Here is an 88,897-nt window from a genome sequence, read left to right as displayed (position 1 = left end):
TGTTGGCGAGCCGGTAAACACCTCGAAAGACGACTTCGCATTCTCGTTCAACAAGACAAAGAACGTGGGTTTCTTCTCAAGCAACAAGACAGGAAAAGACAAGATATACCAGGCTAATCCGGTTTGTGGTGTTCAGGCAATTGCAACTGTTAAAGATGCAAAAACTGGAAAAACCTTATCTGGAGCGAGAGTTGCTATCTTAGATGACAAAAAGAATGTTATCGAGACAAGAAATTCTGGTGCAGACGGTATCGTTTCTTATAACGTTGATTGCAACAAAGCTTATACTTTTCAAGTTGCAAAAGATGGTTTTGAAAGCAATACTTTTCCAATTGCAAAAACAAATGGCGGTGTCGTGAATATTGCTGCTGACTTGCAACCAATTGATGTTATTGTGACTGAAAAAGAAATTATTTTGAAAGAAATTTTCTTTGAATTCAATAAATCAAATATCACCCAAGAAGGTGCTTTTGAATTAGATAAGTTAGTTCAAGTTATGAAAAATAACGGTCAACTTGTTATCATGGTTAAAGGACACACAGATAACAGAGGAAGCGACCAATACAACATGAATTTGTCTGACAGAAGAGCGAAAGCAACTGTTCAGTACGTTATTTCAAAAGGTATTGCTGCAAGCAAAATTTCAGGAAAAGGTTATGGCGAAAGCGAGCCTAAAGTGGACTGCAAAGAAAACTGTACTGAAGAAGAACACGCTCAAAACAGAAGAAGTGAATTCTTAATTGTAAAAAAATAATCTTCTTTTTATATTTTAAAAGGTGGCCAATTGGCCACCTTTTTTTGCTTTTATTGAACTGTAATTCGCCAAAAAATAACTGCTATTGGTACACAATCTTGTAAAAGCTAACTGGTATTCAAATGGATTCAGATAGCCCCGATGCAAGGGAAAATCCTCGCATTTTTATTGCGAGATTTGGAAAGGCAGCGGGAAAATGGATTACTGATTGAACTCAGACATTCGCTCAAAAATCAACTTTAATTAACAAATTAGAAGATTCCTTTAACACGAAAAACTGGTAGAAACGGCGATTTTTAAATTATATTTGTGAAAAGAGACTTACAAAGAAATGAACAGAACTTTAGTAATCGGCGACATCCACGGAGGCCTTCGCGCGCTTCATCAGATTTTTGAAAGAGCAAATGTCACCACAAACGACACCTTAATTTTTCTTGGAGATTATGTTGATGGCTGGAGCGAATCGCCCGAAGTCATTATTTTTTTAATGAAATTGAAGGAAACGCACGCTTGCATTTTTCTTCGAGGAAACCACGATGATTTGCTGCTTTCTTGGCTTGAAATCAACAAGGACAATCCGCAGTGGTTTAATCACGGAGGCAAGATTACGATGGAAAAATACAGCCTTTTGTCTGAAGCTGAAAAGCAACCGCATATTGAGTTTTTAAAGCTTCTGGAAAACTATTATCTCGACGAAGAAAACCGTTTGTTCATTCACGCAGGTTTCACAAACTTGAACGGAGTCGCGTATGAATATTTCCCAAAAATGTTTTATTGGGAACGAACGCTTTGGGAAAACGCACTTTCATTAGATCCAAAAATTGAGAAAGACAGTCCTTATTATCCCAAAAGATTTACGCTTTATAAAGAAATCTTCATCGGGCACACGCCTGTCACGCGCGTTGGCGAAACCAATCCGATGAACAAAGCAAACGTTTGGAATGTCGATACTGGCGCCGCATTTCGTGGACCGTTAACGATTTTAGATATTGATACCAAAGAGTTTTGGCAAAGCGATCCGCTTCCAGAGTTATATCCAGATGAAAACGGAAGAAATTAAATTTGTTGTAATTTCGTATTAAATCGTATATTTGTAGAAAATAACAAACACATGAAGAGAATTATAACATTGGCTTTGTTTTTAACAGCAGGCTTCGCAAACGCTCAAGCTTTTAGTGGAAAAGGTGACGATAAATTTCAAGTTGGAGTCAATTTTCAAGATATGGCAACCGGAATTATGGCAACTTATGACCACGGAATCGGTGAAAACATGTCGATCGGGGTTTACACGACCTATCTTTTAGGAACTGATAATAATCTTGGTGATCCAAAATTTGACGACCGTTTTGATGTAAAAGCACGTTTCAGCGCAAACATCGGAAACGTTATCGGCTTGCCAGAACAAGTTGATATTTACCCAGGTTTGAATCTTGGTTTGAGAAATTTTGGAGCGCATTTGGGCGGACGTTATTTTTTCACAAGTGGTTTTGGTGTTTTCACAGAATTGAGCACGCCGATCGCCAGATATGACAGCGATGTTTTTGGATATGAGCATTTAAACAACCAATTTACGGTAAGTTTAAGCGCTTCTTTCAACTTATAAAAATCAAAAAATCCGATTCAAAATTAACTGAATCGGATTTTTTTTAGAAGCAAATTTTAAGCTTCTTTTAAACTTTGCCCATATAGTCGAAATAAATTATCGTTTATTCTGGTTGCAAAGACACATTTAAAGTTTCTGTCAGAACATGGCATACGTTTGCTTCCACAGTGACAACTGGCGAAGTATAAGTTTGATAACCCTCTTTTGAAACCGTTACCACATAATTTCCGGCGCGTTCTCCAGCTCCAATAAAAGTAGGAACGCTTTCCACAATCTCCAAAGTTTCAGAATACGTTCCGTCCACGGCTTTCACCAAAACTCCTTCTTGCAAAACGGCATTTGTAACCGCATCTTTGACATTTACGTTCAAACCATAAACAAATTCTTCGGTACAATTTGTCACGCCGTCGTTACTGTCATCATTGCTGTTGCAAGAAATAGCCAAAACCGACATAAATAATAAAATTTTTTTCATAGTATTTTTTCTTTTTAGACGTAAACATTTTCAAAAGGTTGCTTCCAAATTCTCACAAACTTTAAAATATTTTAGTCGCTAAGAATTTGAAGTCACTAAAAAGCACCATTTCACAACTGTTATAAAATGGTTAAAATCGAAGCTTTCAAAATTCTCCCGAAACTTTCTTTGTAAATTTATGTGACAACAAACAAACGAATGACGCTTTCAGAACAATACAATTCCGTTAGAAAACACTCCGAAATCATCTGTCAGCCCTTGAAAACAGAAGATTTTGTACCACAGCCTGTGAACTTTGTGAGCCCGCCGAAATGGCATTTGGCGCATTCCACCTGGTTTTTCGAGCAATTTGTCTTGAAAGAACATTTGCCAGATTATAAAGTTTTCAACGACGATTTTTCCTTTCTTTTCAATAGTTATTACAACACCGTTGGCAAGCGCGTTTTTCGTGCCGACCGAGGAAACATCACGCGTCCCGGTGTTCAGGAAGTTTTTGAATACCGCGCGTATGTAGATATGCACATGCAAATTTTATTGCAGTTGAAATCGGAAGAACTGAGAGAATTGCTGGAACTCGGATTAAATCACGAACAGCAACATCAAGAGTTATTGCTAACTGACATTAAATATATTCTGGGACACAACCCAATTTTCCCAATCTACAACGAAGATTTAGATTGGGAAAACGACACGAATGCTGAAACTGGTTTTGCAAAAATTGAAGAAGGAATTTATGAAATTGGCCACGATTCTGAAGCTTTTTCCTTCGATAACGAACACGGAAATCACAACGTTTATTTGCACGAATTTGAGATTTCGAAAACTTTGGTTACAAACTCAGAATATCTTGAATTTATAAACGCTGACGGCTATAAAAATTTCAAATATTGGCTAGACGAAGGTTGGTCTTGGGTGACCGAAAATAAAATCGAAGCGCCCTTGTATTGGCATAAAATCGACGGCGAGTGGTTTCATTTTACAATGAACGGTTTGCAGAAAGTGAATCCCGAAGCTGTTGTCACGCACGTCAGTTTTTATGAAGCTTCTGCTTTTGCCGAATGGAAAAAAATGCGACTTCCAACAGAATTTGAATGGGAAATTGCATCCGAAAAATTCAACTGGGGAAAGCGCTGGGAATGGACAAATTCGGCTTATTTACCGTATCCAAATTTTAAAAAACCAGAAGGCGCAATCGGCGAATACAACGGAAAATTTATGGTAAACCAAATGGTTTTACGTGGTTCAAGTTGCGCAACGCCACCAAATCACAGCCGAAAAACATATCGGAATTTCTTTCACACAGACGAACGTTGGCAATTCAACAGCATTCGTTTGGCAAAATAAAAAACATGAAAATCAATACTCCAACATACAACAAAGCCTTTGCGGAAGACGTTTTAAAAGGTTTGTCCGACGAAAAAAAGCATCTTTCTTCGCGTTATTTTTATGACGATGAAGGAAGTCATATTTTTCAGCAAATTATGGAAATGCCAGAATATTATCCAACGAATTGCGAGTTTGAAATTTTGTCTGAACAGTCAGAGCAGATTTTGGAACAATTAAATTTCAATGGAAAATTCAATATTGTAGAGTTCGGTTCTGGCGACGGAATCAAAACCAAACAGTTGCTAAAAACTTTTTTGGGTAAAAATGCAGATTTTACGTATGTTCCGATAGATATTTCTGAAGAAGCGATTTTGATTTTGGAGGAAAACATTCGTGTGTCGCTTCCGGAAATCAAGATGAATTCTAAAATTGGCGACTACTTTGATATTTTGGCTGACATTTCTAAAGATGAAACCCCGAATTTGTTTTTATTTTTAGGAGGAAACATCGGGAATTATAAAAAAGAAGACGCGATTGATTTGCTTCAAAAATTTGCTTCCGGAATGAAAAAAGGAGACAAATTGCTGATGGGAATTGACTTGCAGAAAAGTCCGAGAACGATTCAAAAAGCCTACGACGACCCACACGGAATCACGAAAGCATTCAATATGAATTTGTTAAAAAGAATTAATCGTGAGTTGGAAGCTGATATTGATTTAAGCCAATTTGATTTTTATTGCCATTATAATCCTGAAAACGGCGAAGTAAATAGTTATTTGTTCAGTTTGGCGCAACAAAGTTTCGACTCAAAAGTGCTCAATAGATCGTTTACTTTTCAAAAAGGGGAAACCATCTGGACAGAGCTTTCTAAAAAATACAGCTTTTCTGAAATTGAAGAATTAGCCGAGAAATTGGATTTTAAAGTCTTGGAAAATTTCTTGGATTCTAAGAATTATTTCACGGATAGTTTGTGGGAGAAGTGATTAATTAAACAAGTAAATTTCAAACAAATTATGTTAATAACTTTACCAAAATTGTTTATAAGCTAAATAAAAAGTATTACTTTTGTACTAATCGAACTCGCCACGCTTCTTTTACTTAACTGTAATAGCGCACCCAGGCGAGTCTTTTTTTTATATGATGGCCAAACAATCTGAGTATCCGAAAAAGATTATTTCTTTTGATTTACAAATCAAACAGCTTATTGAACGAGGATTGATTATCAACAACCCCGAATTAGCAAAAGACTTTCTTAAAAATATAAGTTATTTTAGGCTTCAGGGCTATTGGTGGGAATTTCAAAATGACAAAACAAATCACGAATTTAAACCTGATACAACTTTTGAAAATGTCATTGAGCTATACACTTTCGACAGAAAGTTGCGTTTAATCATTTTTGATGCGATTGAACGAATAGAAGTTGCTTTAAGAACTAAAATGATTTATTATTTGTCAGTAGAAAAAGACCAATGGTGGTTTGAAAATAAGGATGTTTTCTTTTCAGAGTCTTTTTTCAAAGACTCACTTTTTGAGATTGATAAAGAATTAGATAGAACTAAAGAAATATTTATTGAATCACACTTTAAAAAATATGGGAAGGACTCAAGACCTCCAGCGTACAAAACTCTTGAAGTAATTTCATTTGGTTGTTTGTCAAAGCTTTACAGTAATTTAAGCAATGAAATTGGCGCCAAAAATAGAATTGCAAAAGAATTTAATCTTCCTAATTACAATTATTTAAAAAGCTGGTTGCAGTCTTTTAACGTGATAAGGAATATCATTGCACATCACAGTCGTTTATGGAATAGAAATATTCACTTCGCGCCAAAATCATTAGATAAACCAACGTCAGAGTTCATCACCGTTCCTAACAATATTAACTCATTGTATCATAGTTTGTCTTGTATTATTTACATTTTAAATAAAGTTTCAAACGGGCACACGATTAAAGGTAAGCTAATTCGATTGTTTGAAAATAATCAAAAGCGATATTTAACGGAAATGGGGTTTCCTGAAAACTGGAAAGAACAACTACTTTGGAAATAAAAAAAATCCCTCCAGTTTTCACCAGCGGGATTTCTTAAAAAAATTCTATTATCTTTCTTACAAATCAAACTTAATCCCTTGAGCCAAAGGTAAATTCGTAGTGTAATTGATTGTATTTGTCTGTCTTCTCATATATACTTTCCAAGCGTCAGAACCAGATTCGCGTCCGCCACCCGTTTCTTTTTCACCACCAAAAGCGCCACCAATTTCAGCACCTGAAGTTCCGATGTTTACGTTGGCAATTCCGCAGTCAGAACCAGCAACAGAAAGGAATCTTTCTGCTTCGCGCAAATTATTGGTCATAATTGCAGAAGACAATCCTTGCGCCACTCCGTTTTGAATAGCGATAGCGTTATCAACATCTCCGTCATATTTCAATAAGTATAAAACTGGAGCAAAAGTTTCGTGTTGCACAATTTCATAATGACCTTCTGCTTCTGCGATGGCAGGTTTTACGTAGCATCCGCTTTCGTAACCTTCGCCAGAAAGAACGCCACCTTCAACGATGATTTTCCCACCTTCAGCAACAACTTTTGTCAAAGCTTTGTTGTACATTTCCACAGCATGCGTATCGATTAGCGGTCCAACATGATTGTTTTGGTCTAAAGGATTTCCGATTTTCAATTGGCCATAAGCCGAAACAATCGCGTCTCTTACTTTGTCATAAATACTTTCGTGGATAATCAAACGACGCGTTGATGTGCAACGTTGCCCGGCAGTTCCAACGGCGCCAAAAACAGCACCGATAACCGTCATTTTCACGTCAGCATCTGGAGTAACGATGATGGCATTGTTTCCGCCTAATTCTAATAACGAACGACCTAAACGTCCCGCAACAGTTTGCGCCACGATTTTACCCATTCTTGTTGAACCCGTAGCCGAAACCAACGGTACACGAACGTCAGAAGTCATCCATTCTCCAACTTTGTAATCTCCGTTGATCAAGCAAGAAATTCCTTCTGGAAGATTGTTTTCTTTTAAAACTTCGGCGATAATATTTTGACAAGCAACACCACACAAAGGTGTTTTTTCAGATGGTTTCCAAACGCAAACGTCTCCGGCAATCCAAGCCAAAGCCGTATTCCAAGACCAAACCGCTACTGGAAAGTTGAACGCAGAAATAATTCCTACGATTCCAAGTGCGTGATATTGATCATACATTCTGTGTCCAGGACGTTCAGAGTGCATCGTGAAACCATGCAATTGGCGTGACAAACCAACGGCAAAATCGCAGATGTCAATCATTTCTTGTACTTCGCCAAGACCTTCTTGCAATGATTTTCCCATTTCATAAGAAACCAATTTTCCAAGAGCGTCTTTTTTCTCACGCAATTTTTGTCCGAATTGGCGAACAATTTCGCCACGTTGCGGCGCTGGCATCATACGAAAAGTTTTGAAAGCTTCAGTTGCGCTTTGCATTACTTTTTCATAATCTTCCTTAGTTGTCGTTTTTACTTTTCCAATTAATTGACCGTCAACTGGTGAGTAGCTTTCTAGGATTTCTCCGTTTGAAAACCATGAATTTCCTGTTGAAGTTCCTTCGTTAATTTCTTTGATGCCTAGTTGTTGCAAGGCTTCCTGCATTCCGAATTGATTTGCTGTTGTTGCCATTTATAACTTTTTGATTGTAAATTGTAATATTTTTTGCGAAGTTATGATTTATAGGTGGAATTTGCGAATTAAAATGCGATTTTGGCAATATACAGTCATTGCGATCCCGAAACTTCGGGAGAAGCGATCGCATAATAAAAGTTTAGAGGTTTCAAAACACAGATTTCACGAATTTAAAAAACAACGCAGATTATTTTTTAGAAGCAAATAACAACTGATTTTCAGCGAGCCCTTTTCCTGCTGCAGCCACTCGCTTTAAACTGGTTTGGCCACCAGTTTAAGAGCTCAAACAATGGCAGCATCAGGGCTATTTGAGAAACTACTTGCTTTCTTGGAAAGGTCAGTCTCAATCTTTGTCGACAAACTGCGTCAATAGCTCCGATTGTAGCGGAAACCCCGGAAACAAAAAAAGCCAGTGTTTTTATTTTAAAAAAGCGACCGGAGGTCCCGAAACTTCGGGACTTTTTAAAATTTAAAAACACGGCTTTTTTGTTGCGTGCCGAAGTTTCTGGATTGATGCTAAAGGCGGGAAATTGCTCCTAAAAAAATTACTTGTCTTGTGTAATTTTGATTATGAGATTGCTTCTCCCGAAGTTTCGGGATCGCAATGAAGGGAGTTATCGTTTTAATGTATATCTTTTGTCGGCTTCCATGATGGTGCCGCATTTGTTGCATTGGCGCAAGGCTTTTGAGTTGTAAAAATGCTGGAAATGTGGGAGAAAATCTTTTTCGATGTTGTTTAATTCGAAGTAAACGTCATATAATTTGTGATTGCAGTTGTCGCAGAACCAAAGAAGTCCGTCGGTGTAGCCTTTTCCGGCACGTTTTCTTTCGATTACCAACCCGATGGAACCTGCAGAACGAACTGGCGAATGCGGTGTTTTTGCGGGATGAAGGTACATATCGCCGGCATGAAGTTCCATTTCTTTGCGTTCGCCGTCTTCTTGAATAATTACTTTTATCGAACCTTCGAGCTGGTAAAAAAGTTCTTCGGTTTCATTATAATGGTAGTCTTTTCTTGCATTTGGACCTGCAACAATCATCACGATATAATCTTCTGAATCTACGTATATATTTTTATTCCCGACTGGTGGTTTTAAAAGGTGTCGGTTTTCATCAATCCATTTGTTTAGATTGAACGGTTTTGAAATTGCCATAATTTTAAATTTGATATAAATTTACTAAAAATAAAAAAGGCTAGCGAAAACTAGCCTTTAAAATTTATTTTACTTCTTTAATCAGATAGACATAAACCGGAAAGTGGTCACTGAAACCGACTTGGCCGTTTGAATTTCTGAGCGGATATCCTTTATATTGTCCGGTTGTTTGTGTGAGGAACGGTTTGTTGTAAACGCCTGCTTTCCAGAAACGGTACGAGTTATAATCTTTTCTAATTAATGGTTCAGAAAGGATCATTTGGTCAAATAAATCCCAGGCGTCGCGGTAAGCAAGGGTTCCGATTCCTTTGTTTGCCATTTCTTCCATTGGGTTGTACATTCCTCTTTCTTTAGTTTCTTCTTTTTTAGCTTTTGCTTCTAATTCAACTTTTACACTCTTATTATAAGGTCCGTCATTTAAATCACCCATTGTAATGACTTTTGCATTTGGATTGATTGTGTAAAGTGAATCGATAATTTTTCTGTTTAACCTTCCGGCAGCTTCACGGTTTGGGCTTGATTTTTTCTCTCCGCCTGAACGTGATGGCCAGTGATTTACGATAAAATTAATTTCTTCTCCGTCAAGTAAACCAGTAACTACTAACTGATCACGTGTGTAAATTCTTTTTGTTTTATCAGATTGATCATAAATAATTAGAGGCACGTTAATATAGCTTGTTGGTTTAAAGTGCTTTTTTTGGTATAAAAGGCCAACGTCAATTCCTCTTTTATCGGGAGAATCGAAGTGAACGATTCCATAATCTTTGTTGATCAAAAGTGGTTGCTTTACCAAATCTTCTAAAACGCCACGGTTTTCAACTTCGGCAACGCCAATTACTACTGGTGATTCTTTTTGCTGATCGCTTGTTCCGATTTCAGCTAATGTTCTGCTTAAGTTACCTAATTTTTTCTTGTATTTTTCAAGTGTCCAGCGCTGTGTTCCTGTTGGAGTATATTCTTCATCATTCACATCAACATTGTTAATTGTGTCGAACAGGTTTTCCACATTATAAAATGCAACTGTTTGCACTTTAAATTTTTTTTCTTGCGCAAATGCACTGTTTAATGATAATAAAACAATGAAAAGGCCGATTGAATTTCTAATTCTCATAAATCGCTATATTAATTTAATATCAAGTTTTCTAACAAACTTGAGGGCAAAAGTAATTAATATTATTAAAAGTTATACATTTGCACCCTGTTAAGAAATAATTAACTTAACGACAGAGACTTAATTTTAATTTTATTTATGAAAAAACTTGTAATTAGTATTCTTTTTGTGATGCAAGTCGTTTTTGCTTTTGCACAGCAAGGCTCTTTAGTTAAAGGGAAAGTTGTGGATTCAAAGACACAAAAACCTTTGCAAAACGTTGTTGCAACGCTACAAAACACAACCTTGACGACTTTAACAAATTCTGATGGTATTTTTGTTTTTGAAAGCGCACCGGCAGGAACCCATTTGTTAGAAATTTCTAGCACTGGTTATTCTCGCCAAATTTTATCAATTGAAGTGGCGGGATTTCCGCTTGACATTGGTCTTGTTGTTTTAGAAGAAGATATTACTACTGAACAACAGTTAAGTTTGATTACCATTACTGAGAACGATCTTGGCGATGATAATAGCGGTTCTGAAAGTACTGCAGGTTTATTACAAGCTACAAGAGATGTATTTAATCAAGCGGCGGCTTTTAACTTTGGCCAAGCTAGATTTCGTGTAAGAGGTTTGGATAACGAGTATGGAAAAACTATGATTAATGGTGTTTCTATGAACAAAATCTATGACGGAAGACCACAATGGAGCAACTGGGGTGGTTTAAATGATGCTACAAGAAACCAAGAATTTTCAATGGGATCAGCTCCGTCTGATTATACATTTGGTGGAATTTTGGGAACTCAGGAAATCAACACAAGAGCGTCATTCTACAGACCGGGATCAAGAATTTCTTTCTCTGGAACTAATACAAATTATAGCTGGAGAATGATGGCTACACATGCATCTGGAATGAATAAAGACGGATGGGCTTATGTGATTTCTGCGGGAAGAAGATGGGCTGAAGAAGGTTATTTTGATGGAACAGATTACAGCGCAAATTCATTTTTCGCAAGTGTGGAGAAAAGAATCAATGACAAGCACAGCTTGAACTTTACTTCAATTTATGCTCAAAACAGCAGAGGTAAGAACTCTCCAAATACTCAGGAAGTTACTGATTTAGCTGGAGAAAAATACAATTCTTATTGGGGTTGGCAAAATGGAAAGAAAAGAAACTCAAGAGACAAAGATGTTGAAGAGCCAATTCTTATGTTAAGCCACTACTGGAAAATTAACGATAAAAACAGCTTAAACACAAACGTTGCTTACCAATTTGGTAAAATCGGGAACAGTCGTTTAGATTTTAACTTTACAAGAAATCCAGATCCAACGTATTATAGAAATCTTCCAAGTTATTTTACGACTATGCATACTTCTGCAGGTCAATATGTTGGAGATCAAGAGCCAAATCTTGGATACGCTGCTGGAGCTAGAGAAAATTTCTTAGCTAACAGACAAATCAATTGGGATAAACTATACAGAGACAACGCTGAAAACGGAGAATCTCTTGCAATCCTTTATGAAGATAGAACTGATGACAAGCAATTTACAGCGAACTCAATTTTAAATTCACAACTTTCTGACAACATCATCTTAAACGCTGGTGCAAACTACAGAAAATTGAAGTCACATAATTTCCAAAGTGTTCTGGATCTTTTAGGAGGAACATCTTACCTTGACATTGATCCATTTTTGAGTGGAATCAGACAAGAATCAGACATCGACAATCCACAAAGAAAAGTTGTTGTTGGAGATGAATTTGGATACAATTATAACTTGACAGCAGATATTGTTGACGCATTTACTCAATTCAAATTCAGCTATACAAAGTTTGACTTTTACATGGCGCAATCTTTCTCTCGTTCTGAATACCAAAGAGAAGGTTTGTACAGAAATGGTAACTATGAAAACAATTCAAAAGGTAAAAGTGCTAAAGCAACTTTTGAAAACTTTGGTTTCAAGGGAGGTTTGACATATAAATTAACAGGTCGTCATTTGTTTGATGTTAACGCTGCATATATGACACAAGCTCCTTCGTTAAGAAATACATTTCCAAATGCTCGTGTAAACAATAATATTGTTGCCGATTTAGAAAGTGAAAATATCACAAGCGTTGACGCAAGTTATATTATCAGAGCGCCAAAATTGAAAGCAAGAATCACGGGATATTATTCAACAATTAAAAATTCTACTGACATTGGTTTCTATTTTGCAGAAGGTCTTGGAGTATTAACTTCAGAACAACAAACAGATTTAGGAAGTACAGCAAACGCATTCGTTTCTGAAGTTGTAACTGGTTCAAACAAAAAGAACTTAGGTGGAGAACTTGGAATTGAATATCAATTAACTCCAACAATTAAAGTAACAGGAGTTGCGGCTTATGGTCAATACACTTATGACAACAACCCTAATGTAAAATTAAACGTAGATAACCTTCGTCAAGTAATTGATTTTGGAACAGCTTACATGAAAGATTACAAACAACCAGGAATGCCTCAACAAGCTTACTCATTTGGAATTGAATATAGAGATCCAAAATTCTGGTGGATTGGTGCAAACGCTAACTACTTGGCAGACAATTATTCTGATATTTCACCGTTATTAAGAACTAATAACTTTTTAGTGAATTCTGACGACGTTGATGGTTTCCCTTATGATGCGTCACCAGAACAAGTAAAAGCACTTTTGAAGCAAGAAAAGTTTGATCCTGCAACAATTTTCAACCTTGTTGGTGGAAAATCTTGGAGAATTAACGGTAAAACGTTAGGTTTATTCGCAAGTGTTAACAACGTATTTGATAAAACGTACAAAACAGGTGGATTTGAACAAGCAAGAAATGCTAACTTTGGTCAAGTATCTCAAGATTTACAAGGACCAACTCGTTCATTTGGCCCAAAATATTTTTATGGCTACGGAAGAAATTATTTCGTAAACATCTATTTAAATTTCTAATTAAAAAAACAAAATCGCGTACATATGAAAACAAATTTCTTAAAATCAATTTTATGCATCGCTATGACATCAGTTATTTTTACTGGATGTGTTAATGATGACGATTATGCAATTCCTTCGTTAGATTGTGTTGATAGTGCTCCTGCGGCTACAAAAACTGTTGCTGAAATTTATGCACAAACAACAACAACAGCAACTCTTTATGCTGCTAATGATGTTATTGAAGCAAGAGTGGTATCAAGTGACAAAGGTGGTAACTTTTACAAAATCATCTATATGGTTTCACTTGACGGAACAAGAGGTTTCAGCGTTGCAGTAAACCAATCTGACCTTTTTACAGATTACAATGTGGGAAGAAAAGTGGCTATCAAGCTTCAAGGACTTTACACGCAAATTAGAAACAATACGTTACAAATCGGAGCTCTTTACCAAGGAAACGTTGGTCAAATTGCAGCAGCAGAATATCCTGCAAAATTAGCTAGAACTTGTGACATTGTTGATGAAGAAACTTTGGTAAATTCAATCACGCTTTCTCAAATCTCAAATGACTACATCGGTAAGTTAATTGAATTACAAGATGTTCAATTTGCAGATTCAGCTTTAGGTCAAAACTATTATAACCCTGCAAACGTTGTTGGTTCAGAAACAAATCATCAAATTACTGATGCAACTGGAGCTACATTAATCTTTAGAACTGGTAATTTCGCAGAATACAAAGGAAACCCTGTTTCAAGCAAAAGCGGAAAAATCAGAGGTATTTTGACTAAATTCGGTACTGATTTTCAATTTGTTGCAAGATATACAACAGATATTAAATTGACAGAAGACAGAATTGGTGGTGAGCCAGAAACTCCGGAAGAACCAGAAACTCCAGAAAACCCTGGAACAACTCCGCCAGAATTGGCAGGAACTCTATTGTTTGCAGGTGGTAACTTTAACAACTACCCAGCATTCATCGCATCTGTAAACAGCTTTGGTCTTAAGCCTTATGCAACTGAAAGCCCAGCAAATGGTCTTGGTGGAACAACAGCTTTACGTATCAACGGAACTCCAACTGCAAATGACTATGTATTTACAGTAAAAGCTCCAGCAGGTCTTCCAACAAACGCAACAAAAATTACGTTTTGGATCAAAGGTACTGCAACAGGAAAAGCGTTATCTTTTAACGTTAACCGTTCAACATCTGGTTATGATGTATTCAACCTTTCAAGCTTGTCAGCTCCAGTAACGTTGACTAAAAATACTGAAATCAACACAAGCGGTAACGGTACAAATCAATACACAGGATCGATTAATACAAATAACACTTGGATTAAAGTAACTCTAGACCTTACAGGTGTGCTTTACAACACAACTGCCGGTAACGATATTTTCTCTTTAAAAACAGGAAATGGTGGAGTTTATGACTTGTATATCGATAACTTTATTATTGAATAATAAGGATCAAGATATTTTAAAAGCGGGACAATTGTTCCGCTTTTTTTTTGTCTTTTTTCTTAAAATGTTTTTAGATTTATTCTAAAAATTTATCAGAAATATAGAGCCACACAAAGTCTAATTTTTATCATATTTCATCTTTCGCAAAATACGTAAAGCTTCTTTAAAACTGATATAAACGGTCGAGTTTTCAAAAGCTTTCAGCAATGGTTTTGCATCAATCAATCTTTGTTTTGCATCGTCAAATCCGTTTAAATAGCAAATCATAAATGTAGACGGAAGATTTTCCAAATCCTTCTTTTCCCGATCAGATAAAGGCAGTGATTTTTCTAATTTTGAAAGCAAAGAAATATTTGAATTGTAGATATGAAATAACATCTTCCGATTGTATTCTGGCGGTTCAAAAAGAAATTCAGTTTCAATTTTATAATAACCGTTATCATAAAAATAAATCGTCTGTTTTTCCAGCGGATAATAGCTCGTTTTGTCGTTTAAGCCTAACGGAAGATATTCGGTAATAGAAAAAGTGTTGTGGTCAAATTCTATAGAAACTTCGTCCAAAGCCGAATAAAAAAGCTTGACTTGTTCGTTCACCAATTCGATGTCCACGCGAGACAAATAGGTTTTTTCTTTGACTTTTTTTGAATGTCCAGCCCAGCAAACCACAAATAATTCCTTAAAAACTTTATACTTCGGAAACATATCTTTGTGACGATTATTCATAAAATCAATCACGCCCTCTAAAGTATGTTCGATGCTGTTTCTCGAATTATTTTCAATGCTGATTACGGTTTCTGTATTTTGGTAATTTCGCTCGACTTCTGATTCTTCTACCGGAATTGAATTGCTTCCTCTTCGAATAAAAGCTTGTTTTGCAATGATCGTATGAATTCCCTTTTTGAAATAAGAAACCCTTTTTTTAGGTTTAATCGTAACTAAACCAACGACTTTATCTTTAGACAAATTCGGAAACGGGACATTTTCATATTGAATTTTCGGAGGATTTTCTAAAAAAGCATTCACTAAATTTTGGATTCGGCTGTCGTCAAAAAAATCATCGCCCACAATTTCATTGTCGTGGTCTTCAACTCCAACAACAATATAAGAATTGTTCGCAGGATTTGAATTGGACAAAGCACAAATATGTTTCAGGAATTTTCCTTTTCCTTCCCGCGTATGCAAGTTCAACTGGCGCTTTTTGTCATAAAAACTGCTCTCGTCATTATGAGCGAGAAGGTTTTTTATAAGGAGGCGTTTGTTGATCATTTCTGGGTTCTGGGTTTTGGTTCAAGGTCCAAGATTAAAAAAAGGCTTTAAGATTTCGGATGAAAGCTTAAAGCCTATTGCTTATTGCGTTTAAATTATTCTATTTACAATTGTCGACGAAGCTTGAGCGGTTGACATCACGACCAAATCAGCGATATTGACATGATAAGGCCTTGTGATTACAAATCGAATAATGTCGGCGATATCTTCTGGTTTTAGCGGTTCAAATCCTTTATAAACATTCGCCGCTCTTTCCGCATCGCCTTTAAAACGTACTTGTGAAAATTCAGTTTCCACCATTCCCGGATGAATTCCTCCCACACGGATTCCGTATTGGTTCAAATCCATTCGCATGCCTTGGTTTATCGCGTCAACAGCGTGTTTTGTGGCGCAATACACATTTCCGTTTGGATAAACTTCTTTTGCGGCCGTAGAACCAATGTTGATAATATGACCGCTTCGTTGTTCCACCATTTTCGGAATTATGGCATGAGAAACATATAATAAACCTTTTACGTTTATGTCAATCATCGCATCCCAATCGTCTAAATCTCCAGTTTCAATTGGATCTAAACCGTGCGCATTTCCAGCATTATTGATCAAAACATCGATTTTAGAAAAATCTGGAGGTAAAGAATCAATTGCTTCTTGAACTGCTTTTTTCTTTCTTACGTCGAAATTTAAAGTGTGCACTTTTGTGCGATGTTCTAATTCGAGTTGCAACTCTGCCAAACGGTCTTCGCGTCGTCCACAGAGAATTAGTTTGAAATTATTTTTGGCTAATTCAATTGCCGTTGCTCTTCCGATGCCACTTGTTGCACCTGTTATTAAGACTGTTTTCATTTTTTATTTCTTTGTTGAAAAATTATTCTTGATGCTTGATAGTTTCAATCTCAAATTTTTCACTGACTTTAGTTAGATTCTCCAAACTGCTTATCTCATAAAGCGTTGCAATAAGATTTGCCGATTCTTCAGGAGGAAACATCGTTTCGATTTCTTTTCGTTTTCCGCCCTGGTAAATAATCATCGATTTTAAGGGAGCGTCACAACAATTTATGCCTTCAAAATTTACGTTTTGCGTTTTTGCTAACTCAGACGTCAGTTTATTGAAAAGGTTATCGCTTAACGTTCCTTTAAAATATTCCAGTTCGTCATTGTTCGCGCTTACTGACGCCTTTTTCATTGTTGAGGTCGACGTTTTTGAAAGTAATATTGATTTGTCGCTATTGACTTGCAAGTTAATTATCGGACAACTTCCAAAACATCTGGAGCTGTGAAAAATAATTTTTTCGAAGTTGTAAGCGTCTTTTTTTGAATTGCAACCGATTAAAATCAGAAATATAAAAGCGTATAAAAAGGAATTTTTCATTTTTGTAATCATTCAGTGTTTGTTTTTAGAAACTTAGGTTCGAGCGACACTCATAACTATTTAAGGAACTTGATTCCCCATACTCTCCGTCCAAATTGAAAACCATTCTTCTCTTTCCAATTTAAACTCCGTAGCTTTAAATAATTGCTGTAATCGCGCCACATTCACGGTTCCTGCAATTGGGATAATTTTTGCCGGATGCTGTAAAACCCAAGACAATAAAATCGTGTCAGAACCCACGTGGTATTTTGAAACCAAATCAGCCAAAAGCGTTTTCAATCGTTTTGTCTGATCTGTATTTTCTCTAAAAACTGTTCCAAGCGGATTCCACGCCATCGGACGAATATTGTTTACTTGCATGTGATCCAAGCTTCCGTTTAACATCGCTTCAAAATCGGTTGCAGAAAATTGGATTTGGTTATAAGAAACTTCGGTTTTGGAACGAATTAAATCCGTTTGCGAAGGTGTAAAATTGGATAAACCAAAATCTAAAATTTTTCCGTCAGATTTCAATTTTTCAACGGCCTCAGCAATTTCTTCCGAATTCATCAACGGACTCGGGCGATGCAGTAAAAGCACATCCAGATAATCTGAATGGAGATTTTTTAATGAATTTTCTACTGACCAAATAATATATTCTTTCGAGTAATCATAATTCTTGACTTTATACGGACGATTTTCTGAGTTTTGAAGAATACCACACTTTGAAATCAATTGTATTTTCTCACGATTGATTTTGCTTTCTGTCAAGGCTTTTCCAAAGGAAGCTTCCGTGGTGTAACCGCCATAAATATCGGCGTGGTCAAAAGTGGTGATTTTATTTTCGAAGCAAACATTGATGAGGTTTGCCATCTCTGAGGTATTGAGATTTTTATCCCAAACACCCCAATTCATAGTTCCCGCAATTATAGGAGATAAGGCTGTTTTCACGATACTAAATTTAAGTTTCTAAATTTATGAAAAGAAAATCATAAATCATCCTTAAAGCCAAGGGTTTCAAATAATTTTTAACAGATTCTTAACGTCTTACCAGTAAATAAATTTTCAATTTGCACCCATCAAACAAAATACTAATTTCACGGCTTTAAATATTACATTATGGAAGAAAATGCTACTGCATTAGACATTAGAGCAATCAATGAAAAAATAGAGAGAGAAAGCGCGTTTATCGACTTGCTTTTTATGGAAATGAACAAAGTGATTGTCGGTCAGAAGCATATGGTTGAAAGATTATTGATCGGTCTTTTAGGTCAAGGTCACATCTTACTGGAAGGGGTTCCAGGTTTGGCAAAAACATTAGCAATTAACACGCTTTCGCAAGCAATTCACGGTTCATTTAGCCGTATTCAGTTTACTCCAGATTTGCTTCCTGCAGATGTTGTGGGAACAATGATTTACAACATTAAAGACAACGCTTTTTCGATTAAAAAAGGCCCGATTTTCGCCAATTTCGTTTTGGCAGATGAGATCAACCGTGCTCCGGCAAAAGTGCAGTCAGCTCTTTTGGAAGCGATGCAAGAAAAGCAAGTAACTATTGGAGATACGACGTTCAAATTAGATCGTCCGTTTTTGGTTTTGGCAACTCAAAATCCGGTAGAACAAGAAGGAACTTATCCGTTGCCAGAAGCACAAGTCGATCGTTTTATGTTGAAAACCGTTATCGATTATCCAAAAATGGAAGAAGAGCGAATGGTGGTTCGTCAAAGCTTAAAAGGTTCTTTTGAAAAAGTAAATCCGGTAATTTCAGTTGATCAGATTATTAGAGCTCAAGAAGCGGTTCGCGAGGTTTATATGGATGAAAAAATTGAGAAATATATCTTAGATATCATCTTTGCAACGCGTTATCCAGAAAAATATAAATTAGAAAGTTTAAAACCTTTAATCAGTTTTGGTTCATCTCCACGTGGAAGCATCAATTTGGCCACTGCCGCGAAATGTTATGCCTTCATCAAACGTAGAGGCTATGTGATTCCAGAGGACGTTCGCGCTGTTGTTCACGATGTTTTGCGCCACAGAATCGGAATTACGTATGAAGCTGAAGCTGAAAACGTAACTTCTGTTGACATAATCAATAAAATTGTAAACGAAGTTGAAGTACCTTAATCAGATGGCAGTTTGCAGTTTTCAGACCATCTAAATTCTGAATTCTGAAATCTAAAATCTGAAATCTAAAGAAATGGATACAAAGGAATTACTCAAAAAAGTTCGAAAAATAGAAATCAAAACCCGAAGATTGAGCGATCACATCTTTTCGGGAGAATATCACACGTCTTTCAAAGGACGCGGAATGACGTTCAGCGAAGTGCGTCAATACCAGTTTGGTGACGACGTTCGTGCGATTGACTGGAATGTAACGGCAAGATATAACGAACCTTACATCAAAGTTTTTGAGGAAGAAAGAGAATTGACGATGATGCTGATGGTCGACGTCAGCGGTTCGGAAAGTTTTGGAACACAAAATGCTTTCAAAAAAGAAATTGTGACAGAAATCGCCGCAACAATGGCTTTCTCGGCAACTCAAAACAATGATAAAATCGGATTAATTTTGTTTTCTGACCAAATCGAATTGTTTATTCCGCCAAAAAAAGGAAGGTCGCACGTGTTGAGAATCATTCGAGAATTAATTGAATTTCAGCCAAAAAGTAAAAAAACAAACATTGCTCAAGCGCTACGTTTTTTCTCCGGAGTTATAAAAAAGAAAGCAATCGTCTTTATGATTTCTGATTTCTTGACGGATGACGATTATGAAAAAACCTTGAAAATTGCCGGAAAGAAGCACGATTTAACCGGAATTCGAGTGTATGATAGTAGAGAAGAAAAAATGCCAAACATCGGCGTTGTGAATATGTTGGATGCTGAAACGGGAGAAACGATGCTAGTGAACACAGGTTCAAAATCGGTGCGATTGGAGTATGAAAAATACTATCAGGAGAAAATAAAATATTTCAAGGAAACTTTCAGTAAAAGCGGTTCGGGTACAGTAAATACCAGGGTTGACGAAAGTTACGTAACAAAATTATTGGGCTATTTTAAATCGAGAGGTTAATCTTTTTTCCCCCTTTTTACGAATAAAGATTAGGAACAAAAAAATGAAAAACAACACTTTTTACATACTGCTTCTGGTATTGGTTGGAACTTTTTCCTACGGACAAAAACGAGTAACAACCTCGGTTGATTCGACCAAAATTAAAATCGGAGCGCAAATTAATCTTACTTTAAAAACTTCTGTCGATACGTTGTCAAATGTGGTTTTTCCGGAAGGAACGACTTTTGGGCAATTGGAAGTTTTAGAATCCTATCCAACAGATACTGTCAAAGAAAACGACCGTTATTTGCTGACCAAAAGATATGGATTGACGCAATTTGACTCTGGAAAATACTTGCTTCCGAGTTTAAAAGTCTTAATTAACAACAAACCTTTTTCTACAGATTCACTATTTGTTGAGGTTGCCAGCGTAAAAGTGGACACCTTAAAACAAAAAATGTACGACATCAAAGGAATCGCTGAGGTCAAAGAACCGATGGGAAATTGGTGGAAATGGCTTTTGGGAATCTTGCTTTTGGCAGGAATCGGTGTCTTGATTTATTTCCTAGCTAAAAAATACAAGCGGAAAGAAAAAACGGAAGAAATCGTTTATGCAACGCCAATCGAAAAAGCGGTTTCGTTGCTTAAAAATTTAGAACAAAAAGAGCTTTGGCAAAAAGGCGAAATCAAAGATTATTATTCGCAATTGACCGATATTGCAAGAACTTATATCGAAGAAGAAATTCAAGTTCCAGCGATGGAAAGCACGACTTCTGAAGTAATTGCCGGTTTGAGAAGCGCCGCAGTCAGAAAGAAAATGAAGATTTCAAAGGAAACGGTTGAAAACTTAGAGCGTGTTCTCCGTCAAGCGGATTTGGTGAAATTTGCCAAATCAAAACCTTTAGAATTTGAAATTGCCGAAGACCGAAGCAAAATTGAAAAAACGATTTTCACGTTGCACAAAGCAATTCCTGAAGTGGAAGAGGAAGAAGACGAAAGCTTGATTTTAGATGCAAAACGTCGTGAATTATTATTGAAAAAGAAACGCAAGCGCAAGATTTTGATGGCTTCCTTCGGGATTGGATTCTTGGTTTTGATTGCATTTGGTTATTTTATGGCTACTTCTGGAATGGATTATTTGAAAGATAATTTCATCGGACATCCAACAAAAGATTTGGTCGAAGGCGAATGGGTGAAAAGTGATTATGGGAACCCAGCCGTGACGATGGAAACGCCAAAAGTTCTGAAAAGAATTGCTTCTTCAAAATTGCAGGCAAATGTAAAAGAAAGCCAAAGATTTGGTTACGGAAGCATTGTCGGAGGACTTTCAATTTCCGTGGCAACGACCTCATTTAAAGATACGGTGCAAGTGCCGCTAGAAAAAGTTATTGAAAGAGAAATCAAGATTTTTGAAGCAAGCTTGAAAGCAAAAGACGTTTTTGTGAAACAAGATAAATTTGATACAGGCGAAGGAATTACGGGCCAAAAAGCTTACGGTTCAATGACGGTTTATGACGCTGAACAAGACAAATCTGTGAAATTGGCGTACCAAATTATCGTTTTTGCACAAGACGGCGGATTGCAAGAAATCATCATCATGCACCTTGATAGTGACGAATTTGGAGCTCAGATTGCCGACCGAATTATAAACTCTGTTGAACTTAAAAAAGTAAACTAAGATGAAAAATGTTACCTTTTTAAATCCCGAGTTTTTCTGGTTATTTCTGCTGCTTCCCGTGGCAATCGCTTGGTATATCTGGAAAGGAAAAAGACAGGCTTCGCTAAAAATTAGTTCGTTAAAAGGGTTTAAGGCAAAACCGTCGATTTTAGGAAAATTAAGACCGATACTTTTTGTGTTGCGAATCTTGGGATTAAGCGCGTTGATTGTAGCTTTGGCCAGACCGCAATCAGTGGATATCAGCAATAAAACCAATATCACAAACGGAATTGATATCGTAATGTCAATTGACGTTTCGGGAAGTATGCTGACGCGAGATTTAAAGCCAAACCGAATGGAAGCTTTGAAAAAAGTAGCCGCAGATTTTGTGGAAGCAAGGCCAAATGACAGAATCGGATTAGTGGTTTATGCGGCAGAAAGTTACACAAAAATTCCTGTGACAAGTGACAAAGCCTTGATTTTAGACGCTTTGTCGACAGTGAAATACGACCAACTTTTACAAGATGGAACCGGAATTGGGATGGGATTGGCAACAGCCGTGAACCGTTTGAAAGATAGCCAAGCGAAAAGTAAAGTCATCATTCTTTTAACCGATGGTGTCAATAATTCAGGTTCGATTGACCCAAGAATGGCTTCGGAAATTGCAAAAGAATTTGGAATAAAAGTGTATACTATCGGGATTGGAACGACTGGAATGGCAGAATCTCCTTACGCGATCAAACCTAACGGCGAATTTGAATACCGAATGATGCAGGTTCAAATCGATGAAAATCTGATGCGAGAAATTGCAAGAACAACCGACGGAAAATACTTTAGGGCAAAAAATAATCAAAGCTTGAAAGCGATTTATGAAGAAATCAACAAGCTGGAAACCACAGAAATAGAAGAGCAAAAATTCTACAATTATGACGAAAGGTTCCGACCTTTTGCCATCGCAGCCGGAATCCTTTTATTGCTTGAAATCTTATTGAAAAATACAGTTTTTAGAAGCTTTATTTAAAAAATTATGTACGACGAATTAGACGAAAAAAAATATCTCTATCTGCTGATAATCATCCCAATCGTGGTGTTGATTTACCTTTTCAATTTATATTGGAAACGTAAAAAACAACGCGAATTCGGGGATTTGGCATTGGTAAAAAGATTGAGTCCAGAAAAATCTGTTTTTAAAGCGACGCTAAAAATTTCGATTTTACTTTTGGCTTTGGCTTGCGTTATTTTGGCTTTGGTGAACCCAAAAGTCGGCACGAAAGTTGAAACGGTAAAACGGGAAGGAATCGATATTGTTTTTGCAATTGACGTTTCAAAATCGATGTTGGCCGAAGACATTGCGCCAAGTCGTTTGGAAAAAACAAAGCAAATTGTGTCGCAAATCATCAACAATTTGGGAAGTGACAGAATTGGAATTGTGGCTTATGCCGGAAGCGCTTTTCCTGTTTTGCCAATCACAACAGATTATTCGGTTGCCAAAATGTTCCTTCAAAGTATGAATCCGGGAATGGTTTCGTCACAAGGAACTTCGCTTGACGAGGCAATTCAGCTTTCGGCAACTTACTTCGACGAAAAAAGCAAAACAGCCAAGTTGGTCATCATGATTTCTGACGGAGAAGACCATTCAGAAGGCGTTCAAGATGTGGCGGAAGAAGCCAATAAAAACGGCTTGAAAATCTTGACAATTGGTTTGGGAACTGAAAAGGGAGGGCCAATTCCGTTTAAGAAAAATGGCATCGTTGAAAGTTACCAGCGCGACCAAAACGGCGAAGTGGTAACTACAAAACTAAATGAAACGACTTTGAGAGAAATCGCGAAAGCCACAAAAGGAGGTTACATCAGCGGAAACAATACAAAAGAAGTTGTTGATTATGTGAAAAATGCCTTGAATAATATTGAAAAAACCGAATTTGAAACCAAGCAATTTGCCAATTATCAATCTCAATTTCAATGGCTTGCCGGTTTTGCATTCTTGTTGCTATTTATAGATATTTTCTTCTTAGAGAAAAAAACACACTGGGTGAAAAAGTTGAATTTATTTAATGAAAAGGAATAATATGAAGAAGCTGTTTTTATATGCGTTGCTCACTTTTTCTTTGGCGGTTTCTGCCCAAGAGAAGGATAAAAATCTGCCAAAAGGAAACGATGAATTTAAAGAGAAAAATTATGCCGATGCCGAAGCCGAATACCGAATTTCAGCATCAAAAAATCCGACGAAAGCAATTGCTTCTTATAATTTAGGAAACACGATTTACAGACAAAAACAGCCAAGCGAAGCAAAGTTGGCGTATGTAAAATCGATTGAAAATGCTAAGACAAAGCCGGAAAAACACAGAGCTTTTCATAATCTTGGAAACATTTTTATGACCGAAAAAAAGTATTCTGATGCTGTGGAAGCGTATAAAAATGCCTTGAGAAATAATCCCAGTGATGAACAAACGCGTTACAATTATGCTTTGGCAAAAGAATATTTGAAAAACAATCCTGAACCGCCAAAAGACGACAGCAAAAAAGACAAAGACAAAAAAGAAAATAAGGAGAAGGAAGACAAAGATAAGGACAAAAAAGACGATAAAGGCGACAAAGACAAGGATAAAGGCGACGATAAAAAAGACAATAAAGACGGCAAAAACGACAAGGATAAAAAAGATGGCGACAACGGCGACAAGCCAAAACCACAGCCAGGAAACAGTCCGTCGAAACAAAATATGCAGAATTTATTGGATGCCGTAAACAACGAAGAAAAGAAAATTCAGGAAAAAGTGAATGCCAAAAAAGTAAAAGGCAGACCGGTTCAAACCGAAAAAGATTGGTAAAAGTGGAGATGAAAATGAGGAATTTTTTTATAGCGTTATTTTTAATCTGTGTCAACGGACTTTCCGCGCAAGTGCAGTTTGAGGCGAGAGTCAGCAAGCAAACTTTGGGCTTGAATGAACGCCTTCGAATCGACTTTACGATGAACGACGACGGCGATAATTTTACGCCACCATCGTTTGAAGGATTTCGCGTGGTGGGCGGTCCGAGCCAGCAAGTAAGCCAAACTTGGATAAATGGACGCGCGACTTTCAATAAATCGTACATCTACATTTTGCTTCCAACGCGAAAAGGAAAAATTGCGATAAAACAAGCTTCTATTGATATTAGAGGTGAAATTTATAAGACAAATCCCATCACAATCACGGTGACAGACGCGATTGACGAATCAAAAGACCCAACTAGTCCAAACTATATTCCGGACGCTGGAGTGCATTTGGTTGCAGAAATTTCAAATCCAAATCCATATTTTAACGAGCAAGTTACCGTTGTTTACAAGCTGTATTTTTCGCCAACGGTAAACATCAGAAATGCCAGAGAAGCTTCGAGCCCAAAATACAATGATTTCTGGAGCCAAGCCATTGATATGAAAAACTTGACGGCCGTTCGAAGCACGTACCAAGGTCAGGAAGCTGGAATGGTGGTTTGGAGAAAAACCGTTTTGTATCCGCAGAAATCTGGCAAATTGACCATCGAACCATTGACATTAGATTTGGTTATCGATGCACCAACAAATCGTCGTGATGTTTGGGGAAGATTTCAATATGCAACAGCAAATAAAACTATTTCAGCAGGAACAAAAACCATCAATGTAAAACCTTTGCCAGAAACTGGAAAACCAGAGGATTTTGGCGGAGCTGTCGGGAAATTTAATTTTGTCGTAAAACCTTCAAAAACAGAACTAAAACACGGAGAATCTCTAGAATTAGACGTAAGCGTTTCAGGCAATGGAAACTTGAAATTATTCACTTTGCCAAAACCAGTTGTGCCAAGCGCTTTGGAAATGTACGACCCGGTTCATACTGAAAAAGTAACTATTCCGCTTTCGGGAATGCAAGGAAAAATTGCTGATAAATACACTATTGTTCCGCAATTTCAAGGGAATTATACGATAAAAGGATTGACATTCTCTTACTTTGATTTGGCTACAAAACGCTATAAAACAGTAACTTCAGAAGATATTGTTATTAAAGTTATCGACGGACCAACGGAAGCAACGGCTTCAACGGATAGCACAAAATTTGGAACTCAACCCGAAAAAAAGAATGCTAAATTTGCGTCAATTGCTTTGAAAACCAACTTGCAGTCGATGAAAAAAGAAGTGTTCTTCGGGACAACTTTGTTTTATATTTTGCTGTTTACGCCGTTTATTTTGATTCCAATAATCATTTTGGCGAGAAAAAGAAAAGAAGCGATGGACAGCGATATTGTTGGGAATAGAAGCAAAAGGTCGAACCGTTTGGCAAAGAAATATCTGTCGCAAGCGAAGAAACAAATCAATAACAAAGAGCCTTTTTATATCGCATTGGAAAGAGCGTTGCATAATTTCTTGAAGGCCAAATTGCATATCGAAACTTCAGAAATGAGCAAGGAAATCATCACCGAAATTTTGCTTGAGAAAAATGCAAAACCAGAAACGGTTACTGAATTCATCAACTTGACAGAAAACTGTGAATTTGCGAGATATGCGCCGTATTCAAGCGTGGCAATTCAGCAAGATTTTGATAAAGCCGTAAGCGTAATTTCTGATTTGGAAAAACAGTTGTCCTAGCGGATTTAAACTAATAGTAATGAAAAACATACTCTATATATTTCTACTTTTCACGCAGGTTTTCTGGGCACAAAATGCTTTTGAAAAAGGAAACGCGTTGTATAAAAAAGATAAATTTCAGGAAGCGATTACCGAATATGAATCGATTTTAAACTCGAAAAATCATTCGGCAGAAGTGTATTTTAATTTGGGAAATGCCTATTACAAACTGAACAAAGTTGCGCCTTCGATTTACAATTATGAAAAAGCATTGTTGCTAAATCCGAATTATGGCGAAGCCAAAAACAACTTGAGATTTGCCCAAAATATGACCATCGACGAAATAAAACCGATTGAAAGAGTAGGTTTTGGAAAAACGGTAGATGACTTCACGTCACAGTATACTTTTGATGATTGGGGAAAAATTGCCATCGGATTTTCAGTGGTTTTTCTATTGTTTTTCGTGGCGTATTATTTTTTCTCGAATACCATTTTGAAAAGAATTTTCTTCATTGGAATGTTTTTTGCTTTAATCGGATTGGTTTTCAGCGTTTCGTTCGCAGTTTCAGAAAAATCAAGAGTTGAAAAAGACAAACCAGCGATTATTTTTGCTGAAAGAATTACCGCAAAAGCAAACCCAAAAGAAAGCGCCAAAGACAGTTTTACGCTCCACGAAGGTACAAAAGTTCAAATTTTAGAAACTTCAAATGACTGGAGAAAAATTCAATTGGCTGATGAAAGAGTTGGGTGGATTTCTAAGGAAGCTTTGAAGGAAATTAAGTAAGTTCCGTCATTGCGAGGAACGAAGCAATCACATCACGATTGTCAGCAAAGTTGTCGATTCAGATTATGTGATTGCTTCGTTCCTCGCAATGACTAGAAATCCTATTTTTTAAGTTCCGCGAACCATTCCTCAAAAACAGGAAAAAGATACTCAGAAACCTTCAAAATTGGATTATAAAATAATGAATCATCCAAAGTTTTCTTGGCTGCAAAAGTATTATTGAAATTTATTTTTTGGAACAAAGCCAAAGCAAAACTTAAAATCAAGCACATTTTTATTACTCCGAAAATACCTCCAGCGATTTTATTAAAAATTCCCAAACTTGCGAAATTGGCAACCGTCGTAAAGAATTTTGCCAATAAAGAAACGCCCAAAACCACCGCGATAAAAGTTAAGATGAAGGCCCAAATAGCAATCGTTTTTGGGTTCCAAGAAAATAAATCTGAGAGAAATTCGGCGGTTATGAATGAGAATTTTATGGCAACATAAATTCCGAGCATCAACGAAATTAACGAAGCAAATTCCACAAAAAAACCGTTCCAAATGCCACGAATGAATCCGTAAGCCAAGAAAATCCCCAAAATTATATCCAAAAATCCCATCTAAAAAAAATATAAGCGACGAAGATACAGCCTTTCATAGAAAAACAAAATTCAAGAGTGTATCTTTGCAAACTAAATTTTTGTTATCGAATCTGAGAAAGGTACGCCAAACTCATAATTCATAACTCATAATTCATAACTAAAATGTCTAGAGATATACAATTAAAAGAGCGCTGGGAAAAGCTCGTTAACTTACTTTCCGACCAATTTTCGCAAGGCGAAGACTTGGATTTGGACGCTATAATTTACCTAATCGGAATCCAGGAATTGGGTAAAATCCACCAAAAATTCAAAAAAGACGAAAAAGTAAACCTGATGCACATCGCCATTTGCCGACTTTTAGAACCTTATGGATACTATGAATTCGACTATTTTGACAGCGAAGGTTGGCCACATTACAAAGTAAAAGAAGAATTGCCTCCGTTGAAAGCCGGCGAACAATCAGTTTTGATGAAAGAAGCGATTGTGAATTATTTTTTGGAGAAAGAAGTGATTGAATAGATTTCAGAAGTGAATTAAAGTTACAAAAAAATCTGCAAAAATCCGTTAAATCCGTTGCATCCGCGTTCAATTGCTTTTACGATTTCGATTTAACAAGCAAGACTGAAAACTGCTACTGAAAACTGCTAACTTTTCACGGAAAAATAGTAAATTTGCACCTTTACAAAAAGACGATGATAGACAAGATTAAAGAATATATTGGCGAAGCAAAAGCATTCCAAACACAAACAAAAGATGAACTTGAAGCTTTTAGAATTAAATTTCTAGGGAGCAAAGGACTTTTGAAAGACTTTTTCGCAGAATTTAAAAATGTTCCAAACGAACTGAAAAAAGAATTCGGGCAAGTAATCAACGAGTTGAAAAACACGGCTGAAGAAAAAGTAAAATCGATTCAAGAATCATTGGAAAGCAAGGAAGAAACCGTGGGAATCTACGGCGATTTGACGCGTCCGGCGGAGCCTTTGAAAATCGGTTCGCGTCACCCAATTTCTTTAGTAAAAAACCAAATCATCGACATTTTCTCTAACATCGGATTTAATGTTTCTGAAGGTCCGGAAATTGAAGATGACTGGCATAATTTTACGGCATTGAATCTTCCAGAATACCATCCGGCGAGAGATATGCAGGATACTTTTTTCATCCAAACCAATCCAGACGTGCTTTTGAGAACGCACACATCGTCAGTTCAAGTGCGTTACATGGAAGAAAATAAACCGCCAATCAGAACGATTTCGCCAGGAAGAGTTTTCAGAAATGAAGCTGTTTCGTCGCGTTCTCACTGTATTTTTCACCAAGTGGAAGGTTTGTATATTGACAAAGATGTTTCGTTTGCCGACTTAAAGCAGACGCTTTTATATTTTACCAAAGAAATGTTCGGGAAGTCAAAAATTCGCCTTCGCCCGTCGTACTTTCCGTTTACGGAACCAAGTGCGGAAATCGATATTTATTGGGGTTTAAAAACCGAAACGGATTATAGAATTACCAAAGGAACCGGCTGGTTGGAAATCGGAGGTTGCGGCATGGTAGACCCAAATGTTTTGAAAAATTGCGGTATCAATCCAGACGAATTCACAGGTTTTGCCTTTGGAATGGGTGTGGAAAGAATCGCGATGTTGTTGCACCAAATTGGCGACATCAGAATGTTTTATGAAAACGACATCCGTTTCTTGGAACAATTCAAATCTAGCATATAGTCATAAAGTCTAAAGTCTTAAGGTCGAAAGGTGTAGTTTGTCTATCACCTTGCCTTTAAGACTTTAGACTTTCCAACTTTTAGACTTACTTATGAAAAAAGACATCATCATCCCGCAAGTAGAAAACGTTTTTATCGCCGCAATCCAAGAATGGAACGATGATTTTATGCAGAAAACTTGGTATGCGCATTTAATAAATGACAGTGATTTCCAATTAGACGGCGTTATGGTCGTGTCAAAAGCATCCGGAATGATTGATGGCGAGATGAAAAAAACGTCTTTGCTTCGTCACGCTTTTGTGGAAGTTCCGCCTGTTTCAACAGTAAAAATTGAATTGATTCAAGACGATGTTTTGACGTTAAACAATGAATTTATGGTCACTTTTTTCATCGGAAATACTCTTTATGACAAAAATTTTATCTTCAAGGCAAATTCTATCGCCGAAAATAATGTGGAAGAAGTGCCGATTATTTTTCAGGACGGCGTTATTGTTCGATAGTCATTGCGACGAAGGAAGCAATCACATAATCTTAATCCACAAACTTTGCTAACATTGATTATGTGATGGCGCCCGTACCTGTAATGACAGGTTTTTATCCTTTTAAAATTTTACTTTTCTCTTCATCAAATTCTTCTTGAGAAAGAATTCCGGCGTCAAGTAATTCCTTTAAATCTAACAATGCTTGCTTTTTTGAAGCCATATCGTTTTTTGGAGTTTCCGAAGAAATTGATGTTTCTTTCTGTTCAAATTTTGGCGTATTTGACGGACTTAATTTCAATAATAATTCTGTGATTTCGTTTAAACCTTTGATATTTGAATAATCGATTGCCTTTTGTTCTTTTGCATTCACAATCGAAGCATCGGCTTGATTTTCTAGCAAATGTTTTACAATATCTTTTTTCCCGTTTGCTGAAGCATAATGCAAAGCCGTGTTGCCACTTTCGTCTTGAATGTTGACATTGGCTCCGTTTTCAAGCAAAAGTTTTACCATGCTCAGATGACCGTTTTTAGAAGCCACATGAAGCATACTTTCTCCGCCGTAATCATAACTGAAAGAAAAATTATTGTCAGATGCTAAATTGTTCGCCGTTTCCACCCAATCCAAATACGAATACATCGAATTTTCGTTGCCCGAAACTGGTTTTGCATAATTTACGTCCACGCCATTTTCTATAAACAAGCTTACAATTTCCTTTTGATTATTCGCGCAAGCGTACCAAATTGGTGACAATCCATTTTTAGAAGAAGCAAAAACATCCGCGCCTTTTTCGACCAAAAGTTTTGTCAGCATTCGATTGGTTTCATAACACGCAATCAGCAACGCCGATTCGCCAGCGTGGTTTACATGATTGATATTGGCTCCATTTTCGAGAAGCAATTCTACTATCGGTGCATTTTTCGATTTTACGGCGAATAACAGCGGTGTGTTTCCTTGTTTGTTTGTCGTATTTACGTTCGCTCCGTTTTCTAAAAGTTTTTGTACAATCTCTTTATTTCTCCAGCTTGAAGCGAGCAATAACGGTGTTTCGGCCTCATTGTTTTCAGAATCTACGCTTAAACCTTGTTCCAATAGTTTTTCCAGAATTTCAATCTGGGCCGTTTGCGCTGTCAAATGTAAAAGACTGTTTCCTTTGTTGTCATTAACGTCAATTCTGGCGCCTTTTTCCAATAAATATAAAGCGGTTTGTTTCTGTTTTTGAAGACAAGCAAAATAAAACGGAGTTTCTCCGTCGTGGTCTTCATAATCTAATTTAGCGCCTTTTTCAATCAAGATTTTGACCAAATCAAGATAACCTCGATGCGACGCATAATGCAAGGCAGTTCTGCCTTTTTCATCAGTATATGTGACATCGACTTCGTTATTTTCTAATAAAATTTCGGCTATTTTTCGTTTTCCGCCTTCGCAAGCGATTATGAATGACATTGACATAAGTTTGGTTTTTTGAGGTTCTGAGGCACTAAGTTTCTAAGGCGCTTAGTAGCTTTGTGCCTTAGAATCTTAGCGCCTTCAAATTACTTTTTCATTAATAATTCTACCGTCTTTATTTTCAAATTATCGTCTGAAGCTAACATCAACGCGGTTTTGTCTTCATCATTTGTAATTGACGAATCGGCTCCATTTTCCAACAATAATTTTACTTTTCGGTAGGTTTCTTTGGCTTGATTTGCATCGTAGTTTACGTTGAAAGCGCAAACTTTATGCAGAAGCGTATTACCATTATCGTCTTGGCGGTTGATTTCCACTTTTCCGGTTTCTAAAACGGCTTCCAAGATTTCTGCAGGTTTTTCTGCAATTTGGTCCAAAGGCGTTTTGTCCTTTGAATAATACTGACTCGGATGATACAAATCGCCTCCGTCTTCAATCATTTGCACCAAAAGCTGGATTTCTTTTTCTGATCTCCCGTTTAACATTCGAGTGTATTCAAACAATGTAGAAACTTGATTTTTGTTCAAATGGTCTAAATCTGGCGAAGCAAATTCACTCAATTGTTTGTACAAATCAAAATCTAATTTATGCGCCACGGCATAGAAAAAAGCTGAATTTTCTTCATTGTCCAAGTCATTCGGATTGGCTCCGTTTTGCAATAATAAATCGATATATTCCTTTCGATTAAATTCAATGGCGGAGATTAATGGCGTTTTTTTGACGATATTCGGATGATTTACGTCTAAACCTTCGTTGATTAAAAATTCCAAGTACGAAAGTGAAAGTTCTGGTTTCATCAAGTTGGTTTTGATGACCTGATGCAAATAATTTTCATCTGCATTATTAAGGAAATTTACATCGCAACCGGCTTCTGCCAAAATTTTTATAATTTCAAGAGAAGCGCCTTTTTCCAAGAAAAATCCGAGTAAGGTTTTGGCGTTGACTTCGTCGCTTAAGTTGTCAAACCTTGAAATAAATTCTTTGAAAAAAGCTATTGATTCTTCGTCTTTTGGGAGATAATATAAAATACTTTGGAAAATACTTCGGTCAAAATTATCCAATTCATAAATATCGGTTTCGATGGTTTTGTCTTTTGTAAAATGTAAAAGAATTTCGAATTGCTTCTCGCGTAAAAGCTTGTCAAAGATTTGATTTTTCTTGAAATCTTCTAAGTTTTTTGGAAGTTTTTCTCCGTTTTTAAGAAGTTCTAAAGCTTGGTCAAATTGATTGGAATTTAAAGTTTCTTGTAGCATTTTGGTCAGATATTTTTTGGTTATTCATAGTTACAAAAAATATCAACACGCGGTAAGATTTTAGCTATAATTTAGCTTTTTGTTAAAGATTAGAAATATGGAATTCTTCTAAAATTATTTCTTTCCTTCTCGTCTTATTTTAGATTTCCAGCTTGAATAACCCAGAACAAAAACTCCAAAAAGTAAAAAGCCAACAGTTTGGATGTAGAAAAATTGAGATTGGATTTGTTCTGTAAAAGGTCTGTCATTTACGCCAAAAAAAATCATCACAATCGACATGAAAATTCCCCAAGGCAACCCAACTTTTAGCTGATATTTCCATCTTTCGCTCATAATAATTAGTTTTTATGTTCTTTTACAGGAAATGCCAAAGACGCAATTACTGATAAAACCAAAACGCTTCCGACAACCATCAAAGAAGCTGGCGACGAAATGTGATAGAACGGGCTGATTAGCATTTTTACACCAATAAAAGCGAGGATTATCGCCAATCCAAATTTCAATCGGCTGAACATGTACATGAAGTTTGCAAGTAAGAAATACAAAGCTCTCAAGCCCAAAATCGCAAAAATATTTGAAGTATAAAGAATAAACGGATCGTTTGGCGCGATCGCAAAAATCGCAGGAATAGAATCGACAGCAAATATTAAATCGGTCATTTCAATAACGGCAACTACCACCAATAAAGGCGTCGCCATCTTCACGCCGTTTTTCACGGTAAAGAATTTATCACCGTCATAATTGTCGCTAACCTTAAAGAAGCGGTGTACAATTCTTGCTCCAGGACTTTTAGTAAAGTCTTTATTTTCATCATCATCGTCTTCAGAAAACCATGATTTTATTCCCGCGTAAACCAAGAAAAATCCAAAAATCGAAAGCACAACATTGATGCGAACCATATATCCAAAAACCTCCATTTCTGGCAAATACGTCATGTTAATCAGCTCAACTCCGGTGAAAATGAAGATGGCTCTAAAAACCAAAGCTCCAATAATTCCCCAGAATAAAACCTTGTGATGCAAGTGTTTAGGGACATTGAAAAATCCAAAAACTAAAATAAATACGAATAAATTATCGACAGAAAGTGCTTTTTCAATCCAATAAGCCGATTGAAATTGAGTGAACTGTTCAACGCCCATCAAATAATAAATGACGCCACTGAATCCCATCGCCAATGAAATCCAAACTACTGACCAAATCGCTGCTTCTTTATTTGAAACGACGTGGCTGGTTTTGTTGAAAACACCCAAATCAAGAAGCAACATTATGATAATTAAAATTGAAAATCCACCCAGAATTCCGGGATGATTGATTAAATGATCAGCAGGAAGATTTTGCATTATGCTAAATTAGTTAAGTTTTTCGGTCAATTTTTTGAACACTTTTTTCGGTTCTTTTCCTTCGTATAAAATGCTGTAAACCGCGTTGATAATTGGAGTTTTAGCACCCAGATTTTCATTCAGTTTATAAGCGCTGTTTGTGGCATAATAACCTTCGGCCACCATACTCATTTCCATCATTGCAGATTTCACGGTATAGCCTTTTCCAATCATATTCCCAAACATTCTATTTCTCGAAAACACAGAATATCCAGTCACCAATAAATCGCCCAAATAAGCAGAATCATTGATGTTTCGTTTCATTTTATGCACTTTTCTGATGAATTTTTTCATCTCACGAATCGCGTTACTCATCAGCAAAGCCTGGAAATTATCTCCATAACCAAGGCCGTGTGCCATTCCCGCCGCGATAGCATAAATATTTTTCAGCATCGCCGCATATTCTGTTCCAATGATATCGTCAGAAATCTTTGCTTTGATATAATTCCCGCTCAAATTATCGGCTACAATTGTTGCTTTATCAGCATCGCCACACGCAATTGTCAAGTATGAAAGACGTTCCATCGCCACTTCTTCTGCGTGGCAAGGACCTGTAATTACACCAATATTTTCATACGGAATATCATATTTGTCGTGAAAATGTTCCCCAACAATCAAGCTCGTTTCAGGAACGATTCCTTTAATTGCAGAGAAAATAATTTTTCCGTCAAGACTTTCAGTAAGATTTTCCAATTCGCCACTCAAAAAAGCAGACGGAATCGCAAAAATAATATAATCGGCATAAGCAACGGCTTCGTTGATATTGCTCGTCAGTTTCAATTTTTTAGTATCAAATTCAACTGAACTCAGGTAATTCGGATTGTGTTTTAACTCCTGTATGTGTGCGATTGCGCTCTCGTTTCGCATATACCAGGCAATTTCTGTAAGGTTCACGCAAAGCATTTTTGCGATGGCAGTTGCCCAGCTTCCGCCACCAATTACAGCAAATTTTGGATCGTGACTCATTTTGTTTTTGTTCTTTGTTTGCCCAAAAATACTCAAAATAGCCGTAATAGAAAATTAAAAACCACATTGTCTGTCCTTTTTTGAAGGAAACTTTCTACAAGCGTATTTCAGAATTTTATTTTTAACTTAAAATTATGATTTTCAACACAATGCAACCGCAATATTTACGTTTTTTAAAATGAGTTGGTTAGATAATACATACGTTATTTGGTAATTATTAGAGGTTACCAAATTAATTAAAATTTGTTTTTGGTGTTTTGAAAAAGGCACTCTTGAAATTTATTCAGGAGTGCCTTTTGATTTTATGTATTTATTTTTGAAGCGAAACACTATTATATATTTTAAATCATTTTCCTGCTGGTTGGCACAATCTTTTCTGCCGTCCCGAAGCGTCGGGGCCGGCAAAAAAGGATAGTCGCCACCATCAGGGCTAGATTAAAAACTTCAGGCTTCTTTTTAACTTTTGAACCATTGCGTGACAAAATTATCTACAAAAAAACCGCAGATTTGTAGATTTTTTTCATGTTTTCGAAAGATGAATCTTTTATTTCACCTCACAAATAAAAAATCTGCGAATCTGCGGTAATTTAAAATTTGAAGTTTTTAATAACTCATTTCCACAATTTCTTTCACTTTTTCCAAAGTAATATTCTGTTTTTCGCCCATCGCTTTCCAGCCACGTTCTTCAAAACGTTTTACCACGAAATCAGCTGTGTTTTTAAAGTCTGGAGTATATTCAGAAAGCTTCGTTTGCATTCCCATTGTGTGGAAAAATTCAACCGTTTTTTCAATCGCTTGGTTTGCCATTTCATCAATGTTTCCGTCAGCAACATTCCAAACGCGTTTTCCATATTGCGCCAATTTTTCTTTTTTGGTTTCAAACATCACACGATATAAATTCGGACCAATGATTGCCAAAGTTCTTGCGTGGTCAATTTCAAACAAAGCCGTTAATTCGTGCCCAATCATATGTGTCGCCCAATCTGTCGGAACTCCTTTTTGAATCAATCCGTTCAAAGCCATCGTACAGCTCCACATAAAATTCGAAGCCAGTTTATAATCCGTCGGATTTTCAACCACTTTTGGCCCAACTTCAATCAAAGTTTGCAAAATTCCTTCAGAAATTCTGTCTTGCAATAAAGCGTCGTGCGGATAGGTCAAATATTGTTCAAAAACGTGCGTGAAAGCATCCACAATTCCGTTTTGTATCTGTCTTTTTGGCAACGAAGAAACCGTCTGCGGATCACAAATGGAGAACTGCGGGAAAACCGCCGGACCTCCAAAAGATAGTTTTTCTTGCGTTTCGTTGATCGTGATCACGCCACCAGAATTCATCTCGCTCGCCGTTGCTGGCAAAGTCAAAACCGTCCCAAAAGGAATGGCGTTATTTTCCACACGAATTCTCTTGTGCAAAATATCCATCGGATTTCCGTCAAAATTCACGGCTGCCGCAATAAATTTTGTTCCGTCAATTACAGAACCACCGCCAACAGCAAGAATAAAATCCAATTTCTTTTCACGGATGATTTCCACTGCTTTCATCAAAGTTTCATATCTCGGATTTGGCTCGATGCCACCGAATTCAGTTACGTCAAAACCGTGCAAAGCATGGCGAACTTGGTCATAAACACCATTTTTAAAAATGCTTCCGCCACCAAAAGTGATCAAGACTTTGGCATCTTTTGGGATTAATGAGGAAATTTTTGCGATTTGTCCTTTACCAAAAACCAAGTTGGTAGGATTGTATAATTCGAAGTTTAGCATAGTAATTAAATTTGAGGCAAAATTACGAAACAGGCAAGGGCTTCATGGTAAATTCCTGTTAAGAATTGGAATGATAAAATAAGCGAAACCTGTTTTTTACAAAAAGGAATAATTATATTTGTGTAAATCATACGCATAAAAAATGTCTCAAAATCAAAATATCAGAATTGCCGTTGACGCGATAGTATTTGGCTATCAAAATAACAAAGTTTATGTACTTTTAATTCAACAGAAATTTGGATCTGAGCAAGCCTATTGGGCTTTGCCAGGCGGTTTGGTTCAAGAAAATGAAACCTTGAAAGAAGCCGTTGAACGTGAATTGAAGGAAGAAACAAACGTAGAAATCAATTACTTCGAACAGCTTTATACTTTTGGCGACGACATTCATAGAGATTCCCGAAACCGAGTAATTTCCGTTGCTTACTTTGCTTTGGTTGATTCTTCAAAATTTAAAATCAAAGCCGATTCCGATGCTGAAAACGTGCAATGGTTTGAAATAAATGAAATTCCAGAATTAGCTTTTGACCATAATTTAATACTAAAAAAAGCGGTGGAAAGATTAAAAGCTAAACTTACATATCAACCAATTGGATTTGATTTATTGCAAAAAGAATTCCTTTTTTCAGAATTAGAAAATCTGTATTGCACCATTTTAGAAAAAGAAATTGATCGCAGAAACTTTCGAAAAAAGATTTTAAGCTTCGGAATTATTGAAGAAACAGAACACTTTTCTCCAGTAAAATCAGGCCGTCCGGCAAAATTATTCCGATTCAATAAACAGAAATATAACGCATTGCAAAAAAAAGGTTTCCACTTCGAAATCAAATTTGCGTAAATTTTACACTAAATAGTTTGGTTGTAAAATTCTTTTCATTTAACTTTGCGTAACAAATACACAAAATAAGAAATCATGATACTCAATTTAGACCAAAATTTCAGACCATTTTCAGATAAAAAAGAAATAGAATTTCAAAGTTTCATCTTTTCAGGTGGCGAACCGCACATCAAAATCAAACCCGATTTTGACGTTTCAGAAACCGTGACAATCACGCACAGAATCAATTCTTTCAATGATTTTGGTTTGTTGCTGTTGGCCGTTGACGCTTTGAAAAGAATGGATGTGAAATTGATCAACGTTTTTATTCCTTATTTTCCTGCGGCGCGACAAGATCGTGTGATGATTGCTGGCGAACCCTTGTCAGTAAAGGTTTATGCCGATATTTTAAACAGCTTAAAATTGAATAAAATTATGGTTTTTGATGCGCATTCTGAAGTAACTTCAGCGTTGTTAGACAATTGCGAAGTAATCCCGAATCACGATTTTATCGCTCAAGTTTTGAAAAAAATTGGCAATGACGTAAAGCTGATTTCACCAGACGGCGGCGCTTTGAAAAAAATCTACAAAGTTTCAGAATATTTAGGTGGCATCGATGTTGTGGAATGCAGTAAAAGCCGTGATGTGAAAACCGGAAAACTTTCTGGTTTCAAAGTGTATGACGATGATTTGCAAGGAATGGATTGCTTGATCGTAGATGATATTTGTGATGGAGGCGGGACTTTTATCGGCCTTGCCGAAGAATTAAAAAAGAAAAACGCAGGCAAATTATACCTCGCAGTAAGCCACGGAATTTTCAATAAAGGTTTTGAGTCTATGAAAGCTTTTGAGAAAATTTTCACCACAGATTCTTTCAGAGAATTTGATGAGGAAATTGTTGAGGTTTTGAAATTGAAAATGTGATGAAAACAAAAACACTATACAGACCAGTTGGATTGAGAGAAATGGAATTGATTGCTGAAAGTAATTACCGAAAATTTCCAGCAAGATTAGAATGGCAACCCATTTTCTATCCGGTTTTGAATCAGCAATATGCAGAACAAATTGCAAATGAATGGAATACGCCAGATGAATTTTCAGGATTCTGTGGAATTGTCACTGCTTTTGAAGTAGATGAAGAGTATTTGCAGCAATTTGAAATTCAAAATGTTGGCGATAAATCTCATAATGAATTGTGGATTCCCTCAGAAAAATTGCCTGAATTTAATCAGAATATTATTGGCACAATTGAAATTGTAAACGTTTATTTTGGTGAAGGATTTAAGTTGTCAAGTGATTCAGAATTGAATAATAAGATTGAAAAATTTAGATAATGAAAATCGAAATTCAAAAATCAGATATAATAGAAATTGCTACTGATGCAATTGTAAACGCAGCAAACACGTCACTTTTGGGCGGTGGTGGTGTTGACGGTGCGATTCACAGAAAAGGTGGAAAGCAAATTTTAGAAGAATGTGTTGCCATCAGAAATAGGCAAGGCGGTTGTGATGTCGGTCAAGCCGTAATAACGACAGCTGGAAATCTTCCGTCTAAATTTGTGATCCACACAGTTGGTCCGGTTTGGAATGGTGACAAAGAAGAAAAGAAGAAATTGCTGGCAGATTGCTACAGAAATAGCTTGGAATTAGCACTTCAGAATAACATCAAAACAATTGCCTTTCCAAATATCAGCACCGGAATTTATCATTTCCCGAAAGATAAAGCAGCTGAAATTGCAATTAAAACTGTGAAAGAATTTCCTCGAAAGGAAGAATTTGAAAAGATAATTTTCGTCTGCTTTGATGATGAGAATTATGATTTGTACAAAGCTTTATTAGCTTAAAATAAAACCAATGAACGAACAGCAAAAGAGAAAAATAAGCACTTTTATGAGTTTGGTGCTTCGGCATAAACCTCAAGAAATAGGATTGCAATTAGATGAAAATGGCTGGATTTCAGTTCCAGAATTTTTAGATAAAATGAATTCCAAAGGAAATAATCTTGACTTTGAGAGTTTGGAAGAAATTGTGGACACAAATGACAAAAAACGTTTTGCCTTCAATGATGAAAAGACAAAAATCAGGGCGCGCCAAGGACATTCCGTTACAATTGATTTGGCTTTGCAGGAAATTGTGCCACCAGAAATTTTATTCCACGGAACGGTTGAAAAATTTATTTCAGAAATAAAATCAAAAGGGCTTTTAAAAATGAGTCGCCAGCACGTTCATTTGAGCAAAGACAAAGAAACCGCGATTAAAGTGGGAAGCCGAAGAGGAAATCCGATAATTTTGATCGTCGATTGCGCAAAAATGCATCAAGACGGATTCAAATTTTATCAATCTGAAAACGACGTTTGGTTGACCAATACCGTTCCTTCCAACTATATTCAATTTTAATTTAAAGATTAAAAATTTTAAACCAATACCAAAAAAAAAATCATGAACCCATTATTATTAACAGACGGTTACAAAGTTGACCATAGAAGACAATATCCAGACGGCACGACCTTAGTATATTCAAACTGGACGCCAAGAAAATCAAGAATTGAAAATGTGGAAGAAGTGGTTTTCTTCGGATTGCAATACTTCATCAAAAAATATATCATTCACGATTTTGAGGAATATTTTTTCAAACAGCCAAAGGAAGAAGTCATAAAAAAATATTCAAGAAGGATCAATAATTATTTGGGCGAAAACCAAGTTGGGACAAAACACATTGAAGATTTGCACGATTTGGGATATATTCCGATGGTTTTTAAAGCTTTGCCAGAAGGTTCGAGCGTGCCAATTCGTGTTCCGATGTTCACGATGTTTAACACAAAACCAGAGTTTTTTTGGCTGACAAATTACTTCGAAACTTTGCTTTCTGCTGTAATCTGGATGCCTTGTACTTCAGCTACAATCGCCAAACAATACAGAAAAATTCTAGACAAATATGCTTCAGAAACTTCGTCGGTTCCAGAATTTGTAGATTGGCAAGCACACGATTTTTCAATGCGCGGTATGGCTGGAATTGAAGCTTCAATAACTTCAGCAGCCGGACATTTGTTAAGCTTTACCGGAACGGATAATATTCCGGCAATTGATTTCTTCGAAGAGTACTACAATGCAAATTCTGATACCGAATTGATCGGAGGTTCTGTTCCCGCAACTGAACATTCTGTGATGTGCATGGGAACAACCGAAGGCGAATTTGAAACTTTCCACCGATTGATTACAGAAGTGTATTCAAAAGGAATTGTTTCCATAGTTTCTGATACTTGGGATTTATGGAAAGTTTTGACCAATTATTTGCCAAGATTAAAACAAGAAATCTCCGGAAGAGACGGAAAAGTCGTGATTAGACCTGACAGTGGCGACCCAATTTTAATTTTATGTGGCAATCCAAACGGAAAATCGGAAGAAGAAAGAAAAGGCGTTGTCGAACTTTTATGGGAAACTTTTGGAGGAAGCATAAATGACAAAGGTTACAAAGAATTGATTCCGCAAATCGGGGCAATTTATGGCGACAGCATCACGGTGGAAAGAGCGACACAAATCTGTGAAAATTTGAAAAATAAAGGTTTTGCTTCTACAAATGTAGTTTTGGGAATCGGATCTTTTACGTATCAATACAATACAAGAGATACTTTTGGTTTTGCAATGAAAGCCACTTATGGCGAGGTAAACGGCGAAGGAAGAGCGATTTTCAAAGATCCAATCACCGATGACGGAACTAAAAAATCAGCAAAAGGCTTGATGAAAATTGAACTAGAAAACGGAATCTTTAAATTGACCGATAATGTTTCTTGGGAGGAAGAAATTAAAGGCGAGCTGAAGGAAGTTTTCAGGGATGGAAAACTTCTGGTTGACGTTTCGCTTTCTGAAATTCGAGAAAATATCAAGAAATAGTAAAAAAAGGGAAAGCCTAAACATCACGTTTAGGCTTTCTCTTTAAAATTTATTTTTTCAAAGATTTCAATTCTTTCAAAATCGCTTCGCCAACACCTTTAGCAGACTGCGGATTTTGACCAGTAATCAATCTTTGATCAACAGTCACGTGCTCTTGCCACAAACCAGATTTCTCAAATTTGGCACCGCGCTCGATCAATTTTGTTTCCAAAGCAAACGGAACCACTTTTTCTAATTTCACAGCAACTTCCTCTTCATTGGTAAAAGCGTTTACTTTTTTGCCGTCAACCAAATATTTCCCGTTGCTTAATTTGATGTTCACCAAACCAGCCGGACCGTGACAAACAGCTCCAACAACGCCATTTTTTTCATAAATTGCTGTTGCAATTTTAGCGATTTCAACATTATCTGCGAAATCCCACATCGCACCGTGACCGCCGGCATAATAAATCGCAACATAATCATTTGGATTTACTTCTGAAGGTTTCATCGAATTGTCAATTTTGTTGTGATAAACCGCATCTTCCCAGAATTTTTTATTGATCGAATCGCTTAAATCAAAACCGTCAACGGGAGGTTTTCCACCTTTCGGACTTACAAAATCAATTGTGTAATTGTCTTTCAAAACTTCCCAAGCATGGGAAACTTCGCCTAAATAATAACCTGTTTTTTCTCCAGTTTCTCCTTTTTTATCGTGGCTAGAAACTACGAATAAAATTTTCTTTTCCATCTTTTTAGATTTTTTAGTTTGTGCATTTCCAGATTCTGTATTCAATGCGACAGCAAAAAAGGTAAGCACCATCAAACCTGATGTGAGTAAATTTTTCATAATAAATTGTGTTTATAATTTGATAGGACAAAGTTCGGCAGAAGAAGTTTTTCTGACGATGAGGGAAGTCACGATTTTGGTGTGACAAAAATCACTTTTTAAGAACCGAATCGACTTAAGGTTTCACGGGAAACTCCTAAATAAGAAGCAATCAGTTTTTTAGGAACTTTTTGGAATAAAATCGGATTCAATTCTAACAATTGCTGATAACGTTCCTGCGGATTATTGTTCAGCATCGACAAGATTCTTTGCTGTAAAGCGACATAGCCAGCGTTTGATTTTCTTCGGAAGAAATGCTCGATTTTGTGCATTTCAGAACACAATTTCTCGCGATTGTACAACGAGAGGCAAAGTACTTCGGTGTCTTCAACACAATCAACATTTAAGGTAGCTTTTGTTTGGTTGAAATAAGCATTAAAATCGCAAATCCACCAATCTTGAAGCCCAAATTGGAGAATGTGTTCTTTTCCGTCAGAGCTTGTGTGATAAGACTTCAGGCAACCATCCAAAACAAAAAAATCGTTTGGAACGTCATTGCCTTCTTGAATAAGGAATTGGTGTTTCTTGAATTTTTTTGCTGTAAAATGAGTAAGGATATAGTCAAATTCCTCGTCAGAAAGCGGTGTTATTTTCTCGATTTGCTGTCTTAAAATTTGGCTCATTTTTTTTTATTTTTTGTAAAACAAATTATGGTCAATATAATCCCAAACATTCTCCGGAAGCAAGGGTTTTACATTCTTCCCTAACTTAATGCTTTCGCGGATTTTTGTTGAAGAAATTTCCACAATTGGTGCATCAATAATGTGAATCTTAGGATGGTTTTCAAATTCCGGACTTATGACTTCCGTAGAAATCCTCGGGTATACATAAATCTCATGGTTTTCAAGAATAACTTCGTAATTTTTCCACTTGTGAAACGAATTTAGATTGTCTTCGCCCATAATTAATGAAAAATCATTCTCAGGAAATTTTTCTTGTAAATAAGCCAAAGTATTTACTGTATAATTTGGCTGTGGCAATTTAAATTCAATGTCAGAAGGTTTCAATTTCGAATAATCTTCGGTCGCCAAAAAAACCATCTGCAGCCGATGATGATCCTCCAGCAAAGTGCTTTTTTTCTTCAACGGATTGTGTGGCGTGACCACCATCCAAACTTGTTCCAAATCAGAAAACTCGGCCATATGATTGGCGATAATCAAATGCCCAACGTGAATGGGGTTGAAGGTTCCGAAATATAATCCTATTTTCATTTCAAAAAGGTTTAAGGTTTAAGGCCTAAGGTTTAAGGTTGCTTGCGAAACTTTAAACCTTACACTTTAAACTTTTTAAATCATTTTTAGGTAGTCATAAACCAATTTATATGCATCGTTTTTTGCAATTTCCAAGTCGTAATTTTTTAGAACTACGTCAAATTCAGATGATTTTGCGATTTCAATTTCGGCTTTGGCCAAACGCATTGCAATTTTTTCATCGGTTTCAGTCTGGCGAAAACGAAGTCTTCTTTCCAGTTCTTCCACAGACGGCGGACTCACGAAAATCGCTAAAGTTTCCTTCGGAAATTGCTCCTTGATTTTTAATCCTCCAATAACGTCAATGTCAAAAATAACGTGTTTCCCTAAAGCCCAGATTCGTTCCAGCTCGCTTTTCAGCGTGCCATAAAAATTGTCTTTGTACACTTCTTCATATTCCACAAAAGCGTTTTCGTCAATTTTTTTTTGGAATTCTTCCATCGACAAAAAATAATAATCTCTTCCGTGGATTTCTTCGCCTCTTTTTTCGCGTGAAGTTGCTGAAATAGAGAAGTCTAAATGCAATTCTTTCTGTTCTAAAAGGTATCTTACAATTGTAGTTTTCCCGGAACCAGATGGCGCTGAAAAAACTAATAATTTTCCGTTATTCATTATATTTTGCTTTAAGCTTTAAGCCTTAGGCCTTAAGCTAGGTGGGTTTCTTGTAATCGGTTTTTTGCCTAAAGCTTAAAGCTACGGCCTAAAGCTTCTAAAGAACATTTAAAACCTGTTCCTTAATTTTTTCCAATTCATCTTTCATCTGAACGACCAATTTCTGCATTTGCGCATGATTGGATTTGGAACCCATCGTGTTGATTTCTCTACCAATTTCTTGGGTAATAAAACCCAATTTTCTTCCGTTGGCTTCTGTTCCTGCGATGGTTTCGATGAAATAGTTGAGGTGGTTTTCTAAACGTACTTTTTCTTCCGTGATGTCGTATTTTTCTAAGTAGAAAATCAATTCTTGTTCAAAACGATTTTCGTCAACGTTCACGCTCAATTCTTCAATTGCCGTTTTCAATCTGGTTTTCACCGTTTCAATTCTTTCACTGTCTAAAGCTACAGTTTGATTCATCAGAGACAAAATATTCGCAATTCTCAAAAGAAATTCTTTTTCTAAAGCAGCACCTTCTGAAACTCTAAATTCTTGGATATTTTTTAAGCCTTCTTCAATGACTCCTTGAATGGTTTTCCATTCGTTTTCGTCGATTTCTTCACGCTCAGTTTTCATGGCGTCCGGCATTCTAACGGCCATTTTTAGTAATTCGGTCTCGTCTCCGTCAACCACTTGTTTTAGCTGATTGATGTAACCTCGAACAATCGGAACGTTTATTTTTGAAGATGTTTCTTCGCCGGTAATTTCTATAAATAAAGAAAAATCAACTTTTCCTCTTTCTAATTTTTGGGCAATTTGATTTCGTAATCCCAGTTCCATTTCACGATAAACATAAGGCGTTCTTACGTTTAAATCTAAACCTTTGCTGTTTAGGGATTTTATTTCAACAGTAATTTTTTTGGTTGGCAATTGCAAAGAAGCTTTGCCAAAACCAGTCATTGATTGTATCATATTCAAATTTAAATAGCTACAAATGTAGTAAAAAGTGGTCGAAGCGACTAATTGAATTTTTTGGCCACGAATTCACAAATTTTTATTTATAAAGTTGAAGAAAAATTCGTGATTTCGTGGCTGATTTATTATTTTAAAACCAACGAAACCGCATGCACATTTTGCTGACTGTTTCCGATGTAAATTTTATCATCAATTATAAAAACCGGACGGCTCAAAAAGGTGTAATGTTCCAACAAATATTTCTTGAAATCTTCTTCCTGTAAGTTTTTGTCTTTTAAACCTAATGATTTGTAAAGTTGTGCTTTTTTACTAAAAAGCTTTTCATAACTTCCAGAAAGCTTATACATTTCTTCTAATTCTTCTGGCGTAATTGGGTTTTGGCGAATGTCGTGAAATTCTAATTTGTCCATATTTGGAAGCGATTTGATGATTTTTCGGCAGGTATCGCAAGAAGCTAAGTAGTATATTTTGTCTTTCATAGTTTAGTTTTTTACAAAGGAAATTCTTTTTATAAGTTAATTGAAAGATTTTGAGATTTTATTTTCTAATTTGCATTAAATATCTGAAGCTAAAACTTCTATGAAAAATCTTATTTTCGTTTTCCTTTTGTCTTTTCAATGTTTCGCTCAAGAAATAATACAACCTGCAAAATCAATTGTTTCTGTAGATAGAATGAATGTGGTTTATCGAGGAATTATTAACCCAATTTCTATTTCTGTTCCCGAAGCCAAATCTTTTAAAGCAACTGGCTTGGGTTTGAAGGAAACTGATGTAAAAGGGAAATATAATCTTTCACCTGGCGCTGGAAATGAAATGAAAATTACAATTGAAGCGGTAATGCCAAATGATTCAATTGTTGTGGAAGAAAAAATTTTTCGGATTAAAGGTGTCGGTTCACTTAAGGCGTATGTTGATGGAAAGAATTGTTTCGGATGTATTTTAGAATTTTCAAAAAAGGATTTGGAAACAGCTAAAATAGAATTAAAAATAGATGATTTTTTACACGACGTAAAATTTACGTTGGAGAGTTTTACTGTAAACCTTCCGAATAAAAGGCCAATAATTGTTACAGGAAATCAGTTGAACGAAATAGCTTTACACGAAATAGAAAAACTGAAAATTGGTTCAATATTTACGCTAGAGAATTTTCGTCAATCAAATCCAAATAATTATTGCCTCGTCGGAATAAAATCATTAAAAATCATGATTGTTGAAGAAACGAAAATCCAAGAATAACTACGAAAAAACCTCCTTTAAAACCTCCAAAGATTTTGGTCTTCGAAATCCGTCTAAGTGGAAAGCATAATAATCTAGGATGATTTTTAGCAAAATGGAACGCTCGATTCCGGCGAAAATCTTTTGGTCGCTATCGAATTTTAATCCTAATAATTTTTTGAAAAGATGCGTTTCGTGTTCTGATAAACAAGAAAGCGACTGAAAAGGCGTGAAGATTCCTTCGGTCATTTCAAAGAATTTTAAGTCATTGTCTGAACTATCGGGATAAAATCCTAAGAATTTTGTGGTTTCAATTAAAAGAATTAGGTGGAAATTTGAAATTTCAGAATGATGGTCTAGCCACAAAAGCGCGGTTTCTAAAAAGTGAAAAAGGTCTTCGTTTTTTTCTTCTTCGTGAATGCTGTGATGCAACACTTCCGAAAGGAAAATAATGATGGTGCTTTTAAAAATATCAGTATTGATGGTTTGGTAAGCGGTGGAAAGTTTTACTTCCTTAAAATTTTCCAGAGTTCCTTTGTTTTTGTGAACCGCTTCGATTTCCAAGATATTCAAAGGCTGAAAATAAGCTACTTTCTGCTTATTATTTTTTCCCGAAAAGGCATTGTGTACAAAATATGATTTTAAACCATCCGTTTCGGTGAAACACTTCACAATGAGGCTTTTCTCTTGGTATTTTAAGGAGGAAATGACAATGGCTTTGGTTTTGATATTCATAGGTTTAGGGTTATGGGTGTCAGGTTTAGGGTTTCGTGAGTACTTAGACCTTTTACCCTGTGTCTTTAACCTATCGAATAATCATTACTTTTTTAACTTTGGTTTCGGTGCCGTCTTTTGAAGCGATGAAAATCATATAAACTCCAGAAGCAACTCGGTATTTCCCAAAAGCTTTGGTGTCCCATTCGATGGTACCGCCTTCAGAAGTGGTTTCGTAAACCAAATTTCCTTCGATATCGGTAATTTTTACGTTGGCATCATCAATTAATCCGGCGATTTTTACGGTTCCGTTAAATTCAGGACGAACGGGATTTGGGTACACATAAACATTGTTCAAATTATCCGCTGCGCCGGTAGAAGTTCCTTTGAACGAAACCAAACCTGCATCGGTGGCAAAAAATACTTCGCCGGTATTTGAATTTATTTCGATGTCATTGATAGAATTACTTGGCAATGGAGAGTTTTCTCGTGTGAAATGATATAGCGTTTGTTGCCCATTTGGAGAAAGTAAAAACGCGCCGGAGCCTCCGGTTGCGACCCATTTGTTGTTTGCGCCATCAACCGCAATATCAAGAATGGATTGCTCATACAAAAGTTCTTGAGGAAGTCCATCGTCAATGATAATAATTGGATTTACGTCAAGATCTTCTTCGCCTAAAAATCGGTCAGTACTTGAAAGTATTCGCAAACCTCCCAAAGTTCCGATCCAAACTCTGTTATTATTGTCGATTGCCACGGTTCTTGTGTTATTTACAAAAGGTTTTCCTGCATCATCGGTTGAAAATGCCCTTTTAAATTTAGGCGTTACATTTTCGTTAAAACCCATCAAACCATTTTCTGAAGGAAACCATTTTGTGCCGTTTTTATCAATTACAAGGTTACCATAATTTTGATCTGTGGTTTGAACAAATTCTTCGATAGAGTACGATTGCCAAGAACCGTCAGTTTTCAGTACTTTAATGGCATTTTTCACAAGTGAATTGTTGATCCAAAGATTTCCTGATCTGTCAAACGCGCCACCACGCACACGAGTAGATCTAAAATTTGGAAAATCAGTCAATATTACAGATTCTGGTCCGCCGGGCGTTGTGTGGTCGTATTTTGCGATAGCAACATCGTCTTCAAATTCTAAAAGGCCGGTGTGTGAAGAGCCAAAAAAGACATTTTTTTCATCTTTTGGATTTACAATAACACGCACTAAAGAGTTTGATTGCAAGGTTTCGTCATAAGGAATATTCAACCAGCCGGTTTCAGTTAATTTGCTTACGCCGAAAGTACTGTAATCAGGTTCATAAAAAATTGTGTGTCCGCCATAAGAAACCCAAAGGTTATTGGTTGGCGTAGATTGAATTGAAAACGGATTGTTTCGAGAAGGCCCGTCAGGCTTGATGATTTGAAAAGTAGATGGATTTGCAACTGGAGCGGTAATCACACCGTTTTCTTTTGTTCCTATAAAAACGGAATTTCCAATGACGGTGGCGCAAGTGAAAGTTGCCACAATATCTGGAATATTCGTGCTGATAACGTGCGAAGTCTGAATTAAATTTTGGTCAAAAGTATAAACGTGATTGCTCGTTGTAACCGAAAGTACATTTTGATACGATCGAATATCAAGGCCAGGTTGCGGTAAATTCAAAACTAGGGAAAATCCGGTGCCATTGTGACGATAAACCGCATTGTTGGCGTTTAAGCACAAAAGTTGATTGTTATGGTTGGTGATACCAGCCCAATATCCGGGATCAAAAGTCTGCCATTGGGCAAAATCGTTTAAATTTGGGTTCATTAAATCGGCACGTCTGATTCCGCCTAAATCAGTTGCTACATAAATGAAATTATTTAAAACTGCCGATTGGTAAACAAGTAATTCTTGGCCTGAATTTCCTAATAAATAAGTATCGCCGAATAATTGCGTTTCTAAATTAAATTGAACCAAACCAAAATCTGTCGAGATATAAAGCTTGTTTTCGTGTTCTAAAAAATGATTGATTTTCTTTTTTGTAGGCGTGATTCCGTTTTGATCTCTGATTCCGGGTACGATTTTAATTTCGCCATCGCTTCCGTTTATGATCAACATCAGTCCGTTTGCGTGTCCGATGTATGTTTTATTGAAATTTTGGCTGTAATAAATGGAAGTAATATCTTGTCCGGAAAGTCCGTCAATTGTGGTAATCGTCTTTAATTCGTTGGTATTTAAATGCTTTGAAAAAAGCGCTTTTTGTGTAGAAGCCGTAATTCTGGTTGGCGATTCTGTCAAGTCATTTACTTCGTTATAAGAAAAATAACCTTTCCATAATTGATTTCGATTTTGGGCAAAAGCAATTTGGGAAATCAAAAGAAAAAAGAAGAAAAGCTTTCTCATCGTGGGGTTTAAATTGTGTACAAATATAATACAAAACGAATTTATTTCTTTTTTCATATAAAGACAACTGGAAATAGTCGTTTGAAAAGTTTTATCCAAAAAAAATGCCCTCACAATGGAGAGCATTTAATTGTATATAAATCGATCGATTATACGATTCCTTGTGCCAACATTGCATCAGCAACTTTCACGAAACCTGCGATATTTGCTCCTTTTACATAATCCACGAAACCATCTTTTTCAGTTCCATATTTTACGCATGAAGCGTGGATGTCAAGCATAATTCTTTTTAGTCTTTCGTCAACTTCTTCAGAAGTCCAGCTTAAACGCAAAGAGTTTTGAGACATTTCTAATCCAGAAGTCGCAACACCACCAGCATTTGAAGCTTTTCCTGGAGCAAACAAGATTTTTGCATTTAAGAAAACAGTAACTGCTTCAGGAGTTGAAGGCATATTTGCACCTTCAGCCACACAGATACATCCGTTTGCTACCAACGTTTTTGCTTCTTCTTCGTTCAACTCATTTTGAGTTGCGCAAGGCAAAGCCACGTCACATTTAACTTCCCAAGGACGTTTTCCTGCTACATATTTTGCGTTTGGATATTTGTTCAAGTAATCGCTGATTCTTCCGTAATTTACGTTTTTGATTTCCATTACGTAAGCTAATTTTTCAGCATCGATTCCAGCTTCGTCATAAATATAGCCCGCAGAATCAGAAAGAGTAACTACTTTTCCGCCCAACTGTGTTGCTTTTTCAGCAGCATATTGCGCCACGTTTCCAGAACCAGAAACAACAACAGTTTTTCCTGCAAAGCTTTCTCCTTTAGTTTCAAGCATGCTTTGTGCAAAATACACGTCGCCATAACCTGTAGCTTCCGGACGGATTAATGAACCTCCAAAAGAGATTCCTTTTCCTGTCAAAACTCCTGTAAATTCGTTTCTTAATCTTTTGTATTGACCAAACATGTAGCCAACTTCACGTCCTCCAACACCAATATCTCCGGCTGGAACGTCAGTGTTTCCACCGATGTGTTTTGATAACTCTGTCATAAATGCTTGACAGAACTTCATAATTTCATTGTCTGATTTTCCTTTTGGATCAAAATCAGCACCACCTTTTCCACCACCCATTGGCAATGTAGTCAAGCTGTTTTTAAAAGTTTGCTCAAAAGCAAGGAATTTCAAGATGCTTAAGTTTACAGAAGGATGGAAACGAATTCCGCCTTTGTATGGCCCTATAGCTGAGTTCATTTGGATTCTGTAACCTCTGTTCACATGCGTGTTTCCAGCGTCATCAACCCAAACAACTCTGAACATAATTACACGTTCAGCTTCAACCATTCTTTCCAAAAGCATTTTGTTTTGGTATTTTTTATTCTCTTCAATAAAAGGAATTACAGTTTCTGCAACTTCTTTTACAGCCTGCATAAATTCAGGCTCATTAGGATTTCTCTTCGCAACTGCTTCAACAAAAGAGTGAATACTTTCTGTCATGATTATTAAGTTATTAACGTTTAAGAAAACGTTTTCGTTTGATAGTACAAAGATACATCTTAAACTAATAATTGACGATATTTTTTTGATTTCTCAATAGATTTATTTATTTGTTAAGGAATCTTTAATTATAGTGTATTTTATGAGCTGTTTTTAAAGTTTTTATGATATTTTTCGAACCAAAAAAGTATTTTTTTTATTTTATTTAATAAGTGATTTATGTTTTTATATATTTGTCCCTAAATTCTTTTAAACAAGACAGATGCCCAGAATTTACCTACTATTAACAGCCTTACTTTTTGGTGGTCTAAATGTTGCTACGGCACAATTAGGAATTTCACATGAAATTGGTGTGATTGCAGGTCCGGTTGCTTTTCAATCTGATTATGGAGAACGATATGATTTGAGTACCAATTCTGGAAATACGGGATTTGGAGTTGGAATCGTGCATTATTTGAACTTTGCTTATAATCCAGAATGTAACTGTCTTAATTCTTACACTTATTTTAACGACCACTTTAAAATCAGAAGTGAACTTTCTTATAACAAAACAGAACTAAAGCATTTTGGCGAATGGGTTGCTCCAGAAAGAACATCGGTTGGCGCACAGCAATTGCGCGATATGAGAGGAAGCACGGCTGTTACAAATATTGGAATGCAATTGGAATATTTTCCGTTGAGCATTAGAGATTTTACGGCAACAAATGGTGCTTGGGCACCTTTTATTAGTGCGGGAGCGCAATTTAGCCACTACAATCCCGAAGCAACTTCTGTAAACGGACCGTTAACTGTGTTGAACACGCCAGTAAAATATAGAGATGCGTTTACAAATGATTCTGGAAATACGTGGTCTGCGGTTGCGAGCGTTGGAACAAGATATAAATTGACCGAACTTTCAGACTTAATGGTTGATTTAAGATTTCAATATTACTTCTCAAATTGGGTAGACGGATTGAGCCCAGATCCAACAAGATATCCTGAAAATAAAGCTAATGACTGGCTTGTTTGGCTGAACTTTGGATATATTTATTATTTGAATTAAAATTTTTTGACATAAAAAAGTCCCGATTCTCATCGGGACTTTTTATTTGTAAAACTATTTTATTTCAAAGCTTGTTCTAAATCAGCAAGCAAATCTTCAATATCTTCAATTCCCACGCTCAAACGAACCAAGTCATCAGAAATCCCAATTTCTTTTCGCTTGTCTTCTGGTATTGAAGCGTGCGTCATCAAAGCTGGATGGTTTGCCAAAGATTCAACGCCACCAAGAGATTCTGCCAAGGTAAAAACTTCTAATTTCTCTAAAAATGAAATCGCGTCTTCTTTTTTTCCTGATTCAAAAGTAAACGAAACCATGCCGCCAAAACCATTTTTCATCTGCTTTTTAGCAATTTCATGAAAAGGGTGCGAAGCTAATCCTGGATAAAAAACCGTTTTAACTTTTGAATGGTTGTTCAAAAATTCAGTAACTTTTTCTCCGTTTTCACAATGTCTTTGCACTCTCAAGCTCAATGTTTTGATTCCTCTTAAAACCAAGAAAGAATCTTGCGGTCCAAGTGTTGCGCCGGTTGCAAATTGTTGAAAATGCAATTGCTCGCCTAATTTTTCATCCTTTGTAATTAATGCACCAGCAATTACGTCAGAATGGCCGCCAAGATATTTTGTAGCTGAATGCATTACGATATCAGCACCTAAATCTAATGGTTTTTGCAAATAAGGCGTTGCAAAAGTATTGTCAACAGCAAAAAGCAAGTTTTTTTCTTTCGTAATTTTTGCAATAGCTTCAATGTCAGCCAATTTCATCAACGGATTTGTTGGCGTTTCCACCCAAACCAATTTTGTATTTTCATTGATTAACGACTTAAATTTCTCTAAATCGTTCATGTCCACAAAGTGAAACTTGATACCAGAATCTTTGTAAATTCTAGTGAACATTCGGTAAGTTCCTCCGTATAAATCATCCATGGCAATGATTTCGTCGCCAGCTTTAAATGATCTTAAAACGCAATCAGTCGCAGCCAATCCCGAAGAAAATGCCAAACCGCGCGTTCCATTTTCAATGCTCGCTAAAGCATTTTCTAAAGCCGTACGCGTTGGGTTTGCCGCTCTGCTATATTCATATTCACCAACCGGAACTCCAGGGCTGGTTTGTAAAAAAGTCGAAGTTTGATAAACAGGAGGCATTACAGCGCCAGTTGACGGGTCATGATGTTGTCCTCCGTGGATAACTTTGGTGTTAAATTTCATGTAAATGATTATTTAAATATCAATATTTTGGACAAATTTACCTTTTAATTTCCAACCCAAAAGGGTATCTTTATAAATAATTAACAACCAAACCATGAAAAGAATCATAATATCACTAGCAATAATTTCAGTTTTTGCAAGCTGTCAAAAAGATAAAACCGAAGAAACAGAAACGGCTACTCTTGAGTTTCAGACAAAAACGTATGAGAAAAAAACAACGCTTCCGTGCAAGACTGATGTTTGTGCTGAGGTGAAAATCGTGGTTCCCGAAGCTTCGAATATTCCGGTGGTTTCAGACAGCATTAATAAGAAGATTTTTAATACCGTTCGAGGAATTGTTTATTTTGGAGAAAAACCTTCTGACGGGAAAAATTACGAAGAAGTAATGACGGCTTTCATCAATTCTTATGATCAATTGAAAGAAGAATATGCCGATGAAAGACCAGGTTGGGAAGCAAAAATTGAAGCAAATGTGGCTTATACTTCTGATAAAATTTTAAATATAAAATTACACAACTACACATTCACTGGCGGAGCGCACGGTTATGACGGCAATCGTTCCCTGATTTTTGACAAAGTAACCGGCAAGTCGTTAGAGAAAAATGACATTCTGAAAGATACCGTTGCTTTTAAAACTTTGGCCGAGACAAAATTCCGTGAGAAGTTCAAAATTCCGGCGGGAAAACCGATAAATTCTACCGGAATGATGTTTATGAAGGAAGTTTTTGAATTGCCTCAAACTTACTTTTATACTGACAAAGGTCTGCTTCTCTACTACAATATTTATGAAATTGCAGCTTATGTTGAAGGTCCAAAAGAAGTTTTGATTCCGTATAGTGAAGTGGATAAGTTTTTGAAAATCAAGTAATCAAATATTTTGGTCAAGTGCATAAACTAAATTCCATTTTCCATCAATTAATTTAAAACGGTATTCTGTATAAAAACCTGAATTTGGAATATAACATTTTTCAATAAATGTTGAATCTGTTTTAATTGCACTAATTTTAAATTTGGTTGTATCGACATCGCTAATTTTTGAACGCAAGACTTCCCAGTTTTTTGAACTCCATCCTTCTTTTTTGAATTCCTGAATTTTCTTTCCTTCAATCGGAAATTTGATTCTGGACAGTTGAAAAATACTGTCGCGATGGAATTTCTCATAAAAAGAGTCAAAATTTTCTGAAGATCTCGCTTTTTCAGCAGTATTTGAATTGCAATTGATGAAAAGTAGTGATAAAAATAAGAGTTGAATTCGATTTAACATTGTGTTGATTGCAAGTTAAACAAACTTTTTAATACTCATCATGATTCCCAAATGCGTGGCTTCATGAAAATAATTAAAAGCAATTGCTTCTTCGGCGCTTTTTATCGTAAAGCCTAATTCGTTTTTGAACTCGTGATAATTTTTAAAGACATTATTTTCTAAATCGGTTTTTGTTTGCTCAATTGTCTTGAAAAGAAGGCTTTCAATTTCATCAACTTCTGCTTGCGAAACATCACCTTCCGGACGCGTTCCTCTCGCATATTTTGAAATTAATGTAGCCGAAACCATCGGTTGTAATCCGGATAATTTGTAAACTAAAAGTTGTTGTACCACTATGATGTGGCCAATATTCCAGATTAAATTATTGCTGAAACCTTCCGGAATTTTGTTCAATTGTTCCAAAGAATATTTCTGGAGATAAATGTGCAGTATTTTTCTGTTTTGCTGTGTAATTTCGAAAGCTTGATTCATAAGTTTGTTTATTATTGTTTTAATTTGCCTAAATCTCAGAAACCCATTTTTTCATACAAACAGAACTTTCCACATCCTTATATTGACCATAATTTTGAATCGTTGAATAACCCGCTTTTTGATACAATTTTATAGCATTTGGCATGTCTTTGCTGGTTTCTAAAATGCAAAAATCAAAATTAGATTCTTCTGCCCAATATTCCAGATTTTTCAAAATTTTTCTGCCCAAACCTTGACCTCTAAATTCTTCCAGCACAAACATTCTCTTGATTTCGGCCTCTTTTTCAGAAAACGGTTTGAATGCACCACAGCCAACAGGTTTTCCGTCAGAATAAGCTACGAGTACATGATTTAGTGTATCGATAGTATTGAATTTTGAAAAAAAAGAATGATTTTCTCCGTTGATTTCTTTTAAATAATCGTCTAAAAGTGCTACTAATTTTTGAAAATCACCGTTGTTAGAATCGGTTTTTGTAAAAGTAATTTTTGGCATAAAATTGTGTGTTGTGTGTTCTTCAATATTATGAAAAAAAACGAAGCGATTTTAAGGCGATTCAAGGTTTATCGAATTTTAACTAAATCAATATTGGCTTCCAGATGATATAAATCAAAACCTTTGTCCCAATAATTTTTCACAATTTCTTTTAGTTGAAATCCAAATTTTGCGTAAAACCGAAATGCCAATTGTGATGTTCGCACCGAGATTTTTTCAATGCTTTTTATTTCTTTTATTCGCTCGATTCGGTAATTTGTCAATTCGGTTCCAAAACCTTTTCCTTGACTTTCGGGATGAAAAATATCCCAAGAAATTTTTCCAGTTTTCTTGTCTTCAGATAAATTAAATCCGCCACAACCTATAATTTTATTATTTTCTAAAAGCACGAAATACTGCTCAATTTCATTTTTTAAATAATAAATTAAGTCTTTTTCTTCGGCTGGAGAAAAATATTCTGGCGTATTTAATCGGAGAAGTTCCAATAAGCGCGGTGTGTCTGAGGTTTGAAAAGGTCTTATTTGCATTGGGGCATAATTTTGTCAAATATAGCGCAAGTATTCATTGTGATCATTTAACTAAAAACGAAAATTATGTAATAACCTCGCGCAATTCGTGGATTACTTTTACGCCACTTTAAATTTTGTAATGAAAAAAGATGGGCCAATTTTGGTTATTGATGACGATCAAGACGATAGAGATTTTTTTAAAGAAGTGCTTTCTAGCCTTGTTCCAAATGAAATTGTGCTTTTAAGCGACAGTACATTGGTGGTTGATTATCTTTTACAAGAAAATTGCCATCCGTTTTTGATAATTTCAGACATTAGTATGCCAAAGATGAACGGTTTTGAACTTCGCGATGCAATTCTCAAGGAACCGTCAATCGTTGAAAAGAAAATTCCTTTTCTCTATTTTACGAGCGCGTGGAATGAATTTACGTCAGAAGAAGCCTTTAAAAGATCAATCAACGGATTTTTCCACAAACCAAATTCGCTCGAAACACTTGCTGAAGTATTAAATGATCTGATTTTTTATTGGAAAGGGAGGTAAATCAAACAAAATGCGAATAGTTGAAGTTTACTCAAACCAAAAACTTACTTCTCACTACTCACTTCTCACTACAATTTATTACATTCGCAAATTGATTTTAGAAAACGACAATAATGAGCACAAAATTTACTGAATATAAAGGACTTGACCTGCCAACAGTAGCGTCTGAAGTACTTGATTTCTGGAAAAAAGAGAATATATTTGAGAAAAGCGTAACCACTCGCGAAGGAAACCAACCTTACGTATTTTTTGAAGGACCGCCTTCAGCAAATGGATTGCCTGGAATTCACCACGTGATGGCTCGTGCGATTAAAGATATTTTTTGTCGTTATAAAACCCAAAAAGGCTTTCAAGTAAAGAGAAAAGCTGGTTGGGATACTCACGGTTTGCCAGTAGAATTGGGAACTGAAAAGGAACTCGGAATCACGAAAGAAGACATTGGAAAAACAATTTCTATCGAAGAATATAACGAAGCTTGTAAAAAAACGGTAATGCGCTACACGGATGTGTGGAATGACCTTACCGAAAAAATGGGTTATTGGGTTGATATGGAAGATCCATACGTGACTTATAAACCAAAATATATGGAGTCGGTTTGGTGGCTTTTGAAACAAATCTATGATAAAGGTTTGTTGTACAAAGGCTATACAATCCAACCGTATTCTCCAAAAGCAGGAACCGGATTGTCTTCTCACGAAGTAAACCAGCCTGGAGCTTATCGCGATGTGACGGATACCACGATTGTGGCGCAATTTAAGTCTTTGCCAGAAACATTGCCTTCTTTTTTACAAGGTTTTGGTGATGTGCATTTCTTGGCTTGGACAACAACACCTTGGACTTTGCCTTCAAACACGGCTTTAACAGTTGGGCCAAAAATCGATTATGTTTTAGTAAAGACGTTTAATCAATATACTTTCGAACCGATAAATGTAGTTTTGGCTAAAAATTTAGTTGGAAAACAATTTGGGAAAGGATTTTTTGCAAGCGAAGAAGAGGCTGATTTTGACAAAGTGAAAAACGGCGACAAACAGCTTCCTTATAAAATATTGACAGAAGGAAAAGGTGCTGATTTAGTCGGAATTAAATACGAGCAATTGTTGCCTTATACTTTGCCGTATCAAAATCCAGAAAATGCTTTCAGAGTAATTTCAGGAGATTTTGTAACAACTGAAGACGGAACAGGAATCGTGCACACCGCTCCAACTTTTGGTGCTGATGATGCGAAAGTAGCCAAAGAAGCTACGCCAGAAGTACCGCCAATGTTGGTTTTAGACGAAAACGGAACTGCAGTTCCATTGGTAGATTTGCAAGGAAAATTCACTTCAAACATGGGCGATTTCGCTGGAAAATATGTGAAGAACGAATATTATGACGCAGGAACCGCTCCAGAAAAATCGGTAGATGTTGAAATTGCCATCCGTTTAAAAGAAGAAAACAAAGCGTTCAAAGTTGAAAAATACGTCCACAGTTACCCACACAGTTGGAGAACGGATGAACCACTTTTGTATTATCCGTTGGATTCTTGGTTCATCAAAGTGACCGATGTCAAAGACAGAATGTTCGACTTGAATGAAACCATCAACTGGAAACCAAAATCTACAGGCGAAGGACGTTTTGGAAACTGGTTGAAAAACGCCAACGACTGGAACCTTTCGCGTTCAAGATATTGGGGAATTCCGTTGCCAATCTGGAGAACCGAAGACAAAAAAGAAGAAGTGCTGATTGGTTCTGTCGAAGAATTATATAATGCCATTGAAAAATCAATAGAGGCTGGTTTTCAAAAAGAAAATCCGTTCAAAGGTTTTGAAATCGGAAATATGTCGGAAACAAATTATGATTTGGTCGATTTGCATAAAAATGTAGTCGATGAAATCACGTTAGTTTCAGCTTCTGGAAAACCAATGAAGCGTGAAAGCGATTTGATTGATGTTTGGTTTGATTCTGGCGCAATGCCTTATGCACAATGGCATTATCCTTTTGAGAACAAAGATAAGATTGACGAAAACAAAGATTTTCCAGCTGATTTTATTGCAGAAGGTGTAGATCAAACTCGTGGTTGGTTTTATACGCTTCATGCAATTGGAACGTTGGTTTTTGATAAAATCGCTTATAAAAATGTAGTTTCAAACGGTTTGGTTCTAGACAAAAACGGAATCAAAATGTCTAAAAGTAAAGGAAATACGATAGACCCGTTTAAAACCATTGAAGAATACGGACCGGATGCAACGCGCTGGTATATGATTATGAATGCAAATCCTTGGGACAACTTAAAATTTGACTTGGAAGGAATTGCTGAGGTAAAAAGAAAATTCTTCGGGACATTATACAATACCTATTCGTTCTTTAGTTTATATGCAAATATCGACGGATTCACTTACGCGGAAGCGGAAATTCCGTTGGAAGAAAGACCAGAAATCGACCGCTGGATTTTATCCGAATTAAATACTTTGATAAAAGACGTGGATGCTTTTTACGCTGATTATGAGCCAACAAGAGCCACTCGCGCCATTTCTGATTTTGTTCAAGAGAATTTGAGCAATTGGTACGTTCGTTTGTGCAGAAGACGTTTCTGGAAAGGCGACTATGCGCAAGACAAAATTGCCGCGTACCAAACCTTATATACATGTCTTTTGACCGTGGCAAAATTGAGCGCTCCGGTGGCTCCGTTCTTTATGGATAAGCTTTACAGAGATTTAACACAGGCGACACACACAGAAGATTTCAGCAGTGTACATTTGGCCGAGTTTCCAAAATATGCTGATAACTTTGTTGATAAATCGTTAGAAAGCAGAATGCAGAAAGCGCAGACCATTTCGTCACTGGTTTTATCCCTACGTAAGAAGGAAATGATTAAAGTGCGTCAACCGTTGCAAAAGGTAATGATTCCGGTACTTGACGCGAAACAAAAGGCAGAAATTGAAGCAGTTTCTGACTTGATAAAAGCGGAGGTAAACGTGAAGGAAATCGAGCTTTTAGACGATGCTTCGGGGATTTTGGTCAAACAAATTAAGCCTAATTTTAAAGCATTAGGACCGCGTTTTGGTAAAGATATGGGGTTGATTTCCAAAGAGATACAAAATTTCTCACAGGAACAAATCAACGAATTAGACAAGAACGGCGCGTTAGATATTGTTATTTCAGGGAAAAGTATTAATTTAACTTCTGAAGACGTGGAGATTTCATCTCAAGATATCGAAGGTTGGTTGGTCGCAAATGCAAACGGAATCACGGTTGCTTTAGACATCACAATCTCTGATGAATTGAGAAAAGAGGGAATCGCAAGAGAATTGGTTAACCGTATTCAAAATATCCGAAAAGATTCAGGTTTTGAAGTAACAGATAAGATTAAAGTTCAGGTTCAAAAAGATGGAAATTTAGAAGAAGCAATTCAAGCTAATTCAGATTATATTAAAGCAGAAACATTGACGGAAGAACTGATTTTAGAGGATAAAGTAGAAAACGGTATAGAAATTGAGTTTGACAACATTAAAACAATGATATTAATTTCAAAATAATATAATATGGTAGAAGAAGCTACTCGATACTCAGACGCTGATTTGGCTGAGTTCAAAGAAATAATTTTAAACAAAATACAAAAAGCGCAAGCCGATTTAGATTTAATCAAAAGCGCGTATATGAATGACCTGAACAACGGTACAGACGATACGTCGCCAACGTTCAAGGCTTTCGAAGAAGGAAGTGAAACAATGTCTAAAGAGGCAAATTCTCAATTAGCAATTCGTCAAGAGAAGTTCATCCGTGATTTAAAAAACGCACTTTTCCGTGTGGAAAATAAAACTTATGGCGTTTGCAAAGTTACAGGCAAATTGATCGGAAAGGAAAGATTAAAAATTGTTCCCCACGCAACAATGAGCATTGAAGCAAAGAACTTGCAACGATAGACTTAAACTGAAAAATATTTTAAAAACGCTCTAAATTTTGGAGCGTTTTTTATGAATAATATTGTTACTTTTGCCTCAAATTCCTTATAATGTCATTAAAGAAAGCATACCTTTTAGTAATTCTTGTTCTTATCGCTGACCAGATTTCAAAAATCTATGTCAAAACACACTTCATTTATGGAGAATTAGGGCAAATAAATGTTGCCAGTTGGTTCAAGATTTTATTAATTGAAAACGAAGGAATGGCTTGGGGCGTTGAAATTCCTGGAACTTATGGAAAATTAATCCTTACACTTTTTCGACTAGTTGCCGTTTCCGGAATCGGTTGGTGGCTGTGGGATTCTGTGAAAAAGAAAAGTTCTAATTTTTTGATCGTAGCCGTTGCTTTGATTTTAGCAGGAGCTTTTGGGAATATTATCGATTCAGTTTTTTACGGAGTTATTTTTGATCAAAGCCACGGACAAACGGCCACGTTATTTACAGACCAACCTTACGGAACTTGGTTCCACGGAAAAGTAGTCGATATGCTTTATTTTCCAATCTGGGAAGGTGATTTACCATCGTGGTTAGGCGGAAAACATTTCACTTTTTTCAATGCAATTTTCAACTTAGCCGATATGGCAATATGCGTTGGTGTTGGAATTTTGATTGTTTTCAATAAAAAAGCGTTCGCGACAAATTAAAAAATAAAAATAGTCACATAAAAAATCCCGAAGCGATTCGGGATTTTTTTGATTTAGATATTAGTTGCGTCCGGGTGCGTGATTTCGCGCACTTTTTTCACCAGTAACTTTTTTTGCCTGTCCAGGAGGCAAAGGCTTCGCGCTGTTTGATCTGCCACTCGTTCTTGCATTAGGCTCGACACGTGCGCTCGCGCTGCAACTTGAGACTAAGAAAGACACAAGAAACACTCCGATAATTAATCTTAAAGTCGTTTTCATAATTTTGTTTTTCATAAAATTACGACTTTATTTCATATATTTTTTCGGGAGTAATGCAAAAATCAAGTTTTACATCGCTTTTGCAGACATCGATAATTTCTTCTTCCGGTTCAAAAAAAGAAAGTCCTACTTTCAGGACATCTTCTCTGCATTCTGCCAAAAAATTGTCATAAAACCCTTTTCCATATCCCACACGGTGTCCTTTTTTGTCGAAAGCTAAAAGCGGTACAAAAACCACATCAATTTTAGCAGAAGGAACTTCAATTCCGTCGACAGGTTCTGGAATATTATATTCGTTTTTCTTGAATTTTGTGTTGTCAGTCAAAAGAAAATGAATCATCTTTCGAGTTTCAAAATTAGATTTCGAAACGATAATTTCTTTGTCTTTTCCGGCTAAAACTTGCAATAGAAATTCAGTATCAACTTCTTTATGTTCCATAATCGGAAGAAAAATATGGTAGTATAATTTGTTCCAAAAGTCTGATTTCACGGCTTGGTTTGCAATCGCAAGACTTTTGTCCTCAATATCTTCTGAAGAAAGTTTTGCTCTTAAAGCTTTGTATTTTATTCGTAATTCTTTTTTGTTCATGGGATAAAAGTAAAAAATGAAAGTTTGTTTTCTGAAAGATTAAAAGTTAAATTTGTTTTGAATTAAATAATTATTCCAAATGGAGGAAATTTTAAATGCTTTAGAGTTGAAAAAAGAATTGGATGCATTGCGCCCGATTGATAAAGAGCACGAAGCTATTATAATGCAAAAATTTCGCTTAGATTGGAATTTTCATTCGAATCATTTGGAAGGTAATGCGCTAACTTACGGAGAAACAAAAGCACTTATTTTATTTGGAGTTACAGCTCAAGGAAAAACATTGAAAGACCATTTTGAGATAACTGGCCACAATGAAGCAATAAATTGGGTTATCGATATGGTGAAAGGGGAACGACCTTTGACAGAAAATTTCATTAGAGAACTTCACGAGCTTTTACTTAAGGAATCGTATGAAGTTGATGCAATTACGCCAGATGGAAAACCTACAAAGAAGAGAATAAATGTAGGGAAATATAAATCATCACCAAATCACGTTCAAACCAAAACTGGTGAAATTTTTCATTTTGCAACACCAGAAGATACACCGGCAAGAATGACCGATTTATTGAATTGGTATAAAGAAAAGTCAACTGAAAAAGAGATTAATCCTATATTTTTAGCGGCAGAATTTCATTATCGATTTATAAGAATTCATCCGTTTGATGATGGAAACGGAAGAACAGCAAGGATTTTAATGAATTTCATTTTAATGCAATTCGGATTTCCGCCAGTAATTATTAAATCTGAAGACAAGGAAAATTATTTTTTAGCATTGCAACTTGCTGATGCGGGAAATATTGAAGCTTTTATCGGATATATTGCAAAGAATTTGGTTAGGTCATTAGATATAATGATTGCTGGAGCAAAGGGCGAAAGTGTTGAAGAGCAAGATGATTTAGATAAAGAGATTGCTTTGTTGGAGCAAAGGCTAATAGGCTATGGTGAAAAAGCAACAAAAGTTAAATCAAAAGAATTAATTGCAGATGTATTTAAAAATTCTATTGTAAAACTTGATAATAAACTTTTTCAGAAAAATTCAAGTTTCGAAAGATTTTACGTTAATAGAAATTCTTCGTTGGAATTTACAGACAGTGAAGGAAAGGAATTATTTGTTCAAGCAGTTTACAATGAATTAATTGATAAAATTTCAAATTCCACGAAGAATGTTTTAATTAATGATGAATTTAAAGGCTTTAGGACAGTGGGATTTGATGCCTTTAATTATTCAACGGTTATATCCTTCAATTTTTTTCCTCTAAGTTACAATGTTTACTCTCGAGGAACAGTATATTTTGAAAAACCGTATGGAACTTGGTTGACAACATCTGAAATTGATAAAATTGTAAAATTAGAGATGAAAATGCACAAAGAATTTATAGAAAAAAAAATTTCTGAAAGGGAAAACAAAAAATAAATCAAGCTTCCCCATATTCCAAACCAATTGAAAGATGAAAAACAGCATCACCTTGATACACGATCGGTGCATCATTTACATTGATTACAAAACCTGCATTTGGCGCTTTTAATTTGATTTCTACTTTTCCGTAAGGATCAGAAATTGTGGCCAGAACTTCTCCTTTTTGAACATAATTTCCAATGGTTGTGAAACTGTGAAACATTCCAGAATTCTTGGCGCGAACCCAACCTGATCTTTCGATGTAAATCGTCTTTTTATCGGGAGCGGAAATGGATTTCTTCGGGTTTAGCATTCCAAAATGGTCTAATAACCGCTTTGTTCCTTCAACGCCTTCTCTGGTGATTGATTCGTTGATATCCAATGATTTTCCGCCTTCAAAAAGCAACATTTTTACGCCTAATTTATCGCAAGAATTTCGAAAAGAACCTGCAATATTTCTAGAATACAAGGCAAAAGGAGGATGAAACACATCGGCCAATTTCTTTAATTCGCGATTATTTGGCACCAATCGAATTTGTGGCGCGTTAAATCTTGAGGCACCGCCAGCGTGAAAATCAATGCAATAATCCACATTTGGGATGATCTCATTTAGTAAATAATAAGCAAAACGACTGGCCAAAGATCCGTTCATGCTTCCAGGGAAAACGCGGTTCATGTCTCTTCCATCAGGCAATTCACGTTTTTGATTCAAAAATCCGAAGACATTTATGGTTGGAATACAAATGATTGTCCCAATTTTTGGCTTGTTAATTTTTTGGACGATTAATTGACGCACAATTTCCACTCCGTTGATTTCGTCGCCGTGCAATCCCGCAGAAAATAAAATGGTTGGGCCATCAATTTCTGAACGTTCGATGATTACCGGAATTTTCAATTTAGTCATCGTGTGGAGTTTTGCAATCTCCATATTTAAAGTGCGACTTTCGCCGGGAAGAATAGATTCGCCTAAAATCGTTAAGTTTTTTGCCATATATTTTATACTGCTCTTTACCGCTGACTGCTTCGCTTGTTCGACCTTCGATCTCGCGTTGCAGATTTAAAGAATTAAGTTGATTTTAATTTTTTAGAAAATCTGCGAATCTGCGGTTATCTTTTCAATCCATAAAAATATAAAATTCAAGTTTGCCAACGCTAAATATTTCCTAAAACCATTTAAAATCAAAAATCATCGCTTGCAATTGGAAATTTTTGCGAGTAACTTTGTCAAATGCGAACTCCTTTAGAACTTCAAATCCAAACGTTGCCCGACAGTCCGGGCGTGTATCAATATTATGATAAGGATGACAAGATTTTATATGTAGGAAAAGCAAAAAATCTCCGCAAAAGAGTTTCTTCTTACTTCAATAAATTGCATGAAAGCGGTCGCACCAATGTGATGGTTCGCAAGATTGTTTCGATAAAACACATTGTCGTTCCTACGGAAACCGATGCGTTGCTTTTAGAAAATAATCTAATCAAAAAACTCCAGCCTCGCTACAACGTTTTATTAAAAGATGACAAAACCTATCCTTGGATTTGCATCAAAGGAGAGCCTTTTTCCAGAATTTTTACGACCAGAAATATGGTCAAAGACGGTTCAGAATATTTTGGGCCTTATACCAGTTTTAAGACGGTTCACACGCTTTTAGATTTGATTAAAGAACTGTACCAATTGCGAACTTGCAATTATGATTTGTCTCGTGAGAACATCAATTCGGGTAAATATAAAGTGTGTTTGGAATATCACATTGGTAACTGTAAAGGTCCGTGTGAAGGCCATCAATCCTTAGAAAATTATCAAAATAATATTGATGCGATCAGAGAAATTTTGAAAGGAAATTTCAAGGAAAGCTTAAAAGATTTCAGGACGCTGATGAAAAATTTAGCTTCAGAAATGAAATTTGAAGAAGCGCAGAAAATCAAGGACAAAATCGATGTTTTAGAAAATTATCAATCGCGTTCGACAATCGTGAATCCAAGGATTTCAAATGTGGATGTTTTCTCGATAACTTCTGATGAAACGATGGGTTATGTGAACTTTTTGCAGATTTCTCACGGAGCGATTATTCGTTCGCATACGTTGGAAATGAAGAAAAAATTGGAAGAAACCGACGAAGAATTATTGGAATTGGCAGTTGTGGAATTACGCGAAAGATTCAAGCTTTTGTCGAAAGAAATCATCGTTCCTTTTGATCTTGATTTGGGTGAAAATATAAAAATTACCGTGCCACAATTAGGCGATAAAAAGCAGCTTTTAGATTTGTCATTGCGAAATGCGAAGTTTTACAGAATGGATCAATTGAAGCAATTGCAAATTGTAGATCCAGATCGACATACAAATCGAATTATGGCGCAAATGCAAAAAGATTTGCGACTTTCGGTGGAACCAAGACATATTGAATGTTTTGATAACTCGAATATTCAAGGAACAAATCCAGTGGCGGCATGCGTGGTTTTTAAGGATGGAAAGCCGAGTAAAAAAGACTACCGACATTTCAATATCAAGACCGTTGAAGGCCCAAATGACTTTGCTTCGATGGAGGAAGTGGTGTACAGAAGATACAAAAGATTGCTTGACGAAGAACAGCCGTTGCCACAATTAATCATTATCGATGGTGGAAAAGGACAGCTGTCTTCGGCGTTGAAAAGTCTGGACGATTTGAATTTAAGAGGAAAGATTGCGATAATCGGAATTGCAAAACGATTGGAAGAATTGTTTTATCCGGGCGATTCGGTTCCGTTATATTTAGACAAAAAATCTGAAACGCTGAAAGTTATCCAGCAATTGCGAAATGAAGCGCACCGTTTTGGAATTACGCATCATCGAGACAAGCGAAGCAAATCGGCATTGACGACTTCGGTAGAATCGATTCCTGGAATTGGCGAAAAAACGATGATTACATTAATAAAACATTTCAAATCTGTTAAAAGATTGTCTCAAGCGACAGAAAAAGAAATTTCTGACGTTATAGGTGTTTCAAAAGCGAAAAAAATTACCGACTTTTACAATTCCACCAAGTAAGTTTCCCTATGAAAAAATTAGCTCTTTTATTTCTTCTGATATTTTCGATATCGGTTGCATTTTCGCAAGAGCAAAAAAAGCCTAAAATCGGCTTGGTTTTGAGTGGTGGCGGTGCAAAAGGTTTGGCGCACATTGGTGTTTTAAAAGTTTTGGAAGAACAAGGAATCGAGATTTCTTACATCGGCGGAACAAGTATGGGAGCGATTATCGGCGGACTTTATGCCACTGGTTATAACGCTTCGCAAATTGATTCGATCTTCAAAACCACGGATTATGATGCTTTGATTCAAGATTATATTCCGCGATCTACTAAAAATTTTTACGAAAAAAGAAACGACGAACTTTATGCGTTGTCATTGCCTTTTAGAAAAATGCGAATTGGGATTCCGAGAGCGCTTTCAAAAGGACTTTACAACTTTAATATGATCAGCAAATTGACTCATGATGTGCGTCATATTCGTGATTTTAATAAACTTCCAATTCCGTTTTTGTGCATTGCTACAGACATTGAAACTGGCGAACAAGTTTTGCTGAACAAAGGTTCTTTGCCTCAAGCGATTATTGCCAGCGCGGCGTTTCCGTCGTTATACATGCCGGTGGAAATCGACGGAAAATTCTTGATTGATGGCGGTGTTGTGAACAATTATCCAATTCAGGAAGTTAAAAATCTGGGTGCTGATATTATAATTGGTGTTGATGTTCAAGACGGTTTTAAAGATAGAAAAGCGCTGAACGATGCCACTCGAATTTTGGTTCAGATCACCAATATGCAAATGATTCAGAAAATGCCTGAAAATATCAAGAAAACCGATATTTATATCAAGCCAAATATTGACGGATTTAATGTGGTTTCGTTTGATCAAGGTGATGAAATTATAAAAAGAGGCGAAGAAGCGGCGCGAAAAGTGATCGACCAATTGCAACTTGTGGGCAACGGAAAAATTCAAAAACCGTATCCTGTAAATTCTAAAGATTCGATTGCTATTACCGGAATTAATACGCCACAGCTGGAAAATTATACGCGATCGTATGTGATTGGAAAGCTTGGTTTTAAAGCCGGAAACAAGATTTCGTATGCTGATTTAGATCGCGGAATTAATACGCTGAGTGCAACGCAAAATTTCAGCAGTATTGGTTATTCGTTTACAAAATCTGCCAATGGCGACGATATTTTGAACCTGAATTTGGTTGAAAATAGAGTGAAAACGTATTTGAAATTTGGCCTTCACTATGATGGATTGTACAAAAGTGCAGTTTTGCTAAATCTTACACAAAAGAAATTGCTCTCAAAAAATGACGTGATTTCTGTGGATGTTGGTCTTGGTGATAATTTTAGGTATTACCTTGATTATTATGTAGATAACGGTTTTCGATGGAGTTATGGCGTAAAATCTAGATTGAACACTTTTAATAAAAATGTGCTTACGGATTTTAATAACGGTGAGTTTTTAGATTTGTTCGGATTAAGTTCGATCAATATTGATTATACCGATTTTTCAAATCAAATTTATTTTCAGACTATTTTTAGGCAGAAATTTTTATTGGGAGTTGCTGCAGAATACAAGCACCTGAAAATTGAAACCAAAACGTTGCCAAGTAGCAATCCAAAAATTGAGGACAGCGATTACATCAGCGGTTTGGCTTATTTGAAATTTGATTCGATGGATAAAAAATATTTTCCGAAGAAAGGATTTTTGTTCTGTGGCGAATTTCAGCCTTTCTTTTATTCGTCTGATTATACGAAGGAATTTGAAACATTTTCGATCTTAAAAGGAGAAATGGCTTTCACGCAAACCTTCTTTAATAACCTGACGTTCACTTTTCAATCAGAAGCTGGATTTACCGTTGGCGAGCAAACGGTGCCTTTCTATGATTTTATTTTGGGAGGATATGGTTATAACATGATCAATAATTTTAGGCACTTTTATGGCTATGATTTTGTTAGTATTTCCGGAAACAGCTATATCAAAGGTGCACTTACAGTTGATTATGAAATTTTCAGAAAAAACCACTTAAATTTCACTGCAAATTTTGCCAACGTAGGCGATAAATTATTTGATTCTGATGAATGGATTGAACAGCCAAAATACTCGGGATATGCTTTTGGATATGGGCTTGAGACGATCATAGGGCCAGTAGAATTAAAACATTCTTGGTCACCAGAAACAGGAGATCACCACACTTGGTTTAGCCTCGGATTCTGGTTTTAATTTCTTACAGAAAATATTAAACCTGAATTTTTATTGTTAATTATTCTTTAAAAAAACTATATTTGGCTCCATAAAACTATTAAAGAAGCAAATTTATGTCTATTTGGAGAAGAAAATCATTAGCGATCTTAATGAACGAAGCGTCAGAAGATGAAAAAGGTTTAAAAAGAACCTTGTCTTCCAGAGCGTTAGTTGCATTGGGAATCGGAGCTATCATTGGAGCGGGATTATTTTCATTAACCGGAATCGCAGCAGCAGATCACGCTGGTCCAGCAGTAACTTTATCATTTGTTTTAGCAGCCGTTGGTTGTGCCTTCGCCGGATTATGTTATGCAGAATTTGCATCGATGATTCCAGTTGCAGGTAGCGCCTACACTTATTCCTATGCAACAATGGGAGAATTTGTAGCATGGATTATTGGTTGGGATTTAGTTTTAGAATATGCATTAGGCGCCGCAACAGTAGGTGTTAGTTGGGGTTCTTATTTAAACAAATTAATGACGCAATTTGGTATAACCATACCACCAGAATTCTCAAGTGCTCCATCAGAAGGTGGATTAATCAACTTACCGGCTATTTTTATTGTGTGTCTATTATCACTTCTATTAATAAGGGGAACAAAAGAATCGGCATTTGTAAACAACATTTTAGTAATTATGAAATTGATTGTAGTAATCATTTTCATCGTTTTAGGATGGCAATATATCAACCCAGATTTTCACGTTCCATATATTCCAGATTATGTTCCAGAGCATATTGATGCAACGACTGGTAAAAAAGTGGCTGAGTTTGGAGGCGTTTCCGGAATTGCCGCAGGAGCTGGTCTTGTGTTTTTCGCTTTCATCGGATTTGACGCTGTTTCAACTGCGGCGCAAGAAGCAAAAAATCCACAAAAAGGAATGCCAATTGGTATTTTAGGATCTTTAGTAATTTGTACAATTTTATACGTTTTATTTTCTTACGTAATGACAGGACTTGTTCCTTACACTGAATTTAAAAACGATGCTTCACCAGCGGCGACAGCTTTTGCAGTAACAGGTTATACTTTCTTGCAAACCGGATTAATTGTCGCAATTTTAGCAGGATATACTTCGGTTATTTTAGTGATGTTGATGGGGCAAAGCCGTGTGTTTTATTCAATGAGTAACGATGGACTTCTACCTGGATTCTTTGGAGACATTCATAAAAAATTCAGAACTCCTTGGAAAACAAATATCTTTTTTATGGTTTTCGTAAGTATTTTTGCTGGTTTTGTGCCAATCAAAGACTTAGGCCACATGGTGTCAATCGGAACGTTATTCGCATTCTCATTAGTGTGTCTTGGAATTTTAATCATGCGTAAAAAAATGCCGGAAGCAGTGCGTTCATTCAAAGTGCCTTTGGTTCCGTTTGTGCCAATCGCCGGAATCGCTGTTTGTTTTTATTTAATGTATTCGTTGCCTTCAGAAAGCTGGTTACGACTTGTGATTTGGATGGCTTTAGGGGTAGTTATCTATTTTGCTTACGGTAAAAATAAATCAAAATTGAATAAAGCTGAATAATTTTTGATACCATATAAAAAGGCGCTAATAATTAAATTGTTAGCGCCTTTTTAGTTTCAATAAATATTTCATAATAATACCACCAAAAAAATTAATTTTTACGATATTTGTGACTATGAATGCAAGTTGGACAGATTTATTAGCGCACTTAAAGTTTCTCATCAAAAGAAACCCAGAATGATTGTAATTGATTTATAGTAATGAGTCATAAATCATAAATCTTAAATCATAAAAATATGCCACTATATCATAAATTGGGGGAATTTCCTCAAAAACGACATACGCAGTTTGAAAAACCAAACGGAGGTTTGTATTACGAACAGCTTTTTGGTACAGAAGGTTTCCACGGACATTCTTCTTTGCTTTACCACGTTCACAGACCAACTCAGGTGAAGGAAATCAAAGCTTCGTATTCTGTTGAGCCGAAAATTGCCATCGGAAAAAATATCAAGTCATTATTGCTGAAAGGTTTCGAATTAAAACCAGAAGCTGATTTCTTAGACAGCCGAAAAGCATTATTGGTCAACAAAGATTGCACCATCGGATTGGCTGCTCCGCAAAAATCGTTGCGTGATTATTTCTATAAAAATGCCGACGCCGATGAAATGATTTTCATTCACAGAGGAACCGGAACGCTTCGCACGATGATGGGAAATATTCCTTTTGAATATGGAGATTATCTGATTATTCCAAGAGGAATTATCTACCAAATCGATTTTGATACCGAAGATAATCGACTTTTCTACGTAGAATCTTTCGCTCCTTTTTATACTCCAAAACGTTACAAAAACGAATCAGGTCAGCATTTAGAACATTCGCCTTTTTGCGAGCGTGATTTTAAATTGCCTTCGGAATTAGAAACTTTTGACGAAAAAGGCGATTTTACGATAAAAATTAAAAAAGAAGGAATGTTGCACGAAGTGGTTTATGCCACGCATCCTTTTGACGTTGTGGGTTGGGACGGATATAATTTTCCTTACGGATTTTCAATTCACAATTTTGAGCCGATAACAGGAAGAGTGCACCAACCGCCGCCAGTTCACCAGACGTTTGAAACTTCGACTTTCGTCGTATGTTCTTTCTGTCCAAGGCTTTATGATTATCATCCAAAATCAATTCCGGCGCCATACAATCACAGCAACATCGATAGTGATGAGGTTTTGTATTATGTTGACGGCGATTTCATGTCAAGAAATAACATCGAACAAGGTCATATCACGTTACATCCAAAAGGAATTCCACACGGGCCAGCACCTGGCGCAATGGAAAGAAGCATCGGTCACACGGAAACTCAGGAGTTGGCGGTGATGGTGGATACATTCCGTCCTTTGATGGTCACTGAAGAAGCGATGGGATTGGATGATGGTCAGTATTATAAATCGTGGGTAGAATAATTAAAAGAAGCAAAAAACTAAAAAACGCCAACTCTGACAGGGTTTTAAACCCTGTCAGAGTTGAAAAAATATAAAGAAAAATGAGTAAAGATTTAAAATCAGTAGAATACGGATTAGAAAAAATATTTGAAGGAGCACAAGATTTCTTGCCTCTTTTAGGAACAGACTACGTAGAATTTTACGTGGGGAATGCAAAACAAGCAGCGCATTTTTATAAAACAGCTTTCGGATTTCAGTCATTGGCTTACTCAGGATTGGAAACTGGAGTTCGTGACCGCGCTTCTTATGTTTTGAAACAAGACAAAATCCGTTTGGTTTTGACGACGGCTTTGAATAGTAATTCACCAATTGGGGAGCATGTGAAAAAACATGGTGATGGCGTTAAAGTTATTGCACTTTGGGTTGAAGACGCTCGCAAATCTTTTGAAGAAACTACAAAACGTGGCGCAAAACCTTATTTTGAACCAACCGTTGAAAAAGATGAAAATGGCGAAGTAGTTCGTGCAGGTATTTATGGAGCCTATGGGGAAACCGTTTTTGTTTTTGTAGAACGTAAAAATTATAACGGAATCTTTTTGCCAGGATACAAAGAATGGAAATCAGATTACAATCCGGAGCCTGTTGGATTAAAATTTATCGACCACATGGTTGGAAATACTGGTTGGAATAGGATGGATGAAGCGGTTAAATGGTTTGAAGATGTGATGGGTTTTGTGAATTTTCTTTCATTTGATGATAAACAAATTACAACAGAATATTCAGCATTGATGTCTAAAGTAATGAGTAACGGAAATGGTAGAATTAAATTTCCAATTAATGAACCGGCTAATGGGAAAAAGCGTTCACAAATTGAAGAATATTTAGATTTTTATGAGGATGAAGGAGTGCAACATATTGCTGTCGCAACAGACGATATCGTGACAACCGTTGCCGATATGAAATCGCGTGGTATAGAATTTTTGAGTACGCCACCGCAAGCTTACTATGATGCCATTCCAGAAAGATTGAAAGATCACATGGATAAATTTAAGGAAGATATCAATGAACTTCAAAAATTGGGAATCATGATTGATGCTGATGAAGAAGGATATTTATTGCAGATTTTCACAAAACCGGTTGAAGACCGTCCAACATTATTCTTCGAAGTGATTCAAAGAATGGGCGCTCGCGGTTTTGGTGCAGGAAATTTTAAAGCACTTTTTGAGTCGATTGAAAGAGAACAAGAAAAGAGAGGAACTTTATAAGAATTGACTAAAATCCTGAGGATAATATAAAATAAGGCCTTTCAGAAGACTATTTTTTGCTAATTAAGTGTTAAAGTGAATTTTTTTATTGTAATACTGTAATTAATACATACCTTTGCACCCGCAAAAAGAGAGGGAGTGGTTTCCCTTGAATTTTATGTAAATTTTCATAATTTATAGTTTTTTGGTTGGTTAATAGCATAAAAACTCAGTCATATTTTTGACTGGGTTTTTTTGTTTTGGTACATTTGGAATAAAATTTGTATATTCAGTTGTCAAAGAACTTAAAATAGATTTATGAAAAAGATTTTAATTATAATGTTACTTGCAACTGCTGGGCTTCAAGCGCAATCAGATAAAACCTTTGATGTTGGAGAATGGTTTAAATTCAGGATTCATTATGGATTAGTAAATGCTGGTTATGCAACTTTAGAAGTTAAAGAAGCTACAAAAAACAATAAAAAAGTTTTCCACGTTGTCGGCAATGGATACACCACAGGAATGACCAAGTTTTTCTTTAAAGTTAATGATGATTACCAAAGTTATTTTGATAAAAAAACCGGACAGCCGTATCAATTCATAAGAAAAATTGACGAAGGCGGTTATAAAAAAGACCAAGAAGGATTTTTTAATCAAACAGCAAACAATGTTTTGGTGAAAGATTACAAGCATAAAACAGAAAAAACCATTTCTGTTCCTGAAAATGTGCAAGATATCGTTTCCGCTTTTTATTATTTGAGAAATCATCCTTCAATTGACAAACTAAAAGTGGGCGAATCGATTGCAATAGATATGTTTTTTGACGACGAAACGACAAAGTTTAAGTTAAAATTTATGGGTAGAGAAGTTATATCCACTAAATTTGGAAAAGTAAAATCGATGATTTTCAGACCTTATGTTCAAGCCGGACGCGTTTTTAAAGAAGAAGAAAGCTTAACTGTTTGGATTTCAGACGATGACAATAAAGTTCCTTTGAGAATTAAAGCCAGTTTGGCGGTTGGTTCGTTAAAGGCAGATATTGAAAATTTTAAAGGACTGAAGGGTTCTTTTAAAGTCATAGCAGAAAAATAAAAGATGGATATCACCCCCCAAATTAAAGATCAGTTAGATCAATTAGAAAATAAATTTCAGGCAATTAATCAAAAAACTGAAACGCACCTTGAAGGGCTACTTTGGTCAAAACCAATAACTTATTGGGATTATATCCAGACAGATGCTTTATTAAACTTACAGATTCAAAGAACAACGCTTCCTGATGAAATGGTATTTGTTATGTACCATCAAGTCAATGAGTTGCTGTTTAAAATGATTCTTTGGGAAATGGATCAATTGTGTCATACCGAAAAACCACAAACCGCTTATTTCACCGAAAAATTGATGCGAATCAGCCGTTATTTTGATATGCTGACCACATCTTTCGACATTATGGGCGACGGAATGGAGATTGAGCAGTACATGAAATTCAGAAATACGCTTACTCCGGCGAGCGGTTTTCAAAGCGCGCAATACCGTTTGATTGAATTTTGTTCTACAGATTTGATTAATTTGATCGATTACAGATTCAGAAAATCAATTGATAGAAATACTTCTTATGAATTTGCGATGGAGCATCTTTATTGGCAAGCCGCTGGGAAAGATTACCACACTGGCGAAAAATCATATCTGTTAAAAGAGTTTGAAAGAAAATATAAACCACAATTTTTGAGTTATATGGAAGAGTATAATACTATAAATGTGTGGCAAAAATTTAAGGAATTACCAGAAGAAGACCAAAAAAATGCAGAATTAGTCAAGGCGATGCGTCATTATGACCACACGGTGAACATTACGTGGGTGATGCAACACTTGAATACTGCAAAAAAATACATTGATGGAAGCGGGAAAGGTGATGGAGAAGCAACTGGCGGAAGCGATTGGAAAAAATACATGCATCCGAAATACCAAAGAAGAATTTTTTTCCCAGAATTATGGTCTCCAGAAGAATTAGCTTCTTGGGGTGAAGAAAAAAACGTCTAATAGATTTAAAGATTACGATTTGAAATACAAAATTTTAAGCTTGTTATTCCTTTTTGCACTTTTTTCGTGCAATAATAAAGAGGAAAAAACGGCAAAAGAAAATAAAAAAGAAGTTCCTGTAAAAGTTCCAATTGTTGTTGAATTCGGATTCACTTTAAACGATTTTGAAGTAGAAAATGATACGGTAAAAAGTGGCGATACTTTTGGAACCATCATGGAAAAACACAATTTGGGGAATTACCAAGTTCACGAAATTACTGAAAAAGCTAGGGATTCCTTTAACTTTCGTGATATTCGGGCTGGAAAACCTTACACTATTTTAAAATCGAAAACGGCTCCGAATCAAGTTCAAGTTTTCATCTACCAAAAAGATAATATTCATTATAATGTAATTGATTTAAGGGATTCTATCGTTGCTTACAAACGAAAAAAACCGCTTACAATCAAGACACGAACAATTGCCACACAAATCGAAGGCTCATTATCAGAAACATTGAGCAAAGCCGGAGTCGATCCTTCTTTAGCCCAAAATCTTGCTGATATTTATGCTTATTCTGTCGATTTCTTCAAGATTCAAAAAGGAGATAAATTTGCAGTGACTTTCGAAGAAAAATACATTAACGACACAATTTATGCCGGAGTAGAAAGTCTTCAAGCGTCTTTTTTTGAGTACAAAGGAAAAAAGATTTACGCGTTTCCTTTCAAGCAAGACACGGCCTCAAGCAAGACGAATTATTATGACGAAGAAGGAAAAGTTTTAAAAACAATGTTCTTGAAAGCGCCATTAAAGTTCGGATTTAGAATTTCTTCCAAGTTTTCAAAAAGTAGATTTCATCCGGTGCAACAAAGATTTAAAGCGCATAACGGAACCGATTATGCTGCAGCACACGGAACTCCGATTATCACGACAGCTTCGGGAGTTGTAGAAAAAACAGGCTATACCGCAGGAAACGGAAATTTCGTAAAAGTCAGACACGATAGAACTTATGCCACGCAATATCTACATATGTCTAAAATTCTAGTTCGCCAAGGACAAAGAGTTTCACAAGGAGATGTAATTGGAAAAGTGGGAAGTACAGGCTTGGCAACGGGACCACACGTTTGCTACAGATTTTGGAAAAACGGCGTTCAAGTCGATGCTTTGAAGCAAAAATTGCCAAGTTCTATTCCGATGGATTCACGATACAAGTCACGTTTTATAGCCGAAATGACGCCAATGAAAAAACAACTTGACAGTATCGCAGCACTAAAATTTAAAAATTAATTCAATTATTGTCTAAATTTGGACTTTCAAAATAGACAATAAAATTCAAAATATATTACAATGGCTTTAGGAAAAACTAATCCTTCTGGAACTGTCGCTTGGGAAAAATTGCGCGAGCATTTTTATGACAAAATGCAAACGGCTTCAATGACCGAAATGTTTGCAAATGATAGCGAAAGAGCTGCAAAATTCAACCTTCAATGGAATGATTTCTTAGTAGATTATTCAAAAAATATCATCACGCAAGAAACAATCGATTTGCTTTTGGCTTTGGCCAAAGAAGTAGATTTGAAAGATGCAATTTTAAAATATTTTGATGGCGATATCATCAATGAAACTGAAAACCGTGCAGTTTTGCACACCGCTTTGAGAGCTCCAGAAAATGCAGTTGTTAAAGTGGATGGCGAAAATGTGATGCCAGAAGTGTATGAAGTGAAACAAAAAATCAAGGCTTTTTCTGAAGAAGTGATTTCTGGTCAAAGAAAAGGTTTTACAGGAAAAGCATTCACAGACGTTGTAAACATTGGTATCGGAGGTTCAGATTTAGGTCCGGCGATGGCAGTGGAAGCTTTGCAGTTCTACAAAAATCAATTGAACGTTCACTTTATCTCAAATGTTGACGGCGATCACGTTCAAGAAAAAATAAAAAACTTAAATCCAGAAACGACGCTTTTTGTCATTGTGTCTAAAACTTTTACGACTCAAGAAACGCTTTCAAATTCAGAAACGGTTAGAAAATGGTTTTTGAAAGCAGCAAAACAAGAAGATGTCGCAAAACACTTTGTGGCGGTTTCAACGAATATCCAAAAAGTGACTGAATTCGGAATCAATCCTGATAATGTTTTTCCAATGTGGGACTGGGTTGGCGGACGTTTTTCACTTTGGAGCGCGGTTGGTTTGTCAATCAGTTTGGCTGTTGGTTTTGATAATTTTGATAAATTATTGAAAGGAGCAAACGAAATGGACGAGCATTTTAAGACGGCAGAATTTGACCAGAATATTCCGGTAGTGCTAGCTTTGTTGAGCATTTGGTACAATAATTTCTTTGGAGCTGAAAGCGAAGCCTTGATTCCTTACACGCAATATTTGCAAAAATTAGCGCCATATCTTCAACAAGGAATTATGGAAAGCAACGGAAAAAGCGTTGGAAGAGATGGAAATCCTGTGAATTACCAAACCGGAACCATTATTTGGGGCGAGCCAGGAACGAATTCGCAACACGCATTTTTCCAATTAATTCACCAAGGAACAAAATTGATTCCGACCGATTTTATTGGATTTGTAAAACCTTTATACGGCGACGACGATCATCATAATAAACTGATGTCTAACTTCTTCGCGCAAACGGAAGCTTTGCTTAACGGTAAAACCGAAGACCAAGTAAGAGCCGAGTTTAATAAAGTGCAACTTTCTTCTGGGCAAGCCGATTTCTTGACTCCGTTTAAAATTTTTGAAGGAAATAAACCGACAAATACTTTATTGATAGAGAAATTGACTCCTGAAACTTTAGGTTCTTTAATTTCATTATACGAACATAAAATCTTTGTTCAAGGAGTGATTTGGAATATTTTCAGCTACGACCAATGGGGCGTTGAATTAGGAAAACAATTGGCTAATTCTATTTTGGAAGAAATCAATTCTGGAAACGTAAAATCTCATGATAGCTCTACAAATTTACTTTTAAAGCATTTTTTGGCTAAAAAATAAATTTATAAATGTTAAAATTTTAAGAATCCTCAAGCGTATGTTTGAGGATTTTTTTGTTAGTTTAAAGATTGTTAAAATCATTTGTGATTTATTTACAATTGTTTGATTGTTAGCATGAAACTAAAAAATACTAAATTTTCTTAACATTAGCTTAACTTTTGAATTTTTAACTTATGTGACCTTTGCTAAAACTTATAAACCAACGCAGTAATGAAAAATTTGAAAAAAGTGATGCTTTCAATGTTGCTATTTTTTGCAATTTCAACAGCATTTTCTCAAACAAAAATCACCGGAATTATTACAGATTCTGACATGAAAGGTCCGCTTCCAGCAGCGAACGTAACGGTAAAAGGAGCTACCGATGGAAGCACCACTGACATCGATGGAAAATTTTCTATTTCGACTTCAAAAACAAGCGGTGAAATTGTGATCAACTTCATTGGATTTGTATCAAAAACAATTTCATTCTCAGGACAATCGGGAGAAACAATCAATTTAGGTTCAATTTCTTTAGAATCTGAAGCGAGCGACTTAGACGAAGTTGTGGTTGTTGGACGTGGAATTATTGACTTAGCAAAAGACAGAAAGACGCCGATTGCGGTTTCAACAATAACTTCTGCAGAAATTCAAGACAAAATTGGAACTTCTGATATTACGCAAACTTTGGTTAATACGCCATCTGTTTATGTTACCGGTCAAGCCGGAGGTTTTGGAGATTCAAAAATGTCAGTTCGTGGTTTTGGTCAAGATAACACAGCTTTTTTGTTAAACGGTCAGCCAATTAATGGTATGGAAGATGGTTTGATGTACTGGTCAAACTGGTCTGGAATGTCTGATATTGCTAACGCAATTCAAGTTCAAAGAGGTCTTGGTTCATCAAAATTAGCAATTTCTTCTGTTGGAGGAACTGTGAATTTTATTACAAAAGCAACTTCAATGAGAGAAGGCGGATTTGTTTCTGCCGGAATTGCAAATGATGATTATATCAAAACTACAGCAGCTTACAACACAGGTTTGATGAATGATAAATTTGGGGTAAGTGTGATGTTAACACATTGGCAAGGTGATGGTTATAACGACGGAACTCGTGGTGAAGGACAAAATTATTTCATCTCTTTTGGATACAAAGCTTCTGAAAAACACAACTTTAACTTTTTGATTACAGGTGCGCCTCAAAAGCACGATCAAAATTTCACAAAAAGACTTTCTGACTACCAAACTTATGGTAGAAAATATAACAACAACTGGGGAACTTTAAATGGTGAATACAAATCAGAGAGAACGAATTTCTACCACAAACCAGTTGCCAACTTAAACTGGGATTGGGCAATCAGCGATAAATCAGAGCTTTCTACAGTACTTTATGCTTCGTGGGGACGTGGTGGAGGAACCGGAAATTATGGAGCTTCTGCATTGAGAACTAATGGGCAGATTAATTTTGACGGAATAAGAGACAGAAATTTAGCTGTTGGTGACGGAGTTCAAGGCGACACCCAATCTTATTTGGTTCGTTCTTCAATGAATAATCACAATTGGTATGGTTTGGTTTCAAATTTCAAACACCAATTAAATGAAAATTTGGTTTTCAATTTAGGAGCTGATTTGAGAACTTATTATGGAACGCACTATCGTCAAGTTGAAGACTTTTTAGGATTAGACAGTTGGACAGAATCTAGACAATTGCGTGATGCTAACAGCGTTCCTGGAGCATCGGTTTCAAACACAGTTACAGAATCTCAAAGAGCGCGTCCATGGCCTGCAACTTTTAATACTTTGGGAGAAAACCAAAGAATTGATTATGACAATAGCGAGAGAATTTCTTACGGAGGAATTTTTGGACAACTTGAGTATTCAAATGATAATTTTTCTACTTTCTTTCAAGGATCTATATCAACGCAACAACACCAAAGATTTGACAGATACGATTACCTTCCGGAAGCTGAAGATTCTGAAAAAGTAAACAATACTGGTTTTAATGCAAAGGCTGGAGTTAGTTATAACATTAATGAAAATCATTCATTTTATGGTAATATTGGATATTATGATCGTCAACCATATCACGATAATATTTATTTGAACAACACAAACTTGATCAATCCGTTAACTTCAAACGAAAAAATCTTTGGTCTTGAAGCAGGATACAGTTTCAAAAGTCAATATTTTTCTGCTAATGTAAATGCTTACAGAACTTCTTGGAAAGACAGAGTTAACACAACGTCAGTTACTGCAGTTGAAGGAAATCAGTGGGATCTTCCGGTTGGAAGCTTAATTTACACCACAAATGAAGGTGTTGAACAATTGCATACAGGAGTTGAAGTTGATATTGTGGCAAAACCATTCACAACATTAGACGTAAGAGGATTCCTTTCAGCAGGAAACTGGGAATACCAAGATGAAGCGGTTGCAACAAGAAGAGACGAAGACAGAAATGTTTTGGATGTTAGAAGAGACGATGTTGATGGAGGGAAAGTAGGTGATGCTGCTCAGTTTACCGTTGGAGGTGGATTGAAATATAGAATTGTTGAAAGGCTTTCTGTTGATGCAGATTATAGATTTTATGACAAACTATATTCAAGAGGTTCTGCTGCCAAAAACAATTTAGAATTACCATCTTACGGAGTTTTAGACGCAGGTGTTTCTTATAAAATGTTAGTTGGAGCAGATAAATCAAAATCGGTGTATTTCCGTTTTAATATGAACAACGTTCTGCACAACATTTATCTTTCTGAATTGAGCACAAGAATCAAAACTACAGACAGAATCAATCCAACTGATGCAACAGATTTAAGAACTTATGAATCTGAAGGTAGAGTAATTAACGGTTTAGCAGATGCTAATCAAGGTTTTTACGGTTTAGGAAGAACTTGGAATTTCTCAATTAGATACAACTTCTAATTAAAAAATAGCAATTTTAGTAATGCAAAAAGCCTCTCAAATTTTGAGAGGCTTTTTTATATCCATTTTTAAATTAAATTTCTTCTTTCGGAGTTTCTTCTTTATTCCCTTTCAAGAATTTTAAAACCAAAGGAACTGTCGTGATCAAAACAATAATGATGATGATAATTTCAATATGTTTCTTCAAGTCAATTTCAAATTCTTTCAAAAACAAACCATACAAATAATGTCCCGCCATAATTAATCCGAAAGCCCAAAGAAAAGAACTCAAGATGTTATAAAACATAAAACGTTTTTTATCCATCTGAACGATTCCGGCAATAATCGGAGCAAATGTTCTCAAAATCGGCATGAAACGAGCGATAATTATTGCTTTTCCGCCATATTTTTCGAAAAATACTCGAGATTGTTCCAAGTATTTTTTCTTCCACCAAAAACTGTCTTCCTTTTTATATAAGTACCAACCGCTTTTGGCTCCAAACCAATATCCAACAGAGTTTCCAAGGATTCCGGCAAGTGCAACCATCGTAGATAACAAGGCAACATTACCCAAATCACTTTCTATAAAAGTTATATTTTCAATTAATTCGCGACTGTAAATTCCTGCCAAGAAAAGCAAGCTGTCTCCCGGAAGAAAAAATCCGGCGAACAATCCTGTTTCTGCAAAAACGATAAATAGCACTACAAAAAGCCCAATGCTAACGCCTCCGATTTCCATTGCTATGTAGAATTCGGGGTTAATGAGCTGTTTCCAATCAAAATTTTCCATTTGAAATTTAGTTAAAATAAGTAATTCTAGTTTGTATTAAGGGTAATAAGGTTCATTCTCTTTTTGTCGCCTACGATCCAGATGATGTCGTTTCTTTCCAAGATCACGTGGCTTTCTGGGTTCATCATTCGCTGTCCGTCGCGCTCAATTCCCACGACCAATCCGTTTGTCTTTTCCCGCAATTGCGATTCTCGGATGGTTTTTCCAATAAAATCTTCGTTCTTCAATTCAAAGTTTTTCAAAATTGTCTCGGCATCATTCTCCGGAATCGAAACCTTGTTTTGGTTCATGAAAATCTTAAACTTGTCAACTTGCCGGTCAGTTCCAATGATAAATAATATGTCATTCGGGAAAATCTGTTCGTTTCTGTTCGGCACATTTATCGTGTAATTGCCACGTTTTATCGCAGCAATATTAATCCCAATTTTCTCTCTCAATTTTAATTCGTGCAACGGTTTTCCAACGATATTTGATTCGGCACTAATCTCAAAAGTCGTCATGTGCGCGTCCCACGGAGACAATTCGCGCTTGCTGTTTGTGGCTTCCTGATTTTCGCGATCGTTGAAATTCTGCATAAAACGATTTTCAATTTTCTCGTAAGACTGCTGTAATTTCTTTGGAAAAGCCAAATAAGCGATCACAAAGATAACGACTGCCGCGAAAGCAATCACGCTCGAGAAGAAGCTATTTAACAAAAATCCGATATAAAAAATCCCGAAAAGAATTCTGATCAGATTTACGATTCGAATCGGCGCCCTGAATTTGTTTTCAGCTTTTAATTCTTCGTAAGCTTTCACTGCAACTTGGCGCAAGGCCAAAGCGTATAAAAACGGAGAAATACATAATAAAGTGGCCGTTGCAATAGCCATATTTGCCCACTGCGAACCATTTACCATCGGAAGTAAAACTCTTGAAGAAAGCAAAATCAATGCAATTATTAATACCGAATGTATGATAATCTGGATAATACTCGCTCGCAAAAACAGCACCCAATTGCTCGTCGCCTTAATAGTTTGCGAACTTGAACTATAACTTTCAATCGCCTTGATGAATTTATTTGGAAGGATTTTCGCCAATTTATTATAAACCGGAATCGAAAGCTTGATCATAAAAGGCGTGGTAAACGTGGAAATCGCCGAAACTGCAACCACAATCGGGTACAAGAAATTGCTTGTCACGCCCAATGTCATTCCCAAAGTTGCGATGATGAAAGAGAATTCTCCAATCTGCGCCAAACTCATTCCGGTTTGAATTGACTGTTTTAAAGGTTGACCAGAAATTAAAGTTCCTACTGTAGAACTAAAAGTTTTTCCAAAAACAGTCAATAAAGTAATGATGATAACCGGCCAAGCATATTCCACCAAAGTATCTGGATTGATCAGCATTCCTACGGAAACGAAAAAAACCGCGCCAAATAAATCTTTTACGGGTTTTACCAAATGTTCGATGCGTTCGGCTTTTGTGGTTTCGGCAATAATCGAACCCATAATAAACGCGCCTAAAGCCGGAGAAAATCCAACCATCGTGGCCAAAATAACCATCATCAAGCACAACGCCAGCGACACAATCAGCAAGGTTTCATCGCTCAAAAGGTTCTTTGCTTTTTTCAATAATGTTGGGATAAAGAAGATCCCACCGACAAACCATAAAATCAAGAAGAAAACCAATTTTAAAACGGATTCAACCAATTCCATTCCAGAAAATTGCTGGCTGACCGCAATCGTTGAGAGCAAAACCATCATTAAAATGGCAACAATATCTTCAACGATCAAAGCTCCGAAGACGATTCCTGCAAATTTTTGTCCTTTTACGCCAAGTTCATCAAATGCCCGAAGAATAATTGTAGTGGAAGAAATCGATAAAATTACGCCCAAGAAAATACTGTCCATTGAAGACCAGCCCATAAATTGGCCAGCCCAATAGCCGAGGAAAACCATCGAAACAATTTGCACCAATGCCGTGACAGAAGCCGTTCCGCCAACTTTCATCAGCTTTTTGAAACTAAATTCTAATCCTAAACTGAATAATAAGATGATAACACCGATTTCTGCCCAGACTTCCACATTGTGCTTGTCTTGAACTGAAGGAAAAAGCGTGAAATAAGGTCCGGCCAAGAATCCGGCGATCAAATATCCCAGAACCAACGGCTGTTTTATTTTTTTGAAAAGCAAAATGGCGACGCCTGCAGTCATCAAAATTAACCCCAGATCGCTGATTAGAGGATAAAGATGATGCGAGGCTTCTGCTGCCTTTTGTTGTACTTCATTCATTGTGGTAAAAATTTAATTGTTAGACAGATTTAGAATCTTTTTTTAGATCCTAAAAAATTAAAAATCAAATTGATCTTACCAAAAAGCTTGGAACGAATAAAAAATGGAAAGCAGTTTCCTGTGGCAAAATGAATTGCTAAAACTATAATTTGAAAAAGAATTGCGAAGTTTTGGATTCTCTAAAAATAAAAAATTGGTAGCAGGAAAAGTTCCAAAATTTAAATTTAGACCGTTGCATTTTGAAAGACTTGCGATAGCATTGTAATGTGTTCTCGAAAATCTTTTTTTCTTATGAAGTTTGTCTAAAGAACTAAAATTTGCATTCTTGTCATGTTTAGAAACACTTGAAAACACTGTTGCTGAAACGCATTTTTTACTTTCAAAAGAAGGCAATGACAAAGCGTTCTTATTGCAGGCTACACATTGTAAACCAAACAGAAAGAACAAGCACAGAAAAATAATATGTACGGCTTTTTTGATCATTTCCCGCAAATTTAGGTTTTTGAATTATAAGTTAGTTTACAATTGAATTAAAGAAATGTTAATTGTTAAAATTTATTTTTGTAATTTGGACTCATTATGAATTAAGGATTGCAAGATTCCTTAACTTTCAAAAAATCATTTTTTGGATATATTTGTAAAAATAAATTTACCAAATGGACACGTACAAAATTATCTTAGAAGCACACTCAGGCATTGCATACGTTGCATTACTTACAATTGCAATTGCGGTGATCAACTCAATAATTGGAATTTCAGCAAAGAACGAATTCAAGCCAAAAGATAGAAGAATAGCACTTTTTGCTTTAATCGCAACACACATTCAGTTCGTCTTCGGATTGATTTTATATTTTGTTTCTCCAAATGGCTTGGCAAAAATCAAAGCCGTGGGAATGGGAGGAATGCAAGCTTATGACAGACTTTTGGCGTTAGAACATCCGCTGGTAAATTTAATCGCAATTGCGCTGATTACCGTGGGTTGGAGTTCTCATAAAAGAGCTGACGAAAATAAAAAATTCAAAAAAATAGCCGTGTTTTACGCTTTGGGATTAATCTTGCTTCTATCAAGAATTCCTTGGCAAACTTGGATTGGATAATCTCTAAAAAGCTCTAAACAGAGCTTTTTTTAATTTTGGGTATAGTAATTGTGAAATGAATTGGCCAAACATAAAAAAGTTTATTATGAAGTATAAGACTACAATTTTATTGTTAGCTTTTATTGCTTTGATTATTTCCAGCGGTTTTTCCTTTAAAGACAGGGAGTTCCAAAAAAATCCGCCGGCAAAATTAGAACTACAAAAAGACTCTATAAAAAAAGTTGCCATTGCCGATAGTTTAAAATTGGCAGAAACAAAAAAGTATAAATTGTTTAAAAAAGATGCACACGCGTCTTATTATGCTGACAGATTTACAGGAAGAAAAACGGCAAGTGGCCGAATTTTTAACAACCAAAAATATACTGCGGCACACAGAAAATTGCCTTTCGGAACAAAAGTTCGCGTGACCAATGAAAAAAACGGAAAGTCAGTGGTTGTTGAGGTTACCGATCGCGGTCCGTTTACAAAAGGAAAAGACATTGACTTAACCAAAAAAGCCTTTATGGAAATCGCAGGAAGCAGATATGGAGGTCATTTAGTTGTAACCATCGATATCATCCAAGAAAAATAATATTATGAAAAGCAAAGTTTTACTATTACTGTTAATCGTCGGAAGTGTTTTGACAAGCTGTTCGTCCAGCAAATCAGTTTCGGGAAAAATGTACAAGAAAAATGCCCACGCTTCTTATTATGCAGATAAATTCAACGGAAGAAGTACGGCAAGTGGCGAAAAATTTAGCAATAGCAAATTAACTGCAGCGCACCGAAAAATCCCTTTTGGCACAAAAGTAAAAGTAACGAACAAAGCCAATTCAAAATCGGTGATTGTCGAAATAAATGATCGCGGTCCGTGGACGCCAGGTCGCGATATTGATCTTTCAAAACGCGCTTTTATGGATATTTCAGATAATAAAAACCACGGCGCATTGAAAGTAAGCATAGAAATTATTAAATAAATTATGAGGTCTTCAGAAATGAGGGCCTTTTTTTATGGATTAATTTGTTAAAAGTTATTTAACACAAATTTAAGTTCGCTTAGTTCGGTTAAAGCCGAACTAAGATTTATCTTTGCACAAATTTTCAATTATGAATGACAGTGTTAAGGATAGAGAAGAGCTGATTGAAATGTTTGGTGTCCACTTTGAAAACGTACATCATTTACCACCATTAGGCTCACGGATATTTGCCATATTAATTTTAGACGCTTGTGCCAGAACCGTTTCGTTTGAAGATCTTATTGAAATGACCGGAGCAAGCAAAAGTTCAGTATCGACCAATTTAAATTTGTTGTTAAAAATCGGGAAGATCACGTATTTCACGCAGCCAGGAGACAGAAAAAAATATTATCAGCCCGTTCAATTTAGCGACCGATTTGATAATTATAAAAAGATGATCGATTTTGAAAAACAGATTCTTGAAAAGTTGCTGACGTATAGAAAGCAAACGTTAAGTTGCTCGGCAGAAAAATTAGATTTAGAAAAGGCTGAAGCATACAAAGAACATCTAAACGACATGGAAAATCTGTTGCACAAAACCATCACCCAATTTAAGGAACTCGAAACTAGTAAACAATAAATCAACCCCTATTATATACATCTCAAAATGAACAAAAAGTCAATCTTTAGCGCTTTAATTGCTGTAGTAATTTTAGCGTCGTGTGGGAAAAAAGAAGAGCAGGCTCAAGCGCCACAAGGTCCAGCTCCGTTTCCTGTGCAAACAATAGCCAAGCAAGATGCAGTGGTTTATCAAGAATATACTGCCAATCTTGAAGGACAGCAAAATGTGGAAATCCGTCCAAAAGTAAACGGATTTATCCAAAAAATATATGTTGACGAAGGTCAAGTCGTGAAAAAAGGACAATTGCTTTTCAAATTAGAAACGCAAACTCAAAATCAAGACGCTTCTGCAGCCCAAGCCAATGTAAAAGCGGCGCAAGTGGAAGTAGATCGTTTGAAACCTCTTGTTGACAGAAAAATCATCAGTGAAGTGCAATTAGAAACTGCAAAAGCAAAGCTAGCGCAAGCAAAAAGCGCTTATGGAGCAATCGCAGCAAACATTGGTTTTGGAACAATCACTTCGCCAGTTAACGGCGTCATCGGAAGCCTTCCTTACAGAGAAGGAAGTTTGGTGAGTTCAACAAGCGAAATGCCTTTGACAACTGTTTCTGATACAAAAATCGTTCGTGCTTACTTTTCTATGAATGAAAAACAATTGCTTTTCTTCAACAAAACTTTTAAAGGAGAAACTACTGCTGCGAAATTAAAAGCAGCTCCAAAAGTGTCACTTTTATTAGTAGACGGTTCAGAATATGACCAAAAAGGAACAATTGCAACCATGAACGGATTGGTAAACCCAACGACAGGAACAACACAATTTAGAGCTGAGTTCACCAATCCAGAAGGAATCTTGAGAAGCGGTTCGTCAGGAATTGTGCGTCTTCCAATCGTTCAAAAAGACGTAATGTTAGTTCCTCAAAATGCAATTTTTGAAGTACAAGGAAAACAAACCCTTTATGTAGTTGAAAAAGGAAATAAAGTGAAATCAAGAATTGTGACTACCAACGGAACTTCTGAATTGAATTTTATCGTTACTGACGGTCTTCAAGAAGGTGAAATGGTGGTAATCGAAGGTGCTTCAAAATTGAAAGACGATATGGAAATCGTTCCTCAAGATAAAAACCAAGCGCCTGCTGCAAATGCTCAAGCTCCTGCTGCAAAAGACACAGTAAAAACAACAACCCCAGCTAAAAAATAATCCTCAAGATGTTAAAAACTTTTATAGAAAGACCTGTTCTCTCGACGGTAATTTCGATCCTGATCACCATTTTGGGGGTTTTAGGATTGCTTTCGCTGCCGGTAGAACAATATCCTGAAATCGCACCACCAACGGTTCAGGTAAACGCAACATACACTGGAGCGAATGCAGAAACGGTACTGAATAGCGTCGTGATTCCTTTGGAAGAAGAAATTAACGGTGTAGAAGGTATGACGTACATGACTTCGTCTGCAGCCAATGACGGTTCTGCAAAAATCACGGTATTTTTTGAATTGGGAATCGATCCAGATATCGCGGCGGTAAACGTTCAAAACCGTGTATCGCGTGCTACTTCAAAATTACCACAAGCCGTAGTTCAAACTGGGGTGACCACGCTGAAAAGCCAGTCAAGTGCTCTTATGTTCATGGCTTTGTACTCAAATAACAAAGATTTTGACGAAACCTATATTCAGAATTATGCCAAAATCAATCTTGTACCAAAGTTACAGCGTGTTTATGGTGTGGGACAAGTAAACGTATTTGGGGCAAAAGATTACTCGATGCGTATCTGGATTGATCCAGAGAAAATGGCTACTTATGGCGTGGCTCCAAAGGACATTCAGGCAGCTTTGCAAGAGCAAAACGTGGAAGCAGCTCCTGGGAAATTTGGGGAAAACGCTGAAGGTGTTTATGAATACGTAATCAAATATAAAGGAAGGCTTTCTGAAATTGCTGACTATGAAAACATCGTTGTGAAATCTACCGGAAACGGAAATTTCCTTCACTTAAAAGATGTTGCTACAGTTGAATTAGGCGGTTTCAATTACGGTACAAAAAATATTGCGATGGGTAAGCAAGGCGTTGCCTTGGGTATCTTTCAAACTTCTGGGTCTAATGCCCAAGACATTATTGAAGAAGTAATGAAAATTATGGATGAAGCGAAACCTAACTTCCCAAAAGGAGTAGATTACGTAATTCCGTTTAATACAAAAACGTTCTTGGACGCTTCGATCAGCAAGGTAATTTCTACGTTGGTAGAAGCATTTATCTTGGTATTTATCGTGGTATTCTTGTTCTTGCAAGATTTTAGATCTACGTTGATTCCGGCGATTGCGGTTCCTGTGGCGATTGTGGGTACGTTTTTCTTCCTGCAATTGTTCGGATTCTCAATCAATATGTTGACATTGTTCGCAATGATCTTGGCGATTGGTATTGTGGTTGATGATGCTATTGTCGTCGTCGAGGCGGTGCACGCCAAATTAGATGAAGGAGCAAAATCTGGAAAAGAAGCTACGCTTTCTGCGATGAGCGAAATCTCTGGAGCGATCATCTCGATTACCTTGGTAATGTCTGCCGTGTTTATTCCGGTATCGTTCTTGAGCGGTCCATCAGGGGTTTTCTACCAGCAGTTTGCAATTACTTTGGCAATTTCCATCTTAATTTCTGCGGTAAA

General features: G+C 36.3%; 82 protein-coding genes (1 of these 82 only partly in view). 49 read left to right on the top strand and 33 right to left on the bottom strand.

Translation table 11 applies throughout. The features are described 5' to 3' along the window. The 3 genes from ACFPVY_RS17865 to ACFPVY_RS17855 form a co-directional block, all read left to right on the top strand. Positions 1-754: OmpA family protein (locus ACFPVY_RS17865; RefSeq protein WP_379793535.1), on the top strand; the 754-nt coding region annotated here is incomplete at its 5' end. A 331-nt stretch (positions 755-1,085) separates the two neighbouring features. Further along, entirely contained in the window at positions 1,086-1,814 is a 729-nt protein-coding gene (locus ACFPVY_RS17860) for a metallophosphoesterase family protein (RefSeq protein ID WP_379793534.1), read from the top strand. 51 nt (positions 1,815-1,865) lie between these two features. Beyond that, positions 1,866-2,357 (top strand): DUF6646 family protein, encoded by a 492-nt coding sequence (locus ACFPVY_RS17855; protein ID WP_379793533.1) that lies wholly within the window; start codon positions 1,866-1,868, stop codon positions 2,355-2,357. A gap of 103 nt (positions 2,358-2,460) precedes the next feature. Here ACFPVY_RS17855 and ACFPVY_RS17850 read toward each other — a convergent pair whose 3' ends face one another. Further along, positions 2,461-2,832: a carboxypeptidase-like regulatory domain-containing protein gene (locus ACFPVY_RS17850; RefSeq protein WP_379793532.1), complete on the bottom strand. Its 372-nt coding sequence runs from the start codon at positions 2,830-2,832 to the stop codon at positions 2,461-2,463. Positions 2,833-3,030: 198 nt separating this feature from the next. Here ACFPVY_RS17850 and egtB point away from each other — a divergent pair, with 198 nt between their 5' ends. The 3 genes from egtB (at position 3,031) to ACFPVY_RS17835 (ending at position 6,204) form a co-directional block, all read left to right on the top strand. Then, positions 3,031-4,176 (top strand): ergothioneine biosynthesis protein EgtB, encoded by a 1,146-nt coding sequence (egtB, locus tag ACFPVY_RS17845; RefSeq protein WP_379793544.1) that lies wholly within the window; start codon positions 3,031-3,033, stop codon positions 4,174-4,176. 5 nt (positions 4,177-4,181) lie between these two features. Beyond that, positions 4,182-5,141, top strand: coding sequence for an L-histidine N(alpha)-methyltransferase (locus ACFPVY_RS17840; RefSeq protein WP_379793531.1), 960 nt, complete (start codon positions 4,182-4,184; stop codon positions 5,139-5,141). 154 nt (positions 5,142-5,295) lie between these two features. Beyond that, positions 5,296-6,204: an Abi family protein gene (locus ACFPVY_RS17835; RefSeq protein WP_379793530.1), complete on the top strand. Its 909-nt coding sequence runs from the start codon at positions 5,296-5,298 to the stop codon at positions 6,202-6,204. A gap of 57 nt (positions 6,205-6,261) precedes the next feature. Here the strand turns inward: ACFPVY_RS17835 and amaB are convergent, their stop codons facing one another. The 3 genes from amaB to ACFPVY_RS17820 all read right to left on the bottom strand — a co-directional run bounded on the left by amaB (position 6,262) and on the right by ACFPVY_RS17820 (position 10,083). After that, positions 6,262-7,815, bottom strand: a complete 1,554-nt coding sequence (gene amaB, locus ACFPVY_RS17830) for an L-piperidine-6-carboxylate dehydrogenase (protein WP_379793529.1) — start codon at positions 7,813-7,815, stop codon at positions 6,262-6,264. Between the two features lie 617 nt (positions 7,816-8,432). Beyond that, positions 8,433-8,972, bottom strand: a complete 540-nt coding sequence (locus tag ACFPVY_RS17825; RefSeq protein WP_379793528.1) for a 3-hydroxyanthranilate 3,4-dioxygenase — start codon at positions 8,970-8,972, stop codon at positions 8,433-8,435. Between the two features lie 64 nt (positions 8,973-9,036). After that, complete coding sequence (locus ACFPVY_RS17820; protein WP_379793527.1) at positions 9,037-10,083, bottom strand: endonuclease/exonuclease/phosphatase family protein; 1,047 nt, start codon at positions 10,081-10,083, stop codon at positions 9,037-9,039. A gap of 138 nt (positions 10,084-10,221) precedes the next feature. Here ACFPVY_RS17820 and ACFPVY_RS17815 point away from each other — a divergent pair, with 138 nt between their 5' ends. Both ACFPVY_RS17815 and ACFPVY_RS17810 read left to right on the top strand, forming a co-directional pair. Next, positions 10,222-13,014 (top strand): carboxypeptidase-like regulatory domain-containing protein, encoded by a 2,793-nt coding sequence (locus tag ACFPVY_RS17815; RefSeq protein WP_379793526.1) that lies wholly within the window; start codon positions 10,222-10,224, stop codon positions 13,012-13,014. A gap of 24 nt (positions 13,015-13,038) precedes the next feature. Then, positions 13,039-14,451, top strand: coding sequence for a DUF5689 domain-containing protein (locus tag ACFPVY_RS17810; RefSeq protein ID WP_379793525.1), 1,413 nt, complete (start codon positions 13,039-13,041; stop codon positions 14,449-14,451). 117 nt (positions 14,452-14,568) lie between these two features. Here ACFPVY_RS17810 and ACFPVY_RS17805 read toward each other — a convergent pair whose 3' ends face one another. The 4 genes from ACFPVY_RS17805 to ACFPVY_RS17790 form a co-directional block, all read right to left on the bottom strand. Continuing rightward, entirely contained in the window at positions 14,569-15,717 is a 1,149-nt protein-coding gene (locus ACFPVY_RS17805) for an ATP-binding protein (protein ID WP_379793524.1), read from the bottom strand. Between the two features lie 90 nt (positions 15,718-15,807). Beyond that, a complete protein-coding gene (locus ACFPVY_RS17800; protein WP_379793522.1) occupies positions 15,808-16,560 on the bottom strand; it encodes an SDR family NAD(P)-dependent oxidoreductase in 753 nt (250 codons plus the stop codon). Between the two features lie 22 nt (positions 16,561-16,582). Next, positions 16,583-17,086, bottom strand: a complete 504-nt coding sequence (locus ACFPVY_RS17795; RefSeq protein WP_379793521.1) for a DUF6438 domain-containing protein — start codon at positions 17,084-17,086, stop codon at positions 16,583-16,585. Between the two features lie 60 nt (positions 17,087-17,146). Then, positions 17,147-18,019, bottom strand: a complete 873-nt coding sequence (locus ACFPVY_RS17790) for an aldo/keto reductase (RefSeq protein ID WP_379793543.1) — start codon at positions 18,017-18,019, stop codon at positions 17,147-17,149. 165 nt (positions 18,020-18,184) lie between these two features. Here ACFPVY_RS17790 and ACFPVY_RS17785 point away from each other — a divergent pair, with 165 nt between their 5' ends. The 8 genes from ACFPVY_RS17785 (at position 18,185) to ACFPVY_RS17750 (ending at position 27,128) form a co-directional block, all read left to right on the top strand. Beyond that, complete coding sequence (locus ACFPVY_RS17785) at positions 18,185-19,189, top strand: AAA family ATPase (RefSeq protein WP_379793520.1); 1,005 nt, start codon at positions 18,185-18,187, stop codon at positions 19,187-19,189. 73 nt (positions 19,190-19,262) lie between these two features. Then, the gene (locus ACFPVY_RS17780; protein WP_379793519.1) at positions 19,263-20,132 is read left to right on the top strand and encodes a DUF58 domain-containing protein; all 870 of its coding nucleotides are present in this window, start codon (positions 19,263-19,265) and stop codon (positions 20,130-20,132) included. 43 nt (positions 20,133-20,175) lie between these two features. Further along, positions 20,176-21,789 carry a hypothetical protein gene (locus ACFPVY_RS17775; RefSeq protein ID WP_379793518.1) on the top strand — a complete coding sequence of 538 codons (1,614 nt, stop codon included), beginning with the start codon at positions 20,176-20,178 and terminating at the stop codon, positions 21,787-21,789. A 1-nt stretch (position 21,790) separates the two neighbouring features. Next, on the top strand, positions 21,791-22,789 hold the full coding sequence (locus ACFPVY_RS17770; protein WP_379793517.1) for a vWA domain-containing protein: 999 nt from the start codon (positions 21,791-21,793) through the stop codon (positions 22,787-22,789). Positions 22,790-22,795: 6 nt separating this feature from the next. Beyond that, entirely contained in the window at positions 22,796-23,836 is a 1,041-nt protein-coding gene (locus ACFPVY_RS17765) for a vWA domain-containing protein (RefSeq protein WP_379793516.1), read from the top strand. Between the two features lies 1 nt (position 23,837). Further along, entirely contained in the window at positions 23,838-24,596 is a 759-nt protein-coding gene (locus tag ACFPVY_RS17760) for a tetratricopeptide repeat protein (protein ID WP_379793515.1), read from the top strand. A 14-nt stretch (positions 24,597-24,610) separates the two neighbouring features. Continuing rightward, entirely contained in the window at positions 24,611-26,365 is a 1,755-nt protein-coding gene (locus tag ACFPVY_RS17755) for a BatD family protein (protein ID WP_379793514.1), read from the top strand. A gap of 19 nt (positions 26,366-26,384) precedes the next feature. Beyond that, positions 26,385-27,128 (top strand): tetratricopeptide repeat protein, encoded by a 744-nt coding sequence (locus ACFPVY_RS17750; RefSeq protein ID WP_379793513.1) that lies wholly within the window; start codon positions 26,385-26,387, stop codon positions 27,126-27,128. 101 nt (positions 27,129-27,229) lie between these two features. Here the strand turns inward: ACFPVY_RS17750 and ACFPVY_RS17745 are convergent, their stop codons facing one another. Beyond that, positions 27,230-27,730 carry a CvpA family protein gene (locus ACFPVY_RS17745; protein ID WP_379793512.1) on the bottom strand — a complete coding sequence of 167 codons (501 nt, stop codon included), beginning with the start codon at positions 27,728-27,730 and terminating at the stop codon, positions 27,230-27,232. Positions 27,731-27,874: 144 nt separating this feature from the next. Here ACFPVY_RS17745 and ACFPVY_RS17740 point away from each other — a divergent pair, with 144 nt between their 5' ends. The 3 genes from ACFPVY_RS17740 (at position 27,875) to ACFPVY_RS17730 (ending at position 29,923) form a co-directional block, all read left to right on the top strand. Next, positions 27,875-28,231, top strand: coding sequence for a hypothetical protein (locus ACFPVY_RS17740; protein ID WP_379793511.1), 357 nt, complete (start codon positions 27,875-27,877; stop codon positions 28,229-28,231). A 173-nt stretch (positions 28,232-28,404) separates the two neighbouring features. Next, on the top strand, positions 28,405-29,424 hold the full coding sequence (pheS, locus tag ACFPVY_RS17735; protein ID WP_379793510.1) for a phenylalanine--tRNA ligase subunit alpha: 1,020 nt from the start codon (positions 28,405-28,407) through the stop codon (positions 29,422-29,424). Between the two features lie 91 nt (positions 29,425-29,515). Further along, the gene (locus ACFPVY_RS17730; protein WP_379793508.1) at positions 29,516-29,923 is read left to right on the top strand and encodes a hypothetical protein; all 408 of its coding nucleotides are present in this window, start codon (positions 29,516-29,518) and stop codon (positions 29,921-29,923) included. 94 nt (positions 29,924-30,017) lie between these two features. On the opposite strand, the gene ACFPVY_RS17725 is transcribed toward ACFPVY_RS17730, so the two are convergent. The 6 genes from ACFPVY_RS17725 to ACFPVY_RS17700 form a co-directional block, all read right to left on the bottom strand. Beyond that, the gene (locus tag ACFPVY_RS17725) at positions 30,018-31,349 is read right to left on the bottom strand and encodes an ankyrin repeat domain-containing protein (RefSeq protein ID WP_379793507.1); all 1,332 of its coding nucleotides are present in this window, start codon (positions 31,347-31,349) and stop codon (positions 30,018-30,020) included. Positions 31,350-31,438: 89 nt separating this feature from the next. Further along, entirely contained in the window at positions 31,439-32,605 is a 1,167-nt protein-coding gene (locus ACFPVY_RS17720) for an ankyrin repeat domain-containing protein (protein WP_379793506.1), read from the bottom strand. Positions 32,606-32,719: 114 nt separating this feature from the next. After that, a complete protein-coding gene (locus ACFPVY_RS17715) occupies positions 32,720-32,938 on the bottom strand; it encodes a hypothetical protein (protein WP_379793505.1) in 219 nt (72 codons plus the stop codon). 5 nt (positions 32,939-32,943) lie between these two features. Further along, the gene (locus tag ACFPVY_RS17710) at positions 32,944-33,945 is read right to left on the bottom strand and encodes a TerC/Alx family metal homeostasis membrane protein (protein WP_379793504.1); all 1,002 of its coding nucleotides are present in this window, start codon (positions 33,943-33,945) and stop codon (positions 32,944-32,946) included. 9 nt (positions 33,946-33,954) lie between these two features. Further along, complete coding sequence (locus ACFPVY_RS17705; protein WP_379793503.1) at positions 33,955-34,950, bottom strand: NAD(P)H-dependent glycerol-3-phosphate dehydrogenase; 996 nt, start codon at positions 34,948-34,950, stop codon at positions 33,955-33,957. A gap of 603 nt (positions 34,951-35,553) precedes the next feature. Further along, positions 35,554-36,714, bottom strand: coding sequence for an iron-containing alcohol dehydrogenase (locus ACFPVY_RS17700; protein WP_379793502.1), 1,161 nt, complete (start codon positions 36,712-36,714; stop codon positions 35,554-35,556). A 142-nt stretch (positions 36,715-36,856) separates the two neighbouring features. On the opposite strand from ACFPVY_RS17700, the gene ACFPVY_RS17695 reads away from it, so the two are divergent. The 6 genes from ACFPVY_RS17695 to ACFPVY_RS17670 all read left to right on the top strand — a co-directional run bounded on the left by ACFPVY_RS17695 (position 36,857) and on the right by ACFPVY_RS17670 (position 41,418). After that, complete coding sequence (locus tag ACFPVY_RS17695; RefSeq protein WP_379793501.1) at positions 36,857-37,549, top strand: NUDIX hydrolase; 693 nt, start codon at positions 36,857-36,859, stop codon at positions 37,547-37,549. 75 nt (positions 37,550-37,624) lie between these two features. After that, positions 37,625-38,452, top strand: coding sequence for a ribose-phosphate diphosphokinase (gene prs, locus ACFPVY_RS17690; protein ID WP_379793500.1), 828 nt, complete (start codon positions 37,625-37,627; stop codon positions 38,450-38,452). Further along, positions 38,452-38,862, top strand: coding sequence for an ADP-ribosylation/crystallin J1 (locus tag ACFPVY_RS17685; RefSeq protein WP_379793499.1), 411 nt, complete (start codon positions 38,452-38,454; stop codon positions 38,860-38,862). Before prs ends, ACFPVY_RS17685 begins: the two co-directional genes overlap by 1 nt. Continuing rightward, on the top strand, positions 38,862-39,371 hold the full coding sequence (locus ACFPVY_RS17680; RefSeq protein ID WP_379793498.1) for an O-acetyl-ADP-ribose deacetylase: 510 nt from the start codon (positions 38,862-38,864) through the stop codon (positions 39,369-39,371). Before ACFPVY_RS17685 ends, ACFPVY_RS17680 begins: the two co-directional genes overlap by 1 nt. Positions 39,372-39,381: 10 nt before the next feature. Continuing rightward, positions 39,382-39,924, top strand: a complete 543-nt coding sequence (locus tag ACFPVY_RS17675) for an RNA 2'-phosphotransferase (protein WP_379793497.1) — start codon at positions 39,382-39,384, stop codon at positions 39,922-39,924. A 42-nt stretch (positions 39,925-39,966) separates the two neighbouring features. Continuing rightward, on the top strand, positions 39,967-41,418 hold the full coding sequence (locus ACFPVY_RS17670; protein WP_379793496.1) for a nicotinate phosphoribosyltransferase: 1,452 nt from the start codon (positions 39,967-39,969) through the stop codon (positions 41,416-41,418). 49 nt (positions 41,419-41,467) lie between these two features. On the opposite strand, the gene ACFPVY_RS17665 is transcribed toward ACFPVY_RS17670, so the two are convergent. From ACFPVY_RS17665 to ACFPVY_RS17640, 6 genes are all read right to left on the bottom strand, one after another. Beyond that, a complete protein-coding gene (locus tag ACFPVY_RS17665; protein WP_379793495.1) occupies positions 41,468-42,247 on the bottom strand; it encodes a type 1 glutamine amidotransferase domain-containing protein in 780 nt (259 codons plus the stop codon). Positions 42,248-42,345: 98 nt separating this feature from the next. After that, positions 42,346-42,909 carry a Crp/Fnr family transcriptional regulator gene (locus tag ACFPVY_RS17660; RefSeq protein ID WP_379793494.1) on the bottom strand — a complete coding sequence of 188 codons (564 nt, stop codon included), beginning with the start codon at positions 42,907-42,909 and terminating at the stop codon, positions 42,346-42,348. 6 nt (positions 42,910-42,915) lie between these two features. Beyond that, the gene (gene nadD, locus ACFPVY_RS17655; RefSeq protein WP_379793493.1) at positions 42,916-43,497 is read right to left on the bottom strand and encodes a nicotinate (nicotinamide) nucleotide adenylyltransferase; all 582 of its coding nucleotides are present in this window, start codon (positions 43,495-43,497) and stop codon (positions 42,916-42,918) included. 75 nt (positions 43,498-43,572) lie between these two features. Beyond that, positions 43,573-44,148 (bottom strand): guanylate kinase, encoded by a 576-nt coding sequence (gmk, locus tag ACFPVY_RS17650; RefSeq protein WP_379793492.1) that lies wholly within the window; start codon positions 44,146-44,148, stop codon positions 43,573-43,575. A gap of 97 nt (positions 44,149-44,245) precedes the next feature. Continuing rightward, positions 44,246-45,103, bottom strand: coding sequence for a YicC/YloC family endoribonuclease (locus ACFPVY_RS17645; protein WP_379793491.1), 858 nt, complete (start codon positions 45,101-45,103; stop codon positions 44,246-44,248). Between the two features lie 128 nt (positions 45,104-45,231). Then, positions 45,232-45,585, bottom strand: a complete 354-nt coding sequence (locus tag ACFPVY_RS17640; RefSeq protein ID WP_379793490.1) for an arsenate reductase family protein — start codon at positions 45,583-45,585, stop codon at positions 45,232-45,234. Between the two features lie 100 nt (positions 45,586-45,685). On the opposite strand from ACFPVY_RS17640, the gene ACFPVY_RS17635 reads away from it, so the two are divergent. After that, positions 45,686-46,342 (top strand): GldM family protein, encoded by a 657-nt coding sequence (locus ACFPVY_RS17635; protein WP_379793489.1) that lies wholly within the window; start codon positions 45,686-45,688, stop codon positions 46,340-46,342. Here ACFPVY_RS17635 and recO read toward each other — a convergent pair whose 3' ends face one another. The 3 genes from recO to gdhA form a co-directional block, all read right to left on the bottom strand. Continuing rightward, positions 46,343-47,056 (bottom strand): DNA repair protein RecO, encoded by a 714-nt coding sequence (gene recO / locus ACFPVY_RS17630; RefSeq protein WP_379793488.1) that lies wholly within the window; start codon positions 47,054-47,056, stop codon positions 46,343-46,345. A 70-nt stretch (positions 47,057-47,126) separates the two neighbouring features. Then, complete coding sequence (gene porZ, locus ACFPVY_RS17625) at positions 47,127-49,415, bottom strand: type IX secretion system anionic LPS delivery protein PorZ (RefSeq protein WP_379793487.1); 2,289 nt, start codon at positions 49,413-49,415, stop codon at positions 47,127-47,129. A 149-nt stretch (positions 49,416-49,564) separates the two neighbouring features. Beyond that, positions 49,565-50,908 (bottom strand): NADP-specific glutamate dehydrogenase, encoded by a 1,344-nt coding sequence (gdhA, locus tag ACFPVY_RS17620; RefSeq protein ID WP_379793486.1) that lies wholly within the window; start codon positions 50,906-50,908, stop codon positions 49,565-49,567. Positions 50,909-51,170: 262 nt separating this feature from the next. Between gdhA and ACFPVY_RS17615 the strand changes: the two genes are divergently transcribed. Then, positions 51,171-51,950, top strand: coding sequence for a THC0290_0291 family protein (locus ACFPVY_RS17615; protein ID WP_379793485.1), 780 nt, complete (start codon positions 51,171-51,173; stop codon positions 51,948-51,950). Positions 51,951-52,009: 59 nt separating this feature from the next. Here ACFPVY_RS17615 and ACFPVY_RS17610 read toward each other — a convergent pair whose 3' ends face one another. Then, positions 52,010-53,155, bottom strand: a complete 1,146-nt coding sequence (locus tag ACFPVY_RS17610; RefSeq protein WP_379793484.1) for a cystathionine gamma-synthase — start codon at positions 53,153-53,155, stop codon at positions 52,010-52,012. Positions 53,156-53,249: 94 nt separating this feature from the next. On the opposite strand from ACFPVY_RS17610, the gene ACFPVY_RS17605 reads away from it, so the two are divergent. Next, positions 53,250-54,023: a DUF3298 and DUF4163 domain-containing protein gene (locus tag ACFPVY_RS17605; RefSeq protein WP_379793483.1), complete on the top strand. Its 774-nt coding sequence runs from the start codon at positions 53,250-53,252 to the stop codon at positions 54,021-54,023. On the opposite strand, the gene ACFPVY_RS17600 is transcribed toward ACFPVY_RS17605, so the two are convergent. From ACFPVY_RS17600 to ACFPVY_RS17585, 4 genes are all read right to left on the bottom strand, one after another. Then, positions 54,024-54,419, bottom strand: coding sequence for a hypothetical protein (locus ACFPVY_RS17600; RefSeq protein WP_379793482.1), 396 nt, complete (start codon positions 54,417-54,419; stop codon positions 54,024-54,026). 15 nt (positions 54,420-54,434) lie between these two features. Further along, on the bottom strand, positions 54,435-54,890 hold the full coding sequence (locus ACFPVY_RS17595) for a DinB family protein (protein ID WP_379793481.1): 456 nt from the start codon (positions 54,888-54,890) through the stop codon (positions 54,435-54,437). A gap of 28 nt (positions 54,891-54,918) precedes the next feature. Beyond that, positions 54,919-55,383 (bottom strand): GNAT family N-acetyltransferase, encoded by a 465-nt coding sequence (locus ACFPVY_RS17590; protein ID WP_379793480.1) that lies wholly within the window; start codon positions 55,381-55,383, stop codon positions 54,919-54,921. 68 nt (positions 55,384-55,451) lie between these two features. Further along, the gene (locus tag ACFPVY_RS17585) at positions 55,452-55,910 is read right to left on the bottom strand and encodes a GNAT family N-acetyltransferase (RefSeq protein WP_379793479.1); all 459 of its coding nucleotides are present in this window, start codon (positions 55,908-55,910) and stop codon (positions 55,452-55,454) included. Between the two features lie 121 nt (positions 55,911-56,031). Here ACFPVY_RS17585 and ACFPVY_RS17580 point away from each other — a divergent pair, with 121 nt between their 5' ends. From ACFPVY_RS17580 to ACFPVY_RS17565, 4 genes are all read left to right on the top strand, one after another. After that, positions 56,032-56,433 (top strand): response regulator, encoded by a 402-nt coding sequence (locus tag ACFPVY_RS17580; RefSeq protein WP_379793478.1) that lies wholly within the window; start codon positions 56,032-56,034, stop codon positions 56,431-56,433. Between the two features lie 113 nt (positions 56,434-56,546). Further along, positions 56,547-59,948, top strand: coding sequence for an isoleucine--tRNA ligase (gene ileS / locus ACFPVY_RS17575; protein ID WP_379793477.1), 3,402 nt, complete (start codon positions 56,547-56,549; stop codon positions 59,946-59,948). Between the two features lie 6 nt (positions 59,949-59,954). Further along, positions 59,955-60,335, top strand: coding sequence for a TraR/DksA family transcriptional regulator (locus tag ACFPVY_RS17570; RefSeq protein WP_379793476.1), 381 nt, complete (start codon positions 59,955-59,957; stop codon positions 60,333-60,335). A gap of 89 nt (positions 60,336-60,424) precedes the next feature. Further along, a complete protein-coding gene (locus ACFPVY_RS17565; protein WP_379793475.1) occupies positions 60,425-61,018 on the top strand; it encodes a lipoprotein signal peptidase in 594 nt (197 codons plus the stop codon). Between the two features lie 277 nt (positions 61,019-61,295). On the opposite strand, the gene ACFPVY_RS17560 is transcribed toward ACFPVY_RS17565, so the two are convergent. Further along, positions 61,296-61,865, bottom strand: a complete 570-nt coding sequence (locus ACFPVY_RS17560) for a 5-formyltetrahydrofolate cyclo-ligase (RefSeq protein ID WP_379793474.1) — start codon at positions 61,863-61,865, stop codon at positions 61,296-61,298. A gap of 79 nt (positions 61,866-61,944) precedes the next feature. On the opposite strand from ACFPVY_RS17560, the gene ACFPVY_RS17555 reads away from it, so the two are divergent. Further along, on the top strand, positions 61,945-63,279 hold the full coding sequence (locus tag ACFPVY_RS17555; RefSeq protein ID WP_379793472.1) for a Fic family protein: 1,335 nt from the start codon (positions 61,945-61,947) through the stop codon (positions 63,277-63,279). Position 63,280: 1 nt separating this feature from the next. Here the strand turns inward: ACFPVY_RS17555 and ACFPVY_RS17550 are convergent, their stop codons facing one another. Beyond that, entirely contained in the window at positions 63,281-64,252 is a 972-nt protein-coding gene (locus tag ACFPVY_RS17550) for a succinylglutamate desuccinylase/aspartoacylase family protein (RefSeq protein WP_379793471.1), read from the bottom strand. Positions 64,253-64,489: 237 nt separating this feature from the next. Here ACFPVY_RS17550 and uvrC point away from each other — a divergent pair, with 237 nt between their 5' ends. From uvrC to ACFPVY_RS17500, 10 genes are all read left to right on the top strand, one after another. Next, on the top strand, positions 64,490-66,283 hold the full coding sequence (gene uvrC, locus ACFPVY_RS17545; RefSeq protein ID WP_379793470.1) for an excinuclease ABC subunit UvrC: 1,794 nt from the start codon (positions 64,490-64,492) through the stop codon (positions 66,281-66,283). An 8-nt stretch (positions 66,284-66,291) separates the two neighbouring features. Further along, on the top strand, positions 66,292-68,493 hold the full coding sequence (locus tag ACFPVY_RS17540; protein WP_379793469.1) for a patatin-like phospholipase family protein: 2,202 nt from the start codon (positions 66,292-66,294) through the stop codon (positions 68,491-68,493). 95 nt (positions 68,494-68,588) lie between these two features. Next, positions 68,589-70,034, top strand: a complete 1,446-nt coding sequence (locus tag ACFPVY_RS17535; protein WP_379793467.1) for an amino acid permease — start codon at positions 68,589-68,591, stop codon at positions 70,032-70,034. 236 nt (positions 70,035-70,270) lie between these two features. Further along, positions 70,271-71,428 (top strand): homogentisate 1,2-dioxygenase, encoded by a 1,158-nt coding sequence (locus ACFPVY_RS17530; RefSeq protein WP_379793466.1) that lies wholly within the window; start codon positions 70,271-70,273, stop codon positions 71,426-71,428. A gap of 80 nt (positions 71,429-71,508) precedes the next feature. Then, positions 71,509-72,672: a 4-hydroxyphenylpyruvate dioxygenase gene (hppD, locus tag ACFPVY_RS17525; RefSeq protein ID WP_379793465.1), complete on the top strand. Its 1,164-nt coding sequence runs from the start codon at positions 71,509-71,511 to the stop codon at positions 72,670-72,672. Between the two features lie 297 nt (positions 72,673-72,969). Continuing rightward, on the top strand, positions 72,970-73,743 hold the full coding sequence (locus tag ACFPVY_RS17520) for a DUF3108 domain-containing protein (RefSeq protein ID WP_379793464.1): 774 nt from the start codon (positions 72,970-72,972) through the stop codon (positions 73,741-73,743). Positions 73,744-73,746: 3 nt separating this feature from the next. Beyond that, positions 73,747-74,688, top strand: coding sequence for a tryptophan 2,3-dioxygenase family protein (locus ACFPVY_RS17515; protein ID WP_379793463.1), 942 nt, complete (start codon positions 73,747-73,749; stop codon positions 74,686-74,688). Between the two features lie 19 nt (positions 74,689-74,707). After that, positions 74,708-75,952, top strand: a complete 1,245-nt coding sequence (locus tag ACFPVY_RS17510) for a M23 family metallopeptidase (RefSeq protein WP_379793462.1) — start codon at positions 74,708-74,710, stop codon at positions 75,950-75,952. 60 nt (positions 75,953-76,012) lie between these two features. Continuing rightward, positions 76,013-77,659 (top strand): glucose-6-phosphate isomerase, encoded by a 1,647-nt coding sequence (pgi, locus tag ACFPVY_RS17505; RefSeq protein WP_379793461.1) that lies wholly within the window; start codon positions 76,013-76,015, stop codon positions 77,657-77,659. A 210-nt stretch (positions 77,660-77,869) separates the two neighbouring features. After that, positions 77,870-80,554, top strand: coding sequence for a TonB-dependent receptor (locus tag ACFPVY_RS17500; RefSeq protein ID WP_379793460.1), 2,685 nt, complete (start codon positions 77,870-77,872; stop codon positions 80,552-80,554). Between the two features lie 73 nt (positions 80,555-80,627). On the opposite strand, the gene ACFPVY_RS17495 is transcribed toward ACFPVY_RS17500, so the two are convergent. Both ACFPVY_RS17495 and ACFPVY_RS17490 read right to left on the bottom strand, forming a co-directional pair. Continuing rightward, the gene (locus ACFPVY_RS17495; protein ID WP_379793459.1) at positions 80,628-81,323 is read right to left on the bottom strand and encodes a DedA family protein; all 696 of its coding nucleotides are present in this window, start codon (positions 81,321-81,323) and stop codon (positions 80,628-80,630) included. Positions 81,324-81,349: 26 nt separating this feature from the next. After that, positions 81,350-83,593 (bottom strand): monovalent cation:proton antiporter family protein, encoded by a 2,244-nt coding sequence (locus tag ACFPVY_RS17490; RefSeq protein ID WP_379793458.1) that lies wholly within the window; start codon positions 83,591-83,593, stop codon positions 81,350-81,352. Positions 83,594-84,249: 656 nt separating this feature from the next. Between ACFPVY_RS17490 and ACFPVY_RS17485 the strand changes: the two genes are divergently transcribed. From ACFPVY_RS17485 to ACFPVY_RS17460, 6 genes are all read left to right on the top strand, one after another. Then, positions 84,250-84,690, top strand: a complete 441-nt coding sequence (locus tag ACFPVY_RS17485) for a hypothetical protein (RefSeq protein WP_379793457.1) — start codon at positions 84,250-84,252, stop codon at positions 84,688-84,690. 85 nt (positions 84,691-84,775) lie between these two features. Continuing rightward, the gene (locus ACFPVY_RS17480) at positions 84,776-85,261 is read left to right on the top strand and encodes a septal ring lytic transglycosylase RlpA family protein (RefSeq protein ID WP_379793456.1); all 486 of its coding nucleotides are present in this window, start codon (positions 84,776-84,778) and stop codon (positions 85,259-85,261) included. A gap of 4 nt (positions 85,262-85,265) precedes the next feature. Then, the gene (locus ACFPVY_RS17475) at positions 85,266-85,646 is read left to right on the top strand and encodes a septal ring lytic transglycosylase RlpA family protein (protein ID WP_379793455.1); all 381 of its coding nucleotides are present in this window, start codon (positions 85,266-85,268) and stop codon (positions 85,644-85,646) included. A gap of 130 nt (positions 85,647-85,776) precedes the next feature. Continuing rightward, on the top strand, positions 85,777-86,265 hold the full coding sequence (locus tag ACFPVY_RS17470) for a GbsR/MarR family transcriptional regulator (RefSeq protein WP_379793454.1): 489 nt from the start codon (positions 85,777-85,779) through the stop codon (positions 86,263-86,265). 27 nt (positions 86,266-86,292) lie between these two features. Next, positions 86,293-87,444, top strand: a complete 1,152-nt coding sequence (locus tag ACFPVY_RS17465; RefSeq protein WP_379793452.1) for an efflux RND transporter periplasmic adaptor subunit — start codon at positions 86,293-86,295, stop codon at positions 87,442-87,444. Positions 87,445-87,452: 8 nt separating this feature from the next. Then, positions 87,453-88,897, top strand: partial view of an efflux RND transporter permease subunit gene (locus ACFPVY_RS17460; RefSeq protein WP_379793451.1) — the 5' portion only. Its footprint extends 1,732 nt past the window's final position; the window shows 1,445 of its 3,177 coding nt (coding positions 1-1,445); its start codon is at positions 87,453-87,455; its stop codon lies off the right edge, out of view.

The organism is Flavobacterium qiangtangense (genome assembly GCF_042658345.1).
GTDB classification, from domain to species: Bacteria; Bacteroidota; Bacteroidia; order Flavobacteriales; family Flavobacteriaceae; genus Flavobacterium; species Flavobacterium qiangtangense.
The sequence above is the reverse complement of the archived record's forward strand: the minus strand, read 5'-3'. Positions and strand labels throughout refer to the sequence as shown.

Coding starts and splice junctions, on each gene's coding strand:
- ACFPVY_RS17860 (WP_379793534.1), top strand. CDS start 1,086: ATGAACAGAACTTTAGTAATCGGCGACATCCACGGAGGCCTTCGCGCG.
- ACFPVY_RS17855 (WP_379793533.1), top strand. CDS start 1,866: ATGAAGAGAATTATAACATTGGCTTTGTTTTTAACAGCAGGCTTCGCA.
- ACFPVY_RS17850 (WP_379793532.1), bottom strand. CDS start 2,832: ATGAAAAAAATTTTATTATTTATGTCGGTTTTGGCTATTTCTTGCAAC.
- egtB (WP_379793544.1), top strand. CDS start 3,031: ATGACGCTTTCAGAACAATACAATTCCGTTAGAAAACACTCCGAAATC.
- ACFPVY_RS17840 (WP_379793531.1), top strand. CDS start 4,182: ATGAAAATCAATACTCCAACATACAACAAAGCCTTTGCGGAAGACGTT.
- ACFPVY_RS17835 (WP_379793530.1), top strand. CDS start 5,296: ATGATGGCCAAACAATCTGAGTATCCGAAAAAGATTATTTCTTTTGAT.
- amaB (WP_379793529.1), bottom strand. CDS start 7,815: ATGGCAACAACAGCAAATCAATTCGGAATGCAGGAAGCCTTGCAACAA.
- ACFPVY_RS17825 (WP_379793528.1), bottom strand. CDS start 8,972: ATGGCAATTTCAAAACCGTTCAATCTAAACAAATGGATTGATGAAAAC.
- ACFPVY_RS17820 (WP_379793527.1), bottom strand. CDS start 10,083: ATGAGAATTAGAAATTCAATCGGCCTTTTCATTGTTTTATTATCATTA.
- ACFPVY_RS17815 (WP_379793526.1), top strand. CDS start 10,222: ATGAAAAAACTTGTAATTAGTATTCTTTTTGTGATGCAAGTCGTTTTT.
- ACFPVY_RS17810 (WP_379793525.1), top strand. CDS start 13,039: ATGAAAACAAATTTCTTAAAATCAATTTTATGCATCGCTATGACATCA.
- ACFPVY_RS17805 (WP_379793524.1), bottom strand. CDS start 15,717: ATGATCAACAAACGCCTCCTTATAAAAAACCTTCTCGCTCATAATGAC.
- ACFPVY_RS17800 (WP_379793522.1), bottom strand. CDS start 16,560: ATGAAAACAGTCTTAATAACAGGTGCAACAAGTGGCATCGGAAGAGCA.
- ACFPVY_RS17795 (WP_379793521.1), bottom strand. CDS start 17,086: ATGAAAAATTCCTTTTTATACGCTTTTATATTTCTGATTTTAATCGGT.
- ACFPVY_RS17785 (WP_379793520.1), top strand. CDS start 18,185: ATGGAAGAAAATGCTACTGCATTAGACATTAGAGCAATCAATGAAAAA.
- ACFPVY_RS17780 (WP_379793519.1), top strand. CDS start 19,263: ATGGATACAAAGGAATTACTCAAAAAAGTTCGAAAAATAGAAATCAAA.
- ACFPVY_RS17775 (WP_379793518.1), top strand. CDS start 20,176: ATGAAAAACAACACTTTTTACATACTGCTTCTGGTATTGGTTGGAACT.
- ACFPVY_RS17770 (WP_379793517.1), top strand. CDS start 21,791: ATGAAAAATGTTACCTTTTTAAATCCCGAGTTTTTCTGGTTATTTCTG.
- ACFPVY_RS17765 (WP_379793516.1), top strand. CDS start 22,796: ATGTACGACGAATTAGACGAAAAAAAATATCTCTATCTGCTGATAATC.
- ACFPVY_RS17760 (WP_379793515.1), top strand. CDS start 23,838: ATGAAGAAGCTGTTTTTATATGCGTTGCTCACTTTTTCTTTGGCGGTT.
- ACFPVY_RS17755 (WP_379793514.1), top strand. CDS start 24,611: ATGAGGAATTTTTTTATAGCGTTATTTTTAATCTGTGTCAACGGACTT.
- ACFPVY_RS17750 (WP_379793513.1), top strand. CDS start 26,385: ATGAAAAACATACTCTATATATTTCTACTTTTCACGCAGGTTTTCTGG.
- ACFPVY_RS17745 (WP_379793512.1), bottom strand. CDS start 27,730: ATGGGATTTTTGGATATAATTTTGGGGATTTTCTTGGCTTACGGATTC.
- ACFPVY_RS17740 (WP_379793511.1), top strand. CDS start 27,875: ATGTCTAGAGATATACAATTAAAAGAGCGCTGGGAAAAGCTCGTTAAC.
- pheS (WP_379793510.1), top strand. CDS start 28,405: ATGATAGACAAGATTAAAGAATATATTGGCGAAGCAAAAGCATTCCAA.
- ACFPVY_RS17730 (WP_379793508.1), top strand. CDS start 29,516: ATGAAAAAAGACATCATCATCCCGCAAGTAGAAAACGTTTTTATCGCC.
- ACFPVY_RS17725 (WP_379793507.1), bottom strand. CDS start 31,349: ATGTCATTCATAATCGCTTGCGAAGGCGGAAAACGAAAAATAGCCGAA.
- ACFPVY_RS17720 (WP_379793506.1), bottom strand. CDS start 32,605: ATGCTACAAGAAACTTTAAATTCCAATCAATTTGACCAAGCTTTAGAA.
- ACFPVY_RS17715 (WP_379793505.1), bottom strand. CDS start 32,938: ATGAGCGAAAGATGGAAATATCAGCTAAAAGTTGGGTTGCCTTGGGGA.
- ACFPVY_RS17710 (WP_379793504.1), bottom strand. CDS start 33,945: ATGCAAAATCTTCCTGCTGATCATTTAATCAATCATCCCGGAATTCTG.
- ACFPVY_RS17705 (WP_379793503.1), bottom strand. CDS start 34,950: ATGAGTCACGATCCAAAATTTGCTGTAATTGGTGGCGGAAGCTGGGCA.
- ACFPVY_RS17700 (WP_379793502.1), bottom strand. CDS start 36,714: ATGCTAAACTTCGAATTATACAATCCTACCAACTTGGTTTTTGGTAAA.
- ACFPVY_RS17695 (WP_379793501.1), top strand. CDS start 36,857: ATGTCTCAAAATCAAAATATCAGAATTGCCGTTGACGCGATAGTATTT.
- prs (WP_379793500.1), top strand. CDS start 37,625: ATGATACTCAATTTAGACCAAAATTTCAGACCATTTTCAGATAAAAAA.
- ACFPVY_RS17685 (WP_379793499.1), top strand. CDS start 38,452: ATGAAAACAAAAACACTATACAGACCAGTTGGATTGAGAGAAATGGAA.
- ACFPVY_RS17680 (WP_379793498.1), top strand. CDS start 38,862: ATGAAAATCGAAATTCAAAAATCAGATATAATAGAAATTGCTACTGAT.
- ACFPVY_RS17675 (WP_379793497.1), top strand. CDS start 39,382: ATGAACGAACAGCAAAAGAGAAAAATAAGCACTTTTATGAGTTTGGTG.
- ACFPVY_RS17670 (WP_379793496.1), top strand. CDS start 39,967: ATGAACCCATTATTATTAACAGACGGTTACAAAGTTGACCATAGAAGA.
- ACFPVY_RS17665 (WP_379793495.1), bottom strand. CDS start 42,247: ATGAAAAATTTACTCACATCAGGTTTGATGGTGCTTACCTTTTTTGCT.
- ACFPVY_RS17660 (WP_379793494.1), bottom strand. CDS start 42,909: ATGAGCCAAATTTTAAGACAGCAAATCGAGAAAATAACACCGCTTTCT.
- nadD (WP_379793493.1), bottom strand. CDS start 43,497: ATGAAAATAGGATTATATTTCGGAACCTTCAACCCCATTCACGTTGGG.
- gmk (WP_379793492.1), bottom strand. CDS start 44,148: ATGAATAACGGAAAATTATTAGTTTTTTCAGCGCCATCTGGTTCCGGG.
- ACFPVY_RS17645 (WP_379793491.1), bottom strand. CDS start 45,103: ATGATACAATCAATGACTGGTTTTGGCAAAGCTTCTTTGCAATTGCCA.
- ACFPVY_RS17640 (WP_379793490.1), bottom strand. CDS start 45,585: ATGAAAGACAAAATATACTACTTAGCTTCTTGCGATACCTGCCGAAAA.
- ACFPVY_RS17635 (WP_379793489.1), top strand. CDS start 45,686: ATGAAAAATCTTATTTTCGTTTTCCTTTTGTCTTTTCAATGTTTCGCT.
- recO (WP_379793488.1), bottom strand. CDS start 47,056: ATGAATATCAAAACCAAAGCCATTGTCATTTCCTCCTTAAAATACCAA.
- porZ (WP_379793487.1), bottom strand. CDS start 49,415: ATGAGAAAGCTTTTCTTCTTTTTTCTTTTGATTTCCCAAATTGCTTTT.
- gdhA (WP_379793486.1), bottom strand. CDS start 50,908: ATGACAGAAAGTATTCACTCTTTTGTTGAAGCAGTTGCGAAGAGAAAT.
- ACFPVY_RS17615 (WP_379793485.1), top strand. CDS start 51,171: ATGCCCAGAATTTACCTACTATTAACAGCCTTACTTTTTGGTGGTCTA.
- ACFPVY_RS17610 (WP_379793484.1), bottom strand. CDS start 53,155: ATGAAATTTAACACCAAAGTTATCCACGGAGGACAACATCATGACCCG.
- ACFPVY_RS17605 (WP_379793483.1), top strand. CDS start 53,250: ATGAAAAGAATCATAATATCACTAGCAATAATTTCAGTTTTTGCAAGC.
- ACFPVY_RS17600 (WP_379793482.1), bottom strand. CDS start 54,419: ATGTTAAATCGAATTCAACTCTTATTTTTATCACTACTTTTCATCAAT.
- ACFPVY_RS17595 (WP_379793481.1), bottom strand. CDS start 54,890: ATGAATCAAGCTTTCGAAATTACACAGCAAAACAGAAAAATACTGCAC.
- ACFPVY_RS17590 (WP_379793480.1), bottom strand. CDS start 55,383: ATGCCAAAAATTACTTTTACAAAAACCGATTCTAACAACGGTGATTTT.
- ACFPVY_RS17585 (WP_379793479.1), bottom strand. CDS start 55,910: ATGCAAATAAGACCTTTTCAAACCTCAGACACACCGCGCTTATTGGAA.
- ACFPVY_RS17580 (WP_379793478.1), top strand. CDS start 56,032: ATGAAAAAAGATGGGCCAATTTTGGTTATTGATGACGATCAAGACGAT.
- ileS (WP_379793477.1), top strand. CDS start 56,547: ATGAGCACAAAATTTACTGAATATAAAGGACTTGACCTGCCAACAGTA.
- ACFPVY_RS17570 (WP_379793476.1), top strand. CDS start 59,955: ATGGTAGAAGAAGCTACTCGATACTCAGACGCTGATTTGGCTGAGTTC.
- ACFPVY_RS17565 (WP_379793475.1), top strand. CDS start 60,425: ATGTCATTAAAGAAAGCATACCTTTTAGTAATTCTTGTTCTTATCGCT.
- ACFPVY_RS17560 (WP_379793474.1), bottom strand. CDS start 61,865: ATGAACAAAAAAGAATTACGAATAAAATACAAAGCTTTAAGAGCAAAA.
- ACFPVY_RS17555 (WP_379793472.1), top strand. CDS start 61,945: ATGGAGGAAATTTTAAATGCTTTAGAGTTGAAAAAAGAATTGGATGCA.
- ACFPVY_RS17550 (WP_379793471.1), bottom strand. CDS start 64,252: ATGGCAAAAAACTTAACGATTTTAGGCGAATCTATTCTTCCCGGCGAA.
- uvrC (WP_379793470.1), top strand. CDS start 64,490: ATGCGAACTCCTTTAGAACTTCAAATCCAAACGTTGCCCGACAGTCCG.
- ACFPVY_RS17540 (WP_379793469.1), top strand. CDS start 66,292: ATGAAAAAATTAGCTCTTTTATTTCTTCTGATATTTTCGATATCGGTT.
- ACFPVY_RS17535 (WP_379793467.1), top strand. CDS start 68,589: ATGTCTATTTGGAGAAGAAAATCATTAGCGATCTTAATGAACGAAGCG.
- ACFPVY_RS17530 (WP_379793466.1), top strand. CDS start 70,271: ATGCCACTATATCATAAATTGGGGGAATTTCCTCAAAAACGACATACG.
- hppD (WP_379793465.1), top strand. CDS start 71,509: ATGAGTAAAGATTTAAAATCAGTAGAATACGGATTAGAAAAAATATTT.
- ACFPVY_RS17520 (WP_379793464.1), top strand. CDS start 72,970: ATGAAAAAGATTTTAATTATAATGTTACTTGCAACTGCTGGGCTTCAA.
- ACFPVY_RS17515 (WP_379793463.1), top strand. CDS start 73,747: ATGGATATCACCCCCCAAATTAAAGATCAGTTAGATCAATTAGAAAAT.
- pgi (WP_379793461.1), top strand. CDS start 76,013: ATGGCTTTAGGAAAAACTAATCCTTCTGGAACTGTCGCTTGGGAAAAA.
- ACFPVY_RS17500 (WP_379793460.1), top strand. CDS start 77,870: ATGAAAAATTTGAAAAAAGTGATGCTTTCAATGTTGCTATTTTTTGCA.
- ACFPVY_RS17495 (WP_379793459.1), bottom strand. CDS start 81,323: ATGGAAAATTTTGATTGGAAACAGCTCATTAACCCCGAATTCTACATA.
- ACFPVY_RS17490 (WP_379793458.1), bottom strand. CDS start 83,593: ATGAATGAAGTACAACAAAAGGCAGCAGAAGCCTCGCATCATCTTTAT.
- ACFPVY_RS17485 (WP_379793457.1), top strand. CDS start 84,250: ATGGACACGTACAAAATTATCTTAGAAGCACACTCAGGCATTGCATAC.
- ACFPVY_RS17480 (WP_379793456.1), top strand. CDS start 84,776: ATGAAGTATAAGACTACAATTTTATTGTTAGCTTTTATTGCTTTGATT.
- ACFPVY_RS17475 (WP_379793455.1), top strand. CDS start 85,266: ATGAAAAGCAAAGTTTTACTATTACTGTTAATCGTCGGAAGTGTTTTG.
- ACFPVY_RS17470 (WP_379793454.1), top strand. CDS start 85,777: ATGAATGACAGTGTTAAGGATAGAGAAGAGCTGATTGAAATGTTTGGT.
- ACFPVY_RS17465 (WP_379793452.1), top strand. CDS start 86,293: ATGAACAAAAAGTCAATCTTTAGCGCTTTAATTGCTGTAGTAATTTTA.